The organism is Brevibacillus brevis (genome assembly GCF_001039275.2).
In the GTDB taxonomy this organism is placed as follows: domain Bacteria; phylum Bacillota; class Bacilli; order Brevibacillales; family Brevibacillaceae; genus Brevibacillus; species Brevibacillus brevis_C.
Window position 1 is genome coordinate 3,953,590 of sequence record NZ_CP030117.1, and the last position, 114,190, is coordinate 4,067,779.

Consider the following 114,190-nt stretch of genomic DNA (forward strand, 5'->3'; position numbering starts at 1 on the left):
TCGTGCTTGTTAAGGGACAGCACAACAGAAAACGGTGTAAAATCGCGTTGGAACAATCGCAAACCGAGCAGTTCTTTGGGCTTCACGATGGTTACGAGCTTGTCACGTCGAAATAAGCCAACCCCCGTCGCCTCTATTTCTTTTGACTTTCCTTTCGGATGGGAATCGACTGCTGCCAGAACGGGCAAGATGGCATCAACCCCTGGTGTACCGAGCATCTGAGCCACATCCTTCAACGTTACCGTAATGCCCCCCATCTTGACCAACTCACGCATCGCTTCTCCTGAAAAGCGTTCAAATTGCGGCTGTGCGGTTAGTAATTCAATTGCTTTGCCTTTTGTCATGACAATGTAAGCTGTCAGTCTGTTTTCCGGAAAACGCGCCACAATATCCAGCACATCTGACATTCCGTCCTTTGCTAGTTCTTCGCCTATGACGATCATCCGGTGATGGGAGTAGTAAATTTCCCGAGACATTCTTGCTTGGATCAATCCATTCGCTTCCCGAATCGTCCTGCCTACTGCGGAATCGACGTAATAACTCTTATCACCACTCGTCCCCCCACCACCTCCGGACTGGGCGCCTAGGCTACTGACCAGAGGGACCTGAATGGATAACCGATACCTGCCGTCTGGTTCCTTATCCATCGCCATTGCAATGACGATAGCCATATCATTTACTTCTCGGCGATCCCAACAACCAGATACCAGGAACATACAGAGCGACACCACCAAAATGCGGGTCACAGCCTTCACGATTGTCCCTCCTCGTTTGGATGACGGTTTCCTGTCACCCCTGATTGCCCTCCTCTTTGCTGAATAGAATTAGCAAAACCATTGTTCATACGCCTAGCATTTTGTACACCCAAAAAGCTCGGGCGTTTTTCCATCATCGACCATGGAGCCCTCATCAGTACGTCTTTGAGATCGCCGATCGACATCGGGCCTAGCGGCGATAAATAAGGGACACCAAAAGAGCGCAGGTTGGCCATATGACCAAGGATGAGCAATAACGCTACCAGCATTCCATAGATGCCGAGGATCGAAGCCGCAATCATGATCGGAAAACGCAGCATTCGGAGTGAAATCGATGCATTAAAATGTGGGATCGTAAACGAGGCAATCCCTGTAAGCGATACAACGATAACCATGGGGGCAGAAACAATCCCTGCCTGCACGGCTGCCTGACCAACGACCAGCGCACCTAAAATACTGACAGCTTGCCCGACCGTTTTCGGAAGACGAATCCCCGCTTCTCGCAAGGCTTCAAAAGAAATTTCCATAATAAAAGCCTCCACGATAGCTGGAAAAGGAATGGACTCGCGCGCAGCCGCAATACTTAACAGGAGCGTGGTCGGTAGCATCTGTTGATGATAAGTCGTAATGGCCACATATAAAGCAGGGGTAATGAGCGAAATGATGAGAAATACATATCGCAGCAGTCGAACAAGGGTAGCCATTTGAAATCGCTCGTAATAATCCTCGCTGGCCTGCATCATCATCCAAAACGTAACAGGCACGATCAAAACCATCGGTGTCCCATCCACAAATATCGCGACACGCCCCTCCAGCAATGCCGCAGCAACCGTGTCTGGGCGCTCGGAATACATCACCTGAGGGAAAGGCGAGTACGTGTTATCCTGAATCATCTCTTCGATATATCCGCTTTCCAGCACAGCATCTAAATTGATCTTACTGATTCGACCAGTGACCTCCTGTACGATCTCTGGATCAGCAATCCCATCCAGAAAGGCAACCACCAGATTGGTGTTCGTCTCACGTCCAACTACCAAGGACTTCATTTTCAATCGAGGTGTTCGCAATTTGCGCCGCAGCATCGACGTGTTCGTGCGAATATTTTCGATAAAGCCCTCACGCGGCCCCCTTACGACCGCTTCTCCTTCTGGTTCGTTAACTGAACGTTTTTCTGCTCCACGAATGCCGAGTGTCAACGCTTCTGTATTCCCCTCTACAAGAATGCCTGTATCACCTGAGAGCACAGCTTGTAGCAGCTTTTTATAATCGTCTACTCTTCCCATCTGCGAAACGGGCAAAAGTGACTCTTCTATCACTTTTATATCTTCATCGCCGTCCTCAAGCACCATTAACGATTTCAGTGCAGAATTGACCTCTTTGGTATCAATTAGCCCATCTACGAAGACAGCAATCGCTCGGACACTGTTTTTTTGGCAGAATTCTCGTATAACAAAATCGGAGCAATCCGCGAACATTTTTTTCAACAGTTCAATGTTCTCTTCCAATCGAGGCGAAATCGGTATACCTTCCAGCTCAATCAAGCTGCAGGCATTCATTGTCTCAATCAGTTCTTTCATTTTATCTTTCTTCTTGAATTTCATTTCATCACCAACCACTGGAAATCTACCCGTATTATGGTTGATCGACAGGGAATATATGCAAAGAGGTATTCCTTTTACATAGAGAACCACGGATGGGAGATAGTAGGAACACCTACTACCTTTTCAAAAGAAGGTGAAAACATCATTGCGTCCTGCAACAAAAGAGTACGAGCTGACGATTGACAATCATACATTGTCGATTACAAATCCTGACAAGCCTCTATGGCCACAGGCCAAGGTAAGCAAGCTAGATTACTTGCGCTATTTGCTGGTTGTCGCAGCCCCACTCCTACGGTATAGCAAAGATCGACTCTTAACCGTCATTCGCTACCCTCACGGAGTTGGCGACAAGCACTTCTATCAAAAAAACGCCCCTGACTATGCGCCGGACTGGATACAAACGCATACGTGGGAAAATGTTCGTTACGTCCTGTGCAATGACCGGGCGACACTCGTGTGGATGGCAAATCAAGCGGCATTGGAGTGGCACGTCTCCTTTCACCTCGCCAAGGATGAGACTCCGACAGAACTCGTTTTTGACCTCGACCCTTCCACAGATGATTTTGCCGTAGTGATAGAATCTGCCCTTTTGCTGAAACAACTGCTCGATGAATTACAGCTGCCTTCATGGGTCAAAACATCTGGTTCCAGCGGCTTGCAAATATACATTCCGATTGAACTCCGCTATACGTTTGAACAGACACGCCAGGTCGGACATTTTATCGCAGCCTATTTAGTCAGCAAGCATCCCTCACTATTAACTATCGAGCGCTTAGTGAAAAATCGGGGAGATAAGCTGTACATTGACTATTTGCAACACTGGCGGGGGAAAACATTGCCAGTACCTTATTCTACCCGTGCAAAAGAACAGGCAACCGTATCAACACCACTCCTGTGGGAGGAGGTTCCCCATTGTCATCCCACAGACTTCACCGTTTATTCGGTGCCCAAACGGCTGGAAACGTTCGGAGATTTATTCTCATCCGTATCTGCTCCGACGAAACGAGCCTCCCTTGATGCCATCCTCGGCTTTTTGCAGTCCCAGTAAGCCATTAGTTGGAATCCAGCAACGTATTTGTGCTATACTTGGCACAGATGTTTTGAGGCAAGGAGGCACATTCATGATTGATCCGATCGCAATTGCAATCGGCCCCTTAAAGATTCACTGGTATGGCATTATTATGGGGCTGGCGTTTTTCTTGGGTACTTATCTCGCACGCTACAATTCCAAACGTTCTGGCATTGATCCTGATCACGTCTTGAACATGGTGGTTCTGATCATTCCAGCAGCCATCGTTTGTGCAAGATTGTATTATGTAACGTTTGAATGGGAGCAGTACAAAGACAATCCACTGGACATCTTTGCAGTTTGGCAAGGCGGTTTGGCTATTCACGGTGGATTAATCGGTGGTGTTCTGGCAGGAAGCTGGTATATTCGAAAACATAATCTGCCGTTCCTTCGTTTGGCTGACATTTTTATGCCCAGCGTTATTCTAGGGCAGGCTATCGGACGTTGGGGTAACTTTATTAACCAGGAAGCACATGGTGATGTTGTTTCTGCCGAATTCATGGAGAAGTTCCCTGCATTCATCCGCGAGCAAATGTTTATCGGCGGACAATACTACCACCCTACGTTCTTGTACGAATCGCTATGGAACCTCCTCGTTTTCGCCATTCTCATGTTCATGCTGTACCGATTCAAAAAATTCGATGGACAGGTCTTGTTCAGCTACATGATTCTGTATTCAATCGGTCGCTTCTACATTGAGGGAATGCGTACAGACAGTCTGTTAATAGCCGATACCCTACGTGTCGCTCAATTAGTCAGCCTGTGCTTAATTGCTGCCGGTGTCATCTTGTTGCTCGTGTTTGCACGTAAAAGCAAGCAGACAGGACATTCCCAAAACTCGATCGAATAACGTCAACATGCCATATCCATTGCCACTCAGGTCAGTCCGACTGGGTGGTTTTTTCTTTGCCTTGTCTGAATTGTCGCAATGCAGGCAATAACTAGCAGAAAGAATGACAAAGGAGGGGAATAAGATGGATGATGGAATTTTGGAGGAGTATCTCGATCGCTACGTACGTATTCATTTTGCTCCAGGTATGATCGGCCAAGGATTATCCGCATATGCAGAAGGCAAATTGTATGATTACAGCCCAAATGGCATATTAATTGAAGAGCGGGATGGCTCACTGGATTATATCCCATTCTCTGCTGTACGCCTCGTGCAAATTAAACCCAAGCCCGGTCTATGGGAGCGATTAACTGGATCAAGTTAATGAAAAAGACACCTTCCCGCGTACTCTACACGGAAAGGTGTCTGTTATCTGTTGGATAAAGCTGTAGCTCTACAGGAATACGTCAAACACGACGTAGCATGCAGCAGCCAAAAGTCCTGTAATCGGAAGGGTAATGACCCAAGTGACCAAGATTCGGCCAGCCAGGCCCCATTTTACTGCGTTCAGCTTTTGCGATGCCCCAACCCCCAAGATGGCGGATGTGATCACGTGCGTTGTGCTCACCGGCAGTTTCAAAGCTGTAAAGATTGTGATAATCAAGGCAGAAGACAAGTCTGCTGAGAAACCGGAAACTGGCTTGATTTTCATAATCTTACCACCCAAGGTCTTGATGATACGCCATCCACCAAAAGCTGTACCTAAAGCCATTGCAATAGCAGCTGATAGTTTTACCCACAGTGGAATGACGAATTCGCCCGGTGCTTGAATCAAGAATCCACCAGAAATCAGAGCAAGGGTGATTACGCCCATTGTTTTTTGCGCATCGTTGGCTCCATGGCTGAAGGCCTGCCAAGCTGCTGACACTACTTGCATCGAACGGAAACCTCGATTGGTTTTGTGGTAGGCTGAGTTACGAACAAACCAAGAAACAAGCTTGATCACGACAAAACCAACAGCAAACGCAACAAGCGGGGATACGATCAACGCTTGGATAATGCTAATGAAGCCTGACCAGTTAATGGCACCACTTCCTGCGGCACCAAAAGCAGCACCTGCAACGCCTCCGATAATCGCGTGCGAGGACGAGCTAGGAATTCCGAACCACCAGGTGATTAGGTTCCACAAAATCGCAGATGTCAACGCGGCCAAAACGACGACCAATCCATTTTCCAGCTTGAACGGATCGGTAATGCCTCCCCCGATTGTCTTCGCTACACCCGTATACGAGAGTGCCCCGAGTAAGTTACACACGGATGCAATAATAATCGCGGTTTTCGGACTTAATGCACGCGTCGAAACAGAAGTCGCAATCGCGTTCGCCGTATCATGAAAACCATTGATAAAGTCAAAAGCTAGCGCCATGATGACGACGAGTACGAGAATAATCACCTCTGGCGAAAGATCAGGCATTCTTTAACACGATCCCTTCTACCAGGTTGGAGACGTCCTCAGCGAAGTCAGCACAGTCTTCGAGTTTATCATAAATCTCTTTGAGTTTGATCGCTTCCATTGGGTTGGTATCAGGAGAATTCAACAAATCAGATACCATTTTGCGGTAGTTGGAGTCAGATTCATGCTCCAAGTCTTTGATTTCCCCAGCGATTTGTGTCACGACTTTATGATCCAGCTTGCGCAGTGTGCGAATCAGCTCGATCAACTTAGCCGAGCATTTCACCAAAATATTGGCTTGTGCCAATACACGTGGATCTGGTTGAGTCACTTGGTACAGATACATACGATCAGCGACACCGTCAATGTAGTCGATCATCGAGTCCATCGTATGAGCGAGCTGGTGAATGTCTTCACGCTCAAGCGGAGTGATAAAAGTAGAGTTCAACTCGTTCATGATACGACGAACGATTTCGTCTCCTTCTTTCTCGACAGCCTTGATTGCCTTAACCTTTGTTTCTAGATCTTGATAGTTTCCTATCATTTCATAGAAAAGATGAGTTCCTTTGTGCACAGTGGCAATCTGCTGCTCGAACAGATCAAAGAAGATATACTTGTTTGATTTCAACATACGGGACTTCTTCACTCCTTTGAATAAATGACACCTAACAGATTATATCGAAAGTTATTGTTTCCGTAAATTTAAAATCAAGGTCAAGTGTGTATATTTTTCTTTAAGGAATTATTAAGTTTTTGTAAATGCTCTTTACAATCAAAAAAAACACCCGTGTCAAGAGAGCTGACGAGTGTTAGTTTTGCCAATATTTATCTTTTCATTCGAAGCGACCATCATGCAGTCTTTCCTTTTTTTCGCTTCATACATAAGCATATCTGCTTTTTTCGCTAACTCTTCCGCTGTTGAAGCATGGTGAGGATACGAGGCTACTCCGATACTGACCGTGACACCTGAAAGAGCGTGTCTGACTTGATTTTGAATTCGTTCTCCGATTGCGAGCCCTCTTAATGTGTCTGTATGTGTTAACAGGACGACGAATTCTTCCCCACCCCATCTTCCAACCGTATCTTGTTTACGAACACTTGCTTGCAGGAGTCTTGCAAATTGGCAAAGGAGTCGGTCGCCTTCCAAATGGCCATATGAATCATTGAATATTTTGAAATTATCCAAATCAATAAACAATAAAGTAACAGATTGATGATTGCTTTTTGCCAACTCTACTTCTTCAACCAACTTGTCCAGAAATCTGCGATTGACGAGAACGCCTGTAAGTGAATCGTGATACGCCATCTGCCGCAACTGATCTACATATTTACCTATTTGATAGGCAGCAAGCGTCTGAATGACAGACACAAGTAAAAGAAAGACAATCATACTCTCATCCGTCGGCAATCCGTATCCGATTAACCAAACCGAGATCATCACACAGGACACACCCAAGCTAATCCAGCGTGAGCCCAAAGTACACTACCCCCAATCTATCCGATGTAAACCCTCTTTCATTTCGGACATTAGACCTATCTAAAAAAAGATTTAGTAGGTCTTTTTTCGTATAATCAGGAATATTTTACCTATCTTTTTTTGTAAGTTCAAGCAAAACCACGAAACTGTCACTTATTCATTCAAACGAATCTTGGAAAAAATCCTGACAACCAGCCTGTGGTCTATACAACTGCTGCAAGATGAATTGGAACCAATTGGAAGGGACAAGCTAATGGCTAATAAAAACAGACGGGAGTGAATGAATGTATGCCCCGTATTGAAGCAGTAGCTACAGCAGTACCTCCCCACGAGATTACACAAGAGGATTCCATGAAGCTGGCACGCTTATTCTTTCAAGATGCATTTCCCGACATAGACCGCTTGTTACACGTATTTGCACACAGTCACATTCAAAAGCGACATTTTAGCATGCCAATGGATTGGTTTTTGGAGGACCGGCCATTTGCAGAGAAAAATCAATTGTATATCGAGCATGCGGAAGCCTTGGCAGAGGAAGCAGCCCGAAAGTGTTTGACAAAAGCTGGTGTCGAGCCGTCATCCATCGATTGTCTGATGTTTGTATCCAGCACAGGAATTGCGACCCCAAGCCTTGATTCCCGCTTGCTCCACCGTTTAGGACTCCGTCCGCAAGCAACCCGTGTCCCGTTGTGGGGCCTGGGCTGTGCCGGTGGAGCGATGGGATTGTCTCGGGCATGTGAGTACACCCGGGCTTATCCCTCGCGGCGAGTATTGCTTGTGAGCGTAGAACTGTGCGGCTTGACCTTCATCCGACAAGATTTGTCCAAAAGCAATTTGGTCGCAACGTGCCTATTTGGAGATGGAGCAGCAGCCGTATTAATAGAAGGAGACCAAGTCTTGTCCTCCTCTGACGCACCCAAGGTCCAATTCTGTGATGCGCGAACGACAACATGGCCCGATACCGTAGATGTCATGGGATGGAAATTGACCGATCCGGGGTTAAAAGTCATTTTCTCTCGCGACATCCCTACTCTCATTCGTTCTTCGATGCGAGAAAACGTCGAGAGCTTTTTGTCACCGCATGGGATGTCTATTGATCATCTGCGTCATTTCATTTTCCATCCAGGTGGAGCCAAGGTATTAACGGCTTACCAGCGGTCTCTGGGTATTGGCACAGAAGCCACTCGTTTTTCTGAAGATGTCTTAACCCATTTTGGAAACATGTCTTCCCCTACGGTTCTGTTCGTCTTGGAAAAAAGTATGGAGAGGGCGTGGGAGCCAGGGGATCGCGGTTTGGTCGCTGCGCTTGGACCCGGATTTAGCTCCGAGCTGTTACTTCTGGAGGCGAGATAGTCATGTTGCTCTTCTTTGGATTCGTTATGTGTGTAGTCGTGTTGCAGCGGCTGGTTGAGCTTCTCGTTGCCCTGAGGAATGCCCGCTATATCCGCTCGAAAGGGGGCTATGAGGTTGGGGCGAGTCATTACAAATACATCGTCCTTCTTCATCTTCTCTTTTTTCTCTCGCTTATTTTCGAAGTGGTGGGTAAAGGTAGCGCCATGGTTTTGCCCTCTTGGTGGGCGGTTCCGTTCAGCCTGTTTTTGATCGCGCAAGGGCTTCGGTACTGGTGTATTCGCAGCTTGGGCAAACGGTGGAATACCCGCATCTTCATACTCCCAGGCGAGGCTCCGATCAAGCGTGGTCCTTATCGGTTCATTCGTCACCCCAACTACTTGGTCGTATCGCTTGAGTTGCTCCTACTCCCCCTGACATTTTCCGCTGTGACAACCGCCTTGACGTTTTCACTCTTGAATGCCTGGCTGCTCCTGCGTATACGGATTCCCTTGGAAGAAGCAAGCATCTACGAGGGTCATAGCGAGTCATAAAAACAAAAAGCCTTTGGCACACGCACATGCCAAAGACTTTTTATGGAGTAAAAGGTTTATCACTTGTCATTCTGCGGGAAAAGAAAAGAAGCTGTTACTCTTTCCCGTGAGGTGGATCAAGTGAATCGTACAACCATAGTGGAGCCTCAGGAGACGAAACGTATCATCGTCCGAGACTTTTTCGCTTTGATTGAAACGGTACCGAACAAGGACGACCAGGCCAGTATTCAAACCTTTCTTCGCTATTTGCAAAGTCTGCTAAGAATCAAGCAAGTCGTTCCTCCGGTTGTAGAAATTATGACGGTCATCAAACAAAACAAGCCACTTCTCTACCACGCGGCACGCAGAATTACTCTTCCTTCAAGCAATCTACACATGCTATTTCAGCTAGAAATGGATATTATGCTTGCACACGAAAGGCTCCGTCAGTACGACAAATGATTTGGGTAGGCTTTGCCTTACCCTTTCAAGTTTTCTGGATTCAGACATTCAAGCTCTGCAATGACAAAACGACCATCTTTGCGAATCAGGACGTCGTCAAACCAGATTTCCCCTCCGCCCCAATCCGGACGCTGGATGGAAACCATGTCCCAGTGCACAGACGATTTGTTCCCATTGTATGCTTCGTCATAGCATTGACCAGGCGTGAAGTGGAAGCTTCCGTCTATTTTTTCGTCAAACAAGATATCTTTCATCGGGTTGCGAATGTAAGGATTCACACCAATAGCGAATTCCCCAACAAATCGCGCTCCCTCGTCCGTATCCAAAATTTGATTCAAGCGTTCGGTATCGTTCGCTGTTGCTTCCACAATTTTGCCATCCTTGAAGGTCAAGCGAACATTTTCGAAAGTGAAGCCGTGGTATGGTGTTGGTGCATTATGAGTGATAACACCATTTACGGAATCCTTCACAGGTGCTGTATACACTTCACCATCTGGTATATTGCGCAGGCCAGCACATTTCACAGCAGGAATGTCCTTGATTGAGAAGGTGAGATCCGTTTCAGGTCCTACCAAGCGTACCTTGTCTGTGCGATTCATCAAGTCAACCAGACTATCCATTGCTTTGTCCATTTTCGCATAATCCAGGTTACATACTTGGAAGTAAAAATCTTCAAAAGCTGCTGTAGACATATTCGCAAGCTGCGCCATGGAAGGATTCGGATAACGAAGAACAACCCACTTCGTTTTCGGTACGCGCACGTTCATCACTGGCAGCTCATACAGGCGAGAGTAGATGCTGAGCTTGTCACTTGGAACATCCGCCATCTCATTGATGTTGTTCGCTGCACGAATTCCGATGTAACCTTGCATTTTCTCCATGAGTTCAACTTCATGTTGAGCCATGGTCTTCAACTGCTCTTCATTGCAATTCATTGCGATTTCTCGGCTTACGGCGGGATCAATCAATTGAACATAAGGACTGCCGCCTGCTTTGTAAATCTCACGCACGAGGGCTTGCACCAAATCCGGTGTGTCCCCTTTCGCGTTGATCAAAATGTTTTCCCCTGGCTGTACTCGTACAGAATAGTTAACCAGATTGTACGCTAATTGATCTAATCGTGAGTCTCTCATTCGTGGCACACCCTTTTTAAATTTTCTGATTCCTCTTGTATTTTTACCGATACAATCTACTAAGTCAATAAAAAAATTTTTATCAACGGAATCAAAAGCGGCCAGCCTTCTTGCATCCAGGCTGGCCTTTTCCTATATTTTTACATCGTCTGTTCCCTGTCCTCAATGGTTCCCATCTTGTAGATGTCACTGACCAACTCCTGCGTCGTAGCAAGACCAGCCGTATATTCGTCTGCCTCTTGATAATAAACAGCACCGCCTGCATCCTCCGTGCCCAACTCTCTTGCTCTGGATCGAGCCTGATCCTTATCATCACCTGCCATTTTCGTTCCTCCTTTCTTTTGGTTTCTATTCGCTATAGTTTGTACAGGAATCTCCAGATTTACCCGAAAAAAAGACGCCTTGCCCAATCGAGGGACAACGCGTCTTTTGTAAAGGAACTTATTTATTGTTATCGGATTCAGGTGCACTCATTGTCCAACCAGCAGCTGGAGCATTTACAGGAGTGATGCGATTCGTGGTAACAAATTGATCTGTTCCTGGCATCATTGTCCATCCAGCTACAGTAGAGATTACTGGTACGTATTGGCCACTCACCATTACGAACTCATCTTTACCTGGCATCATCATCCAGCCACCTTGTTGAGTCAGCCCTTGAATTGGGTTAACTGTTTGTGGAGCTACTGGTTTTGCTTCTGTTGTAGGTGCAGGTGTAGTTTCAGTTGCAGGCTTTTCTTCAGTCGCAGGTGCTTCAGTAGCTGGCTTTTCGTCAGTTGCAGGTTTTTCTTCTGTAGTCGTTGTTGTTGCTTCTGTTGCAGTAGTCGTTTCAGTAGCTTTTACTGCCTCTTCTGCAAATGCAGCTTGTGTAAACAGAGCTGCTCCTAAGATACAAGAACTCATGATCAGTGTGCTTTTCTTTTTCATATGTGTACACTCCCATTCCCGCGGTACACACTTTTGTCTTGCAAGAATGTCCCCAGACCCGAACTTGATGGCCATGTCTATATGGACTGCTGCATTTTCCTGAGGAAATACGTAAACTGCTCTAACTCGTCGTCGTTCAGATTCTCCAGCAGCTTTCCTACCAGTGCTCTCCTGTCGCACAAAAGTCCTTCCAGAGTCGGAATCGCTTGTTGTGATAATGTAACCCACACTACACGTCGATCTTGTTCGTCTCGGACACGGTCGATAAAACCAGCCTTCACTAACCGATTAAGCGCAATGGTGGTGGCACTATTGGACAGTTTCAAAATGGTCGCCAGCTCAGAAACTGTGCTTCGTCCTTTTTGATGTAGCACTCGTAGTAAGATAAACTGCTTTGGACTGATTGACTCCTCTTCTAGCCAATTGTTAATAAAGAAACGAGCAATTTCGACAAATACTCGATCCAGTTCCTCAAGTTTACTGGCACGGGACATATTGCTCACGACATCACCTATTTTCGGAAAATTAATAATATAAGTACTTTTACTATAAAACTATATAGCCTAAGTACCGGAAGATCAAGAGAACTCCCAAAATTATTTCTTTTCACGAAAGATATGTATGAGCCAGACAAAGTGTTTACCACTTAATATTTTTATTGTAAAACTTATTTCAAGAACATCTTAACTCAAACAGGAAAAACTGACAATAGGTAAGCTTGCAAAATAATGTTACGACTTTTTCAGTTTTACCCAAGAGCCAATTATTTCCTTGAATCATCTTTCGTATCTATTCGTAAAGCATGTATAATGGGAAGACAGCCTTACACACACGAGGCATTTGACTCAGGCATATTTGCCACAGAAACCACATACATAGGAGAATTTCAATGGAACAAACCAACCCTACACCAAAATGGAAAGTAGAATTGCTCGATTGGTTAAAATCGTTTGTCTTGATTGGCGGATTGACTGCCTTTATCTACGTATTTGTCATGGCCCCCTACGTCGTCCAAGGGCGTTCCATGGAAAGTACGTTGCATGACCGCGAGCGCGTCATCGTCAACAAAGCGATTTATTACCTCAAAGAACCGCAACCTGGCGATATCGTCATCATTCATCCAGATGCAACTGGGGACAACTGGATCAAGCGCGTGGTGGCAGTAGCTGGTGACACCGTTGAAGCCAAAAATGATCAAGTGTATGTCAATGGCCAACCTCTCAGTGAAGAGTATTTGGTCGAAAACAAGCTAAAAGCTTCTACAGCAGGTGTGACGTTAACCGAAGATTTTGATCCTGTGAAAATTCCTGAGGGCAGCGTGTTTGTCATGGGGGATAATCGTAACAACAGTATGGACAGCCGCGTCATTGGCCCTGTTCAACTGGATCATGTAGTTGGTCGTGCAGAGGTCGTATACTGGCCGCTGTCCCAGATTCGCCTCCCACGTTAACATGTATTCAGGTAGAAAAAAGCCGCTCCTTAACGGGGCGGCTCTTTTCGTTTCGATGACGTTATTTGTGAGCAACTGCCGCTTCAGAAAAATAATCCTCCAAAGTAAGACCACCTGCCATAATTTCTTTCGCCATCTCTTTCCCTACATAACGCAAATGCCAAGGCTCATACGCATATCCAGTCGTATCTTCCTTGCCTTTCAAGTAACGAATGACGAACCCAAAGTCTGCACAGTTGGCTGCCAGCCATGTTCCTTCAGGTGTCTCAGCAAATGATTCTTCCAAGCGTGTATTTGCATCATATCCGGACACATCCATAGCCAAGCCGGTCTGATGCTCGCTCTTTCCAGGTACGGCACTGTAGGCAGCGGCATGTTCAGCACCTTGCGTCCTTACATACGTTTCGTACAGCGATTTTTGGGTCTTATACGAGCGATAGCCAGAAACGGCGTACAGTTCAATACCTTCTGTCTTTGCTTTGGCAAACAGTTCTTCTAATGCTTGTGCGGCTTCTGCTCTCAGCAATCGCTTCTCAACTTTTTCATCAAAAGGAAACGGCACATTCGGCTCTACCAAATCCGGCGGAATATAATCGGCAGGCAATGCCCGCTGTTTATTTACGACAACCGAGAGATCTGTTTCATTCGTAACGGTTGGCACTCCATCCACATCTTTTATCGTCTCTGCAAGAGATGCCCGTTGGGGACGTGCTGTCTCCTCGTTATTTGGCTCAACTGTCGTTGACTGCGTTCCCTCTCCCGCGGACTGTTCATTCGACTCGCTGGATAACAATCCACTTAATGAGGGAGGTTCACATCCACTGAGTAGTGCTACTGATAGTGCTGCGACGATCGCAAGGCTGCTGGTGCGATTTTTGTTCATGATCGATCCTCCTGGTTCCTTACAGACACATATGTTCTGCTTTACCTTACCATGGAGTTATACGAAAGAAAAGGTAGATAGGTCACACTTTTTCGGTGATATATTCCTCGTTTAGGTTTTTGACAAGCACCGGTAACCATTCATCCAGCGACCAAAATGGGAAGCCCGCGGCTTTAGCCTTACCGTTATCCATGTAAAAGGATGCTACAAATCCAAAGGGAGATGCATCAGAAGCATCTGTCGTTGGCTCCATTCGGGCGGGTTTTCCGACGGTTTCCCCAATCATCTCCATCAACTCAGCAAGCGAAACAGTCCCATCAGAGCACGCATTCACTGGCCCTGTTATGGACGTTGTCGCCACCCATGCCAAAAATTGAGCTGCTTCCTGTGCATGTATGAAGCACATCTTGGCAGCGGGATTCGTGAGACCAATCGGTCGTTCCTCTTGCACATGCTCAATATGAAACCATAGTCGACGGGTGTAATCGTCTTCGGCTAGCACAATCGGAAAACGAACAGCTACAACAGGGAAGGCCTTCTCCTCAAAAAAGACGGCTTCTGCTTGACGTTTGCCTTCTTGATAGGTCGTCTCGTCTCTTGTTTTCCGGTTGATTTCATACGTGAATGGATCAAATGCTTCTTCCTGTAGTGGTTCCTCTGCATAATCGTAGACGGACAAGGTAGAGGTCAAAACGTACTTACCCACTTTCCCCCGAAAAACCTTACACGCATCCATTGCATTTTGAGAGGAATAACAGATGTTATCGTATACTACGTCCCACTGCTCTTCTCCCGCAACTGCCAGTGAATGGACGTCATCACGATCAAGCGTCATTCTTTTGACAGAGGCAGGCAACTCCACTTGGGTAAGCCCCCTTGTTGCCACCGTTACGTCTGCCCCAGCTTCAACAAGAAGCTGGACCAATCGCTTTCCAAAAAATCGCGTTCCTCCGAGTACAAGTACCTTTTTCATTTTTTGCTACACCCTTTCCTTGATTAGCCTACTTTTTGCGATTCAACTCGATGGACCGCTCTCCTTCCTTCCACATGACTGTATAGCCCAGCTTCTCACCAACTTTTTTGACAGGCAGGTAAGGAATTCCCTTCACCATAACCATATCAGACTGGAAGGACGTTACTTTTTGTCCCAACCCTAACAGCAACTTGTTGGCGTGAACATACGCGACTCCATCTATCATCACTTTTTGCTCTGCTGTATATGGGTAGACATTGCCGTTGACTAATAAGTCAAAGGGGCCTTCTTTTTCTTTTGGCGACTGGATTGGCTGAGCAGCCGTATACGCGATGGCATCGACACCGAGAACAGTACCCTCGCGTGTGTTATCCGCTCCGCCGTACATTTTTCCCGTTTCATAATCGTACACAATCGCTTGGACGTTACCAATGTTCGTCGGTTCCTCGGCAAAGACGTGACCTTTTGCCATCAATTGCAGGATGACATCTTGGTCAATGCCCGCCTCCCACGTCACATTTGGGTAGCTGCTAGAAAAAATACGTGGTGCACGGATGGCATCCTCAATTTCCATTCCATGATCGATCACATTGAGAATCGTCTGCGATACGGAGGCGATAATCGTGGAGCCACCAGGTGAGCCAATTGCTAAAAAAGGCTTCCCGTCTTTTAGCACCATAGTTGGCGTCATGCTCGAACGCGGGCGCTTGCCGGGCTCGACCTGATTGACACCGCCAGGAATCGCGTCAAAATCTGTAAGCTCATTATTGAGCATGAAGCCGTAACCCGGAACCATCACACCGCTTCCAAAAATATCTTCAATGGTCGTCGTATACGCGACGATATTCCCCCATTTGTCCATCACAGAGAAGTGCGTAGTCTGCTTGACCGGAGATTGATCTCTCAGTTTTATGGACACCTCTGGCTTTTTGCCAGGATCGTGCTTCCAAGGGTCTCCTGCCACTACATTGGCATTCGCTGTCTCTTCACGAATGAGCTGACGCCGTTCCTTGATGTATTCGTCTGCAATCAGCCCCTTTTTCGGTACCGGATAAACGTCCTCGTCCGCCATATACGCCGCCCGATCTGCGTAAGCGAGGTGGTTTGCTTCAATCAGATGATGCAAATAGGCTACCGACCCGATTCCGTCCTTTTTGTTATCGTAGCCTTCCATCAGCTTCAAAATCTGAATCAGCGTCAAGCCGCCAGAGCTGGGTGGTGCCATCGAAATCACTTCATATCCGCGATACATGCCACGGACTGGTTCACGCTCTTTTACTTGATACGCCTGCAAATCATCGAGTGTCATGGAGCCACCCGTCCTTTGTACCTCCTCGACGAGGGCCTTGCCAATTTCCCCTTCATACAAGGCATCCGAGCCTTTGTCGCGGATGATCTTCAACGTTTTCGCCAATTGGGGCTGAATCAGCATCTCACCTTCTTTGAGTGGAACGCCGTTTGGCGCAAACACCTGTGCGGCCGTCCCGTGCTTCTTCAGCTTTTCCATGGAATTGGCAATAAATTGAGCAGACACCCAGTTGACGCGTACTCCTTTTTCCGCCAGTTCAATCGACGGTTCTATCACTTTTCCCAGGTCCCATGTCCCATACGATTCCAACGCCTGTTCTACACCTAGCAATGTCCCTGGGATACCTACGGCCTGACCGCTCGTATGTCTCTCCTCAAATGGGATCGGCGTACCATCTGCCCGCAAAAACATATCGGGAGTCACTTTGGCAGGCGCCACTTCCCGGCTATCTATCACGGTCACTTTGTTCTGATCCTTCATGTAAATCATCATGAAGCCACCGCCGCCGATACCGGACATATACGGTTCTGCCACATTCAGAGCAAATTGGATCCCAGCGGCAGCGTCAATCGCATTGCCACCCTTTGCCAAGATATCTCTGCCGACCTGCGCCGCTGCTGGATGAGAGACCGCGACAATTCCTTTTGTAGCTCCTTGCACACCTGCTGGCACACCTGGGACTTTTCCCACCGCAAGATGAGGAAACGAGAGCACGGAAACAATCGAGAGGGCAACCACCATCCCTTTTTTCATGCGATCCCTCCTATTCCATTTCATTAACTTCTTCTATTATTATAATTTTCAGCATTTTTTAAGGTCAACCCACATTCACAGTTGCCTAGGCAAACTTTTCTCTACAGAAAAAAACACTCTTCTGCAGCAAGACTTGTCGTCTTCACAGAAGAGTGTTGCGATTTTTGCTTATGGCATGACGACCAGATTGCTCACCACGCGTCGTTCTTTGCCGCCAGAAGGCTTGTTCAACAGCTTGCCATTGTAATAAAACGCACTGGAGCCGCCGCCGTCGAGGTTATACGCATCCACGACATGCCACTCTTGCAGCTTTCTTTGCGCTTCCTCCAGCGTAACACCATTACTCCAGCCATCTCGTCTTCCATCAATGACAATCAGCAGTAAATCGCCGTTGTCGAAATGGCCGATCAGCGTTCGCGGTTGACGCGCATTCGCCCAATCACGAGGAATAGGCAATCGCTTTCCGTCTTGCAAGAGACGCGGCAAAAAGCTCGCACCCTGCAATATCCCTTGTTGCGTAATTTGCGCCTGCGTCTTGATGTTTGTTCCGACCAGATGACCTTTGTTGTTAAAACCGACAAAGCTCAGCTTCGCATTATTGGAAAAGGTACGAATCTTGCCGTCAACAACCGTAATGCCTAACGGAGTCAGATTGCCCTGCTTGTCCGACATAAAGCCGCCTGCATTGATCGCAAGAATGGCTCCTGTACGCTTACCAGCTTGACTCGTCGTTTCTCCCTTACTTTTCACAGAGTTGTTGGCCAGCACCATTTTCAACGCTTTCGGATCATTGAGGCGAACTTTGGCCATATAACCGCGGTATCCGCCTTCTTGCAGGGAATAGACTTTCACTGTCGAGTTTTTCCCGAAGTGTTGACCGATCGGCTTGCCAAGCATGTTGGACAAAATCGTGTCCAATACATCCGCAGATTTTTGTGTCTGGGATTTGCTCGCTTCAAGTGCGCTGCTGATCTTCTTGTTTTGTTGCTCGTATTCTTTCTGTTCCTTTTTCGAGCGATCCCGGATGTCTTCGATGACGAATTCTACATTTCGAAGCTGCACCTTGGTGTCGTTGAGCCGTTCCCCCAGCTCATCTGCCTGGCTCTTCGCTACGGCAGAAGGGAGCTTCAGGCCTTCTGTCTGGAGCTTGTCCACTGGATTGTCCAGCGCAAAAGCGACCAAAAAACCGAGAGCAGGCGCCAACAGAAAGAGAAAGAAACGGTTTATCTTACCAAGCACGGGCAGCATCCTCCAATTTTTTCAGAGATGCTTTCAAATCAACCAGCTGTTTGTTGAGCTGGTCAACCCGATCCTGCAGAGCTTCTTTGGTCTTGTTAGTGCCACCAATGGTTTCACCAGTCAATGCCAAATCTTCTTCCAGATTTCCCAGACCCTTCTGGACATTTTGCATTTCTTCCTGCACCAGAGTCAATTGATCTCCCAATGCCTTCATCTGCTTTTGATTATCTTCTTGCATTTGATCAATTCGTTGGTTCACAAATTGCTGCTGCTTGTCCAACGTATAAACAGCAAAGGCATATCCAGCATAGGCAAGTCCCACCCAGACCAGAACGGCCAAAACGATTGGTAGTAAAGGGCGCTTACCTTCTGTCTGGGAGGGAATCAATGCCTGAAAAAGGCTGCCTCTTCTGCGTCTTCCTTTCTGCTTCCCGTTTGCCGGGAGTGGCAGTGTGGGTGACGAAGTCGATGACGTTCCCATGAATTTGTCGTCCATCGGCTCCCTCCTCCTTTCTGTGGCATAGAGTGAGGTTTCATTATAACATAGAAAGTTTTTGAAGCAGCATTTTGCTGAATAATGGAAAAATACGTCGAGAAAAGAAAATACCGCCAATATTTTTTGGCGGTACTTCGCTTTATTTTCGGAGTTGAAATTCGTGTTGCAGCTGATTGTGCAGTCTTTGCAAAAACAGGATCGGGTCTTCCTTGGTATTCTGTTCGTCGACAAGCTCTAATTTTTTGCGCATGATGCTGGCAATTTGATTCCCGAGTTCATATTTTTTCGCGTGAGATAAAGAAGTTAGTCTGCTGATAAAGGAGGAAAGCAGTTGCCAGTCCTCTCGGGTAATCGCCTGTTTTTGGCGCTCGTCAAGTACGAGTAGCGCATGATTCAAATCAAAGCCGTTTGGCTGTTTGTCTTTCTTTTTCTGAAAAAGAGCCGATCGCTGTCCTGACTCCACCACGACAATTGTGCCCGCTACCATATCGCCAATTCGCTTATCACGGGGGTGGAAAAAGCATACGAGCGCCCCGAGAAAATAACCTGTTGGCATTGCGTCAATGATGCGAAACAGATTCCGGATCGTCGAGGAAACAAACGTCGCAGGCTGTCCGTTATCACGGATGACCCGTATTCCCACCAGCCTTTTGCCAACAGTCTGACCGCCCCAGAATGCTTCCTGTAACCAATAGTAGCCAAAATTCACTACGAAGATTACCAGGAGGACGATGGCCAACGTGTAGTTGCCAGAATCCAGGAAAAAATCATCTTCATTTCCAAATAAAACTATACCAAACAAAATAAATACAGTAAGATTAACCAGGAGCAAAATTCCTGTATCAATCAGCATCGCAGTGGCACGGCTGCCTAGACCTGCCGTCTGAAATCGCAGCATCACATGCTCGGGCGTCACGACAGACGCTTCTCGATTAGCCCCACTGACGTATGTCGGTTCATTCATGATGTTTTTCTTCCCCCCTCGAAACTTTGAGGTTTTTTCGAGTTTTAAACACGCGCTATTGTAAGGAGGCATTATACATGGATATTACCTCGTTTTGGCACAAGCATAAAGCCTCTTGGGCCGAACTGGAACAATTAGTGGAGCGTTTTACCCGACAACCTCGGCACATCAGTGCTACCGATATTGATCGCCTGACTCAGCTGTACAAGAAAACGTCTGCTCATTTGGCCTATGTACGCTCCTACCATCCTGCAGACGAGATCACACTCTACTTAAATCAACTCGTCTTACGTGCACATAATTTGGCTTACAAGCAGCGAACAGGCAGTTGGCAGCAGCTCAAGCATTTCTTTGGTAGCTACCTGATGGGTCTCGTACATAAACGAATGAGCTTCATTGGTGTGGCAGCGCTTCTCTTCATCATCGGTAGCATTTCTGGCTTTGCCGCTGTTATGGTCGATCCACTTAATCTGTATTATGTCTTGCCACAAGGGATGGCTGAGCAGATCGATCCATCCAGGCTGGGAGAAGGGCACGACTCACTCGACAATCCGGTCATCTCCACAATGATTATGACCAACAACATCAAAGTTGCGATGCTGGCCTTTGTCAGTGGAATAACATTCGGAATCGTTCCTATCTACCTTCTCTTGTTCAATGGCCTTCTAGTTGGAGCTTTAGCAGCCGTCTACTATCAGGCAGATAGCAGCTATGCGTTTTGGGCCTACATTTTGCCACACGGCGTGATCGAGCTGACAGCCATCTTTATTGCTGGCGGAGCAGGTCTTCATATGGGGTACCGCCTGCTTGTGCCCGGACGCTACGCACGAAAACATCAATTTTTGGAGGCGGCAAAAGAGTCTGCACATCTCCTATTGGCTACGATCCCACTCTTGTTCATCGCGGGAATCATCGAGGGCTATATTACTCCTTCGAGTCTCTCTCTCGAGGCCAAGTACATCGTAGCTGTCGGCACGTTACTTTTGCTGATTGCCTGGTACCTTCTCGGATACAGACCCGATTCTCACAAAGCTTCTCTTGATTTGATGTCCAAATAAGTATTGATAACCGTCAGCGTCAATTGATCGGCCGGAACGTCCAGTACCTGGATACCCGCGCCGATCATTTTTTGTTGAAACGCCCTGCGATCGAGCTGGAACCTTTGAGCTACCGCCTTCGTAAACGCCAAGCTACTGTTACTCGTGTCTATATGACTCCATTCATGCAGAAGCGGATCTGCCAAAGACAGCAGCAAGAGCAAATGTGAACGGCGCATCCGCCACAAATAATTGCTCAACTGATCTTCGACGAGGTAGTTTTCCATATCTGAAAAAAGAACCACCAAGCTCCTTCTCTTCTGCTGGCGATTCAAAAATTCAAGCGCCTTCGCCGGATCAGCCTCTACAAAATCACTCGTCAGGTTGTAGGTTGCCTCCAAAAGGGTGTGCAAGTGGCGCAGCCCTCTGCCTGGAGGTATGTACGTCTTGATCTCATGCGAATAGGCCAGTAGCGCTACCTGATCTCCTTGGCGCAATGCCACTGCCGCCAACGTGAGCGCAGACTCCAGCGATCGATCCAGTCTCGTCTGGTTATCCAGCTCGACGCCCATCAGCCTGCCACAATCGATCAGAATGGTAATCACCTTGCCATGCTCTGGTCGATATTGGTTCGTCATCAGACGTCGGGAGCGTGCTGAAGCTGACCAGTTAATCATCCGAGGATCATCGTCAGGCACGTAATCGCGGATTGCATGGAATTCCGTACCCGCTTTCGCCCTGCGCATGATTTTTTTCCCGTCGACGATCAGGCTCTCCTGCAACGAAGCCAAATAGCCACGAACGGCTGAAAGGTCAGGGTATACCTTGATCGTTTGTTCACACGCAAAGCGGCTTTGGCGATACCACAAGCCGAGCTTGCCATGCCACCGCATGTAAAGCCAGCGGAACAAGTACTCTCCGCGTTCTTTTCCTCTTGTTTCAAAACGTATGTTGGTTAAGGGTTGCTCCATCACACCCGTGACCGGACCTGCTTCTTCAAATGACAGCGGAAGATCATCCACGATGGAGTATGCAACGGTTTGCCCGCTTCTGTTCGCAAGCTCAAGCTCAATCGAAAACGATTGTCCGATATCTGTCTGCTCAGGCAAGATTCGTCGGATCGACAAGTCTTTCCGTTTGGGGATGGTAACCCAATCCAAGATACTAGCAATCACGAGTAAACCGTTGTACAAAAAGAATGTCGAATAGCCAATCTCCAGTAGAAATCCGACGATCGCGATGGGTGTGCCTAGCAAAACTGCCACAAGCAGTCGCTTGGATGGCAAGACAAAACGGTCTGCCAAAAAATCAGCGAGGAACTGGAATAGCCGCCAGCGTCTCTTCGATGATGTGGTCACTGGTACCCCCCTCCAATTCTACCTGCGGTGACAGTATGAGTCGGTGCCGCAATGCAGGGCGGGCCACCATCTTCACGTCATCAGGCGTCACAAACTTGCGATTGTCCAAAAGTGCCCAGGCTTTGCTCGCCATCAACACAGCGATTCCAGCACGAGAGCTGGCACCTAAGAGCAAGCGTTTCGTTTCGCGTGTATTGCGAATCAGTGTCGTAATGTACTCCAAAATCGAATCATCCACAACCACTTCTTCTAATTGGCGTCGTTTCTCCAAAATATCCTCCCATGTAAAGAGCGGCTCTTGATTACGCTCGTGGCTACGCTTGTAGGGAATATGTTTGGCGAGGATTTGTTTTTCATTTTCATGCGAAGGATACGACATTGTTAGCTTGAACAAAAAGCGATCGAGCTGAGCCTCCGGCAACACGTACGTTCCTTCGTACTCCACCGGGTTTTGCGTGGCGACGACGAAAAACGGATCTGGCAAAGGATAGGTGACACCATGAATCGTCACTTGCCCTTCCTCCATGGCTTCTAAAAGAGCCGCTTGGGTTTTCGGCGGAGTCCGGTTGATCTCGTCCGCCAGCAATAAGTTAGCGAAAACAGGACCTTTGATTGTCTCAAACTGGTTCTGCTGCATATTGAACACCACATGACCAATAATGTCCGATGGCATCATGTCAGGCGTAAACTGGACGCGCTTGCTCACGCCCCCCATCAATTCCGATAAGGTCCTTACCATTTTCGTCTTTCCGATACCAGGTACACCTTCTAGCAAAACGTGTCCACCGGCAACCAAAGCTGTTAACAGTAACCGAACATTTTGCCGCTGACCAACCAGCTCTTTTTCCATTTGTTGCAACAATTGCTCCACGGTCGTTGTCACTCCTTCTCCAGACGCTTCGTAATCTCATCCAACAAAAGACTGTCTGCAAGCAAGCTCTTCGGCGAGTATCGCCCTTCGTTTTTTGCCTGTTCCAGTCGTTCCAGCAGATGAGCGAATTTCTCTACCTCTTGATTTGTCCATCTTGTTTTGGCATATCGCATGATTTCCACACGATCAGCTCGCTGGTGCACTCCCCACCGATCGTGCAACAGTTGTCGCATGTACGCTTCTCGATGGCGTAACGCATCCTGTGCCAGCCCTCTTCGCTCATACCAGCTAGACACGGCGAGCAACGTCTCATCACCACGGCGCACCGTCCATTCCCTAAGCGTATAGACCGGTCCGAAACGTTTTCCTCTCCACCACACATATAGCAAAAGCAGGATACTGAGTTGAATGCAGGCAGCTATGAGCCAGCCCGGGTAGATCGCCAGAAAACCTGGTTTTTCCTGCAAGCCGTGATGGTATTCGTCTACCCAAAGAACCGACCAATCTCCTTGTACATACGGCCAGATCGCTTCAAAGTGCGAAAGTCGATGAATTTTTTGATTGGTTAGCCATTCCGGTACGAGAAAAAACGTAACACTGCCATCTCCCACTTCTGTTCTTCCTCCGAGTATCCCCTGATCGTCGTAGAGAAGTGGCTCCATGTCGTCATCTTCTAAAAATCTCAATGAGGTCTCTGCTTTGCCCATGTACCTTCCCTGGACGAGAGGTCCCTGAATGTTTCGCTCCTGATTTTCTTTTTCCCGGATGTACTCCGTGTAAAAGGGAAGGTCTTCCCACTCTGGTCTCGAGTGAAAGAGAATTAGGTCATTGCCTTCACTGACCCAATCCAGAATATCTATCTGTTCCTCTGGCATCAGTCTTTCCGGCTCTACTATGAGCATGGCCTGCCCAGTTGCTGTTGGTAAAAAACGCATAGGCTGCCGCCATTCCTTGACCTGCTTGCCTTTTTCCTCCAGTAGTACGAGCACAGCCTTGATTCCGCTCGGCTGTGCAGACGAAGCCAAGTACGGTGGGAGAGGTTCAGCAGTAGGCTTCACGATCAACCAGCCCACGATGACGAGCAGCAAGGTAGCCACAACGATTCCGACACGATAGGTGCGCAAACTATCCATGCTGTCCCTCCTCGCGCCAGATGCCTTCCAGTTCGTTTACACGCTTCCAGAACGATGCTTCGTCAACAAGTGATTGCCCGTACCAAACAGCGTCGAATTCTCGTGCGAAGCTGCCGAATACATCGCGTAAGCTCGGTTGATTTGCCTCAATTTCTTCTGCGTATTCCCAATTCGTTTTCCATTTCTCCACACGAATCCATGACTTCATTTGCAAATATACCAACAACGCCAAAAACAACGAGCGTTCTCCTTCCCGCCATTCTCCTCGCGCTGCTTTTTCTTTCGCATCACGCAAATAATCTGCATGAGAACGTATTTTTTCACCGTCCATAAACAACGGTCGATGCTTCTTTTGTACCCAAATCATTCTGCGGAATAACCAGTAAATGATGCCGACCAGTCCCAGTACAGCCATAATGAGCACGAGAGTAGATACGGTATTAGCCGCACCAGTTGGAATATGGGTCCACTCAAAAAGATCGGCGAGCAACTCGATCACAAACTCTATCGCCCTTTGAATCCAGTTCTCTCCACTACCTTGTGGCAAATTGAACTCGTCTCTGGCTAGAATCTCTTGTAAATGCTCCTTGTCATCTACCCAAGGACTCGTGCTAATCATGTGTAACTCCCGGCTCTTGTGCAGGAATAGGAGTTGCTGGTTCTACTGGTGCAGATGTGGCAAGCTGACGGCTTACTAACTCTTGTAAATCTGTTCCTTCTTTTCTCACGCGCAGATCAAAGTAAGCCAAAGCGTACACAATGGCCATCCAAGGGGTCAAGAGGCAGGTAAGTGCAACCAGAATCATTTGCGCGAGGATAGAGGTACCTAAGACACCAGTGAGTACTAATTGCATACCGCTAGAGAACATCGAGTAGATCACACTGAGAACAACAAAAAGACCGAATAAACGCCAAAAGTTTCCTTTTGTCATATTCCAGCTTTGGCCGATTCCGACACCATCGCGTTCGAACAGAACGAGCGGCATATAAAAACCCCAACGAATTAAGAAATAGCCCGGTACGAGCATCATCCCAGCAATTAAGAATAAATAGCCAAATAAAACCAGAACGATCATAAGTACAATGCTGCCTTCATCTGACGGATCAAACAGGGTTTCTAATGTCATTCCACCGGCGAAGGCGAACATAACGAAAATTAATCCATATACGATGACAAATGCTGTCGACACTGCAAACGCGATTACTCCATATAGGAAAGTACTGCCCGCAAGCGGCCAAAATCTGCGAAGTGCCCCCTTCAAGGCATCTTTTAAGCTCAAGGTCTCTCCCTCGAGAGCAGCCTTCGTCAGTAAAATCGAACCGGAAATCATTTGCGGATAGGCGATGATCAACAGGATTGGCGCGACAAGGAATATGAATATGAGCAGCATCGGAAGGCTCTGTGTCATAAATTCTTCTTGTCCGGCAAATCTTGCGCCTAACGATTCTGCAAAATCCATACCTTCTGTATCTTGTGCAAGCAAAGGCACCCTGGTCAGATCAACCAAAAGCAGTTGCTGCAGGAGTAACAATGGACCGAACCAAATTAAAGCCAACAAAAAGAATGCTCCAAAATGCTGGCGATACACAGAAAAGCTCTTGTCCAACAGCTTCCCCACTCCCATGGGGGCAATCGGCGTACGATTCATGAGAAACCTCCATCTTTCTTTTTGAGATTACCTGATAAGTATACACGATTTTCCTGCTTTTTTAAAAAAATCATCTAATTTTGCTAATGTTTTCCTGCCTGATTTTGTCAAATCAGGTGTTAGTCCAATACGGTCGTCCCCCTGCTGAATATGATATTGCATTGATAGTAAGGAGGTGTTGCCTTTGAAAGCATCTAGAAAGAAGAAGCTAAAAGCAAACCAAGCCCGCTGCCGCTGCAAGAAGCGATCTACCAAACGCAAATCCAATAGTCTGCTCAGGCAATTACGCCGTTTTGTCCGTATCCACGTTCGCGCACCTCGCGTGAATGTGACCACCCCCATTCCACAAGTAGAGGCACCTGTTGTACAAGTAGAAGCTCCTGTTGTACAAGTAGAAGCGCCCGTTGTACAAGTAGAACCGCCTGTTGTAAAAGTAGAGGCACCTTATGTACAAGTAGAAGCTCCGAAGCCAATCGTCATCCCGGCACCATTAGTGAAGGTAGATGTCGAATCGGAAGAATCAGCGGATCAAGTCTGTATAGAAGGGCTTCGTCAAGAACTCAGCAAATGTATGAGAAACGATCAACTAGTGGAGGTCTTACTGACGACCGATTGGGGATCTGAGAGTCGTTCTTACCGAGTCGGCAAGCTTCTTAGAGTGGACGAAGGAATCATTGAATTACAGACCGTAACCTCATCGCGAACAAACGGAGCCTCTATTCTTATTCCTCTCACCCACATCGTCGCGATAATTCCGAATGCAGAACCCAATTGAACAAGCTGATATTCTGCGAGGCTTTAGGATTACCTGAAGATGCGGGGAGTCTGTGCGTAGTAGATTCCCCGCATCCTCTCCCATTTTGTACAATCGCATGTTGGACAAGCCCTTTTGTTCAGACAGGCCTGTCCACTCTAGCAGGGCACTGCACGACGTCCCGAAGGTATGAATAAACGCCCACTTCTCTGATCTCTCAGGGAAGTGGGCGATAGCATTCACTTTTGGGTTCTACCTACCCGTGTTGTTCCATACGTCTAGCACATCTCTTGCGACTCGATCCCATGTAAATCTTTGTTCGGCGAGCTGTCGTCCGCTTCTTCCCATTTGACGTTGGAGATCGCGGCTGGACAATAGTTGTTTCAGCTGTACAGCAAACGCTTGAGGGTCCTCCGGCTGCTCGACCAACAGTCCATTTCCTCCGATGATCACCTCAGCATTTCCACCCCGTTTTGTCGTGACAAAAGGCAGACCGGCAGCCATCGCTTCATAATGGACACGTGCTAGTGGTTCCTCCCATTGCGAAGGACAGACAAAAACATCCCCCGCCCAGAACCAGTGGTGAATCTGATCCGCTGGAACAAATCCCGTAGTAATAACGGGAACAGGCGAACGATTCGCTAATGAGCGTACATATGCTGCATAGTCACTGATTTTATTTTCTCCGTACCAGGACCCTCCAACCAAAACGAGAGCGATGTTGGAATGGTAGGAGCGGAGTTCATTCATCGCGCGAACCAGAATATCGGCACCTTTTTTCGGCGTCAATCGTCCTACAAACAAGATCACTTGTTTATTGCCCAGATTGTGCGTCGCCCGAAGTTCCTGACGAATCTTTTGCGCCGTTTTGGAGCCTTCTACTGGAACGAATGTTTCCAAATTCACTCCTGAATAAATCGTACGAAGCTTGTTTGCGGCTTCGGGATATAGCGAGGCAATGACTCGGCCGACATAATCACTGATGGTGATGATGCGTTCTGTTTCAGCAACAGCTCTAGCAGCTTCTGCCTGCCCTATTTTTACCGGATCAAACATATCATTGTGCATACTTAGAATAATACGTGCGTTCGGGCATACTTCACGAATGATGGGAACCATCCGCGGTCGGTTAAAAACATGGATGACATCATAGTTGTTCGCACTCAGGAAAGCGGCTACTTCGCGTGCATAAATCTCGAACACACCTTGCCCATCTACTCGCACATAACGCGCATTGCGAACTTGTTCATCCTTCGGTAGCGTGGGATCCGACGTTCCCAGGATAGTCAGCTCGTGATGACTCCCCAGAATATCTGCAATCCCTGCAATATAAGTCTGAATCGCTCCCCCTCGTATAGGAGGGACTGGCAATTTTTCTGTACAGACCATGATAACTTTCATCCGTATTCTCCTTTCCCGTTCCGACTTCTTACATTAGTTGCCTCTCGTCTTCTTCGATATTTGACGCTGCTTCTTCATCTGATTGTTGATGAATTTACGGCTTAGTTTCGCCGTCTTGGCAACCTTTTTGCTCTTGTTGGAAGTGACGGTCCGGGACTGCTGTTTAGATGTCCACACAGTTCCTTTTTTGTTTTTCCCCGCTTGACTTGCGGGTTTTGCTTTTGGTGATTTGTCCTTTACTTCGATAGAGACCCGTACTTTGCTTAAAGGCTTACTCGGCTTTTTACTGCTTTTTGAGACAGCAGAGCTCGTTGCCCGCTTTTTGTTTCGACTATCGAGTTTTCGTGCTTCACTTGTATCGAGTGGCGCTGATAGCACAAACGGAACACTTCCCGAAAATGAGATCCGACCTCTGCGGGCTGTGCTGCTACTTTCCACCTTTGCCCCTTCCTGCTTGCTTTCTTGCGGTTTATATAGCGCTTTCTCGGAAGTCGGACGGGAACTGGCTACCTTGTCGGTTACAGGCTTTTTGTCTTTGGACTCCTTGGGTTTGGACTCTTTGTCTTTGGATCCCTTGACCTTTGACTCTTTGTCCTTAGACACTTTATCCTTAGACCCTTTGATCTTCGTAGACTTTTTGTCTTTCGGTTCCTCGACGAGAGCCTCTGTTGTTGGTGTGGATACTGCAACAGGTAACAATTCCTTGATATCGGATGCCAACCTTTGTGGTTCAACCACTTCCGTTATTTGATCATAGTTGCCCGGTTGGTATTTGCTGATGTCTTTCGCGAGTTCTGCCAATGCTGCATCTTTTGTTTGATCCCCCGTCAAAACTCGCTGCAGAATACCTTCTGCTTCTGTCGACAAGAAGGTGGCTGGATCATAAAACATCTCTTTGAGGTGCTTATAAAATTCGTTTGGCACTGCCATGTCATTCAAGAGGACTTCAAACGATTCGCGATCCAGTGGATTCGCCTTATGATAGGCTTCGATCATGCCACGCATCCAGGAGACATCCCAGACTCCCATATCATCCATCGTACTGGTGATGAGCTTGCGCAAATCCCGAAACGGCAAATCGTACGACACGCCATCCAAGTCGATGACCCAAAGCCCTCCAGGACCATTTTGACCATTTGACCAGCCGTAATCTTGGTGCACCAATCCCCAGTGCGCCTCTCCCATCTTGATCATTTTCGGATAGGCAGAAGCTTTTAATTTCTCTAGGGCTGCCCATGCTTGCTGTTCATAGCGATCGATGACAGCCAAAATAGATTTACTTGTTGGGATTTCACTGTAGGCTTTTGCTACTTCCCGCATCCATCCGATTTTTTTGGCAATCTTTTGATAATGATTGGGCCAGCGATATAAGCGGGAAGAGTTTTTGGCTCCTGTAGGCGGAACGTAGCCTTTCGAATGACGATGGAATTCACCAAGACCGTAGCAAAGCTCTTGCGCGCCTACCAAATCTACTTTTGTTGCCGGCTGCAAGGCAATCCAATCGGTAACAATCCAGAGTTTCCCACCTTTTTCTACATAAAGACTGCCATTTCGGGCAGGAATCAGTGCTGGTACCCTTGCCCCCTGTTTGACGACGTATTCTTGGAAAGCCACACTATAGAGACTGCGTTCAGGCGTACGGTGCAGTACCTTTAGGCTACGCGGACCTTTATCTGTCTCGATGCGCCAAATCGCCCCGCCTTTGTCTGGCTTGGAAGTAATGAGCGTACGACTCTTCACTGACATGTCATACTCTTTGATCACTTGATCTGCGATCGCATCTACTTCCGGTGGCACTGTCAAATCCCAGTTAGCCGGCGTTTCCACATTCCCTTCTCGGGTATCCCATGGCTTAATCACATATTGTTCCATTCCATTCCCCCCACACTTCTGTGGTGATGCCTTCGTCCTTCTCCATAAGCTATTCGCTATGTCCTTTTCTCGAACCGGACAAATATCATTGGGAGTCTGCCAATTCGTTATTCGCACAGGGATAAAGTCTCGCAAAAAAACAGCTTGACCCCTCGCATGGTAGCGACAGTCAAGCTGTTCTTGTTAAATCATCAGCAATTCACGTATTTCTTGCTCGGTTAAAGATGAGATTGCCTCTTGCCCCGGTGTAATGATTTCCTCGATCAAGTTTTTCTTTTTTTGTTGCAGCTCGTACATTTTCTCTTCGACCGTTCCCTCTGCGACAAGCCTGATCACTTGAACGACTTTCTTTTGGCCGATACGATGGGCACGATCAGCAGCCTGTTGTTCCACAGCGGGATTCCACCACAGATCATACAAGATTACGGTGTCCGCACCCGTCACATTCAATCCTGTCCCCCCAGCTTTCAATGACATGAGAAACAAATCCCGCTCTCCCTCGTTAAATCGGTTGCACAAATCTAGTCTCTCTGCCACTGGCGTCTGTCCATCCAGATAGAAAAACGGGACGCCGTGATACCCCAGCTCGCGTCCGATTATCCCTAGCATCTCCGTAAATTGAGAAAAGAGTAAAACGCGCTTCCCAGCGTTTTTGCATTCACCGATAATCTCGAATAGCTGTTCGAGCTTGGCTGACCCTCCATCATACTCTTTGACGAACAGCGCTGGATGACAACAAATTTGGCGCAGTCTCGTCAAGCCTGCGAGAATTTTGATCCGATTTTTTTGAAAGCCTTTATTGTACAAATGCTTCACTGTTTCCTGTTGGAGCTGCGCCAAATAGGCGACATACAGCTTTTTCTGTTCTGGCAACAGTCTCGCGCTTTGCAGTGTTTCAATTTTGGCCGGCAATTCCTTCAGTACCTCAGTCTTGAGCCTGCGCAATAAAAAGGGACGCGTCCGCTTCGCAATCGTATCTCGCGGCAAGTCAAGGAATTCCTTTCGTGCCGGAAATAGCTCAGGGAAAACAGCATCGTAGATGGACCACAGCTCCTCTACCCTGTTTTCCACAGGTGTTCCTGTCAGGGCAAAGCGATGCTTGGCTTTTATTCGTTTAACGGTCTGAGCTGTTTGCGTGACATAGTTTTTGAAGGTTTGCGCTTCATCCAAGATCAAGGTGTGGAAGGAATGCTCCTCGAACTGGGCATGATCACGACGCAAGAGCGGATACGAGGTAATGAGCACATCGATTTGCGACAGCTCGTTTACGATTTGATTCCGCTCTTCCTTCGTGCCATCCAAAATCACGCTACGGATATTTGGCGCGAACTTTTTGATTTCATTGTGCCAATTGTATAAAAGAGAGGCAGGAGCCACGATAATCGCTGGGAGCTTTTGTTCTCGGATTTCGGGCAGAACAGAGAGCAGAAAGGTAATACTTTGCACTGTCTTCCCCAAGCCCATATCGTCAGCGAGAATTCCCCCAAAGCCGTAGTGTGCCAATGTTTTCATCCATTGATAGCCATACTTCTGATAATCGCGAAGGGTCCCCCGCAAAGATTCGGGTACGGGAAAGTCCAGATTATCAGGGTTACGCATATTCTCCAAAAACTGGCGCAATGATTTCCCTAGCTGAACAGACTGTCCCTGCATGGGTAAATCAAGCAAGCGCAGCCCGCGAAAAGCAGGCAGTTGAAAACCACTTCCCATTTGCTCAGCATATTGCATGCCCATTTCGTCCAGGAAACGATTGATTTGCTCAAATTCCTTTGTCTCAAGCGGCAGAAGCGCTCCATTCGACAGCCGATGATATCTGCGCTTTTCTTCTACCGATTGGATAACACTTCGGATCTCGGACTCTGGTATCCCATCCATATCAAAGCGAAAATCGAGCCAATTTGTTCTCTCATCAACATCCACTTTGACTTTAGGGGGGATGTGAAGAGGCTGAATCCTGATTTTTACGGAAGTTGTCGCGTATACCTTTAACAGCCTTTCCAGCTTTGGGACGACGTGATAAAGGAAGTCATACTCGGCTTCCTCGTCATCTAGAAAATACCCTCCTTCCGTGCGGGTAAAGGCACCCTCCTCCATCAGCTCTAAAATCTGCCGCTCCTTCTCCCCGTCACGCATTAAAATCAGCTCACTGCCACGTTGTCCTCCCCCTTCCTGTCCTTCCAGCGGATTGATGATGATATCACCGTATTGAAACTCCAGTCCCGCCAGAAGTCGGTCCCTTACCCGATCCAGATACAGCTTGGCTTTTAACTGGAATTGCACGACCCGTTCGGAGACAGCTTTTGCAATTTGCACCTTCCCCAGTTTCATCAGGGCCGGGACAATCTGCACCATGAATGGTTCGATTTTTTCCGCGGGAATGTGAATCCGCTCACTGCTATGAGATTCTAACAAGTGCTTTAGCTCTGCCAAACTGTGGCATTGTTCCTTCGGCAGTCTGTGCCATATACCATCTACGAGCAACAATCCGTAAGCTTCCAAGACAGTGATTTGCCTGAAGCCTTGAACTTCCAGTTGATATTGATCGGTTTTTGTCTGGTCAAATTCGAAGTAAAGTGGCGGCGGCTCATCTATACATGCAAACGTTGGATAAATGTGGTCATGATGCTGAATGTGAACAGAAGGTGCGGCAAGTAGCAATGTAAATAACCGCTCCCAGGTAAATGGTGGAACAAGAAGAACCCGTTCCCCACCCACATGCTTCTGTTCCTGATAATGGTAGCTTGCAGTTTCGCGATATATTTTTTCCGTGCGATAAATTTGCAAGAGTTCGCGGAGGATGGCTTCATGCTCTGGCAAAAAGCGATGCAAATTCGGATCATAGGTAAATTGGCTAGAGAATCGATGCACTTGCTGCTTATCCATCCGGTCTAAAAACACGCGAATATCCTTTACGATGTACAACCTCTTTGGCCCTAGCTTCAGCTCTATTCCGATCATGCTCTTGCGAAAGCCGTACGGTACGATTTTACATATGATTTCCAAGGCAAGTGTTGTTCGTGAATCTAGCAACACACGATTATGGCTTGTCCGAATCGGCCGGTCCACGAACAAGCCGAACAATCCCTCTGTTAGTTGCGAATCAGGCTGTGTTGTCACGCCTGCTTGTCTCGTGGTAAAGGAAGTGGAATAGCTGCCAGGATGCTCCTCTGCTTGCAGATCACGCAAGGTTAACAACGAAGCTGCGATATGTTGGCAGTAGTGATCGTACGACGCCAAAGTAGGGCAACTACACACTGCTGCCATACCAGCCTCGTCCAGTTCAATAGTGACTTGATAGTTATTTTTTCCTGCGTCCACTGTCGTTTTGATCCAAGCAGGTTCCGGTTGAAAATGCTCCACGAGCACGTTCCCAGAACGGTAAAAAGCCTTTCCTCTCTCATAAGAAAGACGACCACACCATTCTTTTATCATTTGATGGCTCACTTGAAAGCTCATTTTCTGTTCCATCCTCATCTTGAAATATGTTTAATATTACAGAATGCAACTGAAAAAAGATACGCATGAAAGCGTATCTTTTCCCACATATAAAAATCAATTAGGCGTCATCGGAATCTTCGTCGTCAGAATCTTCGTCCTCGGAATCTTCAGCATCAGAATCTTCTTCAGCATAGTCTTCATTTTCTTCATCTTCGTCATCGTCATCGTCGTCATTAGTGCCAAAGTATAATTTTTTCGTAGTGCCATCTTCGTATTCGATTTTTACTTCCATTTCTTCTGCACCTTCACCAAGTGCCTCACGCAATTGCTCCAACCATTCGTCCATGTTAACCACACCTCCTGGGTATAGATGATCTCTTGGCGGCATTTGCCAACAGATTTACTGTCGACATTGATACTATATGAAAAGTTCCTTTTTCATGTATGGACAGTTGTCCCCTACCACACAGTAGACTTTTGCACAACTTGCCCTTGCAAGTAACGCATGCACCTAACAAGCTACTGTTGCATACGTAACGGTTACATATTTGGAAGTAGACTGGACAAACTTTTGAGGGAATCAACTCCAATACATCATGACTTCGCTACAGAAGGGAGAGCTCATTATTGAAAAGACGATGGATCAAAAGCTTGTTGATCGGGATTAGCTTGTTGCTTACAAATGCCTTGCCAGTTGACTCGATTATGGCCTCACCAGATCACCCGTACCATTTTGGATTTAAAAAGAGCAAGAATGGTCAGTTACCCTCTATCAATGAGGAAGGTTTTAAAGGCATTGTGGATCGACACGGTGCGGTTTTTTTAGGAGATACTACAAAAAAAGAGCTTTACTTAACGTTTGATAACGGTTATGAAAATGGCTTTACACCAAAGATTTTAGATACCCTTCTCGCGAAAAAAGTCCCCGCTATTTTCTTTGTGACAGGACATTTTGTGAAGGAACAGCCGGAGTTATTAAAGCGAATGGCAAAAGAGGGGCATCTGATCGGCAACCATTCGTGGAGCCATCCTGATATGACGACCGTACCGAATCAGAAAATCAGAGATGAATTGACGAAAGTAAGTGATGCCGTCCAGCAAGTGACCGGACAAGCTACCATGCGTTATTTGCGACCTCCTAGAGGAATTTTCAGCGATCGCACTCTTGCTGTGACGAAAGAATTGGGCTATACCAATGTCTTTTGGTCGGTTGCCTATAAGGATTGGGATACCAAAGTCCAGCGTGGGGCAAAATACGCTTATGATAACGTGATGGCCCAATTGCATCCCGGTGCTGTTATTCTGCTCCATTCTGTCTCCAAAGACAATGCAGAGGCTCTCGGGACGATAATCGATGAAGCACGCAAGCAAGGTTATGAATTCAAGAGCTTGGATCAGCTTCCGAAAAAGTAGTACAAACTCTTCCTTTTGCAAGCAAAAACTCCCGCTGCTTCGCATGTGCAAAGCGCGGGAGTTTTTCGGTTTAGTTGCGATCCAGCAAGGATGCTCCAGCAATACCTGGATGAGTCATTTCAAATGGATCGAGAATCAGATCCAGTTCTTCTTCTGTCAGTACATTGTGTTGCAAGCACAGCTCACGTACAGACTTTCCTGTCAAAATAGCTTCGCGGGCAATGCGTGCAGCAGTCTCATACCCGAGGTGAGGATTCACAGCAGTAATGACGCCAACGCTTTTTTCCACGTATTCTTTCATGCGCTCGCGGTTTGCTTCGATTCCTTCCAGGCAGTGACGCGTAAAGACATCGAATGCATTGTCCATAATGCTGATCGATTGCAGCAAGTTGAAGACAAGCACTGGCTCCATAACGTTCAATTCTAGCTGACCTGCCTCGGATGCCAAACAAATCGTATGGTCATTTCCGATGACTTGAAACGCTACTTGGTTGATGAGCTCTGCCATAACAGGATTGACTTTTCCTGGCATGATCGAGGAGCCTGGCTGACGTGCTGGCAAGGAGATTTCACCCAGTCCAGCTCGAGGTCCTGATGCCATCAAACGCAAGTCATTCGCGATTTTAGACATATTCATCATGCAAACTTTAAGTGCTGCTGATACTTCTGTATACGCATCTGTGTTTTGTGTAGCATCCACGAGATGCTCTGCACCTGTCAGCGGGAAGCCCGTGATGTCAGCAAGATGCTTAACTACTGTGGTAATGTAACGAGGATCAGCATTCAAACCCGTTCCTACCGCAGTCGCTCCCATATTCACTTCGTACAAATGCTGACGAGATTGCTTGATACGCTTGATATCGCGCTCAAGTACTCGACGGTATGCTTCGAATTCTTGGCCCAAGCGAATCGGAACCGCATCCTGCAAATGCGTTCTTCCCATTTTAATGACATCATCGAATTCTTGTGCTTTTTGACCAAATGCATCATGCATCTTATCCATCGTCACAAGCAGCTTTTCCAACAGGGTGAGTGTTGCAATATGAATGGCTGTTGGGAAAGCATCATTGGTGGACTGAGACATGTTAACATGTGTATTGGGGCTCAAGTGGAAATAATCCCCTTTTTTCTCACCAAGCATTTCAAGACCGCGGTTCGCGATTACTTCGTTGGCATTCATATTGATTGAAGTACCTGCTCCGCCCTGAATCGGATCGACGATAAATTGATCATGCCATTTTCCTTGCATGATTTCTTCCGCCGCAGCGACAATTGCATTTCCTAAACGCGGATTCAATCTGGAAACTTCCATATTTGCCATCGCAGCTGCTTTTTTAACCATTGCCATTGCATTGATGAGGGAAAAATGAAGACGATACCCGGTGATTGGGAAGTTTTCCGTTGCTCGCATCGTTTGCACGCCATAATAAGCATTTACTGGAATTTGCTTCTCGCCGAGAAAGTCTTTTTCCACTCGAAACGTCTGTTGTTCCATTCTTATCAGACCAGCCTTCTAGGAATAATGGTTGCTACTTCCTCTCCATTCTACCACAGTTTGACGCAGGAAGACCTATCCACCTGAAACCTCTTATTTGTTTTTACGTCTTACTATTTGTAGGTACCATTTCATACCAGACAGAATCGAGGGATACCATGAAAAAAATGCTTTTGCTGCTGTTGACGATTGGCTTGCTGCAAGGATGCACGAGTGACACAAATAGCCCTTCCACTCCAACAGAACAACAGAAGCCACCCGCAACCACGCAACCACCTACAACGCCTGAAAAACCATCAACGGAACAACCAGCTCAACAGGAGACTGTCTATGCCAATGATATTTTCCGCAATGTCACTGTGAAGAAGACCGCCCAAGACACGTTTGAAATCAAAGGACAGGCGAGCGTATTCGAAGCTGTACTCAATTATGTCGTAGAAGATGGACATAACGAGCTGACGCAAGGTTCCGTGCAGGCTACGACCGCTGCTCCTGATTGGGGCGATTTTACCCATACACTGAAAGTAAAAAAAGCGGAGCCGAACAGCACACTGACACTGATCTTGTTTGAAACAAGCATGAAAGACGGCAGCCGAAGAATGGAACTCATCATTCCACTCCCGGAATAAGGCCTGTAAAAAAATCAGACCCTCTCTATGAAAAAGAGAGGGTCTGATTGAAAGGGTCTATTATTAGATAGCAGTAGACAGTCAGTTGCCGTATGCCTTGCTGTTACTTTTACTCGCCTTTTTCTTCCTTGAAGCATTCCATGCAGAGCGCACCATTGTTCTCGATTTCATACTCGGTCAAGCGAGCCTGGCAAGACTTGCATTGTTTTTCCGTGAGCACTAAGTTCAAGACTATATCTCCTCTCAATGATGTAACGTAGTCTATTTATATTATAACCAAAGATTTATATGAGACAAAGAGCTATCTGTTAAAATTTCGTGAATTTTCAAATATAAAAAATAATAAACAAAGAGGAGATCATCATGACCTCACCCTATTTTTCACTTTTCCTGACAGGAGAGCCGTTTCGGCTGTTTTCCACTTCTCACGTTATCACTTTGATTCTTGTGCTCTGTCTGGTCGTGCTCACCTATTTCTTTCGACAAAAGCTCCAAGCCCCGACAACTCGACTCGCCACGCGTTACGTACTTGCGGGAATCTTGCTTTTGTCAGAGATTTGTTATCAGCTTTGGCATGTTTATACCGAGAGCTGGACGGCTGCTTACACATTGCCCTTGCAGTTGTGTAGCGTGACGCTCCTTCTTTCTACCGTGATGCTGGTGACGAGAAGCTACGGGCTGTATGAGATTACGTTTTTTGCCGGGATTGGCGGCGCCATGCAGGCATTGCTTACCCCCGAGTTGTTTTATCCATTTCCGCATTTTCGCTTTGTGCATTTTTTTGTAGCCCACGCGGGAATCGTCCTTGCTTGCCTGTACATGACGTGGGTAGAAGGCTACCGTCCGACTGTCCGTTCGATTTGGAAAACGATGGGCTTTTTAAACCTGCTATTGCTCGTCGCACTTTTCGTCAACCTATGGACGGGCGGAAATTACTTATTTGTCTCGCGCAAACCGGACAATCCCAGTCTGATTGACTTTTTGGGCCCGTATCCGTGGTACATCGTTTCGTTGGAAGGTGTAGCGCTCGCGTTGTTTTTCTTGTTGTACCTGCCCTTTGCCCGAAAGCAGTCGTTGGCGAAGGAAGTCAGGAGCGATTTGTCTGTCTGAATTACGCCTGCTGCTCGTTTACCCAATCGGTTACAAACTGCAAGAAGCGTTTGGCAGCCGGTGACTGCTTGGAAAAAGAGGTTGCTGCCACCCCCAGCGAACGGTAATGCTCCCCTTCAAGCGGGATCATCCGGATATTTGCAGGCAAGCGGAACAAAATCATTTCTGGAAGGATGCTAATCCCGAGGCCATTTTGCACCATAGCAATAATCGCGTGGTCATCTCCCACTTCATATTTGATGCGCGGCTCGATCTGATACTCGGCCAACAAGCGCTGTATATCATTGTCACAGCCCGTCTTCGGCATAATAAATGTTTCTTCGGCCAATCGGCTCACATGCACCCGCTCCTCTCCGTAGAGCGGGTGTTCCTCTGTCACCAGCAAATACATCTGATCCTTTTTTAAAGGAATACATTCCAAATCCTCTGTTGTCGGTAAGGAGACAAAGCCGAAATCAATCTCTCCGGTTTGAATCCAGCTCTCAATTCCATCGTAATAACCTTCCATCAGCTTAATCTCGATCGCCGGATACTGGTCTTGGAACCGCTTGAGGATTCCGGGAAGCCATTGCGTGGATACACTCGTGAACGTCCCAATTCGCACCGTCCCGACCTCCAACCCGTTGATGGCAAACACCTCTTGTTTCATCCGCTCATGGCAGCGCAACGTCTCACGCATGTAAGGAAGCAGTCGCTCCCCATTACTCGTGAGGCTAATGCCCGATCGTCCTCTGGTCAAAAGCGAAAACCCAAATTCCCGCTCCAAACTCGCAATCGCATGGCTGATCGCTGATTGTGTCAGACCTAGTATTTCGCCAGCTTTGGTTAAGCTCCCTGACTCCATAACGGTGATGAATACCTCAAACTTGTTCAAACTCACCCTTCTTCGTCCCCTTTACATGAATCCGATTCATGAAAATCATCACAAACATTCATTTTTCTTATTTAAACGATACTCGTATACTGTTTATGGCGCAACACTGATTAGGACCCGCTTTTACCCGGGCAAGGAGGCTTATCCCATCATGAAACCGCAAGTAAAAGCCGATTTGGCTATGATTTTGGTCACCCTGTTTTGGGGGACCTCGTATGTGTTTATGCAAATGGGATTGAAGGATTTGGAAACTTTCAATCTGATCGGTATCCGCTTTGGCATTGCTTTTCTACTGGCAGCCGCCTTGTTCCATAAACGCTTGCGTGTCACGAATCGAAAAACATTGCTCCATGCGTTCGTACTCGGTGCGCTCCTTTTCGGGGTTTTTGCCACCATCACGAACGGAGTGAAATCAACAACGGCTTCCCAGGCAGGCTTTCTCGTTAGCTTGACCGTTATCTTCGTTCCGCTCTTATCTATTCTTTTGAGAAACCGTCCTGAAAAAAGAGTCTTTGTCGGCGCTGGACTGGCCATGATCGGCATCGGCCTGCTCACACTAAGCGCTGAATTTCGCATCAGCCAAGGAGACCTTTTGTGTATCGCTGGTGCCCTCTTTTACGCTACACATATTACCGTAACAGGCCGATGGGCCAATCAATCGGATACGATCCAGTTGGGGATTTACCAGCTTGGCTTTACAGCACTGCTGGGCATTGTTTTTTCTTTTGCGTTGGAGACTCCCACATTGCCCCAGACTACAGAGGCTTGGATCGCCGTACTCGCCCTTAGCGTATTGTGCAGTGCAATTGGCTTTGTCGTACAAACGGTGGCCCAAAAATATACGACCGCCACGCACACGGGTGTTATTTTTTCCTTGGAGCCAGTCTTTGCAGCCCTGTTTGCCTTCTTGGTTACAGGCGAAACACTGTCTATTCGCGGGTACATAGGCGCAGGTCTCGTTTTGATCAGTGTACTGATTGCGGAAATCGATGTGAAGAGCTTGCTGCGCGGAAAGCAGTTGACAAAAAACCCGACTCACTTATCCTGAGTCGGGTTTCGCTTATGGGTCATGCAAGAGAGCAATCTGTAAGAAATCCATGCCTGATTGATTTGCTATGATTGAAAAAATGGGTTTATTCATGACGAAGCTAGTTACTATGGAGGGATGGAAATGAACGTAAACAATGAAACAAACAAATTCGCAACACAAGTAGGTGACTGCGAGATTGTGATCACCCGCGTTTTTAATGCTCCACGCGATCTTGTGTTTGATGCTTGGACGAAAGAGGAAAACCTGTCGAAGTGGTGGGGGCCTCGAGGTTTTACGACCACTTCCCAGAAGTTTGATCTAAAACCGGGCGGTACATGGCAGTTTATCATGCACGGTCCTGATGGCGTTGATTTTCCCAACACCAACGTCTTCGTCGAGGTTGTTGAACTCGAGCGGATCGTCTTCAAGCATACTGTGTTTCCTCATTTTCTTGCGACAGCCATCTTTGAGGATCTGAATGGCAAAACCAAACTCACTTATCGCACCGTTTTTGAAGAACCTGCCGCTGTGTTTGATAAGGTGAAAACATATGCCGTCCCTGGTGCCGAACAGACCATGGATCGTCTTGAAGAACACCTGGCAAGTATATCTGAAAAGTAGATCGTTCCATAAAACAGCGGCAATCCAGGACTTTACTTCATTGTCCAAGGACAGCCGCTGCTCTGATTTTCGGGTTATTTTTTCAAGACGTATAGCAAACTTTTCCGCCAATGATGGTCATCATGACCTTAGTCGAGAGCAGCTCGTCTGGATCGATGGTAAACAGGTCTTTGGAGTAGACGGTCATATCTGCATATTTTCCACGAGACAGCGTGCCTTTGACATGATCTTCGTTCGTCACCTGCGCACTACCTAATGTAAACAGATGAATGGCTTCCTCCATCGTCAGTTTTTCTTGTGGGAAGTATCCATCGTGTGTTTCTCCCGGTGCTTTGCGCGTGACGGCTGCGTGTATCCCCAACAGAGGATCGATAGGTTCTACTGGTGTATCCGAGCCCGCAGCGCAAATGATTCCGTCATTCATCATTGTTTTCCAGATGTAGGAGTACTGAATCCGCTCCTGTCCTACGCGATCCATCACCCACGGGAAGTCTCCTGCAAGAAAACGCGGTTGGATATCTGCGATGCGATGAGGATGCTTCAAGCGGTCCAGCAGATCTGGTCGCAAGATTTGAGTATGAATGAGGCGGTCCCGATAAGCGACTGCCGGGAACTGATCCAAGCTGTCTAGCACCATTTCCAGCGCTTTGTCGCCAATGGTGTGTACGGCTATGGGCATCCCGAGTCCACGTGCTTGTCGAACCAGCTCTGTCAGCTCGTCTTGCTCATGCACAGGATAACCGCAGGTACTCGGATCATCAGCGTACGGAGCTGACAGGTAAGCCGTCCTGCGTCCTAATGCCCCATCTGCAAAGATTTTCACCGCACCGATTTGCACATGAGCGTTTCCGTAACCTGCCGTCATGTTTAAGTCGCGCAGCTCATGCATATGCGGATAGTAGACAAGCAGGTTGCTGCGCAGTGCAAGCTCTTCGCCATTGATGAGCTCATCATAGAGCCGATACGTTTGCGCAAGTCCGCCCAATTCACGCAAATCCTCCGTATGCGCCCCTGTCAATCCATGCGCCACTGCATAGCGAATCGAGCTGCGCAGGCTTTGCTTCAACTGATCGTAGGCAGGTCTCGGAATATGCTTCGTAATCAGGTTGGAGGCAGTTTCTAGGAGCATACCTGTTGGCTTTCCGCTCACAGGATCATGTACAATGACTCCCCCCGCAGGCACCTCCATGTCACGATGATAGCCACATAGCTCCAATGCCTTACTGTTTACCAAATTCGCATGACCACATATTCGTGCCAGAAGAATCGGGCAATGCGGGGCAGCTTGATCAAGCTCTTCAATGGCAGGAATGCCCCCACCATCCGCGAACAAATTCTCATCCCAGCCATAGCCTTGTATCCACGCATTTTCAGGTGTGGCTTGCGCTTTTTCTTTTAAGAGAAACAACATCTCATCCTTGGAGCGAGCTTTGCTCAAATCCATCTGCAAAAAGGTGAGACCGAGCCATCCCAAGTGCAGGTGGCTGTCAATCAATCCCGGGGTAGCGGTATATCCTTGCAGATCAATGACCGTTGCATCACTACCTCCATATTGAAGAAGCATGTCCGCATCGCTGCCCAAGTCATGGACAATTCCATCCCGAACGACCAACGCCTGTACGAACAAATGCCTGGAGTCTCCTGTGTAAATGCGTCCATTTCTAAAAATGGTTGTCGCCATCTCGTGACCTCTTTTCTGTTCACTTCTGAATTTTCGTATGCCTATCCTCTCTTAATTTGTTTGCTGCTAGTCGTTTTCCTCCCTGAAATGAAATAACGTTCAAAAAATTGCGTACTTCGCTTTTTTGCTTGGGAAAACATGGTGTTTACTTACTTCCCTGTTGAAAGCAGCAGCGGTAGGGCACGTTATGTTCATGTCCTATTTTTGCGCGGAGGGAACGTATGCAGCAAAAAACAAAAAAACGCCTTCCATCCTTCCTTCAAATGCGGGAGTCCACTGGTCTGAAAATGTCGCGCCACGAGCCTTCTCAGAAAAAGCCATCAGGTCGTCTGGACAATCAAGCCAAGCTACTGCTCCTGGTCAACGCTGTATTCATTGCCGCTGGCGCCCTTTCTGGCACGTTTGTAAACGTCTATTTGTGGAAAGTAAAGAGTCAATTTGCACCGATCGCTTGGTTTACTTTTTCCGCCCATCTTGCAGGTGCTCTTACCTTCTGGCTTGCTGGCTGGTACGTCAAGAATTTGAACAAAATGAATGTCTTGCGTGCCGGAATGGCGGTTTCTGCCCTTTTTTATTTGCTCGTTCTTCTGGCGGGTCCAAAGGCCGTCTCTTATGCTGTACCGCTTGGGCTCGTTCAGGGTATGGCGAGTGGATTTTTCTGGCTTTCTTTTAATGTGGTATACTTCGAAATCACGAATGCCGATAACCGTGACCTTTTCAACAGTTGGGCAGGGTTACTTGCTTCCATTGGCGGCATGCTCGCGCCCTGGATATCAGGGTTGCTCATTACACGGCTTCCAGGGAATAGCGGCTACTCCCTTATTTTCGGGATCTCTCTTGCGCTATTTGTCGTCGGCGTGTTCATCAGCTTTTTTCTGAAAAAACGCCAATCGGAAGGGACGTATGCCTGGAGCTTTTCCTTACGTTGTTTGCGTGATCAGCCCGAGTGGCGCTGGGCGGCTGGCGCTTTGGCTGGTCAAGGACTGCGTGAAGGCGTATTCGGCTTTGTGATCGGTCTACTCGTCTACATTTCCACGAAAAGCGAGATGACTCTCGGCAACTACTGGTTGATTACATCTGCCGTCGGACTGGTGAGCTACTTTCTGATCGCCAAATGGTTCACTCCTCGCTATCGCAAGTGGGGAATGCTCGCTGGTTCTGTCATCATGTGGGGGATTCTCTTTGTATTTTTTTGGCAAGTGAGCTTTACGACACTGATTATTTTCGGGATTGCCGTGTCCATCGCTTATCCGCTGTTTTCAGTGCCCATGCTCTCCACGATTTTTGATCTGATTGGCACAAACGAAGAGAGCGCGCGTAATCGGGTCGAGTATGTCGTACTGCGAGAGTTCGCTCTGGACGTTGGTCGGTTGGTGGGGATTCTGGTCTTTCTGCTAGTAACGTCTTTAAGCGTCTCGCCCCTCACGCTGAACTGGTTGATTCTGTGTATCGGAATCGGTCCACTCATCGCGTGGGTGTGCATGACCAAGCTATTTCGTCACGTCCCTGCTGCTAAAAAAGCAGACAACTGAACGAAGCGTGCACCCATGACAAAACAAAACCCGCTTCGGCTGACTTGCCTAGCGGGTTTTAACAACAAAAAACCTTTCCCCCTTGGAAGCTAGCTCCCACGGGAAAGGTTGCGTTGGTTTTTCGATTATGATTGGGCTACTTTTTCTTTCGTTTTCGTTACGATGTGGTGACCGAGCGGCAAGCCGCGCTGCTCCAGCTCATCAGCTGTCACAATATGGAGCGTCTCACTTTTACACGGCATGGGCATCAATCCGCCCAATGGACTCATCACTCTTCCGATCGTGTCTGTCTCAATGAGCACGTACAGGCCTTTTTCCTCCAATTGTTGCATGAATTCTCCCCAACGCTTGGAAGTAATTTGATCGGCGTGCTTGGTGAATATGACACCCATTTCTTGTGCTAGCATGTAAAATCTCCTTTGTTCTATCCGTCAAATATATGCTTCAAAAGATAATCTAACAATACAGGGAAACCTCCCTTCTGGCAAAATCCGTGTAAGCCAAAAAAACACGAAAAACGGTTGTTTTTGACCGCTTTTCGTTTCAGGAATCTCACATCTTCCTCGCACACACCGTTTCAACGCGGCACGCTGTTTTTTGCCGCTTGCTTTTGAAAAAGAGGCCTATTTTTGCCGATTTCCTGAATTCTCATGCCTTGCCCATCATGTACCTGTATTTCCTCGATTTAGAAATTCGTTGTCAGCTCCACATGCAGCAGCCTGGCAAAAGGAACCCAATGAATCTCAGAGCCTGCCCGAAGCTTGAGGCGTCTCGCCGCTTGATCAATATGGATGATGCGGGCAGACAGGCGTCGCGGCTCTCGCCCGTCATAATAGGTCAGCGTCAGGGGGCTCTCTGTCTGGAACGCCTGCCATACCAGCTCGCTCAAGGCGCTAAGCTGCTCCTGATCCAGCTCGGGTGGTACATAGCGGCGCTCTTCTTCCTTGATGCGCAAATACATTTCCCGATGCTCCGGCAGTACAAACCGACTGGCCACGAATACATTTTCCTTTTTGGACACGCGTTTTTCCCTCATCGCTTGTTCTCTCCTCGCTGTTCATATCGGGTCCACAAATGGACGAGCTCCTGACACTCTGCCCGCAATACCTCAATCGTATAGATCGCTTCTCGCACGTACCCGCGTTGTCGATAGTGGACGACATACATATGTCCCTGACGTCGTGAGCTGACGACTGTGCAACCCCGCTGCCGCAAGATGCGACGCAGTTGGTGATGCTGCCGCTCCGCCCACCGCGAGAGCTCCTCGAACATCATCTGATAAGAAAACTTCAACGGCACAATCCGCATCTGCCCCAGATCGGCCATGACTGCCCGAAACAAAATGCCAAATAAAATATACTGGCGTATCAATTCCTGCTCGTCTGACACCATCGGCTCCGTCACTTGTAGTGTCCTCCGATTTTACGTGCGCGTTCTTTCGCCTGTCCCGCTTCCAAGACAGAGGTGGCGCGCAGGATGGCGTCCTGACCGTATCGGGTCCGGATATCATCCATGGCTTGTGCCAACGAACGCCGCTTGTGATTATCCGTAAACAGATTCAGTTGCACCACGTTGTCAGGGACAAGCTGCCCCAAATTGACCCCGATACTGCGGACGGGCGTTTCCTGCCAGTGACGGTCAAACAGAAAGCAGGCCGCTTCGTACAAAGTCATGGCATCATTTGTCTGTTCCGTGAGCTTCATCTGCCGCCCAAAGCCTGTTCCAGCAGCCAAATCGGCCCCACGACAGCCCACAGACAGAACGGAGCCCATCAGCTCCTTTTTCCGCGCCCGACGGCACACTTCTTCGCACAGTTCTAAAAGCACCACTTTGATTTCCGCCGCTGTATGGTAATCCCGAGGCAACGTCATGTGATGACCGATCCCTTTTTGTGAATCATAGGAATCCAAAGCCACAGGTGAATCGTCGATTCCGTGAGCCGTGCGCCACAGCACTTCCCCGTTTACCCCCCAATGTCGGGAGAGGATGGCTGGCCTCATATCTGCAAGCTGCCCGATCTGATAGACGCCCATTCGATGAAAATGCCGCTTCATACGTGAGCCTACCCCGAACAGCTTTTCAATCGGAAGCTTCCAGAGCGTATCCGCTAACGTCTCCCGTTTGAGCCAAAAAACGCCTTCTTCCCGTTTCTTGGCGAAATTGTCACAGGCCATCTTGGCCAGTACCTTGTTCTCTCCGATGCCTACCCGACAGTTGATTCCCGTCTCCATCCAGACGCGCTGCCGAATCTGTGCAGCCATCTGCAGCGGATCACCAAACAGATGGACGCTGCCTGTCACGTCGAGAAACTGCTCATCGATCGAGTACGGCTCCACCTTGTCAGTAAATGCCTCGAATATGCGAGTGATTTGCATGGAGATGCGAATGTACATCTCCATGCGCGGACGAACGACGACGAGCTGGCGACACTTTTGCTGCGCCTGCCATAGCGCTTCGGCAGCGACCACTCCATATGACTTGGCAATCGGACACGCTGCCAGCACAACTCCGCTGCGCCGCTCTGGATCACCTGCGACGACAATCGGCTTGTTTCGCAGCTCTGGATTGGCCCCTTTCTCGATACTGGCATAAAAGCTCTGCATGTCGATCAAAAACACGATCCGCTTGTTCGCATTGGACACACGATCATCCCCTAATAAGAACTTATGTTCCTGTTTTGCTTTGTTCTTATTATAGCAAACAAACGTTCGCTTTTATGCCTGTCTCGCGCAAAAAAAGTTGGTAATTATTTCTTCCCGGATAAGCACGCGTCAGTAGGTGTTCCGCAGGCGAGAGCGAATCCAATAAGGGGTTACTTTTTCACGACAGGAATCCAGATTTCGCTTCGAAAGGTTGGTGATGAAATCTCTTTATTTTCGTTCCACAAAATCTCTGGACCCTCAGCCTGTTCATAACCAGAGGATAAAAACCATTCCGAATAAATCCGGGCCCAGACATCTTGCAGCGTGTCAGGAAAAGGACCCACTGCTTCGAAGACCGCCCAGGTGGAAGCAGGAACTTCGAGTACCGCCAGATTGTCCGGACAAGCTTTTGTAGTGGCTACGCCGATATAGTGGTCGAGCTCGCCATATTCCAACCGACCTTCTGAAAAGTTCGTGGACGCACTGATCAGTCCAAGTGGCTTAACATCGGATAGCGACTTCAGTTGCTCAATCATCTCCCTATTTAATGAAGCCCACATGGCCGCAATCTCTGGATTGACTCCACGATAAATCAACGGAACTCTTTTTTTCAGACCCACTATGCGAAATGCCTCTTTTTCTTCCATGCGATAGTTCATGACACTGCCTCCTTTAATGGATAGATGAAAGGTCATTCGCGGATAAGCCTTCAAGGAATGGCCGATATGTCTGGCTTCAGTCGGAGTGACTCCATGCACATTCTGAAAAGCTCTGGTAAAGGAGTCAGCCGATCCGTATCCGTATTTGATCGCAATGTCAATGACCCGCTCGTTGCTGTCCGCCAGCTCAAAAGCTGCAAGCGTAATGCGCCGACGCCGGATATACTCGGATAGCGGAACACCAGCCAGAAAAGAAAACATCCTTTTGAAGTGATACTCGGAGCAGCAAGCTACCCGAGCGATTTCTTTGTAGTCAATCTCGCTTGTCAAATTGTCTTCGATGTAGTCCAGAGCCTCATTCAGCTTTGCAAGCAAATCCATGGTAATGACCTCTCTTTCCCCCTCAGAATAGCAGATGCAAAATCGGGCAATCCGACATTTCGTGCACAATTATGACGGGTCGGCCTTGTGAAAAACACCCATTGAAAGGAGCTTTATCATAATGACAACCACTTCCCCCCTGCTCCCCCAAATCGGAGCGATTTTTGTAGCCGTCAGCGACATCGAGCGCGCACGCGACTGGTACTGCCGCCTATTGGGCATTCCCGCAGACGGTGAAATTATGTTCGGGCATATCTACTGCATTCCCTTACAAAGCGGACTGACGCTCGTTCTGGACAGCAAAATCTTTCCGAAGCGCAGCACAGATGATGCTCCTTTGTTTCATTTCAACACACAGGATATCGAAGCCTCTTATGCCTTTCTCGAGGAGAGCGGAGTCGAAGTCGTCACTCCTATCCAGCATGGCCACTGGTTCAACTTCCGCGATCCCGACGGCAATCTGATCATGGTAAGCCAATGTTAAACAAAAGAGGAGATACACACATGACTATCCACTTGCGCCCCACTACACCAGCAGACATTCCATTCGTATGCGAAGTAGAAAATGCGCCAGAGAATACCCCGTTCATTATTCCGTGGAGCGAAGATCGGCACCACAACGCTCTTGGCGACCCGGACATCCTCCATATGATTGCCGAAAAAAAAGAAACAGGCCACCCCGTCGGCTACGTGATCATCGCCGGGCTGACCAATCCTCATCAAAGTATTGAGCTTATGCGTATTACAATCGCAGTGAAGGGGGAAGGCTACGGTCGCAACATCCTGCGCCAGATCAAGCAGTGGGCATTCATCGAGCAAAAAGCCCATCGACTCTGGCTGGATGTAAAAGAAACGAACGACCGCGCCCGCAGCCTTTACTTATCCGAAGGGTTTCACATAGAGGGCACCTTGCGCGATTGCCTAAAAGCTGGCGATACTTACGAATCCTTGATCATTTTATCGATGCTGGCAACGGAATATGACGCCTAGGGGGCAAATGCGTCCGGAGTCGTGACGTACAGCCATTTGCCGTCGTTGCTAGCTCCCAAAATCGAAACACTTGCTGGCAGTCCTTTCACCAGCACAGATTGTTGCTTACGATCGGCATCGAACAGGAAGAGCGACGACACGGACTCCGCTCCTTGTTCAGCTTTTTCCCAATCGATATAAACCAAATGGTGAGTGCCTGGAATCCATATCGCTTCTGGCTTCATTTCCATCAGTTTGACGTCGCCTTTAAACACCCCTGCATTCCAATACATTTGATAGGCCCCATCTGTCGACTGGATATAGCCAGACCACGCTTCTTTGGGAACCGGTGGATTCCAGCTAATCACCTTGCCTGACTGCCAATCGTAGCGTTGACGAAGCTCTTCAAAGCTTTCTTCCTCTGTTCTCATTTCAAACGTCGCGTAACGTCCATCATCCATAAAACTGACGGGCTGGACTTGCCCATTCATCTCATCTGTTGGAACCCATCCTTTGATGACACCTGGGAGGCGCCGTTCTTTTCCAGTCGCCAAATCATACACGACCAGATCGAGATCCTTTTTCTGTTCGGTCTTGCCTACTGCCATCAATACATGCTTGCGATCATGGCTAAAGCTGGCTCCATGTACGTATCCATCTACCTTGACACGAGTGGCAAACTCGCTTTTCGGTACTTCTGTCCCTTTCGGTGGATACGCGAAAAAGAAGCCGCGACGATCTGCCATGAAGTCGCCTGTACCGCTATAGTTGTCAGTCAGCTCCATTGGATAAGCAGTCAGCTCTTTTGACTGTGTGTCATAAATCGAATACAGCATGGGGAACCGGGCATCGCACTCACAATATTCTGTAAATCGCTCCAGCAGTACATACCGTTCCTCAGGATCGATAAACTCCATGGGAGTCCTGACGGCAAAGTCCGTCATTTTTTCTTTTACCTTGCCATCGACTGAGACTCGCCAAATCTGAGCTGGAGCAAACACCACCGCCGAGAAATCATTCGTATCGTCAAACACGTTTCCCTTTACCGTCTTCGCTCCTGCTACATTTACAACATATTCCGTCCAGCTTCTGTCTTTGGCAAGCGTATCAGGAAGGGTAGCCAGCAATTGCAGTTGACGGTCGTGCACCCAGTGAAACGTAAAAATCGGCTCCACGAATCCCAAGTCCTCTTTTTTGGTCTCTTCCTGGGCATTTTTGCGAATAGCTGCTTCGACGGTTCCACGGTTCACGGCTTCCTTAAAAAAGAGGGTGTACGCCTGTGGTGCGGGTCCCACGACCGTTCTTCGAGGAGAGCGGAGCTGTGGAGCATCGTTTAGCTGAATGACCACGTCTTCTTTCATCGCCGCGTAGTCGTAAGGCAGTTCCTTTTGCTTCCATTCCTTTGTTGTTTGGCTGGTCGTATGGGATGGGCCAGTCTGAGCAATCCGACTGTCCGTGGAAGTTGCTTGCGCGAAGTCGGATCCTGTCATGATAAGCAATGCGAACACAATGGACATACTCATTCCTCGAATTTTTCGCAAAGACAAAAAACTCGCCTCGCTTCCTAGAAAAATTTACCTTACAGAGGATAGACGTCGATAGCCTGCTTAAGGTTTCACCCCACAAAAGAAAAAGCCTCCCCACACGCTTGAAGTGGGAAGGCCTTCCTTCATTTCCTAATCGAAGACGACACCTTCCAGCACGCCCTCATTCTTCAAATAGTCACGCAGCCAGTGATACTTTTCGTCGCGCCAGAAGGAGTCCTCTGCTACCAGCTTGACAGTCTCCTGTCTCGCTACCTCCAGCGCTTTATAATCACTTAATAGATCAGCGACTTTAAACTCCGGCAAGCCGCTTTGCTTTGTCCCGAAAAAATCACCCGGTCCGCGCAATTCTAAATCGCGCTGCGACAGCTCAAATCCATCCGTCGTCTCGCACATGACACGCATCCGCTCTTTTCCGATCTCTGATTTCGGATCGGCGATCAACACACAATACGACTGTTCAGAGCCACGACCTACCCGCCCACGCAATTGGTGAAGCTGAGCAAGGCCAAACCGCTCCGCATCATAAATGACCATATAGGTAGCATTCGGCACATTCACACCGACCTCTACGACCGTTGTACTGACCAGAACAGCGTGCTCTGCCGCGAGAAAGGCTTGCATGACTGCATCCTTTTCCTTCGCTGGCAATCGCCCATGCATCAAACCTACGCCGAATTCAGGGAAAATGTGTGTGAGCTGAGCATGTACATCTATCGCATTTTGCACATCGAGCTTTTCCGACTCCTCAATGAGCGGGCAAATCACGTAGGCCTGCCGTCCTTTGCGCAGCTCATCCCGCATTTGCTCCAACACAGCCGGAAACTGATCATGCTTTTTCCATGTCGTCTCAATTGGTTTGCGCCCCGCAGGCATTTGATCAATCGTCGAGACGTCCATGTCGCCAAATGCCGTAATGGCCAGTGTTCTCGGAATTGGCGTTGCAGTCATAAACAAGACATCAGGCGACAAGCCTTTATTCCGTAAAATTCGCCGCTGCTCCACACCGAATCGGTGCTGCTCGTCCGTAATCACGAGACCAAGCCGTGAGAAAAAGACATCCTCTTGAATGAGCGCATGGGTACCGACCACGACATCAATTAACCCCATTTGCAGAGAGCCAATGACTTCGCGTCTACGTTTCGCCGTCAGGGAGCCTGACAAGAGCGCGACCTGAATGCCATAATCGGACAAGAGCTTCGTCAACGACTGCACATGCTGCTCGGCGAGAATCTCCGTCGGTACCATCAGCGCTCCCTGATAGCCTGCTTTCACCGCAGCAATCAGCGCGATGGCAGCTACAACGGTTTTCCCCGAGCCTACGTCCCCTTGCAGCAGCCGATTCATCGCATGAGGGGCCCGCATGTCGTCCAATATTTCTTTTACCACTCGTTTCTGCGCTTCTGTCAGCGGGAACGGCAACCCTTTGACAAATTCCCGTACATCTTCCATCGGGATCGCCAAAGCAACGCCTTCCGTTTGCTGTCGGTTAATCTTGCGCAGTGTTTGCATTTTCAACTGGAATAAGAAAAGCTCCTCGAACATAATCCGTCGCCGCGCTTGACGACCATCTTCTGCATTTTCCGGAAAATGAATCGAATGAAAAGCATGCATCCGCGGCATCAGTCGGTAGCGCTCCACAATATCCGCAGGAAGGATCTCAGGAATCTCCTTGCCGTACTGACGCAACGCCTGTTGAATGGTTTTGCGCAGCAGTGTATGCGTCACATCGCCGCCAAGTGGATAGACAGGGGCGAGCTCGCCTCGTTTTGTCGCACGTTCGGAGTCTACTTCTGTCATTTCACTCACAGTAATCTGTAGTTTGTGCTTGTCCCATTTTCCTGTAACGAGTATTTCCTTGCCGGGCGACAGCCTGCTTTTGACAAACGTCTGATTGAACCAGACAGCCGTCACCACGACACGATCCATGACAACCTTGACCGACAGTCGTGATTTTCTTTTTCCATAAAAACGAACAGAGGGTTCGCCGTACACCGTACCTGCCAGCGTGACCCTCTCTCCGTCTTTTACTTCTGTCAAATCGCGCACACGGTAATCTTCATAGCGAGACGGGAAATACTCCAGCAAATCACCAATGCTGTTGATTCCCAGTCCTGCAAATGCCTTCGCCCGCTCTTCCCCTACCCCGTGCAAAAGGGAGACGGACGATTGATATGCACCAGCCATCTTACTTCTCCATCCGTACACCGAACACTTTGGCTTCGATCATGCGGCCCGTTTGCGTGGCAGCAAGACCACCCTGTGCGGTTTCCTTCAGCGTAGTCGGCATGGCGCAGCCGATTCGGTACATGGCCTCGATGACTTCATCTGTCGGGATTACACTCTTGATGCCTGCCATCGCCATATCTGCGGCTACCGTCGCAATCGCTGCTCCCATCGCATTTCGTTTGACACATGGTACTTCAACCAGTCCGGCTACGGGGTCACAGACCAGACCGAGCATATTTTTCAACGCGATCGCTACTGCTTGGGCAGATTCCTCAGGCGTACCGCCAGCCATTTCTACAATCGCCGCAGCAGCCATGGCCGTTGCAGAGCCCACCTCTGCCTGGCAACCACCCGCAGCACCCGAAATGAATGCGTTATTGGCAATGCAATATCCGATAGCGCCTGCCGTAAACAAATAATTGACCATTTCCTCACGGGTCGGCTGCAGCTTGTCAGATACGGCAAACAGCGTCCCTGGTACAATACCGCATGCTCCTGCTGTCGGCGTTGCGACAATCGTACCCATCGCTGCGTTTACTTCGTTAACCGCCACGGACATCGAGACGGCATTCAAAAGGGTGGGACCAGACAAAAACGTCTTGGTCTCCATATATGTTTGCAGCTTCTTCGCATCGCCGCCCGTCAACCCGCTATGCGAGCGAATATCTTCGGTAAGTCCGCGACGCACTGCTTTTTCCATCACATCGAGGTTGGCGTACATATCTTGCATAATGGCATCCCGACTGCGCTGGGAAACTTCCATTTCTGCTTCAATCATCACCTCGGAGATTTTCTTCCCCTGGGATTCGGCCAACTCTACTAGTTCAGCCACATTACGAAACATCTGGTTGTTCACTCCTCTAATCCTGCTCGTCCTTTTGCTTAGTTCAATGCGAGCAGGGATACGTCAAAGATATGGGGGATTTGACGAATTTCCTCCAGCACTTCCTGCGAGATCGTCGAATCCGTTTCAATTGCCATCAAAGCACGCGAACCGCGTGTATGTCGAGACACTTCCATGAGCCCCACATTAATGTTGTGCTGGGTCAGTACCTTTGCCACAGCCGCAATCATCCCAAAGCGATCCTCATGCAAGACCAAGAGTGTCGGTGTATCGAAGCCCAACTGAAAGGAAAACCCGTTCACTTCCAACACTTCGATCTTCCCGCCACCAATGGAAACACCAACGATTTCAATCTGACGCTCATCATCAGACAGCTTGATCCGCGCCGTGTTCGGGTGCTCTGTCAAAACCTCAGAAGTAGATAACTCCACTTCCATGCCCGCTTTTTCTGCAATCACCAGCGAATTTTTCAGACGCAAATCTGACGTGTCAAAGTCAAGGATTCCTGCAACAGTCGCCACATCAGAGCCATGTCCTTGATACGTTTTTGCAAATGAGCCGTAAAAAACAATTTCTGCTCGCAAAGGCATTCTGCCAAACAGCTTGCGAGCCACACGACCGATACGAGCTGCACCAGCCGTATGGGAGCTAGATGGCCCAACCATGATTGGACCGATAATATCAAATACGCTTTTGTACTTCACCGGTTCTCCTCCTGAATCACAAGGGGTTCAACAAGATTCACTCTCATTGTATCCTACAGCCTGTGAAAGCGCTACAGAGGAAACTGTACGTAAAGCAATCATAACCGATTTACGCAGACAACATGCGGTCAAATCAGGCTAAATGAAAAAACTCCCTCTGAGCAGAAGAGGGGCGTAACTCTTCTTTATCGTTGCTCGACGCCGATAATCACCAAAACCCCTGTATAAAAAAGAAGCCCCCTGTCCTCAGGGAAGCTCCTCTCCATACCACATATGCCTTACTTATCTTTTACCATGACAATCCCAAGTAGCCCTGGACCTGTATGTGTACCGATCACGGGACCAATCTGTTCCAACCAAGAGTCCGTTACCGTAAACTCTTGCTTGAGTCGCTCCAAGAGCTCAGCCGCTTGATCTGGAACACTGCTGTGCAGCACAGCGATTTTCACCGGGTTCCCTTGCGCGTATTCCTGCAAAGCTTCAAATACGCGATTAAGAGCCTTCTTCGTCCCACGTACCTTGTCAAAAGCAGACACGTACCCAGCGGTATCCAGTGTCAAAATCGGCTTGATATTCAAGAGCGAACCGATGACAGCAGATGCTTTGCCGATCCGACCGCCTTTTTGCAGGAACTCCAGCGTATCCACAATAAAGTATACCTGCACCTCATCCAAATAACGATCAATCTGATCCAGAATCTGCTCCTTGTTCTTGCCTGCTTGTGCGGCTTTTGCAGCCTCCACGCAGATCATTCCATGAACAAACGAAGCTTTGCGGGAATCGATCACCGTAATGTCGATATTTTCATCCAACATCGACTTGGCGATCATCGCTGATTGATACGTACCCGATAAGGAACCCGATAAGAGTATGGCAATGATTTGCACGTCCTTGCCATATTTCTCATAGATCGCTTTGTACGCTTCGGCAAATTCAAGCGGAGACGGCTGCGAGGTTGTCGGCATCACGCTCGATTGCTTCAGCTTCTCGAAAAACTCTGAAGACGAGATAGTGACTGCGTCCACATACGTTTCCGCCCCAAACATGATTTTCAACGGGACGGCCACGATCCCCAATGACTGCCTCACAGACGCATCGATATCGGACGCGCTGTCGGTAAGAATCACAATTGGCATTCTCGATCGCTCCTCTCCCTATTTGTTCGTATTCAAAAAGTTGGCTTTTACTCGACAGAAAAAATAAATGGATACAACGGTTGACCGCCTGCCTGGATCTCAACTTCCACATCCGGGTATGCATCGGACAAAGCTTTTTCTAAAGCATGAGCCTGATCTTCCGTCGCATCTTCTCCTAAGAATATCGTCACGATTTCGGAGTCTTCATCCACCATTCCCAAGAGTAGCGTCGTTGCGCAAGCTAGCAAGTCGGGACCTGCTGTGACGATTTCTTTCTCAGCCATGCCGATAAAATCGCCTTCTTTGATTTGTACCTCACCCATTTGCGTGTCGCGAACCGCGTGCGTCACCATACCTGTTTTCACTTGGGCAATCGCCTTGGTCATCGCTTGGGCGTTCGCTTCCGGTTCAACATCTGCACGGAAGCTGACCAGTGCTGCCAATCCCTGCGGAATGCTCTTCGTCGGTACGACAGTTACAGGAACCTCAGCAAGCTCGGATGCCTGCTGTGCTGCCATGATGATATTGCTGTTGTTTGGCAGGATGATGATGTGCTGGGCATTCAGTCCTTCGATGGCCTTCATGAAGTCCTCTGTGCTCGGATTCATCGTTTGGCCGCCCTCTACTACTACATGCACACCCATGCTGCGCAGAATCGTAGCGATTCCCCCACCAGCAGCTACCGCGATCAATCCGTATGGAAGCAGTTCTGTAGCAGGCTGAGCGGCTGTTTCTGGCTTCGCCTGTCCTTTGTTCTCTTCCGCTTTTAAGATGTTCGCATGCTGCTCGCGCATGTTTTCTATCTTCAGTCGATGCAGGCTGCCGAATTGCTGAGCGTATTGCAGTACGCTTCCCGGATGCTCTGCATGAATATGTACCTTGATGACTTCATCATCAGACACGACCAGTAGTGAATCGCCCATCGTATCCAGATGGCTGCGGAACAGCGCTTCTGAGAAGGGCTTTTTGTTCGGCTCGGTGCTATGCGCGACATGAACCATAAATTCCGTACAGTACCCGTACGTGATGTCTTCTGTTTTCATGTGGATTTGAGCATGATGCTGCTCAGAAATGAGCTTGTCCAGCTCTTCCTGACCCATTTTAGGTATCGAACGCTCACGATCAGCGGATAGCTCTTCCCCGCGCAATGCTCGCAAAAACCCTTCATAAATAAACAAGAGACCTTGTCCACCTGAGTCGACTACGCCCACTTCTTTTAGAACAGGCAGCATTTCCGGCGTACGCAACAGCGTAGCTTGCGCCTGCTCGTATGTTTTTTCCATGACAGAGATAATATCATCTGACGTGCGCGCTGCACGCACAGCCATCTCCGCCGCTTCACGGGCAACAGTCAAAATCGTGCCTTCTACCGGCTTCATCACTGCCTGATACGCAGAGTCAACACCAGCTTTCAAGGCATCGGCAAACTGACGGGCGTTAACCTCATCTTTTCCATTGACTGATTTGCTGAAGCCGCGGAATAACTGGGACAAAATCACGCCGGAGTTACCGCGCGCGCCCATTAACAGACCTTTTGCCAAAGCAGCTGCCGATTCAGTGATTCGGGGGGATTCTTTTCGAGTCAGCTCCTCCACACCGGAAGAGAAAGTCAAATTCATGTTTGTCCCCGTATCGCCATCCGGCACAGGAAAGACGTTTAATCCATCCACTACTCTGACGTTGTCGGATAAAAGGTTCGCCCCCAGGTAAACCATCCGGCTAAACAGCACGCCATCTAGACGCGTATGTACCAACTGATGTTCCTCCTTACATATCCCTGTCTGTACGAACTCCCTGCACAAAAATATTAACAGCAGTCACATCAATGCCTACCGTTTGCTCCAAGGTATATCGAACACGGCGTTGTACGTTGCCTGCCACCTCGGAAATTTTCACGCCATAGCTGACGATAATGTGCATGTCCAATACTACTTCGCCATTTGTGTTATGAACGACGACACCTTTGCTCAGGTTGTCTCTTCCTAACAGTTCAGCGATTCCATCTTTCAACGCTTTGCGAGAAGCCATGCCCACAAGTCCAAAAACTTCCATGGCCGCGCCGCCAGCGATCCGTGCGATCACGTCTTCTGTAACATCGATCTTTCCTAGCGATGTATTCATTTCCACTGTCATGCAAGGACTCCTCCTCTGTTAAACAGCTTGACCGTCATAGGTAAGCGTAACCATGCTTCCTTACAATTCTACACTAACACAAAAGAGAAATGAAGCGTTTTGTCGATCCTATCAACCCTATGAGAAAGACTGGGTAAATCATCTTGTCAAGTATTGCAATTGACAGCAATGTTGTGCTAATATAGTCGAGTATTTGTATTTCCCACAAAGGAAATCCCGTTTAGATGTAACAAGGGAGGTGGATCGTAATGGCACGTCGTTGCTTTGTAACAGGTAAATCTGCTAAAGCTGGAAACGCTCGCTCCCACTCCATGCGCGCAACTCGCCGCACCTGGGGTGTCAACGTACAAAAAGTGCGCATTCTCGTAAATGGAAAACCGAAGCGCGTTTATGTAAGTACTCGAGCACTGAAATCCGGTCTCGTAACTCGCGTATAGTTGATCTCAACTATGCGAAAAAAAGCACCCTCGAGGTGCTTTTTTGCATTTCTCCCGGTTCTCCACTCTTCTCCCAAAGGAGGCTCGGGGCCGAAGCTTCACTTTTTCTTGTTGAACGCCTCGATGATGCCCCGAATCATGCCACCCAGGAACTTCGGCAACTTGATGGTGTAAAACCGCATGCTACCCCTCCTCACCGAAATTACTACACACGATACAAATACACGCCGGCCCCTATGAGTGCTAATGCCAATAGGCTATACCAAACCCACGGAGGTGCCCAATACAGGAAAATGGTGATTCCCCCGACAGCCAACGCAACCCCGAGAACACGTCGCAAGGCGCCCCCCTGTCGCAGGCGATAGGAGCGCAATCCCATTTCGCGTAAGCACCTCCTTTAGGTGTTCTCAAAAACGTGCATATTACATCATATTCTGCTGTCGGATAAACATGTATCCTGCCACATGAAAAAAGTAGATGTCTTAAGAAGTAAAAAATCAGGCAACGGAACTCGCTGCCTGATTACATTATGTGGATAGTTTGTACTTGATACCGATTTTTTCCTGTTTCTTATGCGACTCGATCGCGTGCGGGGAACAGCAACTGCGATGCGCTACTAAGTACAACTGTCAAGACGACTCCCGCGATAATCATTTCTGGCAGCAAATACGTGATGTTATAAATGAGGGAATATTGCCAGACTGGTACACCTTCTGGCGCGTAGCTGCCAAACCAAATAACACCCGATAGAAAATGGCAGACAAATCGTCCAATCACGCCGATAAACAAGCCGCTCCACAGTACGATGATTCGTTGCTTCGTTCCTTCATAGCCAGACAGGCGAACAAGCCCAGCGAGACCCAGCGCACCAAAAGCAAGCGGATAATCCAGCAACAACTGAACCGGATGGACAACTGTACTGCCCAAGAGCAATTGAAGAAATCCAACAACAAGTCCTGTAATGACACCAGCAGCGAGTCCACGGCGAACAGCGATCAACGCGATTGGCACCATCACCAGCGATACAGAGCCGCCCTGTGGCATATCGAAAACCTTGATCTGACTAAACACAATTGCAAGAGCCGCCATCATCGCCATTTCCAACAAAATGACCAACCGTTGACGATCCAAAATAGTCACTCCTCAAAATAGAATAAATAAAAATTTTTTTACACCGATAATGTTTCTGATTCTAGCCCAAGTCTATGCTCGTGTCAAAGAAAAAAGCCGCTGCCTCATCGGCACTGCGGCTAGTTGTATTACCGAACCTTCTCCAAAAACTGCTGGGCACGTTCACTTCTTGGCTTTTGGAAAAACTCTTCCGGTGGCGTATCCTCCAAGAGACGACCATCATCGAGGAACAAAATACGGTCTGACACCTCTTCGGCAAAGCGCATCTCATGCGTGACGATTGCCATAGTCATTCCGCTATCAGCCAGCCCCTTCATAACCTCCAAAACCTCCTTGACCATCTCTGGGTCGAGGGCAGAGGTCGGCTCGTCAAACAGCATGATTTTTGGCTCCATCACAAGCGAACGGGCAATGGCTACACGCTGCTTCTGACCGCCCGACAAACGTGATGGAAAGACATCCGCTTTGTCTGCCAGCCCTACGCGCGCCAATAGCTCTTTCGCCTTTTGTTCCGCTTCAGCCGCAGACATGCCTTTTACTTTCATGGGGGCATAGGTCAAGTTTTTCAATACCGTCATATGCGGAAACAAGTGAAAATGCTGGAAAACCATCCCGATTTGCTGACGGATGCCCATCACGTCAGCCTTTGGAGCCGTGATTTCCTGTCCGTTGATCGTAATTGTACCCGTCGTCGGCGTCTCCATCAGGTTGATGCAACGCAATAGTGTTGACTTCCCCGATCCAGATGGACCGATGATGGCGACAACCTCCCCTTTTCCAATATTCGTGGTGATACCCTTCAGCACATTCAGTTGTCCAAATGACTTCGTAATGTTATCGATCTTAATCACTGAGTCTCATCCTCCGTTCCAGTACGCGAGCTACCCAAGTCAGGATCATAACCATGACATAGTACAGGATACCGGCGATCATGTATGGCTCAAAATAGCGGAAGATGGTGCCTTTGACCACATTCGCGTTCTGCATGATATCTGCAAGACCAATCGTGGAAACGAGGGCGGATTCCTTCAAAAGTGCAATCGTTTCATTGACAAGAGCAGGCAAGATATTTTTGACAGCCTGCGGCAAAATAATGTCGAGCATCATCCGATGATAAGGTACACCAAGCGCTTTGGCCGCTTCCCACTGCCCTTTATCAACCGCCAAAATTCCACCGCGAATCGTCTCAGAAATGTATGCACCTGAGTTTAGTGTAAACGTCAGTACAGCTGCTTCCAGTTGTGAAATGTTGTAACCAGTAAGCTGTGGCGTTGCAAAATAAACAAAGGTTAGCTGCAAAATCAAAGGTGTCCCGCGAAAAACAGACGTGTAAGCAACCGCGAGCCAGTTTAGCAATTTCACATTCGAAATTTTAATGAGTGCGAGGATGGAGCCCCAGAAAAATCCCAATACAACCGAAATTAAGGTAACAAGTAACGTGCCCTTTATCCCTTCCAATATGAAAGGAATATAGGGCACGATTTGTGCAAAATCCAAATTCATGCCCATTCTCCCCTCTTGCTGCTTATACAGTTATTCTTCGTTGCCTGGAGAGATTATTGACCGAACCATTTTTGAATCAGCTTGTCCATTTCTCCGTTTTCTTGCATCTTTTTAATGACTTCATTAAATTTCTCTACGTGCGGCGATCCTTTTGGGAACGCAACAGCGGAGCCATTCTTTTCATTTTCTTCCATTGTAGTGAATTGCAGGGAGTCATTGTTTGCCACGAAGCCTTTCGCTACCGTGTCCTCAATAATAGCAGCATCTACACGGCCCGCTTTTACTTCTTCGACAATCTCAGGCAGCTTGTTCAGCGAAGTGATCTGCAAGCCGGAAACAGTCTTTGCAAGCTCCTTTGCTGCCCCTTCCTGAATAGAACCGAGCTGTACCGCCACTTTTTTACCCGCCAATTGCTCAGGCTTGGTCAGATTGCTGTCTTTCTTTGCTACGATCGTATTTTTCGCATCGTAATAGATGGTGGAGAAATCAGCGTTCTTCTCGCGCTCAGGTGTTGCTGTCATACCAGCCATAACGAAGTCCGCGCGATTCGTTTGCAGTGCGGGAATAAGTCCGTCAAAGTTCATGTCATTAATTTGCAGTTCGTAGCCAAGCTCTTTTGCAATGTATTTCGCGATATCAATGTCAAAGCCGACAATCTCATCTTTTCCGCTGCTCAGGTCGTGATATTCATACGGCTTATAGTCAGCAGAAGTAGCCATAACCAATGTTTTCTTGTCGCCAGCAGAAGGCGCAGGTGCTTGTCCTGTTGCCGTTTGATTGCCTGTACCGCATCCAGCGATCATAACTGCCGCAAGCATGGAAGTAAGAGCCAAGGAAATAAATGATTTTGTTTTCTTCATGATGAACCCCCGTTGTTATGAGTTTTACGCATAAAGCAGTCTATTCGTAGCATTAATTTGCATGAAAACTTATATTTATGCATCACAATGATTATTTTACTCATAATCTGAACAATTTCAATCATTTTTTACCTACATTTTAAATACGGAATATACAGAATTTTATACACAAATTTTTATTTTAGTGGCAGAAAAGCAAACAAGGCTTTATAGTGCTAGTAAAAGGAATTACAGGAGGCTGACATGGAGAAAAACTGGACGTCCTATTTTCGGCAGCAGCTCCCAGAAATTATCGAGGAACTGCGTACATATGTAGAGATGGAAACACCCACCCACAACAAGCAAGCTGTTGATCGATTGGGCAGCCTGATTGCTGAACGCTTTCGCCAATTGGGGTGTCGGGTGGAGAGCTTGCCACAAGAGCAATACGGAAATCAGCTTCGAATGGAGTATGGAGATGGCGACGAGCAGATCCTCATTCTCGGTCACTTCGATACTGTAAAAGACATTGGAACATTAGCCGTCGAGCCTTGTCGCGAGGAAGATGGACGACTCTATGGGCCTGGTACATACGACATGAAAGCAGGAATCGTTTTTAGCTATTTTGCCCTGCGCGCCATGATGGAACATAATCTTTCGCCCAAAAATAAGCTCGTCTTTTTTTGGAACACCGACGAAGAGATTGGCAGTGTTTCCTCGGAAATGCTCATTAGAGAGGAAGCAAAAAGAAGTAAATATGCATTGGTACTGGAGCCTGCCGCTGGAGATGGCTCTTTGAAAACAAGCCGCAAAGGTGGCGGAGACTTCATTTTAAAAGTAACAGGCCGCGCTGCACATGCAGGCAATGATCACGCCAAGGGGATCAATGCGATCGCTGAGCTGGCTCACCACGTCCTCGCTATTCAATCATTTACGAATTATGAAGTGGGCACAACCTTGTCTGTCGGTACGATTACAGGCGGAAGTGCATCGAACGTCGTGCCTGACTTTGCCATGACAGAAATCGATGTGCGTGTCCAAAGCCGCGAGGAAAGGGAGCGTATTACCCAATTGATGAGTCAGTTAACCGCTGTCCATCCGGAAGCCAAGCTGTCCCTAGAAGGCGGGATCACCAAGCCCCCCATGGAACGAACGGCGGGTACCGAGCAACTGTTCTTGCATGCGAAGGAACAAGCGCGTCTGGAAGGTTTTGAATTGACGGAGCAAGGTGTCGGCGGAACAAGCGATGGGAACTTCGCCGCTGATGCAGGAACACCAACACTGGACGGTTTGGGACCTGTCGGTGATGGAGCCCACGCTTCCCACGAGCATATCGTCATTGACGCCATTCCTGGCAGGATTGCCGTAATGCTTCGGATGTTTTTAACCTTGTCATAATAAATTTACAGGTGTATAATTTTATGGAAAAATAAGGCTCCGTCTATTAGCGACGGAGCCTTATCTGCACTATTTTCGAATGGGCAGTCATATATATTCCTATTCGAATAACAAGGAGAGGGAAAACATGGAATCAATCACCACATCGCCAAGCAATCCCGTAGGATTTTGGCGTCGGCTCGGTGCCGGTCTGCTAGATGCAATCATTATCGGACTACCGCTACTACTGCTCACCTATATCATTACAGGCACTACCGAAGACAATCTTGTTACCAATATCATCTCCTCACTGTACAGCCTCCTCGTGCCCGTATTTTGGCATGGCTATACAGTAGGCAAAAGAATTGCAGGGATTCGCATCGCCCGAATCGATGAAGAGCCTGTGGGAATCGGAACCATGCTGTTACGCAACCTGGTCGGAGGGATCGTGTACGTCATTACACTCGGTCTTGGTATAATCGTCAGCGCCATCATGGTTGCTGTTCGTCAGGATAAACGCTCGATCCATGATTTGATCGCCGGCACGTATGTAACATCGAATCAACCTTAATTTACCAAAACAGCATATCCAGACTAAAAAAGACCGGATATAATCATCCGGCCTTTTTTCATTTTTACCCATCAAGCAGTTTATCGGAACAACACCTTATCTGTTTTTGCATCCATAAACACCATGGTTGTATACGGCGGCAGGCTTGCACGCACAATGATATAAGGTGTGTGCACCGCTGGCAATGTAATCTCTTCTGGAGCTGGATTTGTCAACTCTACATAAACCGTGAGCATTTCCCATCCTTGCTGAGTTCCAACAACCTTCAAGCTATAGCCAGAGGTAGGCATTTCACCACGGGAGACCACATACAGGTCGCCTTGACGATGTACACCCTTCTTCGATTTTACTTTTCCTACGAATTCACGTTCAGACGCTGTCAATGTACCTTCTTTTACGATAGACAATTTTTTCGTTTGCACGTCTACTTGGGAAGTCGTGATCGGCCCCGAATGTTTTTGTTCAGCGTGCACGCCAGTTTGTGAAAATGGCAGAATGGAGAGAATGGTGAGAACCGCTACACTGTTTTTCCATAACGATTTCATACATGATCAACTCCTGATTTTTTTAAAGGGCGTGAAACATTTCTTGATACTGGCCAGTATCTCTCAGACAGGATTTTTTACCACTATCTGGATAATTTGATTTAATCATTATATTTATTAAAAAGCAATATTTTCCAAAATGTTTTATTTTTGTTAATCAACCTTTACCATATACTGCCAATATACCTTTTTAGAATAAGAATAATTCAATTTTATTCTATTTGTAGTATGAACTATAATTATACTTTTATTTTTATTATTAATTGATTTATCACATAATTAGTTACAATATTCAGATGATTACAAACTACATAAGCGGGAGAAAGCACAAAAAAGCTGACGCCGAGATTGCCTATCGTCGTCAGCTTACAGCTACGTATTATTCTTACTGTCCACGAATCGCAGCGATCGCTTGACCGCGATCTGCCTGATTGAATACCGCGCTGCCTGCAACGAGGACAGTCGCTCCTGCTTCCTCGCACAATCGTGCTGTTTGTGCATTGACACCGCCATCGATTTCGATTTCCACATGCCCCAAGCCACGCTCGTTCAGCATTTGACGCAACTGGGCAACCTTTGGCAGAACGCTGTGAATAAATTTTTGTCCACCAAAACCAGGGTTCACTGTCATGAGGAGAACCATATCCAAATCAGCGAGGACTGGCTCGATCGTGGAAATCGGTGTAGCCGGGTTCAATACCACTCCCGCTTTTACACCTTGCTCTTTGATCAAGTACAGCGTGCGATGGAGATGACGGCATGCTTCCTGATGAACCGTAATCCAGTCTGCTCCACTTTTCGCGAATTGCGGAATGTAGCGATCTGGTTCCTCAATCATCAAGTGTACATCGAGAGGCAGCTTGGTCACTGGGCGAATCGCCTCTACAATCAGAGGGCCGATCGTAATGTTTGGAACGAAGTGTCCATCCATCACATCCACGTGAATCCAGTCTGCTCCTCCCTTCTCGACATCGAGAATTTCTTCACCCAGACGGGCAAAATCAGCAGATAGGATAGAAGGTGCGATTTTTACCATGGTTTGTTCCTCCGTTGGTATTCTTTTAGCTCTTCGCGGAATTGTTTGTAGTGTTCATAGCGCTGTTCACTAATCTCACCAGCCTCCAGTGCGGCCTGCACGGCACAAGCTGGCTCGCTTACGTGAAGACAACCACGGAATTTGCATTCCGAGCTGCGATCGGCAAAGTCCCGGAAGGATTCCGCCAGATCAAGCTCGGAGAAATCGATGAATTCCAGTGAACTGAAGCCCGGTGTATCTGCCACATAGCCGCCGCCCGCAAGCGGAATCAGCTCGACATGACGTGTTGTATGCTTTCCTCGTCCGAGCTTTTGGCTGACATCTCCTGTTTGCAGACTGACACCCGGAAATAGCATGTTGATCAGAGAGGATTTGCCTACACCTGACTGACCTGCAAAAACGGATATGCGGTCCCGCAAAATCTCACGCACGTCCTCCACACCGCGTTCATCCGCTGTTGAGGTCGGAATCACGCGGTACCCGACCGCTTCATATTTCTCCACGATTTCGGCTACCTCTTCTTCCGACACTTGATCGGCTTTGGATAGCACAATCACAGAATCAATCCCTGCATGCTCCGTGTGCGTCAGGAACTTGTCCAACAGCAACGGACTGAACATCGGCTTGTACATCGAAAAGACAAGTACCGCCTGATCCACATTGGAAATGGGCGGACGAACCAACTCATTCGTCCGTTCGCCCACCTCCATGATATAGCCTTCTTCCTCATTGATCGCATCGTAGACGACCCAATCCCCAACCAGCGGATTTACTTTTGCATCTTTTTTCTTGAAGAGCCCTCGTGCACGGCAACTGTAGATTCGCCCTTCGTCGGCTACATAATAGAAACCGCTCAGCGCTTTCACAATCCGTCCTTCTGGCATTCATGTCCCTCCACTACACTATGGCAAGCTGCTATAGGAAATCGAATACTTTTGTGCCTCCATAAAGTTGTTCATGTTCGGCCCTTTGACCAACAGCCTGATCAACGCATCTTTTTGAGGCGACACTACGTATGGCACATTGTATTCTTTGCTTTCAGAAACAGTCTCAGTCAGTACAACCTTCGTACCGCTGGCATCCGTTACTTCAATTTGCACTTCCAACGTATCACCCGGCATCACATCTACATAGACAGGCGAATTCCCGGTCTTGGCGTCCTGCGGGAATTGGCCATTGCTGACCTCAAGCGGAACCGAAACTCCCTGTTGCACATCCATTCCCGGATCGTATGGGTGAGTGCTCAGAACAATGCCTGGTTTGTCCGTGGTATAAGTAGGCACTTCCTTGATTTCCCCGACAGACAGCCCTTTTTTGAACAATTCTACTTGTGCAGCCTCTACTGATTTATTCCGGACATCCGGCATTTTCACAAAGGCTTTTCCTTTACTAATCGTGACCGTCACATTTGTTTTGGTCGGGAACACCTTTTCATTTGCGGCTGGAGACTGCTTGATAACCGTTCCTACCTCTGCCTTGTCGTCCGCTTCCTCTACGAAAGTGACATTCTCCAGTTTAAAACCATTGCTTTTCAATGCTTCCTCTGCTGTTGCTCGCGGCAACGTAACCAGATTTGGCATATTGATCTCTTGTTGTCCTTTGCTTACATACAAGGTCACAACGGAATTTTCCTTTAACCGCATGGGAGGTGCAGGGTCCTGGCGTATCACCATTCCCTTTTCTATCGTATCATTGGCTTCTTCGACGATACGGGCAACAAGTTTGGCATCCTGAATCTTTTTCTCAGCCAGCGTCACTTCGATCCCTTCTACATGAGGTACCTGTGCCTCAGGAACGGAAGGAAACAGATTCAACAGTAAGTTAAATCCGAAGAATGCCAGTACGAAAAACAGTCCGATTCCACCTACCCATAATAGGGCTTTGACCCACCATTGTTTCTTGGCTGGTTTGGCGTCCTCTTCTTCCGTACGCTGCTCATAGCGACCACGCCCCGCTCCTCCGGTTTTGCCATTGGTATGGTCTTTGAGCATGTCAGGTGTGATGATCGGCACCACACGCGTCATCTCTTCATCCACCGGGAACGTCAGCTTTTCTTCGTTTAATCGCTCCGGGAACAGGCAGGTCTCCAAATCTTCTAGCATTTCACTCGCGGATGCGTATCTGAGAAACGGGTCCTTTACCAGCGCCTTCAAAATGACATTTTCCACACTCTGTGGAATCGCCGGATTGACTTGGCGCGGCTCTGGAAGCGGCTCCTGCAAATGCTTAAGTGCCACTGATATAGGCGAATCACCGGAAAACGGCAGTTCACCTGTCACCATTTCATACAAGACGATCCCCAGCGAGTAAATATCGGATTTTTCCCCGGTAATCCCGCCGCGCGCCTGCTCTGGCGAAAAATAATGGACAGAGCCAAGCATCGCATTCGTATGCGTAATCGTAGCTGAAGTAACGGCTCGCGCAATCCCGAAGTCCGTAACCTTCACCCGACCATTTTTTCCAATCATAATGTTATGCGGCTTGATATCTCGATGAATGATCTGGTTTTGATGCGCATGATCGAGTGCATCGCAAATTTGCTCGGCGATCCGCACTGCCTCTTCTACCGGCAGCGCACCACGTTGAATAATGACCTCTTTCAACGTATAGCCTTCTATGTACTCCATCACCATGTAATGGGTATCGCCTTCCTGACCGACATCATACACCCCAACCACATTGGGGTGAGATAAGCTCGCCACCGCCTGCGCTTCACGTCGGAAACGATTGACGAAATCTTCGTCCGTACCAAACTGTGAACGCAGCACTTTGACTGCCACTGGACGATTCAAAATTAAATCTTTGGCCTTGTATACAATGGCCATACCGCCCCCACCGACGCGGGATTCTATTTGGTATCGTCCTCCCAGTCGTTGACCTTCCATCTCTCTCACCCCTCTTCCTGACCGGCAACAAGCGTATTTCGTACGGCAACCAGCGTTATGTTATCTTCCCCACCGGCATCCAGTGCTTCCTGCACCAAACCGTCCACCTTCGCTTGTAACGATATCTGTTTCTGCAAGCTTTCTTCTATGGAAGGATGACTGACCTTGTTGCTCAATCCATCTGAGCAAATCAAGACGATATCACCCTCTGACCATTCAAACTGCCCAAGATCAATAAGCACATCCGGTTCAGTCCCGAGCGAACGCATAATAACGTTGCGATGAGGATGGACAGACGCCTCCTCGGCTGTAATCTGTCCACTCTTCAACAGCTCATTGACAAGGGAATGGTCTTCTGTTTTCATGACCAGTCCGTCTTGGTTGTAAAAATACAGACGGCTGTCGCCAATATGCGCGGTAATCACAGTGGATTGATCGAACAAGGCCGCAACCACGGTTGTGCCCATGCCACTGCACTCCGGATGTTCAACCGCATATTCATAGACTTCTTTATTCGCCAGCAGGATAGCGTTCATCAATTGCTCACGCACATCCTCTGCTTCGAGGTCCCCATCTAGGTGACGCAGTTCTTTTACTATTCGCTCAACAGCAAGGCGACTGGCGATATCACCAGCCTGATGGCCACCCATACCATCTGCTACAATGGCGAGCACGCGTCCGTTTAAATCGGTCACACAGGCATAATAGTCCTCGTTAACCTGACGAACGCGGCCAACATGGGATTTCATCGCGATTTCCATGGCATCACCCCACGGTTTCTTTAGCGTGTTGTGCCCTCAATTGTCCGCAAGCAGCAGCAATATCACTGCCTTGCTCACGTCTGATGGTCACATTGATTCCTTTTTCCTCTAAAATGCGTTTGAACTGAAAAATCTCATTGCGTGGCGTGCGCACATAATCACGCTCTGGTACGTAGTTCACCGGGATCAGATTCACGTGGCAAAGCATGTCGCCAATAAGTTCGGCCAGCTCCTCTGCATGTTCGGGCTGATCGTTTTTCCCACCGAACAGACCGTACTCAAAACTGATGCGGCGCCCTGTCTTGTTAATGTAATGGTGGCATGCCTCCATCAGCTTAGCGAGCGGGAAGCCGCGGTTAATCGGCATCAACTGGCTTCTCAGCTCTGTGTTTGGAGCGTGCAGGGAAATCGCCAGGTTCACTTGTCCGCCACGTTCAGCAAACTCATAAATCTTCGGCACAATTCCACTGGTGGAAACCGTAATGTGACGAGCACCGATATTCAAACCACGGTTATCGTTGATTACGGACAAGAACGCCATCAAGCTCTCGAAGTTCTCGAAAGGCTCCCCGATCCCCATGACGACAACGTGACTGACACGCTCACCTTCCGCATCCAATCTGCGTTGTGCCGTCAATACTTGAGAGACGATTTCACCTGCATCCAGGTTACGTTTTAGTCCACCTAATGTAGAGGCACAAAACGTACATCCGATACGGCAGCCCACCTGTGTCGTAACACAGATGCTGTTTCCGTAGTTATGACGCATAATTACTGTCTCAATCGCATGTCCATCGACAAGCTGGAACAAAAACTTGATCGTTCCATCCTGCGACTCCTGATGCGTGATTTCCTTGAGTGGCTCCATGCGGAACGTATCAGCCAGCTTTTCGCGCAGCTCCTTGGACAAATTGCTCATCTCGTCAAAAGAAGTGACGCGCTTTACATATAGCCAGTCAAAAATTTGTTGCGCACGAAATGCTTTATCGCCGGCACTAACCAGCCATTCCTTCATTTCATCTTGTGTCAAACTGTAAATAAGCGGCTTTGCGCCAGTAAATGTCGTTAATGGCATTCTATCTCCACATCCTCAAAATCATTGCTTGCCTAAATCCATTCTATCATTGTACCTCGTGGGGCGTCTCGCTTCAAACGGTTTTGACATCCATATTCATAAATGCGTCGCTTTTCCTAGTGTAAACCAATACGCGCGCTCGCAAACAAAGGCAAAGGAGTGGCATTTTCCACCTGTTGGTGCGCCACCCCTTGTTAGTATGTCCGTTTCCTTATCCTCTTCGTTTCAATCGCGCGATAAAGAATCCATCACTCTCGAAATGGTGAGGCAAAATTTGTACGCAGGCTCCGGTTTCATCGACATGCCCTCTAACAGCCTCAGGCAGGTCTTGTGCCAGTGTATCATCAAATACGAAGTCAGGGTGTTCTTCGACAAAGCGGCGAACAATCTCCTGGTTTTCTGTTGGCTCAATCGTACATGTGCTGTAAACCATCACACCACCCTGAGCAAGCATCGGTGCCAATGTCTTGAGCAGTTCGTACTGTAGCTGAGCAATCGCACGGACATCTCCAGGTGTTTTGTTCCATTTCAGATCAGGCTTGCGACGAATCACGCCAAATCCGGTACATGGCGCATCGAGCAGAATTCGGTCGAAAGTTCCTAGTGCTTTTTCTGGTAGGTCAAGCGCATCACTTACGATTGGCTCGATGATCGTAATCCCGAGTCTTTTCGCTGCACTCGCAATCAGATCGCGTTTGTGCGGATGCACGTCACTCGCGATGATTTGCCCGCGGTTTTCCATCATTTCCGCTATATGCGTTGTTTTTCCACCTGGCGCCGCGCAAGCATCCAGTACGCGCATGCCTGGTTGGGCAGCAAGAGCTGGTGCTACGAGCATAGAGCTCTCATCCTGAATCGTGAAGTAGCCTTCCTTGAACAAGCGTGAGCCTGCTGCATGTCCGCCCTCCATCAGAATAGCATGAGGACTGACAGACGACGCTTGGCCTTCCAGCCCTTCTTCCGCCAGCTTGTCCAGCACTTGATCCTTCGTCGTTTTCCATGCATTGACTCGGACAGAGCTATGCGGGGTTCTATTGTTGGCTTCGCAAATTGCAACCGTCGTCTCTTCTCCATATACCTCAAGCCACTGACGCACAAGCCATTCTGGATGAGAATAGGCAACGGCGATTTGCAAGGCACGGTCGCCTTTTGGCTGACGCTCCCACACATCCGGCTGGCGCAACACATTGCGCAAAACACCGTTGACCATCGAAGCAATCCCTTGGTGACCGCGTTTCTTGGCGATTTCAACCGCCTGGTGTACGGCAGCGCGCTCAGGAATACGGTCCAAAAAGCGAATTTGATACAAGCTGAGGCGCAATAAGTTACGGACCCAGGTCTGGACCTTTTTATTCCCGACAAAATGGGAAAGGACATGATCCAGCGTCATCTTGCGCTGAATGGTACCGTACACAAGCTCTGTCACCAGCCCTGCATCTGCTGCACTGAGATTTTCCCGATCCAGGACATTGCGCAGCTCAAGATTGCTGTAGGACTTATGTTCTTCTACCCTGTTCAAAACATCGAGGGCGATATCGCGAGCTCCCTTTTTTGCCACGGACTATTCTCCTACCTTCGTGCCGATTTCAATGCTGCTGCCCGCTCCACGCAAAAAGTCGAGTGCACTCATACGTTTTTTGCCTTCTGGCTGCAATTCGGTTATTTTCACTGCACCACTACCGCAAGCAACAACGATACCGTCTTCCTCGCGTGCGATGATCGTTCCCGGCTCTTTGCCTTCGCCGGACATAGACATTTTTTCTACCCACCACAGCTTCCAAATCTTGCCTTCGCATGTAGTAAATGCGACCGGCCACGGATTCAGGCCGCGGACTTGGTTATAAATCTGTTCCGCAGAACGGCTCCAGTCAATTTTTTCGTCTGTACGCTTGATATTCGGGGCAAAAGTCGCTGCCGAATGATCCTGTTGCTCTGCTACGAGCTCACCAGCCAACAGGGGCGGGACAGTAGCAATCAACAGCTCAGAGCCTGCCGCAGCCAATTTGTCATGCAAGGTCCCTACGGTATCACGCTCTTCAATCGGCACGACTACTTTGGACAGCATATCCCCTGCATCGAGAGCTTCCACCATGTACATGATGGTTACGCCTGTTTCCGCTTCTCCCTCAACAATCGATTTATGTATCGGGGCACCCCCGCGATATTTCGGCAAAAGTGAGGCGTGCACATTGATGCAGCCATATTTCGGTGCATCGAGCAGCTTTTTAGGCAAAATCTGCCCATACGCCGCGGTAATAATCAGATCAGGCTCGAGCGCCAACACTTCTTCAAGCGCTTCCTCTGCCTTGATTTTTTCCGGTTGCAATACCAAAAGTCCATGACGCAAAGCCGCCTCCTTCACGGGGGGCGGCGTTAATACTTGCTTGCGTCCAACGGGACGATCGGGTTGTGTTACGACTCCAATCACGTTGTAGCCTGCTTCGAGTACAGCCGTTAGACTCGATACAGCAAAGTCAGGCGTACCCATAAACAGGATGCGAGCATCTTTCAAATGGTTATTCCCCTTCCTGGTTCGGGTTTACTTTGTACACCTTGTCAGCTACATCGATAAAGAGGACACCATTCAAATGATCGATCTCGTGTTGAGCGCAACGGGACAACAGGTCGTCTGCCTCGAGCTCAATCACATTCCCGTTACGATCATGACCGCGCAGCTTGATCCACTTGTGGCGACGAACGTCTCCTTGCAGACCAGGAATGCTCAGGCAGCCTTCTGGATAATCGAATTGCTCCCCTTCATGCTCAACGATTTCCGGATTGATCATTTCAATCAGTCCATCACCGCAATCCATCACGATGACACGCTTGGAGATGCCCACTTGTGGAGCAGCCAAGCCTACACCGTCTGCATCGTACATCGTATCTGCCATATCATCAAGCAGCTTGTGCAAGTTGGAATTAAATTTGCTTACGACCATTGCCTTTTCACGCAAAATCGGATCTGGATGTTTTACAATTGTGCGAATCGCCATGTGTTTCATATCCTCCCTAAAGCAGTACGTAAGGGTCGACGTCAATCGTCATCAATACTTTCTGCTGTTTGTTCCATTCTTCAAACGCAGCCGTCGCCTGAGCGAGCAGTTCTGACAGTTGCGGTTCATCACGATATTTTAGCATGATCTGAAAACGAAATCTATCCTTCACCCTTGCAATAGGCGAAGCAACTGGGCCCAAGAGGATCGTCGTCTGAGCCAAACGCTGCCGCAAATAGTCAGCCATCGTATGCGCACCGCGGATAACAACAGGGACATCCTCGTGGCTAAACGTAATTAATACGAGACGGAAATACGGCGGGTAGCCTGTTCGTCTGCGCTGCATCATTTCATCCTGATAAAATGCGGGATAATCATGCTTGGTCGCATGAACAATGCTATAGTGCTCGGGCGTATACGTCTGAATCACGACATCTCCGTCTAGCTCGTGTCGTCCTGCACGTCCGCCTACCTGAGTCAGGAGCTGAAATGTCTTTTCCGCTGCACGGAAGTCAGGCAAATGCAAGGACGTATCCGCTGCAATGATGCCCGCCAGCGTCACTCGTGGAAAATCAAGGCCCTTGGCAATCATCTGGGTACCGAGCAAAACGTCGCCTTGACCTGAGCGGAATTTGTTTAACAGCTCTTCGTGAGAGCCTTTACGCGAGGTCGTATCCACGTCCATTCGGATAACCCGGATTCCAGGGAAAAGCTTTGCCAGCTCTGCTTCCACTTTTTGCGTTCCTGTCCCAAAAAAACGTATATGCTCACTCTGACACTCTGGACAATGCTTGGGCTGGGCGATGGTGTATCCACAGTAATGGCAGCGCGCCGTATGATTCGTTTTATGATAAGTAAGTGAGATATCGCAATGAATGCAGCGCATCGTATAGCCACAGGAGCGGCACATGACAAAGGTAGAGAAGCCTCTTCGGTTAAGGAAAATGACCATTTGCTCTTCTTTTGCCAATCGATCTGCAATCATCTCATGCAGCTTCCGGCTGAACATCGAACGATTCTGGGCCTGAAGCTCCTCGCGCATATCCACGACATGCACCTCAGGCATCGGGCGATTCCCGACACGCTCCGGCATGCGCAACAACTCGTAGCGACCTCGGGTAGCTAGTGCATACGTCTCCAGGGCAGGAGTCGCGCTTCCCATGACAAGTACACCCTGATTCTCCTTCGCTCGCCACAAGGCTACTTCTCGCGCATGATAGCGAGGGGTCTCTTCTTGCTTGTACGAGCTCTCATGCTCCTCATCGATCACAATCAAACCAACATTCCGAAACGGAGCAAAGATGGCAGACCGTGCACCTACCACCACTTTGACCTGATTGCGGATGATTTTGCGCCACTCGTCATAACGCTCTCCTTGTGACAGGGCACTGTGCAAAACAGCTACGTCTGCACCAAAACGGGCTTTGAAGCGCTCCACCATTTGCGGAGTCAGTGAAATTTCCGGAACGAGAAAGATCGCCTCCCGCCCTTTTTCCAACGTGCGTTCGATCGCTTCGAGATACACTTCTGTCTTACCGCTTCCGGTAACACCGTGCAGCAAATAAGAAGCATAGGTTCCCGATTCAATCGATTGCAAAATAGGCGCCAGTACCGCTTCCTGTAGCGGGGTAAAGACAGGCTTCTGCTTTTCCTGGAAACGCCGATTGGCGTACGGGTCCCGGTAAACCTCCACTTGCTCGATCGCGATCCAGCCTTTTGATTCCAGGCTTTTCAGCGGAGAGCGCGTAATTCCGTATTCATCCCGCAGCATTTGTACAGATAAGGACTGCTCCTTGTGCAAGAGCATTAATTGAAGGACACGGCGCATCTGCTCTGCCCGCGCTGGCAGAGAACCAATTGCTTCTTCCAGCTTACCCTCATCCAATAAGCTCCGGACAAATGACTGCTGCTTGCGGGTAATTCTGTCCCTTACTTGATACTCCGTAGCAAGCAAACCACTCTGTATCCAGCCCGGAACGAGCAAATACTCCTCCGCAAATTGTTTCTCCACTTCTGAGAGCGGAATTTGCCGTTTGCGAAACAATTCCCACAGAAGCCCCGATCTCCCGCATGCTTCTTCGTCCAATGCGTCTGTCGCCGTCAGCCACTTCTCCGACTTCCCTTTGAGCACAGCCGGAAGCATCGCCTGTACAGCGGTTACCCACGGACACAAGTATTGCTTGGACATCCATTCGCTCATCTTTAGCAGCTCTGGCGTTAGAGGAGGAGTGTCGTCTTGTACCTGCACGACATCTTTTAGTCGCGAACGATCTGGTATGGCTTCGTCCTCCTCTACAATCCCGATGACATAGCCTTGCAGTTGACGGGGGCCAAATGGGACAACCACACGACTGCCAATGCGAATCAGTGGACGCAACCAAGGCGGAACATGGTAATCAAAAGGTCGATTCGTTCGATTGACCGGAACATCCACGATAATTTGGGCAATCATGACAGGTCTCGAAGCGGTCTATGCTCTTGCACGGCAAGGACAGCATCAAACAGCTTGTCTGCCACAGCCCGCTTGCTCAATTTATCCAATGCCAGTTGCTCTCCGCCACGGGTTAGCAAGGTCACGATATTCGTATCGCTCCCCATACCTGCTCCCTCAAGCAATACATTATTAGCTACGATCATATCGAGATTTTTTCGCTCCAGCTTGGACTGGGCATGCTGTAACACATTTTGGGTCTCTGCTGCAAAACCAACGACGAACTGCTTCGTTTTCCGCTCACCTATGGTCTTTAAAATATCGGGTGCTTTCTCCAGCGCAAGTTCGAGTGGACCATCACCCTTTTTCATCTTATGTTCTGCTACATGCTTCGGTCGATAATCGGAAACTGCTGCGGATTTGACGACGATGTCACAGTGCGGCAACTGCTCCATAACGGCATCAAACATTTCTTGTACCGATTCTACCGCGATGAATTCCACTCCATCAGGACGTGCCAAGGAAGTCGGCCCACTGATCAGCGTAACCTTGGCCCCTCTGTCTCGTGCCGCTTCCGCGATGGCATAGCCCATTTTTCCTGAAGCATGATTGGTTATGTAACGCACTGGATCAATTTTTTCACGAGTCGGTCCCGCTGTGATCAATACGTGCTTGTCCTGCAAATCTTTTTCACGGATCGTTTGTCTGGTCTCATCGGAAGCAAACCATTGACGCACAGCTTCGACGATTTCCTCGGGCTCCGCCAAACGTCCTTTGCCAATCCAGCCACATGCCAAAAGCCCGACACCTGGTTCAACAAACCGATAACCATAAGCAGTAAGCTTATCCATATTTGCGATAACCGCAGGGTGATTGTACATATTGACGTTCATGGCAGGCGCGACCATGACAGGCGCTTTCGTAGCCAGTACAGTCGTCGTCAGCATATCATCCGCAATGCCATTCGCCATTTTGCCAATCACGTTGGCGGTTGCTGGCGCGATCAATACGAGATCAGCTCGATCAGCCAGTTCGATATGGCTAATCACATGGGGGTCTGGCTCCGTAAACGTATCTGTATAGACAGGCAGGTGAGACAAGGCCTGAAACGTCAAAGGCTGAATAAACTGTAAGGCGCCCTCTGTCAAAATGACATGCACCAATGCACCTGCCTGTGTCAGCTTGCTGGTCAGTGCAGCAGCCTTGTAAGCAGCGATGCCGCCAGATACTCCAAGAACAATTCGTTTTCCTGCAAGCGAATGCATCTGCACTCTCTCCTTTCTCCCCTATCCGAAATCCGAAAAAAACAACCTCGTGAGGTTGTTTTTAAAGGTGACTGCTTATTTGCGACCGTCCAAAAACTCGTGAACGAGCTCGTCGGAGATGAACTCTTCCAGTGCCAAACCTACAAACTTTTTGGATTTTGGTCTCACCACTTGAATTTCGCTGTTTTCGCGAAGCTGACGCGCACGCTTGGATGCTACTGTCACCAAGATGTACTTGCTCTCCGCTTTTTCGGTCAATTCGTCAATAGATGGATACAACATAATTTTATTCAACCTCCTGTAACCATTTGCGATATTTGTGAACCTGACGATCTTTTTTCAGATGTTCTGCTGTAATAATCGCTTGAATTCGATCGCAAGCCGATTCGATGACGTCATTGACGACCACATAATCGTAGTGGTCCATGAGCTCGATTTCAGCACGCGCCACTTCCATGCGCTTGCGAATGATCTCTTGTGATTCTGTCCCGCGACCCACGATCCGGTTTTCCAGTTCGTTTAAATCAGGCGGAGCCAGGAACAGGAAGGTACCTTGCGGGAAGCTCTCTTTCACTTGAAGAGCACCCTGAACCTCGATCTCAAGAATGACATCGCGCCCCTCATTCAGCATATCGTCCACGAACTGACGAGGTGTTCCGTAGTAATTCCCTACGTATTCTGCCCATTCCAGAAGAGCATCTTCTTCAATCATCTGCTTGAACTCTTCCTGGCTTTTAAAAAAGTAATTAACTCCTTCTACCTCTCCAGGACGCGGCTGGCGTGTGGTAGCGGAAACAGAATACACCAGATCAGGCATCACTTCACGAAGTGCCTTGCATACTGTTCCTTTTCCCACACCAGCAGGTCCGGATAGAACCAAAAGGAGACCACGATCAACCATACTCATTGTTTACACTCCTACTTTATTCGTCCGATTCGTCATCCTTCGTAGTCAAGCGCTGTGCCACTGTTTCTGGCTGTACCGCTGACAAAATCACGTGATCGCTGTCTGTAATAATGACTGCACGTGTACGTCTCCCATAGGTAGCGTCCACAAGCATGTTGCGATCGCGCGCTTCCTGGATGATCCGTTTGATAGGAGCGGACTCCGGACTTACAATTGAAATAATGCGGTTGGCATTGACGATGTTGCCAAAACCGATATTGATTAGCTTGATTGCCATGACGGCCCAGCCCATCCTTTCATGCTACTCGACATTCTGTATTTGCTCCCGCATCTTCTCCAGTTCTGTCTTGATCTCGACAGCCAGATGCTGAATGCGCAAATGATTCGCTTTGGAAGCAATCGTATTGGCTTCCCGATTCATTTCCTGGAGCAGAAAATCCAGTTTTCGACCAATTGCTTCTTCTTTGCCTAATTGAATGGCAAACTGTTGGCAATGACTATCTAAACGGGTCAACTCTTCACTAATATCACTTTTATCAGCGAAAAAGGCAACCTCTTGCGCTACACGAGCAGGGTCCAATTCAAAAGGTGTCAAACCGGCCCACTCACTTACGCGTTGCTCAAGTCGGCCCTTGTAATCTTCCCTACAAAGTGGGGCCAACTGGGAGATCTCCCGTGTCCATGTGTTGACGGCAGTCAGGCGACTGGCTAGATCAGCGTGCAACAGATTACCCTCGGTCTCTTTCATCGAAACGAGATCCATTGCTGCGCCCCTGACCAGGTCTTGGAGCCACTCTGCCAGCTCCTCCACATTGTCCTCTGACTCTTTGGTATGTATCACGCCAGGAAAGTGTAGCAGATCCTTGACGGTTAAAGGCGTCTCTAGCGAAAAACGCTGAGTCATCTCACGGGAAATGGAGACTAGCTGTTCCGCTACATCCCAGTCAATGTCCATAACCGTAGCAGAAGAATTTTTCCCTTCCACTGAGACAGTGACATCGACACGCCCTCTTCTGACATACTGTGCGACCAGCTTACGAATCGAATCCTCAAGCATATTCCATGCTTTGGGTAGACGCACGACAATCTCAGAAAAGCGGTGATTCACTGCACGAATCTCGACTGTTGCTCGAATGGAGCCTTTGCTATCTTCTTTTCTACCGTAACCAGTCATGCTTCGAATCACAAGTTTTCACTTCCATAGACGCAAAATCGTTAATTTATTATAGGAGACAACTCTTGGCAGTGTCAACCGAAGCAACCCCACCACGATAAGATTCCTCCTTGCTCTGACTTATGCTACACTGTGACTGGCAGCTCTCTATACTATTATTCTAGCCATTTTTTTGATCTGAGGTGACTTTTGTGGCATTTGATGGCGTAGTAACCCGCTCTGTTGCGCGGGAATTACATAAACTGGTAGGAGGACGCATCTCGAAAATCCACCAGCCCCACCATAGCGATATTGTTATGCAAGTACGGACACAAGGAGAAACAGTAAGGTTCCTCCTGTCTGCAAACCCGACCTATCCCCGCTTGCACATTACAACAGAAGAATTCACGAATCCGCTGGAAGCTCCAATGTTTTGCATGCTGTTGCGCAAGCATTGCGAAGGCGGCGTCATTGAATCTGTCCAGCAAATCGGGATGGAGCGAATTATTCACATCGACGTACGCACCCGGGATGAGCTGGGTGACACGGCTGTTCGCCGAATTATTGTAGAGATCATGGGAAAGCACAGTAACATCATCCTCATCGATCCTGCAACCGGAATGATTTTGGATAGCGCCATGCACGTGACGCTCGCCATTAGCCAGTACAGACAAGTTACGCCTGGCAGACCTTACGTCTCTCCTCCGAGCCAAGATAAACGCGACCCTCTCACTGTAACCGAGCAAGCGTTTCTTTCTTCCCTCGACTGGAACGGCGGTCGTTTGGACAAGCAAATCGTAGATGGCTATACCGGGATCAGTCCCTTATTGGCAAAAGAAATTTTGCACAGATCCGGCCTCGCGAATCGTGAAACACTGTGGGCAGCCTTTTCACAGGTGATGAAGGCAATCAGCGCTCATGAGTATGTGCCATCCATTGTAGAGGCAAATGGCAAAGCGTATTTTCACGTCGTTGAGCTGACTCATCTCTCAAACGGGGTTAGCACCCCCTATCCTTCCGTCCAAGAATGCTTGCAGGCATTTTACGAAGGAAAGGCGCTCCGTGATACCGTCAAGCAGCGTGCGCACGATTTAATTCGTTTTGTCACCGCTGAGCGCAATAAAAATGAAAAGAAAATCGAGAAGCTCGAGCAAACACTGCAAGATGCGCATGAAGCAGATCAGTTCCGCCTGTACGGTGAATTGATCACCGCCAATATGCATCAAATGAAGCGAGGGGATCGCGAGCTCGTCACTGTCAATTGGTACGACGAAGCGGGAGGTACCATCACGATTCCGCTCGATCCATTGAAGACCCCCTCGGAAAATTTGCAGTCGTATTACAAGCGGTATAACAAGGCAAAAAACAGCCTTTCTATCGTGAGTGAGCAGATCGAGCAAGCGAAGACAGAACTCTTGTATTTGGACGGCGTATTGGTTCAACTGGAGCATGCCACTTTAAAAGATGCCGAAGAAATTCGCGAGGAGCTCGTGGAGCAAGGCTACATGCGAGATCGTAAAAAACGCGGTCCGCGCAAGAAAAAAGACACCCGACCCGAGCTGGATGCGTACCTTTCTTCGGACGGCATTGAAATTTTGGTCGGCAAAAACAATAAACAAAATGAATTCTTGACCAACAAGCTCGCATCTTCGCAAGAAACTTGGCTACACACCAAGGATATCCCTGGGTCCCATGTCGTCATTCGCGCTCGGGAATTTTCGGATGAGACGTTGCTTGAAGCAGCAAATCTGGCGGCTTATTTCAGTCGCGCCAAAGAAGGAAGTCAAATTCCCGTAGATTACACGCTCGTCAAGCATGTAAAAAAACCGAGCGGAGCCAAGCCTGGCTATGTAATCTACGAGCAGCAACGAACGCTGTATGTGACCCCAGATGAAGCACTGATCCGCCGTCTAAAATCAAACACCTCTTCTACGAATAGCGCGACTACCTAAGTTCATACTAAGGGCATGAAAGGTGGTGTTCGCTCTTTGAACATCGTTCTCAAGCTCTTGTTTAACGGAATCATTGCCATTCCAGGGCTTTGGTGGTCAGGGACGTCCCTAATGTTTGCAGTGCTCGCAAGCGTGATTGTCAGTCTACTGGGTTATGTACTTGATTTGACAATCCTCCCACGTACGAACAATACGTTTGCGAGCTCCGCTGATTTCTTGTTCGTGTATGCCTCCTTGTGGCTTGGCTGTTACTTGTTTGGTCAGACCATATCCTTATCTGGTTTGTTGTTGACGGCATTTGCCATCACGGTGGTCGAATACTTTTTCCATGGTTACCTGCAACGGCACGGTGTCCACCATTCCAAGCATCCGGGCTGAAGCATCATTTCTATTTTGGAAGGAGGATCAGGATGAACGTCATTGGCATCATCCAGACCGATCTTAACGAATTCAACGTGCTGTTTGAACAGCAAGGCGGACAAGGCGGAAACGGACAAGGACAGCAATCACAAAACAGCGGACAAAACAACCAACAAGACCAAGACAGCGACTCGATGTTTCTCAGCTTTCTTGATGAGCAACCGAGTTCCAATGAACACAGCGGGCAAGGGAACAGCCAAGGTGGGCAACAGCAAAATGGCGGCGGCGGCCCGCAAGAACTGACCGTTCGCATTAAAGGAATTCCTGAGGGACAAAAAGCAAATTTCCTGCAAATGTATCAAATTCTTCAAGACGCCCAAGACTCCCAAACACTTGAAAAGGACCTGACTATTGTCGATCACGGGGATCAAGACCAGGGCTCCCAAAAACAAGGGCAGGGTCACGGCTCGGGCAAACAAAACAAAACCACACATTGATCTCAGTACAAAAACAAAAACCACCTGGAAGCAGATTCCAAGTGGTTTTTTGTGTTATCGGCAATTCATTGCATTCATAAACGGCCAAGTCCCCGCTCTGCCGTTGACCTCATGTTTCTATAACCTGCGCTCACACAGGTGGGCGACCCTTCTGCACTTCAGCCTTCCCATGCATCCAAAAAGGAGGTGGGCCTGACATCCATCACAGTTTCCGTCTCCCAAAAAACACGTATAAGGTTAGAAACATTTACGGCCTATCGTACATCGCAGGATCTTGATATCCCTACTTTATCACAGAATGGTCCTTTGCTCAACGGATAAAGTTGCCTTTGGACTTTTCTGTCTAATCAATCCCAAGAATAGTTCCATTCTAATTTCGCCAACCTAGAGAGGAAAACGAATGAAAGGAAGGAAAAACATGCAATTTCGAACAAACATGCTGACAACCTGCTTACTCGCCATGGGCTTGACTGCTGTATCATTCCCCACCATCATTCCGTCCGCAGTAGCCAGCACAAATTCTCATCCGGTTAGCGAGGACAAGGGTCGATATGAGAATGAATCATTTCGGAATATTGCGATCACCAAAACAGGAGAAGGGCAATATACGATTAAAGGTGAAGCACGCGTGAACGAAGCCAACGTACGATTCGTCGTGACGGACGGAGACAAGACATTGGCAAATAGCTTTGTGACAGCTAGCATGGGCGCTCCTGACTGGGGGAGCTTTTCCATCGATCTCAAGCTGGACCCGAGCGCAAAATCACCTGTGCTCTCTTTGTTCGAGGAAAGTGCAGCGACAGGACAGCGCATTCATGAGTTAAGCATCCCACTGCCAAAATAAATCGTCACTACGTCCGCTTTAGCTTTGCTTGAACAAGCGTCTGAAATTCAGGACGTGCGATCAGGGACGGCTGCTGTTGCTTTTCCCAGGCCAGTGCATATTCTAGGCCGTTTGCCTGGCAGCGTCCCAACCCCTCTTTTGTTACAGCATACGCTTCCTTCGGCAGGCGACGTACCGCAGCAACTAATTTTTCAACCTCACTTTCGACTTGACTGGCTTCTACCGCTCGATAGATCAAGCCGATTTCCTCCGCTTTTTTCCCTGTAATCCTTTCTCCCAACAACGCGAGACGCTTCGCCCACGCCGTACCAACAAGCCTTGGCATAAGGTATGTCCCGCCAAAATCCGTTGTCAGACCGATCTGGACAAAAGGCTCCTGCAAAAGGGCATCTTCCGTCGCAATGACAAAATCAGCATGCAACGCGAGATTGAGTCCCGCTCCGACGGCTACTCCCTCGATGACTGCAATTACGGGCTTTGGCATTTGATGCAAGTTGGTGATGAAATCATTAATGATCGTCAATGATTGATCAGCGTCACGCTTATCCGTCAGCGCAGTTAACACGCCCAAATCAGCACCGGAGCAAAAGTTTCCCCCCGCTCCCCGCAAAATAAGCACATCGACGTCCTCATCTGCTGAAGCTTTTGCGATCGCGTCCTGCAAAAGGGAAAACATTTCAACCGTCATCGCATTGAGGACCTGTGGCCTGTTAAGTGTAATCGTGCAGATTCCACCAGCTTTTGTTACGAGCAATTGCGAATGATGATCCTGTTCCATCATTTTTCTCACCCTTTCCTATGAAGAAGCGGAAGGAATAACCCCCTGCCTTTGCAGCCTGCTCAAATCCTCCTCGGTGAGGTTCAGCTTGCGTTTGAGCAGCTCGTACGTGTAATCGGTGTGCCACGGGGGTGACAATCGCTCCGCCCTGTATCGATGCGCGAAGCTCTCCTCTTGTTCGGGCGACTTCTTTTCCAAATAAGGAAGCGTATACGCGATCTCCCTGTTCGCAACGTACGGATTGTCTGCCCAGTTTTCCCAATCTTCAACGGCGGTCAGACAGCAATCTACTTCACTACCCAGCTCACTCCACTCTGCTTGGGTTCTGGACAGAAACAGTGCTTTCATATCTTCAAACAACTCTGGATGCCCAGCAACACTAGCTCGATGGCATAGCTCCCAGTCTGCTCTTCCTACCGCGCGGCAAAAATTAAGCCAGAACTTCTCTTCCAACGCAGCAAGGGCGACATACTGACCGTCTGCTGTCTCATAGACCTGATACGCCAGCAAACTCCCTCTCCCGGTCTCTCGTCCAATCGAGGAGCTGTATGACATAAACAGTGCATGCAGGCCTGTCCAGGAACTAAACAAGTCAGCCGACGAAACATCCAAATAAGCTCCTCGTCCTGTCCGTGCACGCTGCACAAGCGCCGCGCATATTTGTTCACTGGCATACAACCCGAGCACATAATCAGATAGCGGAATATCTGCAACGACAGGCCTGCCTTCCAGATCGCGAACCAGTGAGAGAAATCCGCTTACTGCCTGAACATTCAAGTCATGCCCCCCTATTTGGTATAGCTCGCCGCTTTGGCCATAGCCCGTCACGGAGCAATAAATGACCGCAGGGTGCATCTCCCACAGGCGATCGTAATCCAGTCCCAAATGTCGCATCACACCTGGTCGATAGCTTTCCACCACGACATCAGCCTGTCTGGCCAGAGCAAACGCGAGCGCTTTTCCCTCATTCGTCCGCAAATTCAAGGAAATGCTTTTATGATTGCGATGTGAACGCAGGTAAAACGCTCCCGTCTCTCTAGCTTCGGGATGAGAAGGCCCGGTTAACGGTGAGTGAGCTTTGTCGTGAAACGGTTCCACCTCGATGACCTCCGCCCCCAAATCAGCGAGGCGCATCGTACAAATCGGACCTGGAAGATGGCGAGAAAAATCAACAATCGTCACTCCCGTCAACATGATTTGACTCCCCCTTCACCGACTACACTCTCTTGTAATTCGAGATGAACGACTGTTCACCCTCTTTTTAATAGAAAATTCAAACAAATACAAAAAGCCGTCCCAAGTGGAACGACTTTTCCAAGAACGGCTATTTAATAAACCGGAGAGTGAGCGGGTAACGGAATTCTTTTCCCTCATTTGCTTTCACCGCAGCGATAATAACGAAGATTGCCCAAAAAATAAAGAGGGCCCCCAATAATAGTGCGCCGATAAAAATGATGATCAACAAACTTGAAATGGCGGCATAAATCGTCACCGAGATGCTAAAATTCAGCGCCTCTTTTCCATGCTGATAAAAAAAGGCTCCCTCTTCCCGCTTGATCAACCATACGATTAAAGGTCCTAGTACATTGCCGAACGGAACGATAAAACCAAGGAAGGCAGATAGATGCACGATCATCGCCCACATTCGTTCCTCTTTCCCATTCAGGAATTGCATATCCATACCTCCATTAATCCTTTTCCTCTATTGTACGACAAATTGCGCAAAACTTGCGAAAAAACGAAAAAAGCGCCTCTACGGCGCCTTTCTCTATTAATACTTGCTCTCGTGACTTCCACCGTACCCGCCACCGTATCCGCCACCATAAGAGGAGCCGTAACCATCGAAACCGCCGTAACCGCCGCCGAAGTGGTCAAAGCCGCCAAAGTGACCGTGTCCACAACTACGACCGTATGGTTTACAATGGGTTTTGTAGTGTGGCTTGTAGAAGCAATGCTTTCTGTACACTTTCTTTTCGCAGCATTTAAAGCATCTGCGACGAGATCTTCTGCATCCGCAACTCATTAACCTCACTCCTTCCTGTTCGTTACATCTACAAGGTATGTAGGTGAAGGCATATCGGCATGGACATCAGTCTATACACGAGTCAAAATCAGCGTATGTCTCGTAGGCTATGGAGTAGTAAGAGTGGTCAATGGCTGATTGGACCGCGCTTTTTCTGACCATCTGCCCTCAAAAATAACGAATCCTGCCGGCAATTCCTCCGATAGATGAGAGCCTATTCATTCATCTCATTTAATGGGAAACGAGCTTACGCAGCTTATTAATACCATGGTGGTCAGGAATTCCTCCCTTGCCGACAATCAACCAGCCTTTCTTGCTGGAGACACAAAGGTAACTGTATTCACCTCTCCAAAAGGAATTAAAAGGGAAAGCATGAAGCGAGTGTACCGGGTCATACTAATTCAGATGACAATTCCTTAGGAAGAAGGTGCCTTCGTGGGAGAACACAGCCGTTTTCGTGAAGGAGAAAAGTCTCCGAAAAATGCCGTATACATGGAGATTGGTGAGTCCGGTGCAAGTGTGCAGGACCCGATGATCATCGAGCTTTCCAGAGGGGAAAAGTTCCCCGCTACACGAAATAAAAATCGCGTATGGACACAAAAGTAAGGAATGCAAAAACCAACCTGGCACTATGCACAAGGTTGGTTCTCTTTTTTACTAATTGTCGTCGTTTTCGTCGTCTTCTTCCTCTTCGTCTTCTTCATCGCCGCTTAAGTAAATAATGGTGACACCCAAGCTCTCCAATAACGAAAGGACTTCTTTGTTCAACTCCTGATCCATGAGCAATCCCAGGCTTTCCACGAGTTCGAGCTCTTCCAGTTCTCCCTGTTCAGCATCCTCGATCAGTTCTATGATTTCGGTCATTCGCTTTTTTTCCAATACGGCTACGAGTTCATCTCTTGTCATAAATCGTTTTACACCTCATTTTCTACTCTCTATGCTTTATAATAGTACATAATCGAACCATTGAAAACCAAGCAGTGAGGTGAAGATCACCATGTATCCGCAACCGTATCTGGATTATTTGATTCAGTTTCATGTAGAACGCGATTATTTTGAGTGTCATGAGATTCTCGAGGAGTATTGGAAAAGCGCTCCTCCACATGAGCGGCAGCCAGTGTGGGTTGGCTTGATTCAAATCTCCGTCGCTCTTTATCACCAGAGACGAGGGAATCAGTCAGGGGCAATCAAAATGCTCACAAGCGCTGTATCCCTCGTCAAAAAGCATCATCTTGACATCCAAAAGCTTGGGTTGGATAGTGACAGTCTGGCGAGTCTGCTTGAAGAGCGCCTGACGGAAATACAAAATGGTCAGCCCTATCGAAGCCTGTCCTTGCCCATGACAGATACTTTGAAACAGGCGTATCAAGAGGCTTGTACGATGCAAAATCACCCTGAACATCGGGATAGTAATATGCATGACGCCTACTTGCTGAATAAGCATACCTTGAGGGATCGAAGCGACGTTTTGGCAGAACGTCAGCACCAGTTGCAAATGCGCGAAGCACGTCGAAACAACGAGTCGAACTAATCTGCGTACTGCTGCAAATAACTGGCTGGGACAGCATCGCTCAAACAATAGTGCTCACCCACTCGGTAAAAGCAAATGCCGGCTTCATGGGCCTCCTTTGCATTCACAGTGACGAGGCGCAATGTGTCTGTCGGCACTCCAATATGCTCCGGCCTCTCTGCAAGCTGCACATACTCACTGGCAATCGGCAACAGACCGCCAGTGAGTACCTGCTTCAATAACTTTCGATGTGTCCCGTAATACAGAACGTCAGGTGGTACGATCTCGATGAGCCTGTTTTTTGCAATGGAGGGCAAAAAGCCGTAGGTAACTCGAATGAGTGCTCCACCGTCCCATTCGATACTACGCTCCGGATCGAATTCCATGACTTGATGAAGATCTTGCCTGGTTATGTACGTACACCCTTTTAGCGTATGAAGATAGTCCAGCAACGGCTCAACCGGGGTATAACCATACGTGTCATAGTAGAGTTGAAATGCTTCACTGTTTTGCCGAAGTATACTGAGCAATCGCTTGCGAAGTCTCGTTTCTTCATGAATCGCCAGCATCAGTTTCGCCCTCCTATCCGATCAATAAATCCAGAGAACCACAGCTAGTGCGAGACCCAAATCCGCGAACAGATGACTCATCCAGTTTGGATAAATCGAAGGAAACATTCCTTTCATCCATCCCCAAATCAACCCTGCACCAAAAACCATCGTTGTAATGAGCAAGCCGTTTCGAAAACCAAATAGGATCGTAGAGATAATCAGGTGATACAAGGAATAAAAAAAGCTGGAAAGAAAAATGGACATCAAGCGGGACAAGGATGCGCGCAACCGCTGCAATACGAAGCCTCGCCAGAACAATTCTTCCAGTAGTGAGTTAATGAAAATGAGGTAGAAGGAAAAAACCCAAATCCAGCGGCGTTCAATCCCCCATGCTTCCATACCTGTTCGAACGGCTTCAGTTCTTCCCGGTTCTTGCAGGAGCAACCAAAGCCCTGCCAGCACTCCTGTCAACATAAGAACGCCAAATGCCAGTCCGTATAAAGTACCCTGCCATTCAAAACTTCCCCACGCTAAACGCCAGTGCTTTCGCAAATCTCCTTCCCACCATCCGTGAAGGGCGGGGATACAGATGCAAACGAGCACATGAAAAGTAAAGAACGTGACAATGACGCTATGCTTTTCCACCAGTCCGTAAAAGATCGTGAGTGTCGCAGCAAATCCATACACAATCAACAGTAGCATCGTTCGTTTTCGCGCCATTTACGAATAGCTCCTTTTGGGCGTAATGGCCGCAGTATTGCGTTAGTTTGTCCGTTATATAGGCGAAGAATACCCACAAAGACAATAAATATACAAGCGTTTGCATGAATGCTATACTAGAGAAATCGCTTTTTATCAACTGAATGGATCTGTTCAAATTTTTACCTATCTAACGAATGTTTGGAGTGGCTCTCATGTTATGGCGTAATCGTACCTTTCTGCTTTTAATGAGCGGAGAGATCGTCGCGGGAGCGGGCATGTGGATTTCGATTATTGCCAATCTTTCGTTCATGCAGAAACTCGTTCCTTCTGATACGGTGAAGGGCTTGATTCTGATGTGTGGATTGGTGGTCAGCATCCTCCTCGCCCCTAAAGCGGGTGTGGTAATCGACATGTACGACAAAGGCAGGATCATGCTATTTGCCAGCCTGGTCCGAACACTCAGCCCAGTCTTCATGTTCCCAGCTCTTGCAAACGATTCTCTTCTGTGGATGATTGTATCTTTGATCGTGATGCAATGCTCTGCTGCGTTTTATTTTCCAACCGTACAGGCTTCCTTGCCAGCCATCCTTTCCCAGGACGAGTTACTCAAGGCGAACAGCGCATATTTAAATATCTCTACCCTCTCGCGCATTGGAGGAACGGCAATCGGTGGAATACTCGTTGCGTCCATGGACTTGTCCATGCTGTATGTGTGCTCCATCATCGCGTACGCTGTACTCGCTGTCGTCACGCTCTTTCTCCGCATTCCGCCAGTCACTTCTCGGAAGATTCAGGAAAAAGTGGAGTTTCGCGAAGTACTGACAATCTCGCGACAGGATCCAGCCTTGTTTGTCGGATTGATTAATAACGGGTTGATCACCTTATTCCTCGGCGGTGTGAACCTGATGATCTTGAACTTTAGCGAGCTGCAACAGGAACCGCAGCTCATGGGATGGATCTATGCAGCAGAAGGAATCAGCATTTTGATTGGGGGGCTCTTGGCAAAACGTTGGATAGGCCGCAGAAACCTCGTGGCAGCGTCCACCATCATGCTCTTTTTCTTCGCGCTGTCCCAGTTCGGCATGTCATTCGCCGATAACAAATTCATGGTACTTGCTTCCTTCTCGGTGTTCGGATTTGTCGTTGCTTTCTTCTTCCCTGTCACGGCAACGATTTTCCAGAAGCGCCTGCCTCCACACCAGCAAGGGCGATTCTTTTCTTTCAAAAGCATGCTGGATCGTGGATTCTTCTTGTTGGCTCTTGCGATTACAGGAGTTGGGCTGGACCTTCTCGGCATTAGCGGTTACCTCCTCTTCATCGGCTCGGTGACATTGCTCTTTGGCTTGTTGACTTTCTTCTACAGTAAAAAGCATAAGCTGGATGTACGGTCCCACGATGAAGCAGCTGCCTAGTAGTGGAAACGTACCATGACAAACGCTTTCCCATAGACCATACTTTGGTGTACACTAGTGGAAGTATGTTGAACACTTATGGAGGCGTTTTTCCATGCAGATCCTTTCCTCTCCCATTTTGGGAATCCTGCTGCCTCTCGTGATGGCTATTGCAGTGATCATTGTGAGAATGCGTCGGCAAAAAAAGCCGGCTTCTGCAAAAAGCATTATTTTGCCACCCTTCTTTATGGCGACAGGGTTTGCGATGTTCTTGTTCCCGGAGGCGCAATTACCGCCCAAGTTTGATATTGCTGCCTTTGTGGTTGGGCTTATCTTTTCGATTCCGCTGATTATGACGTCACGCTTCGAAATCATTGGGCAAGATGTGTATTTGAAACGGTCCCGTGCGTTTTTCTTTATTTTGTCCGGTCTGTTGGTCATCCGGCTGATTATTAAACTGCTGATCAATGATAGCTTTACACCGATTCAAACGGGTGGACTGTTCTTCTTGCTCGCATTCGGTATGCTCGTACCTTGGCGCATCGCGATGCTGGTGATGTACCGGAATTTAACCAAAAAGACGTTTGGTACCTAATAGAAAACCACCTCCATTGCGAGGTGGTTTCTTTCATTTTCGGTTCCTCGGATCAAAACTCTACATAAAACGGATGCTCTTCTTCTCGCAAACACAGCTCAATGCGTTGCCGAAAGTTTTTCCAAGTGACCATCTCCAAAGCTTTCTCTACCGAAAAAAAGCCTGCCTCCAAGCATTCCGGGGTCGTGATCAATTCTCCACCCACCGGCTTGGCTAAAAATAACGCATTGCAGAGGCTTTTCCTAACATTTTGAAAAATACCGCAAAACTTCGTCACTTCAATCTCCAAGCCGCATTCTTCCTTTGTTTCTCGAATGGCTGCCTGTGCAAGAGATTCGCCCTCCTCTACTTGGCCACCAGGCATTTCCCAGCCTCTACGCGGACCCTTGATCAATAAAATCTCCTGACGCTCATTGATGATAATCGCTGCTGCGGACACAATATGTCGGGGTGATCCCATATGTATGCCTCCATTTCTTCTAAACGACTATTCCAGCCTTGATAGACTGAGTCTTTACTCAATACTATATTCCCCTTTGGTAACAAGATATAATTGATCATAAAACTTAAAGTTAACGTTAAGTCAAGGGGTAAAGTCATGGCTGGACTTAGCATTGGGCAACGCGGGTATGACAAAACGACTACTTGAACGCACCGGCTTTAGCATTCAGGAAATCGCTATTTTGCTAGAAGGCTTTGATACCCGTGATCCCCTTTCCGAGCGGTGGGAGCAGATCGCAAAGCAAAAACGCTCCTAACTGAGGAGAAGAAAAAACAGCTTAACTCGATGATACAGATACTAGACAGTGGGCTAAGCTGTAAAGGTCTCACATGGTCGGCATGCTTGGAGAAGATAGAAAATACGGGTTCGTGTTAGGAAGGGGAAGTACAAGAAGTGATTTCAAGAGAGCAATTAGAAAAGAATCAAGTATGGCTCTATGCTTTCGTACTAATGATTGCCGCTGGAACTGGGTTGTTGTGGCCAGAATCCAGTGAAAGCTTAGATCGTATGATTTCGTTCATACTTGCCATCTTACTGTATGGAATGTTTACTCAAATACCGTTTTTTCGTTTACAAGAGGCACTGGCGAATCGAAAGTTCATCTATGCGCTACTTGTTACGAATTACATAGCTGTACCTATTCTGGTTTGGGGGTTAACTCGGTTTCTTCCAACCGATCCGGCAATATTATTAGGTGTACTTCTTGTTTTGCTTACCCCCTGCATTGACTATGTTATTGTCTTTACACATCTTGGTCGAGGGAACGAAAAGCTTGTTTTGGTTTCGACCCCTATACTCTTTGTCACACAAATGCTTTTATTGCCAATTTATTTAGCGCTTTTTATGGGCAAGACATCAGCAGAAATTGTGAGTGTCGGGCCGTTTCTCGAAGCATTTTTAGGCCTTATTGTTGTTCCACTGGGACTTGCTCTCCTTACTCAATGGTGGTCAAGACGCAAACCACACGGAGAACGTTTTCTTGATGCGACAGCATGGCTTCCCGTGCCTTTTATGGCACTAACCCTCTTTATTGTTGTTGCATCCCAAATCTCTAAACTATATACCTCTTATCATTTTATTAGCCAAGTGATTCCCGTCTATGTAGCATATATGGCCATTACACCATTGATTGCACGTATCGTTTCTCGTATATTCCGTTTAGATACCCGAGCGGGGCGGGCTCTTATCTTTAGCGCAGGAACCCGTAACTCTCTTGTCGTTCTACCGCTTGCACTGGCGCTACCTGAACCTCTAAACGGGGTAGTGTCTGCTGTAATCGTAACGCAAACAATTGTAGAACTTATTGGGGAACTCTTATATATTCGTCTTGTTCCAAATGTACTTTTACGAGAGACGAACGGAACTGCTGAAAACAAAATGAATAGGCTTGGTAGATAATGAAACGATCTACATGACGGGCGGTGCGTTGGTACCGCCTCCCTCTCTTCCAAACAACTATTCCAGCGCTGCTAGAAAGTAAGATCCTCCACCAATCTTATACTCGCTATTCTTGCTCGCTCCTGTCAGCCTCACAAAAAACGGTCTCTGCCCACGATTTTTCCATGTAGTCTGCGCCAATCCCTCCTCAGTCGGTTGGCAAAGTACTACATTTCCACCCGGAAGCTCAAATGCCTGACAAATGGCCCCCAGTTCTTTATCGTGGAATTTTTCGCTCTTCTCCCATCCAAACCAGCTTTGCCAAAGGGCTGTTGCTTCTTCCAGATCCTTTACTGCATAGCCTACTGACTGGAGATGGGCTGCACCGTTCGGATGTGCACCAATGATACCACGATTTGTCAAATCTTCTATTCTTTCTTCATCTGTCTGCGACCATTCAATGAGAAATGGCGGTAGAAGAGCACTATCTGCATCTTCGAGAAACAACATCCGCCACCGAAGGGTCGTGCCATCATCACGCGTACGACTTCCCGCAACAGGTCCCGTCACCTGCAAACCTTGGCTTCGCAGGCGCTCTGCCCACGCATCCATCTCGCTGGTCCGAAGCGCAATCTGGCTAAATCCTTCTCCCTTTGCTTCGTCCTCGATGCATTGACGTACGAGTGGATTATCTGATTGTCGAGCAAGCTCCTCGTGTTCAACCGCCAAAAATTCAACATAGGAAAGCCCGAAATAACTAAGGCTATTCCATGTTCCCCAAGACGCATGACGCCCTCCGGCTACCGCATGAAAACCCGCCTGGCAAAATTGTTCCGATGCTTCCTGAGGAGTTCGCTGTACAAAATGAACCAAATGATCAAAAGTTAATCGCACCTTTTTTCGCCTCTTTTCGTATTACTTATAGGATATCAAAACTCATTGATGTAAGGATAGAAAGACAAGGGGGAAAAATGAACGAGACCAGATCAAGCCGGGTAAAAGCTCGGCGCAAGCACTCACGCAGAAAATGGGTACGTGTTGGGAAGAGCACGCTCCTTTTTAGCGTGTTGGCCATCTTCGTCGTCGGAACCTACTACCTATTCCAAACTGCCATGGATAGAGAACATACCAACCCGAACACGCAGCCTGCTCCTGACAATACCGTGAACCAAAAGACTTCTGTGCAGCTCACCTTTGTCGGTGACATCATGATGTCAGGAAATGTAGAGAAAACCTTACTCGCAAACAGCTATGACTACCCATACAAGCATGTAAGCTCGCTCTTTTTGCAAGATGATATCACGATTGCCAATTTGGAGACACCGATCACCGAAACAGGTGTTGCTGCACAGAACAAGGCGTATGTCTACAAATCATCGCCACTTGCTGTTCCTGCCATGAAAAACGCTGGGATTGATGTGGTGAATCTCGCCAATAATCACTCCATGGACCAAGGAGTTCCGGGATTACTGGATACCTTTGACGCTTTGGACAAAAACCGGATTGAATACGTCGGCGCCGGAAAGGATGCAAGCCGTGCCTATTCTCCTGTATTGATAGAAAAGAACGGCATCAAGATCGCGATTCTCGGCTTCAGCAGGGTCATTCCCGAAACGAGCTGGTATGCAGGGAATTCCCAGCCGGGTATGGCCGCTTCCTATGATCCTACGCTAGCAGTGAAAGCGATCCAAGATGCGAACAACCAAGCGGATCTCGTCGTGGTGATTGCACACTGGGGTAAGGAACGCTCCGATTATCCTGTCGATCATCAAAAAGAGTTGTCTCGTGCCTACATCGATGCTGGTGCAGATTTGATTGTTGGCGGTCATCCTCATGTCCTGCAAGGTTTTGAACGATACAACGAAAAATGGATTGCGTACAGTCTCGGCAATTTCATTTTCACACGATCAAACGAACCCAAGACTTGGGAAACGATGGTTCTGCAAGCAAGCTGTACGAAAAGTGGTGATTGTGAGCTGACGATGCTTCCGTTTCACGCAGAATTGGGACAAGCTGTACCCATGAATGAAAGCAACGGCGCTGCCCTGCTAAAACGCATTGAATCCATTTCTGAAAGGGTTGACATCCAAAGCGACGGGCGTGTACAGCCGCGTGCAAAAGCGGTGGAGACTGCCCCCTGACAAAAGAAGCCGTGTTTCTAGCTAACTAGAGATACGGCTCTTCTTCTTATGATTCCTCTTTCTTACGCAGATTCGATAATGGGGAAGCAGCGCACTTCTAAGCCAAAATCATTTTTCAATAGGGACTCGTGCTCTTCACTGATTCCTGTCACGATCAAACCTGCGCGCAAGACGCCTCCTAAGTCGAATTGGACTTTAAGTTTATGCACGTTGACTCCTGCCTGCTGAAGGAAATGCAAGACACGGTCTGGCGTAGCAGTATGACATGAGCCCTCCAGATAACACAGGACGTGTTCTTCCGAGTCCACCGTGACACCAGCTTTGGGAGCCGTTTTTTCTTTCCAGGTAGGATGCGGTGTGAATGGCTGTGTCAATAAATAGGCCAAATCCTCGACGACAGCACTCGCTGTAGGGAGCTCTCCTGCCCCTCTTCCTGTAAACAACAAGTCTCCCACGATGTTGCCGGATAGCTGTACAGCATTAAACGCGTCGTGGATTTGTGCCAACGGATGGCTCAGCGGAAGCATGGTTGGTTCAACAGATAGGCGAATTCCTTTCTCAGCTTGATAGGCCTGCGCGATCAGCTTGATCCGGTATCCCAGCTCGCTCGCAATCCGAATGTGACCTGCTGACAAATCTGCAATTCCTTTGCGAACAACATCTGCTAAAGGCAGTGATTCTCCGTAAACAAGCTGTGCCAAGATATACAACTTGTACATAGCATCAAAGCCTTCTACATCCGAACGAGGGTCTGCTTCCGCATAGCCCAGCTCCTGCGCTTGCTTGAGCACCTCCTGGTAAGAGAGCTGCTCTGCCTCCATTTTCGTCAAAATGAAGTTCGTTGTTCCGTTGAGAATACCGCGAACGCCTTGAATATCGTTCGTGCGCAGGAACTGCCGGAGCACGCTCAAGATCGGGATGCCCCCTGCCACACTCGCTTCATAGGCAAGATGCACTTGATGCTGATTGGCCAAATCGACTAGCTCTGTTCCTTTTTTCGCCAAAAGTTCTTTGTTAGCAGTTACTACATGGCAGCCCTTTTCGATCAAAGCACGGACGTAGTCATAGGTAGGTTCTACACCGCCCATGACCTCCACCACGATATCCACATCGCTGTTCAATACATCCTCAAAGTCTGTTGTCAGTAAAGTCGGGTCGATAGGAACCGCCCGCTCTTTTTCCGAGTCACGCACCAATGCCTTGACGATCTCAATTCGTTTACCCAGACGAGAAGCCAGCTTCTCCTGTTGTGAACGGATCGTTTTGATTACGCCTCCACCCACTGTCCCCAATCCCAATAATCCCACGCGTACCACTTCTGCACTCATCCTGACCACCCCATACCCCGAATTTTAGATAAAAAGAAAAGCCATCTTCGATAAGAAGAAGGCTTGTTAGCAGCTACTGCTCCTCCTCCTTATCTACCAGGACGTATATGTCCTGCAGGAATTGGCACCTTGTCACAAAATATGCGTGACGGTTGCCGGGCTTCATCGGGCCAGTCCCTCCACCTCTCTGGATAAAGAAAATATGAAATTGAAAAAAACCTTCTTCGCTAAGAAGAAGGTTCATCTACTAATGGAGTAACCCGCTTCTTATCTATCGAGACGAAACGTCTCGCAGGAATTGGCACCTTGTCGCAATATGCAACGGTTGCTGGGCTTCATCGGGCCAGACCCTCCACCTCTCTGGATAAGAACCATTTATGCTGTTGAGCTTTATTCTAAGAAATTCCAAGGCAAGCGTCAACAAAATTCTTTCTTTTCTGATTGCAAGCTGATTTCGCCAGGCTTTCAATTGTGGGTGAACAGGCTTTCTACCTCTTCCATCTTGCAGCAAGTGCAATGAAACCCGCCCTCCTGGCATTCCTCAGGCTGCTCTTTTTCCTCGACATATCCGCACCATTGGCAAATCATAAGTTGCATCGTCGCACGCCATAAGGAACCTGTTTCCATCTATGAAATTGTCTATTCTCACTACTACCCTCAGATTTTACCTTATTTTTCCCTATTTTGTGAACATTGCTCGTGGGCCAGTAGCCATTCCTTTCGCCACAAGCCACCCGAATAGCCTGTTAAACTCCCGTTTGCTCCTATAATTCTGTGACAGGGTACGATGATGTTCAGCCGATTTTTTCCGTTGGCATTCCCGACAGCCCTCACCGCATTTTCCTTCCCAATCAACGCGGCTAGCTCCGTGTACGTAATCTTGTGCGCATAGGGAAGGGTGGTCAATGTGTGCCAGACTGTTTTCTGAAAGTCTGTCCCTTTCATACACAGGGGAACAGAAAAGGACTGTCTCTCGCCGGAAAAATATTCGTCCAGTTGTTGCCGACAAACGAGGAGAGGCTCTAGGCATTTGTCTTCTTGTTCAAGCAAAATGGGTTCGTCCCGATCTGTGAACATGATCGAACATACCCCGTCTTCTGTCCCACTGATTTCCAAGATGCCGAGTGGCGAAACATAGTCAATTGTCTGTAATCTCTCCATACAAGACCTACCCTAGATACCGATCTTTCAAAATGGTTCTGTGGTGAGCTTCATGTCCAGCAATCACATAGGCCAGCGTCCTTGCAGATAGCTTGTTTCCGTTGGCAAGTCCTGTACGCAACCACGCTTCTGGAGAGATTCCGCGAACCTGCGCGATGGTGGAAGCCCGAACAGCCTTATACTCTTCCACTAAATCAGAGAGGTCTCTTCGCTGAAAACACCCGTGTTCGACAAAAGCATTCTCATCAAAACCAACGAGGGGTGTCTGATCTCCTCTCGCGATTCTCAGCAAGCGATAGCTCATGATGCGTTCTGTATCGACGAGATGACCCAAAACCTCTTTTACCGTCCATTTGCCTGGTGCATACCGATAATCAATTTGCTCAGGCGCAAGTGACGAAAATAACGCGACTTGCCTCTCTCCTTGTTGTGTGAGGATCGTTTGCAGATCCCCCTCCGGTACAATTCCAATATAATAGTCAAAATATGCAGCGTATTCATCCTGCTTTGGTCGTCTGAGCATGTATTTCCCACTCCTCTTCATTCATTTTGGATAGACAAATTATACCACTATGCATCCTCAGCCAAACATTTCTTGCCCAATACGAACGCACCCGCCTGATCTTCACAGGCGGGTGACCGTCACCATTATACGCTATGTAAGCCTTCAAACAGTAGGACCCTTGCCGGGGCTGCATCCGTGCCGATCAGCTTGAGTGGTGCAGCTACCAAAAAATACTCGCCTGGTGGGACCTCTCCTAGCCGCAAGCCTTCCACGACAATGACTCCCGCTGCAAACAGCTTTTTATGTGTGGGGTGTCCTTCCTGGGCGCGTTCGATTCCAAGTGCATCGGTACCAATGCCCCGCACACCCAGCTCACTTAAATACTCTGCCCCTTCTTCTGACAGAAAGATGAATTCAAAAGAGAACGCCTCTTCAAAAGAGTTTTTCGTTTTAAACAGGACAAAATCTCCTCGCACAAGATCGAAGCTCTCTAAGTCGGAGCGAGTGATCCTGTCCTCTACCGCGGTGAGATCGAGAACCTTGCAGCTGCCCACTAGCTTCTCCAAGGAAATACTCTCAAATGTATCGCCAGCATTCACCATGTGCAGGGGAGCATCCACATGGGTACCAGTGTGAAGGTCCATGTCGATTCTCGATTCTGTTACATAGCCATTGGTAGTGGTTCGTATTTTCGGCTGCTTTTCCGGCTTGTTTTTATACACCGTCATTCCTTCGTACACGGTGGCGGTTACATCATACATTTTCATCCCCAACGCCCTCCCTTTGCCTACTGTTTTTTTCGATCCGCTGGAAAAACAATCCCCATCTGTCTTCTCACTTCATCCATGACCTGCATGGCCATTTTGGATACTTCATGCGAATTCGTTGCAGACTGTCTGGCCCCGCTTCTCGCCAAGTGTAGGAATTCTCTTATTTCATAATGCATGGTCTTCGGGGTTTGAGGCCTTGTCACTTGCTCGATTCGTCCATCCCTGTAACGAATGTCCACTTCTTTGAGATGGTTGATTCGGTCGATCACCATCGTAGCGTCCTCCCCTTGAATTTCTGCTGGTTGATAGGAGGTCGTAATTTTCGAGAAGCTAATGATTGCATCCATCTCTCGATACTTCAAAAGCATACTGCCTTCTCCGTCCACACCAGAATCAAGCACAATTCCTTCTGCTTTGATGTCATCTGGTCTGCCAAAAAGGATGAGTAGCGGATAAAGACAATAGATTCCGATGTCCATCAAGGCTCCGTTTGAAAAAGCAGGATCAAAAGCACGTAAAACCTTTCCTTCGCGATACGCATCATAACGCGAAGAATATTGGCAATTGCTAGCAATAAAGCGCCGTACTTTTCCCAGCTTGTGCAGGTTGTCCTGTATCGCAAAAAAATTGGGCAGCAAAGTAGATTTGACAGCCTCCATGAGCAGCACGTCATTTCTTTTCGCTGCTTGGATCATTTCTTCAACCTCAAACGCATTGGAAGCCAGTGGCTTTTCGCATAATACGTGTAACCCCGCGTCCATGCACTGGATCGCTTGCTCCGCGTGGCAGGAGTTGGGGCTCGCAATATAGACTGCGTCCACATTTTTGCTTGCAGTCATTTCTTCCAGGCTGTTATAGGCGAATGGAGCATGGTACTTGTCAGCGAATTCCTTGGCGCGTTCGATGGTACGTGAATAAACAGCCTGAAGAGAAAATCCTTCTACTTCTTGACCAGCCTGGATAAATTCCTCGGTGATCCAGTTCGTTCCAATTACGCCAAATCGCATCTCATCCGCTCCCTTTTCTTTTTTCTATCTCGTTGCAGTGACCGGTATTCGTTCCTCGACCTTATCCAGCCACCACACGAATCCGTCTGCTGCAAGCAATTGCTCTGCGGCCTTCGGTCCGAATGAGCCAGCTTCGTACGTAAAGAGCGGCACCGAATTTTCCGCAAAGGCTTCCAAAATCGGTGTCACCCACTCCCATGACAGCCGGACCTCATCCCAATGCGCAAAGTAAGTGGAATCCCCTCGGAGTGCATCGACCAAGAGCAGCTCGTACGCTTCTGGTACGTCTTTTGTCCCTGCACTGAAATCTACCGTCACCGGTTCAATCTTACCGCTATTTGTCGGATTCTTACTATTTACCTGCAAAGCAATACCTTCGTTCGGATTCACGCTGATGATCAACAAATTAGGCGCTGGCGTTTCATTTTGTTCCTGATATAGCTTTTTGTGAGGATTTTTAAACTCAATGACGATCCTGGTTGATTTCTCTTGCAGTCTTTTCCCCGTGCGAATATAAAAAGGTACCCCTTTCCAAAACGGATCATCAATCCAGACACGCGTGGCAATATACGTTTCTGTCATCGAAACGGGATCGACACCAGGCTCGTCCCTGTAGCCAGCCACAGGCGTCCCATGAATATGTCCTGCGCTATACTGACCGCGAATAACGTGTGTGTGGACTTCTTCTTTCATCATCGGACGCACGGCTGCCATCACCTTGCGCTTTTCTTCTCTGATATGGGCGGACGTGATTCGCTTCGGAAGCTGCATAGCGAAGATCATGAGCATTTGGAGCATGTGATTTTGAAGCATGTCGCGCAGTGCCCCGGCTGGCTCGTAATATCCAGCCCGATCCTCAACGCCGACCGTTTCATTCGCCGTAATTTGTACGTTTGCGATGTACTGATTATTCCAGAGAGCCTGGAAGACCGGATTCGCAAATTCGAGAGCCTCGAGGTTTTGAACCATCGGTTTTCCCAAGTAATGGTCAATGCGATAAATTTCTTCTTCCGAAAATGCTTTCCCCAGCTTTTCATTCAATTCTTTCGCTGATTGCAAATCATGTCCAAACGGTTTTTCAATGATCAGACGCTTCCAGCCTGTCGTTGAGCCCAATCCGCTGGCCTTGACATTGGTAGCAATTCCCTCGAAAAATTGCGGGGCTACTGACAAGTAAAACATCCGGTTTTGCGGGATCTGCAGCTCTTGCTCTTTTTTCAGGACCAGATCATGTAACGTTACATAAGCACGTGGTTCCATGACATCTACTTCCGCATAGCAACAAGCAGACAAGAAAACGTCTAGCTCGCGGGAATCAATCTGGGCACGACGAGAAAACTCATGGACAGACTGACGAACAGATTCCTGAAATTCGTTATCAGACCAGACCCTTCTCCCCACACCGATAATCGAAAAGGCAGCAGGCAATTTTTGATCTACATATAAGTTAAACAGCGCAGGGAAAATTTTGCGTTTGGCTAAATCTCCTGTCGCGCCAAAAAGGACAAAGGTCATCGCTTCCATCTACTTTTTCATTCCCTTCCTACCTACGCCGTGATGATGGTTATAGTGGTACACTGTTATTATTCGAGAAAATCACTGCTTTATCAATATGCAGCCTTAAGAACGACGCAAGATTGCACGTACCGGACTTCCATCTGCTTCCATCAAAAGCAGTGGCAGTGCGATCAATTCGTAATCACCCGGTTCGACATGATCGAGCAGGAGCCCCTCCAAAATATGAATTTCATGCTTGTGAAGTCCGTGATGAGCGGCCAGTTCCTTGCTGTCCAACGGATCGACAGATGGGACATCCACTCCGATCAACCGAATGCCTTTTTGGGCGAGGAACGCTGGCAAATCCGCTCGCAGATGACAGATGGATGACGGAAACTGATTGGGGTCGCTCCATGATAATGTTTTGAGCAGCAAACGTTCCACCCCCTCCAGATCAACCTGGGCAAAATCTTCTGGGCCAATGCTGGAACGTCCAGTAAGCTCTACTACTCTTGTCTCTCCGATATACAAGTCCAAAGGCAATTCAGCTATTTTTCGGCCAACGTCATCGAAGTGAAACGGAGCATCCACATGGGTGCCTGTGTGAACACTCATTGTTACTTTACCGACATTGACCGATCCGCTCTCCGCTTTGGGCCAGTTTACGACATAGTGAAAGGGAGTGTCCCCTGGCCAGGTCGGCATACCTGCCATGAGCGGACGGGATATATCTATTATTTTCATCATGTATCCTCCACCTTCCAGCAACTGTTCATACCTATACTCAGCGTACAGAAAAGACTATATTGAGTCAATATTCTAACATTTTTACCAAAAAAAGACCGCAGCTTGATAGAGAGCTGACAGTCTTTTCGTTGATTCAGATCCTAGTATGAAGAGACAGGTAGTCCCACACTTCATCATAAATCCCATGGTAATCCACTTGTTTCAAATGTTCTTTCAAAGTCCTCAACCACTCAATGGTTGTTGGATAGGTAGCTGCAATGGCCTCCCGTAGATCGCTCATCTGAATCGGGCGATCGACCCCTTTTGTTACAATATCATGCCATACCTGCTCCGTTGCGAGCTCCACTACATATTCAATGTCTGCCCCCGAATAAAACTCTGTCCATCCTGCTAATTGCCCATAATCGAGCATCTCAGTGGGACGGCCCTCCAGTTTTAAGCGAAAAATATCCTCCCGTGCTTGCCGATCTGGCGGTCCGACAAAAATCCAGTGATCAAAGCCGGCTGCTCGGAGCATGGATGGCTCCAATTCCCACGGGACGTTGGTTGCACCCATCAGGACAAATCGTTCGTCGTACTCGCCTGCCTCCGCTATCTGCTGAAGCCATTTGGAATCGAACCCCTGTCTGTTAGAGGAGTTCGCATGCTCTTCGTAATGGCTGGAAGCGTCCAGTTCATCTAAAAAGAACAGAAACGGTTTATTGGCAGGGGTTGTTGCCAGTAAGTCATGGATGTTGAACTGCCTGTTTGACGGCGTATACATACTTCGACCGCCTGTGATCGCCATGGAGAAAAAATGAGCCTGGCATTCTTCTGCGGTTGCTTTTGCCAGCAAAGATTTTCCGCATCCCGATGGTCCGTAAAGTAATATGGTACTTTTCTTTTGAGGCAACCGTTGCGAAATAGGATGTAGAAGTCTTTGAAAAATTGCCTCTTTTACTCGTACAAGCCCGCCGACCATTCCAAAGCCCGCCGTTTTCTCAACGAGTTGAACCGATTTCGCGGTGGTCTTTCCTTTGCCCCCTTCTATGACGCGTATCTTAGGTGAAAACATCGTAGTGTATGTAGAGGAATCCTTCTGATTGATCCCTTTTAACGTCCGCGAATATGGGGATTCCTTTTGTAGCTTGTTGAGTTCGATCACAATTTTTTCCTTCATCGATTCATTTCCATAGGCAAGAGCCTGCGTAAATGCCTGTAAAGCCTCCGTACGATCCCCTTGCTCAGCATGCTCTAATCCTAATAACAGCCATACTGGCGCGTTGCGTTGGTCGCTCGTCAACATGCTTTTCAGTATTTCTATCTTCGTCATCTGCTTCATCCTCTGCGATCGTTCTGCTCCAAGCGATCGTTTAGTATCACGGACATATCCATTATAATGCATATATCTCGCAAGAAGAATACGAAAAGTAGGAAAAGATGGAAGAAGAGCTGTGACCGTCATTCAAAAAAGACGCCTTCTGCTACACAGCAGCGGGCGTCCAAGATACAGTCTCTATCCTCTCGACGGAAAAGCTCCGCCTTCCACACAAATGATGAACGAGAGTCCGAGATAAGGTTGCATATTATTATGAGGCTGAGTCCCGCCTGTGGTTCCAATTGCTTGCGGGCTAAGCGGTGTCCCATCACTCGTACTGGAGTAAGGAATGATACCTCCCCGGCCACCAGTGGATGACCAACTCGCCCCTGTTGGCGTATCCCCTGTAGGCGTTGAGCACGCATTTGGAACATGCGTATGCACCGGAATTTCGTTTTGCAGCAGTGTTATATTGGCAGCGCCATCTGTCTGACCTGCCGTACGCGGTGTCAAGCCAGGTCCTGCCCCCTGGTTCATCGGGGCTGTTCCTCTTAAATTAGGAAGTGCAAATGTGGTCTTGCCATCTCCGCCATACTTTGTACCCAATATCGAATACAAAACAGGATTGGAAGGGATCGTAAGCAATTGTCCATCACAAAAAGCCCAGTCCCTTGGCGGGAAGTTGCCAGCGAAGATACGAATTTCTCCAATATACGGATCCATATGAGAGTGCCTCCTCTAGTTTCTTGACGGGTAAATCCCTTGAATCGCGATGCAAAAATTCCCGACGAAATACGGCTGCATATTCGTATGAGGTGCACTGTTTCCTACCGTTTGCAACGCGCTCTCACTCATCGTCGTATCAGGGGTTGTCCCATAGGTTGTGGTGGATGCTTGCGCCCAGTAGTTCCCAGCGCTAGTTTTTTCACTGGCAACTGCATTCGATCCAGTAGCCGTATGGGTATGGGCAGGTATCTCGTTTGTTGTTAATACATGCGTTTCTTCTCCGGCTGACATCCCAAGCGGTACGATTGGACGATCCTGTTGATTGTTTTTATGAACGGGGACACGTCCTCTTAAATCTGGCAAAGCAAACGTGTTTTTCCCGTCCCCTCCATAAACAACTCCTAACAAGGAAAACAGTGCCTGGTTTCTGCTGATAGGCAACACCGCACCATTACACAAAGCCCAACCCTGTGGCGCAAATGGAAAGGGAAAAAATCGAATTTCTCCAAGAAATGGTTCCATGTAAAATCCTCCTGTTCGATTGGCATATTAATTTTGTTGCGGATAGATCCCATACAGGGCAATGATGAAATTAATAACCGTAAACGGCATCAGGTTACTGTGCGGTTGATTTCCACCTACAGTACTCAAGCTGGACGCGTTCATCAATCCATCAGGTGTATTTGTTGAATAAAGCTGCGTATTCTTTGCCCATACAGCATTGGCAGGGCTGTTCTGCGTTCCTGGCTGCGATGATGCATGGACCGTATGCGTATGCGCAGGCAATTGTGAAACGGTTAAGGTGACGGATTCTACACCATTTTTTTCACCCATCACGTAGGTAGTTCCTGTACTCGGATTTTTCCCTTGATTAAGCGGGATACGTCCCCGTAAATCAGGCAACGCAAAAGTCGTTTGTCCATCCCCGCCATATGTGGTTCCAATCAATTGAAACAACGTGTCGTATTCCGAAATAGATAAAATCTGTCCTTCGCATAATGCCCATCCTTGTGGTGCATAATCTCCTCCAAACATCCTGATTTCTCCAAGAAATGGCTCTGCCATGTTGCTTCCTCCTTATATAAAGTGGTAATTTCCGTTGTCGAACGAACAGATAGGTCATTTTTGCAGAACTGGCTGCCATTCCATTTGGATGTACAGCCCCGTTGAGTCTGTCACGATGAAATGAAGTCGTTCATATAATCGAAAGGCGGGATTCCCTTGTAAAACACGTAAACGGATCGGTAATTGGAAAGCTTGAGCCTCTTTTTGCAGATCGCCAATAATACTAGAACCAACACCCTGTCCCCGATAAGCAGGCAGCAAAGAAAGATCAACAAGATGCAGTGCATCTCCGCTCGCATCCGTGATCAAACGACCGATAGGCTGCCCGGATCGGAGAATGATTTGATGATTTTGAGCGGGAAACTGCATTTGGTAAGATTGCTGCTGCATGGCATACTGCGACTGTAAAAAAGCAAGCTTGTCCGACTCACTCCAACCCCAAAGTGCCATTTCTTCGATTCTCGTAGAACAGTACAATTCCCAAATAAATGCTTCGTCTTGCTCGTGTTCAAAAGGTCTGGTATGTACCATAATCCTCCTTGCAGCAATCGCTGTACTTTTCTGATATCCTGCCTGATTAAATAGCAATCATAAATCATGATATCATTAGCCAAATTCCTTCTGACACTAACTAAAGTTAGCTCTTTTATCGCTTGCAAAAATAAGGAAGAACCCATATACTTTGGTTTAAATGATTAAGTTTATTAACGGAGTGTGCAATGACGAATCCAACCTGCAATGAAAAAGCGATTCAACTATTTATGGAGTTAAGTCCATACTTCCAAGGCTTGGGTGATCCGATTCGGCAGCAAATCGTAGCTCTTCTCCTCGACAAGGAAAGCATGAATGTAACACAAATTGCCGAGCATATTCCCATGTCTAGACCTACGGTGTCTCATCACTTGAAAATATTAAAACAAGCGGGCCTGGTAAACGTTCAAAAGAAAGGAACAGAGATGTTTTATCGGCTTGAAATTACAGAAGCGATCAGGCTTTTCAAGCAATTGGTGACTTTCGTCGAGGAAGAGTGCAACTGAATTTGAACCGTCACGAAAAGGGACAGTGTGTCCCTGTTTTTCACACCTATACGTTAATAAACTTAAACGAATAAACATTTAATCAAAGGGGCGATTTTCATGAATCTTACCAAAGTTTTCATTGTCGGTGGCTACGGAACAGTTGGGAGCCAAATTGCCAAGATCCTGCATGATCGTCACCCTACTCTCGAATTATTGCTGGGAGGAAGGTCTGCGGGAAAGCCTTTGCCTTTTGCGTCCACTCGGCTAAAGCCTTTCCTTCTGGACATCTCCAAATCCGATCCTCTCGCCCATGCTCCGGATGATTTGACCTTGATCATTAGTGCAGTAAATGATCCTGATGACACACTGCTACTTGCTGCTGTTCGCCGACAGATTCCTCTGATTGACGTCACACGTTGGACAGAACGATTTTCACGATCGATCGAACGCTTGAAGAATGAGAACCTTGGCTCTCCAGTCACTCTCGCCTCAGGTTGGATGGGGGGAACTGTAGCGCTTCTCGCAAGCATACATACAGCTACCCTGCAAGATGTCCAGATACATCTTCACGCCCTTTATTCCATGCAAGACAAAGCAGGTCCAGATTCCACCGACTATATGGATCGAATGACGATCCCTTTTACTGTCACCACACCCACTGGCGTAAAAGAAGTGACACCCATGTCAGATCCGGTAGCCGTGACCTTTCCCAATGGGTTTCATACGAAATGCTATCGTCTTGACACACCTGATCACATGACGCTCGTGAAAGCCCAAAACGTAACTACCGCTGATTTTCGCATCGCCTTCGACCATAAACTGTCTACTTTTGCCCTCGTTTCATTGGTAAAAAGCCGGATATGGAATCTGCTCGGCAAGCGCACACGTCAAAAAATACTGTACAATCCAGGAGCAGGATCTCCTCACCATGTTGTCATCCAAATAAATGGGCGCAATCTGCATGGCGTAAAAGTGAAACGCCAAGTCGAGATTACTGATCCAAAAGGGCAGACTCATCTGACCGCTTTGGGAGCTGCCATTTTTGCACAATCAATCCTTCGGCAAAGCGAAAACGCAACTGTTGTGCCCGGCATTCTGTTTCCAGAGGATTTCGGCCATTTCGAAATGACTGCCGACGATATCCTCCAGTTTTATCGATCCGAAGGGGTCCAGATTGTGATCCACGACGAAACAAAAAAAGAGTAGGACGATCTGACCGCCGCCCTACTCTTCATCATGTATCACTTATGCTTCAAAAAAAGTTCGCGGGGATTTCCGCCATTCGCCCAATACTTTTTCCTGTTCGCTCGTAATAACCCCTTGCTCTGAAGCTACTTCCAAAAGTGCTGTGTAATTCGATATGGTGGAGCAAGGAATACCTGCTTCCTCAAACAAGGCTTGGGCATCCGGGAATTGGTAGCTGAAAATGGCTACGACCCCAAGTACCTCTCCACCATCAGCCTGCACCGCTTGCGCTGCTTTCAAGGAGCTGCCTCCTGTAGAAATCAGGTCTTCAATCACGACTACCTTTTGACCAGCCGCTAATGCGCCCTCAATCTGATTTTGGCGACCGTGGCCTTTTGCCTTGTCCCGTACGTAGATCATAGGCAGATCAAGCAGCTCTGCCACCCAGGCAGCATGTGGAATACCAGCAGTCGCTGTTCCCGCCACGACTTGCGCATCTGGGTACTGCTCCTTGATCAAATCGGCAAATGCTTTCGCAATGGCACGGCGCACATGCGGATAGGACATCGTGATCCGGTTGTCGCAGTAGATCGGGGATTTGATCCCGGACGTCCATGTAAAAGGTTGCTCCGGTCGCAGATGAACTGCCCCGATTTCGAGAAGATTCGCTGCAATTTGTTTAGCGGTTGTCATTGTCGTCATTTCCCTTATTCCCTCCAGCTGGCTACTTTACGAACGATCTTTTTCCACTGCTGCGACGATACTTTGCCAAACCCCGACCGGATCTTTTGCACCCGTAATGGCGCGTCCGATCACGAGGTAATCACTGCCCAAGCGGAATGCCTGTTCTGGCGTCGTGATACGCGTCTGATCGCCTTGATCTGCTCCCAGTGGACGAATTCCTGGCGTTACGGTTACGAAAGCGTCTCCAGCAGCTTTTTTGATCATCGGTACTTCAAGTGGAGAAGCAACGACCCCATCCAAACCAGCTTGCTTGGTCATCCGTGCATAGTGCACCACAACATCTTCTACCGCACCTGGAATCGCCAATTCTTGATTCATCGTTTGCAAACCAGTGGATGTCAGCATCGTCACACCGATCAGGAGGGGACGAGCAGCACCTGCCGCTGTCCCTTGCTCCAAACCTTCTCTCGCTGCTGCCATCATGGATACCCCGCCTGCCGCATGAACGTTTACCATGTCTGCTCCCAGACGCGCCAGGCTTTTCATTGCGCCTTTCGCTGTATTAGGAATATCATGAACCTTCAAGTCGAGGAACACGCTAAGTCCTTTTTCCTTCAGAAAGGAAACGATCGCTGGCCCTTCTGCGTAAGCGAGCTCCATCCCCACTTTTACATAGCGGATATGCCCCGCTAAAGGCTCGATGCACTTCTTGACTTCATCCAGTGTGGAAAAGTCGAGCGCAACAATCATGCGTTCGCGAATATCGGTAAGTTGTTGTTGCACGCTACTCTCCCCCTTTTATACGGTTACTGCCACTTTGGCACCAGCACGCTGGGCTGGCATTGCTTCTGTAGAGAATGTGATCGTCTCCAGTACGTGCAGGAGAGCGGAAGCTGTATCGAGTGAAGTCAAGCATACGGCGCCGTTCTCTACTGCTTCCCGACGAATGCGGAAGCCGTCGCGTTGCGGTGTTTTGCCTTTTGTCAGTGTATTGAGCACGATGTTCGCTTCGCCTGTATGGATGACATCCAACAGGTTTGGCGTGCCTTCGGACAATTTGCTTACACGTGTGACTTGCAGTCCCGCTTGCTCCAAATAATCGGCTGTGCCTGCGGTCGCCATTAGCTTGAAGCCGAGGTGGCGGAAGCGTTTCACGATGTCTAGCGCTTCTTCCTTGTCTTTATCAGCAACTGTCACGAGCAAGGTGCCTTGTGTCGGGATATTCATGCCTGCTGCAACCAAGCCTTTGTACAACGCTTTTGCCAGTGTGCTCTCGCGTCCCATGACTTCTCCGGTCGATTTCATTTCAGGGCCGAGCGTAATATCGACACGGCGCAGCTTTGCGAAGGAGAAGACTGGTACTTTGACAGAAACCATCGACTCCTCTGGATGGTAGCCCGGTGTAAAGCCTTGATCGATGATAGAGTGACCAAGGATCGCTTTCGTTGCGATGTTCGCCATTGGAATCCCCGTAACTTTGGAGAGGAATGGCACCGTACGGGACGAACGCGGATTGACCTCGATTACGTATGGGCGGTCTTTATAGATGACGAACTGGATGTTGAGCAAGCCTTTGATTTGCAGGGCACGCGCCAGCTTCGTCGTCATGTCGATCAGCTCATCCTTGATCGCTTGGGACAAGGATTGCGGAGGATATACAGCGATAGAGTCACCGGAGTGCACCCCTGCGCGTTCGATATGCTCCATAATGCCTGGAATCAGGACGTTTTCGCCGTCGCAGATCGCATCGACTTCCGCTTCTACTCCGACCATGTAACGGTCTACCAGTACAGGGTGATCAGGATTTACCTTCACCGCTTTTTCCATGTACTCTAACAGCTCGGACTGGTTGTAGACGATTTCCATCGCGCGTCCTCCAAGTACGTAGGAAGGGCGAACCAGTACCGGGAAGCCAAGACCTTCTGCTGCCACGACTGCCTGCTCGACTGACGTAACCGTTTTGCCTGGTGGTTGGGCGATATCCAGCTCGCGCAGCAGCGCTTCGAACTTCTCACGATTTTCCGCTGCGTCGATGTTTTCCAGACTCGTACCCAAGATTTTGATTCCGCGTGCAGCCAGCTTGTCAGCCAGGTTGATCGCGGTTTGCCCGCCGAATTGTACGATGACACCCTCTGGTTTTTCCACATCGAGAATGTTCATGACGTCTTCGATGTACAGTGGCTCGAAGTACAGGCGATCAGAAGTGTTGAAGTCTGTAGAAACGGTCTCCGGGTTGTTGTTGATGATCACTGCCTCATAGCCCGCTTCTCTCAGTGCCCAGACAGCGTGGACAGTCGCATAGTCAAACTCGATGCCTTGACCGATGCGGATTGGTCCGGAGCCCAGCACGACCACGCGCTTCTTGCCAGTCTCGATGCGCTCGTCTTCTACTTCATACGCGGAGTAGTAGTACGGTGTTTGCGCTTCGAATTCTGCCGCGCAAGTATCTACCATTTTATATACAGGTACAAAGCCTTTTTCCATGCGCATTGCGTATACCGCTTCTTCTGTCTCACCGCATAGCTCGGCAATTTTGCGGTCCGTGAAGCCCATGCGTTTTGCTTCGTACAGCTTTTCGCTCGTCAAGCCTTTTGCCAGTTCCGCTTCAAAGGCAATCATTTTATGGAACTTGTGCAGGAAGAACAGATCGATCTTGGTCAGGTTGTGCAGTTGTTCGATCGTCCAGCCACGGCGCAGTGCTTCTGCCAGCAGGAAGAGGCGTTCGTCATCCGCGTGCACCAGTCGTGCTTTCAAATCTTCCTCGCTGATTTCGTCTGCTCCCTTGATCTCGATGTGATAGCTGCCGATTTCCAAGGAACGGATGGCTTTCATGATCGATTCTTCAAAAGTCCGACCGATCGCCATGACTTCTCCAGTTGCCTTCATTTGCGTACCGAGCTTGCGGTTCGCGGATTGGAACTTGTCGAACGGCCAGCGTGGGATTTTGCTGACGATGTAGTCCAGTGTTGGCTCGAAGCATGCGTATGTTTGGCCTGTCACCGGATTTTTCAGTTCATCCAACGTGTAGCCGATTGCGATTTTTGCTGCCATTTTTGCGATTGGATAGCCAGTTGCCTTGGAAGCCAGTGCAGAAGAGCGGCTCACACGCGGGTTCACTTCGATCACGTAGTACTGGAAGCTGTGCGGGTCGAGTGCGTATTGTACGTTGCAGCCACCCTCGATACCGAGCGCCCGGATGATGTTCAGTGCGGATGTGCGCAGCATTTGATACTCGCGATCAGCCAGTGTTTGGCTAGGCGCTACTACGATGGAGTCACCTGTATGCACGCCGACTGGGTCGATGTTTTCCATGTTGCAGACGACGATGCAGTTATCGTTGGCATCCCGCATCACTTCGTACTCGATTTCTTTCATACCAGCAATGCTTTTCTCGATCAAGCATTGCGTAATCGGGGAGTATTTCAATCCGCTTGCGACGATCTCGCGGAGGGTTTCTTCATCATCACAAATTCCGCCGCCTGTACCACCCAAGGTGTAGGCAGGACGAACGATGATGGGATAACCGATTTCGTTTGCAAAATCGACAGCTTCTTCTACCGTGCTCACGATGACTGATTCAGGTACTGGCTCGCCCAGCTCATTCATGAGGGAGCGGAACAGGTCGCGGTCTTCTGCTTGCTTGATCGATTCCAGCTTGGTACCGAGCAGCTTTACATTTTCTTGCTCGAGAACGCCTGCTTCTGAGAGGGCAACAGCCATGTTCAAACCTGTTTGACCCCCAAGCGTAGGCAGTAGTCCATCCGGCTTCTCTTGGCGAATGACTCGCGCTACGAATTCAGGTGTGATCGGTTCGATATACACTTTGTCCGCCATGTTAGTATCGGTCATGATAGTCGCCGGGTTGGAGTTGATCAGCACTACCTCCATGCCCTCTTCTTTTAACGCTTCACATGCTTGCGTGCCTGCATAGTCAAATTCTGCAGCCTGCCCGATGACGATAGGTCCAGAGCCGATTACGAGGATTTTTTTCAGATTATCTTGTTTTGGCATGAGTTTTTTCCTCCTTAGCGGTTTCCATCATCGCAAGAAACTGGTCGAACAGGTAGCCGGAATCATACGGTCCTGGAGCTGCTTCTGGATGGTACTGTACTGAGAATGCATTCTTCGCTGCATGACGTACACCTTCGACGGTGCCATCATTCAGTGCGATATGTGTAACTTCCAGTTCCGTGCTTGCCAGTGAGTCTTCTTTGACTGCATAGCTGTGGTTCTGGGATGTGATATATGTGCGTCCGGTTGGCAGCTCTTTTACCGGATGGTTGCCGCCACGGTGTCCGAATTTCATTTTCGTCGTGTCAGCGCCAGATGCTAGTGCAAACAACTGGTGACCGAGGCAAATTCCGAACAGAGGATATTCACCCAAGATTTCGCGAATCATCTCGACGGCTTGCGGTACGTCCTTCGGGTCCCCAGGGCCATTGGACAAGAGTATCCCGTCCGGCTGAATGCGGCGAATTTCTTCTGCTGTCACATTGTAAGGCACGACGACTACGTCGCAGTTGCGCTTGGTCAACTCGCGCAAAATCCCGTGCTTGGCTCCGAAGTCTACCAGCACTACCCGATGACCTGTTCCTGGACAGCTAAAGACGCTTTTCGTAGAAACGCGTGATACTTGGTCTGTCATCAATGTCGTGCCGTTTAGGGCAGCAACCAATTCAGTCAATGGGGCTTCACTGGTTGTAATCATACCCTTCATCGTGCCGTGGTAACGGATTTTTCTCGTCAGCATTCGAGTGTCGACTCCCGCAATCCCCGGGATGTCGTATGTTTTCAGCAGTTCATCGAGTGTGTTCGTATTGCGCCAGTTGCTCGGTGCTTCGCAATGCTCGCGAACAACGAAGCCGTGAATGTATGGACGAACAGCTTCAAAGTCGTCTCGATTGATCCCGTAATTTCCGATCAGCGGGTATGTCATGGTGACAATCTGTCCGCAGTAGGATGGGTCGGACAAAACCTCCTGATAGCCAGTCAGCCCTGTATTGAAAACCACTTCCCCGTAGGACTCCTTTGTCGCTCCAAATGCCGTCCCGATAAATTCTGTTCCGTCTTCCAAGATCAATCTTGCACGCATCTATGCTCCTCCTCCATTGTCGTGTAAAAACTTTTGTCTTGTCTGTCAGTCGTTTTTACACGTTTTGATATACGATCTTCCCATCTACCAGCGTCAGGGTCGGCCAGCCTTTGCATGCCCAGCCTGCAAATGGTGTGTTGATTCCTTTACTTGCGAATGTGCTTGGGTCAATTGTTTTTTCCGTTTCCAGATCAATCACAGTCAGGTCTGCTGGTGCGCCTACTTCCAGGCGTCCGTATGGCAGTTTGAATGCTTCTGCTGGCTTCACGGTCAATAGTTCAACCAGCTTCTTCAAGGTCAGCTCTCCCGTTTGAACGAGATTTGTGTAGAGGAGCGGGAATGCTGTCTCCAATCCGACGATTCCGAATGGTGCGCGGTTTATCCCGTTTGCTTTTTCCTCTTGGGTGTGTGGAGCATGGTCTGTGGCGATCATATCGATGGTGCCGTCTTTCAATCCCGCAATCAGTGCAGCGCGATCCTCTCGAGAGCGCAGCGGCGGGTTCATTTTCCAATTCGTATCCAGATTGTCCGGGATATCCTCATCGCACAGCAAGAGGTGGTGCGGACTGACTTCACACGTTACATTTACGCCAGCGCGTTTCCCGTCTCGTACCAGACGCACCGACTCTTTCGCGCTGATGTGGCATACGTGGTAGTGCACACCTGTCTGTTCTGCCAGCAAGATATCGCGACCAACATGGATGGATTCTGACTCAGAAGGAATTCCAGGGAGACCGTGTCGAGCTGCTACCACCCCGTCATGCAAAGCTGCTCCCGGGATCAACAGGTCTTCGTCTTCACAGTGAGCGACAATTGCGATACCGAGCTCTGCTGCTTTTTGCATGGCCGTTTTCATCATCGCTGTTGATTGCACACCCACACCATCATCTGTCAGCGCGAAGATTCCTGCTTCTTTTAACCCAGCGAAATCCGTCAGTTCTTTTCCCAATTGGCGAACAGTGATCGCACCATACGGGATCACGCGCGCCATACCAGCCTCGCTCGCTTTGTCCAAAATGTAGATCACTGTCTCGACACTGTCGATGGAAGGTCGTGTGTTCGGCATGCATGCTATTGTTGTAAACCCGCCTTGTACCGCTGCTTTTGCCCCTGTTTCGATCGTTTCTTTATGTTCAAAGCCTGGCTCACGCAGATGTACGTGGACATCGATGAGACCCGCGCTAATCATACCGCCATGGCAATCGATCCATTCATGCCCCTCGCGATCGAGCGTTTCCCCCATCGCTGTGATTCTTCCCTTTTCCACCAATATTTCCATCGGGGTGAGTTCCCCCGCCTGATTTAGTACGTTGCCGTTGCCAAGGATGATTCCCATGTCATTTCGCTCCCTTTCAAAAGAGTTTCTAGAACTGCCATTCTTGCTGCGACTCCGTTGGTCACTTGGGTTTGGATCAAGGACGTTTCGCATTCTACCAAATCGGTATGAATCTCAACCCCGCGATTGACGGGTGCCGGATGCATGATAACTGCGCCGGACTTCATCATTTTGGCTCTTTCCAGAGTGAGCCCGTGTGCCTTGTGGTACTCTTCCTTCGATAAGTAGAGGGACTCCGCATGGCGCTCCAGCTGCACACGCAGCATCATGACCACATCTGCGGTTTGAACCGCTTCTTCCATTTCCACGATTTTGACACCTTGCGGGATATGTGCTGGCATCATCGTAGCTGGGCCTGAGAGCAGCAGATTCACGCCGAGCTTCGGCAACGCATGCAGGTGAGAACCAAGCACACGGCTGTGGCGCAGGTCTCCGATGATCGCTACCGTGAGACCAGAGAGCTTGCCAAACTGCCTTTTCATGGTCAAAAGATCGAGCAGGCATTGAGTCGGGTGCTCATTCGTTCCATCCCCTGCGTTGATCAGCTTCAGGTCTACGCTTTCAGCTAACTCTTGCAGCAGGCCTTCCTTCTTGGTGCGGATCACGGCTGCTTCCACGCCCATTGCTTCCAAGGTGCGGATCGTGTCATAGACCGTTTCGCCTTTTACGGTAGAGGAGGTTTCCGGTATGAAGTTCAAAACATGTGCGCCCAGTCGCTTTTGTGCTACTTCAAAAGAGAAGCGAGTTCTGGTGCTGGCCTCGAAGAACAGATTCGCGACAAACCGTCCGCGCAGGATATCCGCTTGCTCAGTTGGTCTGGCAGCCCAATACTCTGCTCGCTCGAGGAGCTGGATGATCTGTTCTTTCGATAAGTCTTTGAGGCCAATCAGGTGCGCTACATTTTTCATCATGAATCCCTCCGATTCTTTCATGTTAAAAGAAAAAGCTTCTTGGCATCGCTTTGCATCTGGAGGCAAGCGAGACAAGAAGCTGGTTGAGTGCCTTTTTTGGGCAGCCAAAACAGCGTTCTTTGCCTTGCCAGCCTCTCTGGACTGGATTTAAAGGATTGGGAACGTTTAGGCTATTTGTTTTTGTTCTTCGTGGTGCGCATCTCCCATCGCAGACTCTTTTCCTGGAAGGATCAGGTGCAGAATGATTCCCAGGAAGGTAGAGAGTGCGATATTATCGATGGTCAGATCGTTCAGGAAAGCGATACCTGTACCTGCAAAACTGATTTTGTATCCGCCGATTCCCGTCACCAGGATGACCGCTGCGAGAATCATGTTGCGCTTGTCTGCAAAATTCACTTTGTGCTCGACGTACATCCGCAAGCCTTGTGCCGCGATGATACCAAACAGGATGATGGAGACACCGCCAAGTACCGGTGTTGGGATCGTCATCAAGAAGGCACTGACCTTACCTGCGAAGGCAAACATAATCGCGAGAACGGCTGCGAAACCGATGACGACGCGGCTGTATACCTTTGTAATCGCAAGGACTCCGATGTTCTCACCGTACGTCGTTGCAGGTGGACCGCCCATAATCGCAGCGAGTGATGTAGCAACCCCATCCCCAAGTAAGCTGCGGTGCAGTCCAGGGTCTTTCATCAAATCACGATCCATAACTTTACTCGTTACCAGTAAGTGACCCAGATGCTCTGCCAGTGTGACGAAAGCGACTGGTGCGATAACCAGGGCAGCGATCCATGCGCTCGGATTCGCCATTGCACTCGTCACCTCTGCGAATTTGAAGTGGGAGGTAAACATTTCACTGAATCCAACAACCCAAGGAGCATCTTTCACTGTTTGAAAATGAATCAGATCAGGGTGACGCAGCAGTGTGTATACATAACCTGAAACCATTCCGAT

At 48.4% G+C, this 114,190-nt stretch carries 122 protein-coding genes, 1 other RNA gene and 2 riboswitches (2 of these 125 running past the window's edge); of the genes, 34 read left to right on the forward strand and 89 right to left on the reverse strand.

The window, feature by feature from the left end:
* On the reverse strand, positions 1-755 hold the 5' portion of the coding sequence (locus AB432_RS18925; protein WP_048033594.1) for a Ger(x)C family spore germination protein. Its footprint begins 412 nt before the window's first position; only the first 755 of its 1,167 coding nucleotides appear in the window; the start codon lies at positions 753-755; the stop codon falls past the left edge of the window.
* Complete coding sequence (locus AB432_RS18930) at positions 752-2,356, reverse strand: spore germination protein (RefSeq protein ID WP_048035887.1); 1,605 nt, start codon at positions 2,354-2,356, stop codon at positions 752-754. Before AB432_RS18930 ends, AB432_RS18925 begins: the two co-directional genes overlap by 4 nt.
* A gap of 145 nt (positions 2,357-2,501) precedes the next feature.
* On the opposite strand from AB432_RS18930, the gene ligD reads away from it, so the two are divergent.
* From ligD to AB432_RS18945, 3 genes are all read left to right on the forward strand, one after another.
* Complete coding sequence (gene ligD / locus AB432_RS18935) at positions 2,502-3,404, forward strand: non-homologous end-joining DNA ligase (protein ID WP_048033595.1); 903 nt, start codon at positions 2,502-2,504, stop codon at positions 3,402-3,404.
* 73 nt (positions 3,405-3,477) lie between these two features.
* On the forward strand, positions 3,478-4,275 hold the full coding sequence (lgt, locus tag AB432_RS18940) for a prolipoprotein diacylglyceryl transferase (RefSeq protein WP_048033596.1): 798 nt from the start codon (positions 3,478-3,480) through the stop codon (positions 4,273-4,275).
* A gap of 124 nt (positions 4,276-4,399) precedes the next feature.
* Positions 4,400-4,639, forward strand: a complete 240-nt coding sequence (locus AB432_RS18945) for a hypothetical protein (protein ID WP_048033597.1) — start codon at positions 4,400-4,402, stop codon at positions 4,637-4,639.
* 69 nt (positions 4,640-4,708) lie between these two features.
* Here the strand turns inward: AB432_RS18945 and AB432_RS18950 are convergent, their stop codons facing one another.
* The 3 genes from AB432_RS18950 to AB432_RS18960 form a co-directional block, all read right to left on the reverse strand.
* Positions 4,709-5,728 (reverse strand): inorganic phosphate transporter, encoded by a 1,020-nt coding sequence (locus AB432_RS18950; protein WP_048033598.1) that lies wholly within the window; start codon positions 5,726-5,728, stop codon positions 4,709-4,711.
* Entirely contained in the window at positions 5,721-6,338 is a 618-nt protein-coding gene (locus AB432_RS18955; RefSeq protein WP_007728239.1) for a DUF47 domain-containing protein, read from the reverse strand. Before AB432_RS18955 ends, AB432_RS18950 begins: the two co-directional genes overlap by 8 nt.
* A 159-nt stretch (positions 6,339-6,497) precedes the next feature.
* Positions 6,498-7,184 carry a GGDEF domain-containing protein gene (locus AB432_RS18960; protein WP_048033599.1) on the reverse strand — a complete coding sequence of 229 codons (687 nt, stop codon included), beginning with the start codon at positions 7,182-7,184 and terminating at the stop codon, positions 6,498-6,500.
* Between the two features lie 288 nt (positions 7,185-7,472).
* On the opposite strand from AB432_RS18960, the gene AB432_RS18965 reads away from it, so the two are divergent.
* The 3 genes from AB432_RS18965 (at position 7,473) to AB432_RS18975 (ending at position 9,508) form a co-directional block, all read left to right on the forward strand.
* Entirely contained in the window at positions 7,473-8,537 is a 1,065-nt protein-coding gene (locus tag AB432_RS18965; RefSeq protein ID WP_048033600.1) for a type III polyketide synthase, read from the forward strand.
* A 2-nt stretch (positions 8,538-8,539) separates the two neighbouring features.
* Positions 8,540-9,067 carry an isoprenylcysteine carboxyl methyltransferase family protein gene (locus AB432_RS18970; RefSeq protein WP_048033601.1) on the forward strand — a complete coding sequence of 176 codons (528 nt, stop codon included), beginning with the start codon at positions 8,540-8,542 and terminating at the stop codon, positions 9,065-9,067.
* A gap of 120 nt (positions 9,068-9,187) precedes the next feature.
* On the forward strand, positions 9,188-9,508 hold the full coding sequence (locus tag AB432_RS18975) for a hypothetical protein (protein WP_026043151.1): 321 nt from the start codon (positions 9,188-9,190) through the stop codon (positions 9,506-9,508).
* A gap of 17 nt (positions 9,509-9,525) precedes the next feature.
* Here the strand turns inward: AB432_RS18975 and AB432_RS18980 are convergent, their stop codons facing one another.
* The 4 genes from AB432_RS18980 to AB432_RS18995 form a co-directional block, all read right to left on the reverse strand.
* Positions 9,526-10,641: an aminopeptidase gene (locus AB432_RS18980; RefSeq protein WP_047068072.1), complete on the reverse strand. Its 1,116-nt coding sequence runs from the start codon at positions 10,639-10,641 to the stop codon at positions 9,526-9,528.
* A 140-nt stretch (positions 10,642-10,781) separates the two neighbouring features.
* On the reverse strand, positions 10,782-10,964 hold the full coding sequence (locus AB432_RS18985) for a DUF4025 domain-containing protein (RefSeq protein WP_048033602.1): 183 nt from the start codon (positions 10,962-10,964) through the stop codon (positions 10,782-10,784).
* 118 nt (positions 10,965-11,082) lie between these two features.
* The gene (locus AB432_RS18990; RefSeq protein ID WP_048033603.1) at positions 11,083-11,565 is read right to left on the reverse strand and encodes a hypothetical protein; all 483 of its coding nucleotides are present in this window, start codon (positions 11,563-11,565) and stop codon (positions 11,083-11,085) included.
* Between the two features lie 77 nt (positions 11,566-11,642).
* A complete protein-coding gene (locus tag AB432_RS18995; protein WP_048033604.1) occupies positions 11,643-12,068 on the reverse strand; it encodes a MarR family winged helix-turn-helix transcriptional regulator in 426 nt (141 codons plus the stop codon).
* 386 nt (positions 12,069-12,454) lie between these two features.
* On the opposite strand from AB432_RS18995, the gene lepB reads away from it, so the two are divergent.
* Positions 12,455-13,015 (forward strand): signal peptidase I, encoded by a 561-nt coding sequence (lepB, locus tag AB432_RS19000; protein ID WP_048033605.1) that lies wholly within the window; start codon positions 12,455-12,457, stop codon positions 13,013-13,015.
* 61 nt (positions 13,016-13,076) lie between these two features.
* Here the strand turns inward: lepB and AB432_RS19005 are convergent, their stop codons facing one another.
* The 6 genes from AB432_RS19005 to AB432_RS19030 form a co-directional block, all read right to left on the reverse strand.
* The gene (locus tag AB432_RS19005) at positions 13,077-13,898 is read right to left on the reverse strand and encodes a M15 family metallopeptidase (RefSeq protein WP_048033606.1); all 822 of its coding nucleotides are present in this window, start codon (positions 13,896-13,898) and stop codon (positions 13,077-13,079) included.
* An 82-nt stretch (positions 13,899-13,980) separates the two neighbouring features.
* Positions 13,981-14,871, reverse strand: a complete 891-nt coding sequence (locus AB432_RS19010) for an NAD-dependent epimerase/dehydratase family protein (protein ID WP_048033607.1) — start codon at positions 14,869-14,871, stop codon at positions 13,981-13,983.
* A gap of 28 nt (positions 14,872-14,899) precedes the next feature.
* On the reverse strand, positions 14,900-16,933 hold the full coding sequence (ggt, locus tag AB432_RS19015; protein WP_048033608.1) for a gamma-glutamyltransferase: 2,034 nt from the start codon (positions 16,931-16,933) through the stop codon (positions 14,900-14,902).
* Positions 16,934-17,101: 168 nt separating this feature from the next.
* A complete protein-coding gene (locus tag AB432_RS19020; RefSeq protein WP_082195963.1) occupies positions 17,102-18,181 on the reverse strand; it encodes a phosphodiester glycosidase family protein in 1,080 nt (359 codons plus the stop codon).
* Positions 18,162-18,668: a coiled-coil domain-containing protein gene (locus AB432_RS19025; RefSeq protein WP_048033610.1), complete on the reverse strand. Its 507-nt coding sequence runs from the start codon at positions 18,666-18,668 to the stop codon at positions 18,162-18,164. Before AB432_RS19025 ends, AB432_RS19020 begins: the two co-directional genes overlap by 20 nt.
* A gap of 139 nt (positions 18,669-18,807) precedes the next feature.
* A complete protein-coding gene (locus AB432_RS19030; protein ID WP_048033611.1) occupies positions 18,808-19,632 on the reverse strand; it encodes an RDD family protein in 825 nt (274 codons plus the stop codon).
* A gap of 77 nt (positions 19,633-19,709) precedes the next feature.
* Between AB432_RS19030 and AB432_RS19035 the strand changes: the two genes are divergently transcribed.
* Positions 19,710-20,690: a stage II sporulation protein M gene (locus AB432_RS19035; RefSeq protein WP_048033612.1), complete on the forward strand. Its 981-nt coding sequence runs from the start codon at positions 19,710-19,712 to the stop codon at positions 20,688-20,690.
* Here the strand turns inward: AB432_RS19035 and AB432_RS19040 are convergent.
* From AB432_RS19040 to AB432_RS19060, 5 genes are read right to left on the reverse strand one after another with little or no spacing between them, the layout of a single operon-like run.
* Positions 20,657-22,027, reverse strand: a complete 1,371-nt coding sequence (locus AB432_RS19040) for a DUF58 domain-containing protein (protein ID WP_048033613.1) — start codon at positions 22,025-22,027, stop codon at positions 20,657-20,659. The two genes, AB432_RS19035 and AB432_RS19040, sit on opposite strands and share 34 nt — an antisense overlap.
* Positions 21,978-22,898 (reverse strand): AAA family ATPase, encoded by a 921-nt coding sequence (locus AB432_RS19045; protein ID WP_048033614.1) that lies wholly within the window; start codon positions 22,896-22,898, stop codon positions 21,978-21,980. The genes AB432_RS19040 and AB432_RS19045 overlap by 50 nt, the downstream gene beginning before the upstream one ends.
* A gap of 8 nt (positions 22,899-22,906) precedes the next feature.
* Positions 22,907-24,031: a DUF4350 domain-containing protein gene (locus AB432_RS19050; protein ID WP_048033615.1), complete on the reverse strand. Its 1,125-nt coding sequence runs from the start codon at positions 24,029-24,031 to the stop codon at positions 22,907-22,909.
* Positions 24,024-24,650 (reverse strand): DUF4129 domain-containing protein, encoded by a 627-nt coding sequence (locus tag AB432_RS19055; protein WP_048033616.1) that lies wholly within the window; start codon positions 24,648-24,650, stop codon positions 24,024-24,026. Before AB432_RS19055 ends, AB432_RS19050 begins: the two co-directional genes overlap by 8 nt.
* Entirely contained in the window at positions 24,643-25,680 is a 1,038-nt protein-coding gene (locus AB432_RS19060; RefSeq protein ID WP_048033617.1) for a DUF7847 domain-containing protein, read from the reverse strand. The genes AB432_RS19055 and AB432_RS19060 overlap by 8 nt, the downstream gene beginning before the upstream one ends.
* 175 nt (positions 25,681-25,855) lie before the next feature.
* On the opposite strand from AB432_RS19060, the gene AB432_RS19065 reads away from it, so the two are divergent.
* Positions 25,856-26,455 (forward strand): hypothetical protein, encoded by a 600-nt coding sequence (locus AB432_RS19065; protein WP_235617501.1) that lies wholly within the window; start codon positions 25,856-25,858, stop codon positions 26,453-26,455.
* Positions 26,456-26,686: 231 nt separating this feature from the next.
* Here AB432_RS19065 and AB432_RS19070 read toward each other — a convergent pair whose 3' ends face one another.
* From AB432_RS19070 to AB432_RS19085, 4 genes are all read right to left on the reverse strand, one after another.
* A complete protein-coding gene (locus tag AB432_RS19070) occupies positions 26,687-27,835 on the reverse strand; it encodes a glycosyltransferase family 4 protein (RefSeq protein ID WP_048033619.1) in 1,149 nt (382 codons plus the stop codon).
* A gap of 33 nt (positions 27,836-27,868) precedes the next feature.
* On the reverse strand, positions 27,869-29,707 hold the full coding sequence (locus AB432_RS19075) for a CotS family spore coat protein (RefSeq protein WP_048033620.1): 1,839 nt from the start codon (positions 29,705-29,707) through the stop codon (positions 27,869-27,871).
* Between the two features lie 183 nt (positions 29,708-29,890).
* Positions 29,891-33,163 carry a DEAD/DEAH box helicase gene (locus tag AB432_RS19080; protein WP_048033621.1) on the reverse strand — a complete coding sequence of 1,091 codons (3,273 nt, stop codon included), beginning with the start codon at positions 33,161-33,163 and terminating at the stop codon, positions 29,891-29,893.
* Between the two features lie 100 nt (positions 33,164-33,263).
* Complete coding sequence (locus tag AB432_RS19085) at positions 33,264-33,491, reverse strand: hypothetical protein (protein ID WP_048033622.1); 228 nt, start codon at positions 33,489-33,491, stop codon at positions 33,264-33,266.
* A gap of 281 nt (positions 33,492-33,772) precedes the next feature.
* On the opposite strand from AB432_RS19085, the gene pdaA reads away from it, so the two are divergent.
* Complete coding sequence (gene pdaA, locus AB432_RS19090) at positions 33,773-34,558, forward strand: delta-lactam-biosynthetic de-N-acetylase (protein WP_048033623.1); 786 nt, start codon at positions 33,773-33,775, stop codon at positions 34,556-34,558.
* Between the two features lie 70 nt (positions 34,559-34,628).
* Here pdaA and aspA read toward each other — a convergent pair whose 3' ends face one another.
* On the reverse strand, positions 34,629-36,053 hold the full coding sequence (gene aspA / locus AB432_RS19095) for an aspartate ammonia-lyase (RefSeq protein ID WP_048033624.1): 1,425 nt from the start codon (positions 36,051-36,053) through the stop codon (positions 34,629-34,631).
* 158 nt (positions 36,054-36,211) lie between these two features.
* On the opposite strand from aspA, the gene AB432_RS19100 reads away from it, so the two are divergent.
* Entirely contained in the window at positions 36,212-36,682 is a 471-nt protein-coding gene (locus AB432_RS19100; protein ID WP_048033625.1) for a Gmad2 immunoglobulin-like domain-containing protein, read from the forward strand.
* 363 nt (positions 36,683-37,045) lie between these two features.
* The gene (locus AB432_RS19105; protein WP_048033626.1) at positions 37,046-37,792 is read left to right on the forward strand and encodes a YwaF family protein; all 747 of its coding nucleotides are present in this window, start codon (positions 37,046-37,048) and stop codon (positions 37,790-37,792) included.
* A 1-nt stretch (position 37,793) separates the two neighbouring features.
* On the opposite strand, the gene AB432_RS19110 is transcribed toward AB432_RS19105, so the two are convergent.
* The gene (locus AB432_RS19110; RefSeq protein WP_048033627.1) at positions 37,794-38,672 is read right to left on the reverse strand and encodes a LysR family transcriptional regulator; all 879 of its coding nucleotides are present in this window, start codon (positions 38,670-38,672) and stop codon (positions 37,794-37,796) included.
* Between the two features lie 145 nt (positions 38,673-38,817).
* Between AB432_RS19110 and AB432_RS19115 the strand changes: the two genes are divergently transcribed.
* Positions 38,818-39,714: a DMT family transporter gene (locus AB432_RS19115; RefSeq protein WP_048033628.1), complete on the forward strand. Its 897-nt coding sequence runs from the start codon at positions 38,818-38,820 to the stop codon at positions 39,712-39,714.
* 123 nt (positions 39,715-39,837) lie between these two features.
* The gene (locus AB432_RS19120) at positions 39,838-40,317 is read left to right on the forward strand and encodes an SRPBCC family protein (RefSeq protein ID WP_048033629.1); all 480 of its coding nucleotides are present in this window, start codon (positions 39,838-39,840) and stop codon (positions 40,315-40,317) included.
* 82 nt (positions 40,318-40,399) lie between these two features.
* Here the strand turns inward: AB432_RS19120 and AB432_RS19125 are convergent, their stop codons facing one another.
* The gene (locus AB432_RS19125; protein WP_048033630.1) at positions 40,400-41,998 is read right to left on the reverse strand and encodes an amidohydrolase; all 1,599 of its coding nucleotides are present in this window, start codon (positions 41,996-41,998) and stop codon (positions 40,400-40,402) included.
* A 221-nt stretch (positions 41,999-42,219) separates the two neighbouring features.
* On the opposite strand from AB432_RS19125, the gene AB432_RS19130 reads away from it, so the two are divergent.
* Entirely contained in the window at positions 42,220-43,530 is a 1,311-nt protein-coding gene (locus AB432_RS19130; RefSeq protein ID WP_048033631.1) for an MFS transporter, read from the forward strand.
* A 125-nt stretch (positions 43,531-43,655) separates the two neighbouring features.
* On the opposite strand, the gene AB432_RS19135 is transcribed toward AB432_RS19130, so the two are convergent.
* The 5 genes from AB432_RS19135 to AB432_RS19155 form a co-directional block, all read right to left on the reverse strand.
* A complete protein-coding gene (locus AB432_RS19135) occupies positions 43,656-43,937 on the reverse strand; it encodes a hypothetical protein (RefSeq protein ID WP_048033632.1) in 282 nt (93 codons plus the stop codon).
* 278 nt (positions 43,938-44,215) lie between these two features.
* Positions 44,216-44,566 (reverse strand): YolD-like family protein, encoded by a 351-nt coding sequence (locus AB432_RS19140; RefSeq protein ID WP_048033633.1) that lies wholly within the window; start codon positions 44,564-44,566, stop codon positions 44,216-44,218.
* On the reverse strand, positions 44,563-44,934 hold the full coding sequence (locus tag AB432_RS19145; RefSeq protein WP_048033634.1) for a YhjD family protein: 372 nt from the start codon (positions 44,932-44,934) through the stop codon (positions 44,563-44,565). Before AB432_RS19145 ends, AB432_RS19140 begins: the two co-directional genes overlap by 4 nt.
* Complete coding sequence (locus tag AB432_RS19150; protein WP_048033635.1) at positions 44,931-46,172, reverse strand: DNA polymerase IV; 1,242 nt, start codon at positions 46,170-46,172, stop codon at positions 44,931-44,933. The genes AB432_RS19145 and AB432_RS19150 overlap by 4 nt, the downstream gene beginning before the upstream one ends.
* A 170-nt stretch (positions 46,173-46,342) precedes the next feature.
* Positions 46,343-47,212 carry an AraC family transcriptional regulator gene (locus AB432_RS19155; RefSeq protein WP_048033636.1) on the reverse strand — a complete coding sequence of 290 codons (870 nt, stop codon included), beginning with the start codon at positions 47,210-47,212 and terminating at the stop codon, positions 46,343-46,345.
* 121 nt (positions 47,213-47,333) lie between these two features.
* Between AB432_RS19155 and AB432_RS19160 the strand changes: the two genes are divergently transcribed.
* Together AB432_RS19160 and AB432_RS19165 are read left to right on the forward strand one after the other, a co-directional pair.
* Positions 47,334-47,696, forward strand: a complete 363-nt coding sequence (locus AB432_RS19160; protein ID WP_048033637.1) for a VOC family protein — start codon at positions 47,334-47,336, stop codon at positions 47,694-47,696.
* A gap of 20 nt (positions 47,697-47,716) precedes the next feature.
* Complete coding sequence (locus tag AB432_RS19165; protein WP_048033638.1) at positions 47,717-48,202, forward strand: GNAT family N-acetyltransferase; 486 nt, start codon at positions 47,717-47,719, stop codon at positions 48,200-48,202.
* On the opposite strand, the gene AB432_RS19170 is transcribed toward AB432_RS19165, so the two are convergent.
* From AB432_RS19170 to AB432_RS19200, 7 genes are all read right to left on the reverse strand, one after another.
* Positions 48,199-49,671: a hypothetical protein gene (locus tag AB432_RS19170; protein ID WP_235617502.1), complete on the reverse strand. Its 1,473-nt coding sequence runs from the start codon at positions 49,669-49,671 to the stop codon at positions 48,199-48,201. The two genes, AB432_RS19165 and AB432_RS19170, sit on opposite strands and share 4 nt — an antisense overlap.
* A gap of 186 nt (positions 49,672-49,857) precedes the next feature.
* Complete coding sequence (recG, locus tag AB432_RS19175; RefSeq protein WP_048033640.1) at positions 49,858-51,912, reverse strand: ATP-dependent DNA helicase RecG; 2,055 nt, start codon at positions 51,910-51,912, stop codon at positions 49,858-49,860.
* Position 51,913: 1 nt separating this feature from the next.
* Positions 51,914-52,798 carry an L-serine ammonia-lyase, iron-sulfur-dependent, subunit alpha gene (gene sdaAA, locus AB432_RS19180; protein ID WP_007728344.1) on the reverse strand — a complete coding sequence of 295 codons (885 nt, stop codon included), beginning with the start codon at positions 52,796-52,798 and terminating at the stop codon, positions 51,914-51,916.
* A 38-nt stretch (positions 52,799-52,836) separates the two neighbouring features.
* Positions 52,837-53,502 (reverse strand): L-serine ammonia-lyase, iron-sulfur-dependent subunit beta, encoded by a 666-nt coding sequence (gene sdaAB, locus AB432_RS19185; RefSeq protein WP_048033641.1) that lies wholly within the window; start codon positions 53,500-53,502, stop codon positions 52,837-52,839.
* A 278-nt stretch (positions 53,503-53,780) separates the two neighbouring features.
* Positions 53,781-54,638 (reverse strand): DegV family protein, encoded by an 858-nt coding sequence (locus AB432_RS19190; protein ID WP_048033642.1) that lies wholly within the window; start codon positions 54,636-54,638, stop codon positions 53,781-53,783.
* A gap of 47 nt (positions 54,639-54,685) precedes the next feature.
* Positions 54,686-56,392 (reverse strand): DAK2 domain-containing protein, encoded by a 1,707-nt coding sequence (locus AB432_RS19195; protein ID WP_048033643.1) that lies wholly within the window; start codon positions 56,390-56,392, stop codon positions 54,686-54,688.
* Positions 56,393-56,405: 13 nt separating this feature from the next.
* On the reverse strand, positions 56,406-56,771 hold the full coding sequence (locus AB432_RS19200) for an Asp23/Gls24 family envelope stress response protein (protein WP_007728362.1): 366 nt from the start codon (positions 56,769-56,771) through the stop codon (positions 56,406-56,408).
* A 248-nt stretch (positions 56,772-57,019) separates the two neighbouring features.
* Here AB432_RS19200 and rpmB point away from each other — a divergent pair, with 248 nt between their 5' ends.
* On the forward strand, positions 57,020-57,208 hold the full coding sequence (rpmB, locus tag AB432_RS19205) for a 50S ribosomal protein L28 (RefSeq protein WP_005831020.1): 189 nt from the start codon (positions 57,020-57,022) through the stop codon (positions 57,206-57,208).
* Between the two features lie 98 nt (positions 57,209-57,306).
* On the opposite strand, the gene spoVM is transcribed toward rpmB, so the two are convergent.
* From spoVM to AB432_RS19230, 6 genes are all read right to left on the reverse strand, one after another.
* On the reverse strand, positions 57,307-57,390 hold the full coding sequence (spoVM, locus tag AB432_RS19210) for a stage V sporulation protein SpoVM (RefSeq protein ID WP_005831022.1): 84 nt from the start codon (positions 57,388-57,390) through the stop codon (positions 57,307-57,309).
* Between the two features lie 23 nt (positions 57,391-57,413).
* Positions 57,414-57,587 (reverse strand): hypothetical protein, encoded by a 174-nt coding sequence (locus AB432_RS30840; RefSeq protein WP_007728365.1) that lies wholly within the window; start codon positions 57,585-57,587, stop codon positions 57,414-57,416.
* Between the two features lie 191 nt (positions 57,588-57,778).
* Complete coding sequence (gene thiT, locus AB432_RS19215; RefSeq protein WP_048033644.1) at positions 57,779-58,339, reverse strand: energy-coupled thiamine transporter ThiT; 561 nt, start codon at positions 58,337-58,339, stop codon at positions 57,779-57,781.
* Positions 58,340-58,467: 128 nt separating this feature from the next.
* Positions 58,468-59,190 (reverse strand): amino acid ABC transporter ATP-binding protein, encoded by a 723-nt coding sequence (locus AB432_RS19220; RefSeq protein ID WP_048033645.1) that lies wholly within the window; start codon positions 59,188-59,190, stop codon positions 58,468-58,470.
* Positions 59,183-59,842, reverse strand: a complete 660-nt coding sequence (locus AB432_RS19225; RefSeq protein ID WP_048035888.1) for an amino acid ABC transporter permease — start codon at positions 59,840-59,842, stop codon at positions 59,183-59,185. The genes AB432_RS19220 and AB432_RS19225 overlap by 8 nt, the downstream gene beginning before the upstream one ends.
* Positions 59,843-59,895: 53 nt before the next feature.
* Positions 59,896-60,702, reverse strand: a complete 807-nt coding sequence (locus AB432_RS19230; protein ID WP_048033646.1) for a transporter substrate-binding domain-containing protein — start codon at positions 60,700-60,702, stop codon at positions 59,896-59,898.
* Positions 60,703-60,945: 243 nt separating this feature from the next.
* Here AB432_RS19230 and AB432_RS19235 point away from each other — a divergent pair, with 243 nt between their 5' ends.
* Both AB432_RS19235 and AB432_RS19240 read left to right on the forward strand, forming a co-directional pair.
* The gene (locus AB432_RS19235; protein WP_048033647.1) at positions 60,946-62,079 is read left to right on the forward strand and encodes a M20 family metallopeptidase; all 1,134 of its coding nucleotides are present in this window, start codon (positions 60,946-60,948) and stop codon (positions 62,077-62,079) included.
* A 127-nt stretch (positions 62,080-62,206) separates the two neighbouring features.
* Entirely contained in the window at positions 62,207-62,629 is a 423-nt protein-coding gene (locus tag AB432_RS19240; protein WP_048033648.1) for an RDD family protein, read from the forward strand.
* A gap of 80 nt (positions 62,630-62,709) precedes the next feature.
* Here the strand turns inward: AB432_RS19240 and AB432_RS19245 are convergent, their stop codons facing one another.
* The 15 genes from AB432_RS19245 to AB432_RS19315 form a co-directional block, all read right to left on the reverse strand.
* Positions 62,710-63,174, reverse strand: coding sequence for a protease complex subunit PrcB family protein (locus AB432_RS19245; protein ID WP_048033649.1), 465 nt, complete (start codon positions 63,172-63,174; stop codon positions 62,710-62,712).
* 385 nt (positions 63,175-63,559) lie between these two features.
* Entirely contained in the window at positions 63,560-64,210 is a 651-nt protein-coding gene (rpe, locus tag AB432_RS19250) for a ribulose-phosphate 3-epimerase (RefSeq protein WP_048033650.1), read from the reverse strand.
* On the reverse strand, positions 64,204-65,094 hold the full coding sequence (gene rsgA, locus AB432_RS19255; RefSeq protein ID WP_048033651.1) for a ribosome small subunit-dependent GTPase A: 891 nt from the start codon (positions 65,092-65,094) through the stop codon (positions 64,204-64,206). Before rsgA ends, rpe begins: the two co-directional genes overlap by 7 nt.
* An 18-nt stretch (positions 65,095-65,112) precedes the next feature.
* Positions 65,113-67,095 carry a Stk1 family PASTA domain-containing Ser/Thr kinase gene (gene pknB / locus AB432_RS19260; RefSeq protein ID WP_048033652.1) on the reverse strand — a complete coding sequence of 661 codons (1,983 nt, stop codon included), beginning with the start codon at positions 67,093-67,095 and terminating at the stop codon, positions 65,113-65,115.
* A gap of 5 nt (positions 67,096-67,100) precedes the next feature.
* Positions 67,101-67,856 carry a Stp1/IreP family PP2C-type Ser/Thr phosphatase gene (locus AB432_RS19265; protein WP_048033653.1) on the reverse strand — a complete coding sequence of 252 codons (756 nt, stop codon included), beginning with the start codon at positions 67,854-67,856 and terminating at the stop codon, positions 67,101-67,103.
* Between the two features lie 4 nt (positions 67,857-67,860).
* The gene (gene rlmN, locus AB432_RS19270; protein WP_048033654.1) at positions 67,861-68,931 is read right to left on the reverse strand and encodes a dual-specificity RNA methyltransferase RlmN; all 1,071 of its coding nucleotides are present in this window, start codon (positions 68,929-68,931) and stop codon (positions 67,861-67,863) included.
* Positions 68,932-69,142: 211 nt separating this feature from the next.
* Positions 69,143-70,489, reverse strand: a complete 1,347-nt coding sequence (gene rsmB, locus AB432_RS19275; RefSeq protein ID WP_048033655.1) for a 16S rRNA (cytosine(967)-C(5))-methyltransferase RsmB — start codon at positions 70,487-70,489, stop codon at positions 69,143-69,145.
* A 3-nt stretch (positions 70,490-70,492) separates the two neighbouring features.
* Positions 70,493-71,443 carry a methionyl-tRNA formyltransferase gene (fmt, locus tag AB432_RS19280; RefSeq protein ID WP_048033656.1) on the reverse strand — a complete coding sequence of 317 codons (951 nt, stop codon included), beginning with the start codon at positions 71,441-71,443 and terminating at the stop codon, positions 70,493-70,495.
* 4 nt (positions 71,444-71,447) lie between these two features.
* Entirely contained in the window at positions 71,448-71,924 is a 477-nt protein-coding gene (def, locus tag AB432_RS19285) for a peptide deformylase (RefSeq protein WP_048033657.1), read from the reverse strand.
* A gap of 16 nt (positions 71,925-71,940) precedes the next feature.
* Positions 71,941-74,376 carry a primosomal protein N' gene (gene priA / locus AB432_RS19290; RefSeq protein ID WP_048033658.1) on the reverse strand — a complete coding sequence of 812 codons (2,436 nt, stop codon included), beginning with the start codon at positions 74,374-74,376 and terminating at the stop codon, positions 71,941-71,943.
* Entirely contained in the window at positions 74,373-75,620 is a 1,248-nt protein-coding gene (coaBC, locus tag AB432_RS19295) for a bifunctional phosphopantothenoylcysteine decarboxylase/phosphopantothenate--cysteine ligase CoaBC (RefSeq protein WP_048033659.1), read from the reverse strand. Before coaBC ends, priA begins: the two co-directional genes overlap by 4 nt.
* A gap of 75 nt (positions 75,621-75,695) precedes the next feature.
* Positions 75,696-75,902 carry a DNA-directed RNA polymerase subunit omega gene (rpoZ, locus tag AB432_RS19300; protein WP_016742004.1) on the reverse strand — a complete coding sequence of 69 codons (207 nt, stop codon included), beginning with the start codon at positions 75,900-75,902 and terminating at the stop codon, positions 75,696-75,698.
* A 4-nt stretch (positions 75,903-75,906) separates the two neighbouring features.
* Positions 75,907-76,527, reverse strand: a complete 621-nt coding sequence (gene gmk / locus AB432_RS19305; protein WP_048033660.1) for a guanylate kinase — start codon at positions 76,525-76,527, stop codon at positions 75,907-75,909.
* Between the two features lie 16 nt (positions 76,528-76,543).
* Positions 76,544-76,804, reverse strand: coding sequence for an extracellular matrix/biofilm regulator RemA (gene remA, locus AB432_RS19310; RefSeq protein ID WP_015891999.1), 261 nt, complete (start codon positions 76,802-76,804; stop codon positions 76,544-76,546).
* Between the two features lie 24 nt (positions 76,805-76,828).
* Entirely contained in the window at positions 76,829-77,713 is an 885-nt protein-coding gene (locus AB432_RS19315) for a YicC/YloC family endoribonuclease (protein ID WP_048033661.1), read from the reverse strand.
* A 179-nt stretch (positions 77,714-77,892) separates the two neighbouring features.
* Between AB432_RS19315 and AB432_RS19320 the strand changes: the two genes are divergently transcribed.
* The 3 genes from AB432_RS19320 to AB432_RS19330 are packed head-to-tail and all read left to right on the forward strand — an operon-like array spanning position 77,893 to position 80,489.
* Positions 77,893-79,632: an Rqc2 family fibronectin-binding protein gene (locus tag AB432_RS19320; protein WP_048033662.1), complete on the forward strand. Its 1,740-nt coding sequence runs from the start codon at positions 77,893-77,895 to the stop codon at positions 79,630-79,632.
* A 36-nt stretch (positions 79,633-79,668) separates the two neighbouring features.
* The gene (locus AB432_RS19325; RefSeq protein WP_047068205.1) at positions 79,669-80,010 is read left to right on the forward strand and encodes a DUF2512 family protein; all 342 of its coding nucleotides are present in this window, start codon (positions 79,669-79,671) and stop codon (positions 80,008-80,010) included.
* 32 nt (positions 80,011-80,042) lie between these two features.
* Positions 80,043-80,489: a hypothetical protein gene (locus AB432_RS19330; protein WP_048033663.1), complete on the forward strand. Its 447-nt coding sequence runs from the start codon at positions 80,043-80,045 to the stop codon at positions 80,487-80,489.
* An 85-nt stretch (positions 80,490-80,574) separates the two neighbouring features.
* Here AB432_RS19330 and ssrS read toward each other — a convergent pair.
* Positions 80,575-80,765, reverse strand: a non-coding RNA gene (gene ssrS / locus AB432_RS19335) — 6S RNA.
* 142 nt (positions 80,766-80,907) lie between these two features.
* On the opposite strand from ssrS, the gene AB432_RS19340 reads away from it, so the two are divergent.
* Entirely contained in the window at positions 80,908-81,333 is a 426-nt protein-coding gene (locus tag AB432_RS19340) for a Gmad2 immunoglobulin-like domain-containing protein (RefSeq protein WP_048035889.1), read from the forward strand.
* A 7-nt stretch (positions 81,334-81,340) separates the two neighbouring features.
* Here AB432_RS19340 and AB432_RS19345 read toward each other — a convergent pair whose 3' ends face one another.
* The 4 genes from AB432_RS19345 to AB432_RS30845 form a co-directional block, all read right to left on the reverse strand.
* Positions 81,341-82,111, reverse strand: coding sequence for an enoyl-CoA hydratase/isomerase family protein (locus tag AB432_RS19345; protein ID WP_048035890.1), 771 nt, complete (start codon positions 82,109-82,111; stop codon positions 81,341-81,343).
* Between the two features lie 18 nt (positions 82,112-82,129).
* The gene (locus AB432_RS19350; protein ID WP_048033664.1) at positions 82,130-83,305 is read right to left on the reverse strand and encodes a CaiB/BaiF CoA transferase family protein; all 1,176 of its coding nucleotides are present in this window, start codon (positions 83,303-83,305) and stop codon (positions 82,130-82,132) included.
* 130 nt (positions 83,306-83,435) lie between these two features.
* Positions 83,436-83,786, reverse strand: coding sequence for a DUF4870 domain-containing protein (locus AB432_RS19355; protein ID WP_017249475.1), 351 nt, complete (start codon positions 83,784-83,786; stop codon positions 83,436-83,438).
* Positions 83,787-83,882: 96 nt separating this feature from the next.
* Positions 83,883-84,077 (reverse strand): hypothetical protein, encoded by a 195-nt coding sequence (locus AB432_RS30845; RefSeq protein ID WP_201265896.1) that lies wholly within the window; start codon positions 84,075-84,077, stop codon positions 83,883-83,885.
* A gap of 492 nt (positions 84,078-84,569) precedes the next feature.
* On the opposite strand from AB432_RS30845, the gene AB432_RS19365 reads away from it, so the two are divergent.
* Positions 84,570-84,740 (forward strand): YjzC family protein, encoded by a 171-nt coding sequence (locus tag AB432_RS19365; RefSeq protein ID WP_007728413.1) that lies wholly within the window; start codon positions 84,570-84,572, stop codon positions 84,738-84,740.
* Between the two features lie 51 nt (positions 84,741-84,791).
* On the opposite strand, the gene AB432_RS19370 is transcribed toward AB432_RS19365, so the two are convergent.
* Entirely contained in the window at positions 84,792-85,040 is a 249-nt protein-coding gene (locus AB432_RS19370) for a hypothetical protein (protein ID WP_048033665.1), read from the reverse strand.
* Positions 85,041-85,131: 91 nt separating this feature from the next.
* Here AB432_RS19370 and AB432_RS19375 point away from each other — a divergent pair, with 91 nt between their 5' ends.
* On the forward strand, positions 85,132-85,665 hold the full coding sequence (locus tag AB432_RS19375; RefSeq protein ID WP_048033666.1) for a DUF309 domain-containing protein: 534 nt from the start codon (positions 85,132-85,134) through the stop codon (positions 85,663-85,665).
* Here the strand turns inward: AB432_RS19375 and AB432_RS19380 are convergent.
* Both AB432_RS19380 and AB432_RS19385 read right to left on the reverse strand, forming a co-directional pair.
* Positions 85,662-86,213: an RNA 2'-phosphotransferase gene (locus AB432_RS19380; RefSeq protein WP_048033667.1), complete on the reverse strand. Its 552-nt coding sequence runs from the start codon at positions 86,211-86,213 to the stop codon at positions 85,662-85,664. The two genes, AB432_RS19375 and AB432_RS19380, sit on opposite strands and share 4 nt — an antisense overlap.
* Before the next feature lie 21 nt (positions 86,214-86,234).
* Positions 86,235-86,915: a CPBP family intramembrane glutamic endopeptidase gene (locus tag AB432_RS19385; protein ID WP_048033668.1), complete on the reverse strand. Its 681-nt coding sequence runs from the start codon at positions 86,913-86,915 to the stop codon at positions 86,235-86,237.
* Between the two features lie 194 nt (positions 86,916-87,109).
* Between AB432_RS19385 and AB432_RS19390 the strand changes: the two genes are divergently transcribed.
* Positions 87,110-88,309 carry an MFS transporter gene (locus tag AB432_RS19390; protein WP_048033669.1) on the forward strand — a complete coding sequence of 400 codons (1,200 nt, stop codon included), beginning with the start codon at positions 87,110-87,112 and terminating at the stop codon, positions 88,307-88,309.
* A gap of 94 nt (positions 88,310-88,403) precedes the next feature.
* Entirely contained in the window at positions 88,404-88,883 is a 480-nt protein-coding gene (locus AB432_RS19395) for a CcdC family protein (RefSeq protein WP_048033670.1), read from the forward strand.
* Between the two features lie 52 nt (positions 88,884-88,935).
* On the opposite strand, the gene AB432_RS19400 is transcribed toward AB432_RS19395, so the two are convergent.
* Positions 88,936-89,343, reverse strand: coding sequence for an NUDIX hydrolase (locus AB432_RS19400; RefSeq protein WP_048033671.1), 408 nt, complete (start codon positions 89,341-89,343; stop codon positions 88,936-88,938).
* Between the two features lie 169 nt (positions 89,344-89,512).
* Between AB432_RS19400 and AB432_RS31330 the strand changes: the two genes are divergently transcribed.
* A complete protein-coding gene (locus AB432_RS31330; protein ID WP_256434912.1) occupies positions 89,513-89,641 on the forward strand; it encodes a hypothetical protein in 129 nt (42 codons plus the stop codon).
* Between the two features lie 137 nt (positions 89,642-89,778).
* Positions 89,779-90,783 (forward strand): arsenic resistance protein, encoded by a 1,005-nt coding sequence (locus tag AB432_RS19410; protein ID WP_048033672.1) that lies wholly within the window; start codon positions 89,779-89,781, stop codon positions 90,781-90,783.
* Positions 90,784-90,840: 57 nt separating this feature from the next.
* Here the strand turns inward: AB432_RS19410 and AB432_RS19415 are convergent, their stop codons facing one another.
* Positions 90,841-91,656, reverse strand: a complete 816-nt coding sequence (locus AB432_RS19415) for a VOC family protein (protein WP_048033673.1) — start codon at positions 91,654-91,656, stop codon at positions 90,841-90,843.
* 77 nt (positions 91,657-91,733) lie between these two features.
* On the opposite strand from AB432_RS19415, the gene AB432_RS19420 reads away from it, so the two are divergent.
* Positions 91,734-92,903, forward strand: a complete 1,170-nt coding sequence (locus tag AB432_RS19420) for a CapA family protein (RefSeq protein WP_048033674.1) — start codon at positions 91,734-91,736, stop codon at positions 92,901-92,903.
* 62 nt (positions 92,904-92,965) lie between these two features.
* Here AB432_RS19420 and AB432_RS19425 read toward each other — a convergent pair whose 3' ends face one another.
* From AB432_RS19425 to AB432_RS19480, 12 genes are all read right to left on the reverse strand, one after another.
* Complete coding sequence (locus AB432_RS19425) at positions 92,966-94,231, reverse strand: homoserine dehydrogenase (protein ID WP_048033675.1); 1,266 nt, start codon at positions 94,229-94,231, stop codon at positions 92,966-92,968.
* 86 nt (positions 94,232-94,317) lie between these two features.
* Positions 94,318-94,429, reverse strand: a riboswitch (SAM riboswitch).
* Between the two features lie 66 nt (positions 94,430-94,495).
* Positions 94,496-94,602, reverse strand: a riboswitch (SAM riboswitch).
* A 298-nt stretch (positions 94,603-94,900) separates the two neighbouring features.
* Positions 94,901-95,392, reverse strand: coding sequence for a methylated-DNA--[protein]-cysteine S-methyltransferase (locus AB432_RS19430; protein WP_048033677.1), 492 nt, complete (start codon positions 95,390-95,392; stop codon positions 94,901-94,903).
* Between the two features lie 7 nt (positions 95,393-95,399).
* Positions 95,400-95,915 (reverse strand): DinB family protein, encoded by a 516-nt coding sequence (locus AB432_RS19435; RefSeq protein ID WP_048033678.1) that lies wholly within the window; start codon positions 95,913-95,915, stop codon positions 95,400-95,402.
* A 125-nt stretch (positions 95,916-96,040) separates the two neighbouring features.
* Positions 96,041-96,664, reverse strand: coding sequence for a cyclase family protein (locus AB432_RS19440; RefSeq protein WP_048033679.1), 624 nt, complete (start codon positions 96,662-96,664; stop codon positions 96,041-96,043).
* Between the two features lie 20 nt (positions 96,665-96,684).
* Positions 96,685-97,674 carry a Gfo/Idh/MocA family protein gene (locus AB432_RS19445; protein ID WP_048033680.1) on the reverse strand — a complete coding sequence of 330 codons (990 nt, stop codon included), beginning with the start codon at positions 97,672-97,674 and terminating at the stop codon, positions 96,685-96,687.
* Positions 97,675-97,698: 24 nt separating this feature from the next.
* The gene (gene zwf, locus AB432_RS19450; RefSeq protein WP_048033681.1) at positions 97,699-99,198 is read right to left on the reverse strand and encodes a glucose-6-phosphate dehydrogenase; all 1,500 of its coding nucleotides are present in this window, start codon (positions 99,196-99,198) and stop codon (positions 97,699-97,701) included.
* A gap of 96 nt (positions 99,199-99,294) precedes the next feature.
* The gene (gene kynB, locus AB432_RS19455; RefSeq protein ID WP_048033682.1) at positions 99,295-99,915 is read right to left on the reverse strand and encodes an arylformamidase; all 621 of its coding nucleotides are present in this window, start codon (positions 99,913-99,915) and stop codon (positions 99,295-99,297) included.
* 136 nt (positions 99,916-100,051) lie between these two features.
* Positions 100,052-101,230: an ATP-binding protein gene (locus tag AB432_RS19460; protein WP_048033683.1), complete on the reverse strand. Its 1,179-nt coding sequence runs from the start codon at positions 101,228-101,230 to the stop codon at positions 100,052-100,054.
* A 183-nt stretch (positions 101,231-101,413) separates the two neighbouring features.
* Complete coding sequence (locus AB432_RS19465) at positions 101,414-101,938, reverse strand: phage tail protein (RefSeq protein WP_048033684.1); 525 nt, start codon at positions 101,936-101,938, stop codon at positions 101,414-101,416.
* 15 nt (positions 101,939-101,953) lie between these two features.
* Positions 101,954-102,463, reverse strand: coding sequence for a phage tail protein (locus tag AB432_RS19470; protein ID WP_048033685.1), 510 nt, complete (start codon positions 102,461-102,463; stop codon positions 101,954-101,956).
* 27 nt (positions 102,464-102,490) lie between these two features.
* The gene (locus AB432_RS19475; protein WP_048033686.1) at positions 102,491-103,006 is read right to left on the reverse strand and encodes a phage tail protein; all 516 of its coding nucleotides are present in this window, start codon (positions 103,004-103,006) and stop codon (positions 102,491-102,493) included.
* Positions 103,007-103,060: 54 nt separating this feature from the next.
* Complete coding sequence (locus tag AB432_RS19480) at positions 103,061-103,537, reverse strand: GNAT family N-acetyltransferase (RefSeq protein WP_048033687.1); 477 nt, start codon at positions 103,535-103,537, stop codon at positions 103,061-103,063.
* A gap of 188 nt (positions 103,538-103,725) precedes the next feature.
* On the opposite strand from AB432_RS19480, the gene AB432_RS19485 reads away from it, so the two are divergent.
* Both AB432_RS19485 and AB432_RS19490 read left to right on the forward strand, forming a co-directional pair.
* Positions 103,726-104,043 (forward strand): ArsR/SmtB family transcription factor, encoded by a 318-nt coding sequence (locus AB432_RS19485; RefSeq protein WP_048033688.1) that lies wholly within the window; start codon positions 103,726-103,728, stop codon positions 104,041-104,043.
* Positions 104,044-104,142: 99 nt separating this feature from the next.
* A complete protein-coding gene (locus tag AB432_RS19490; protein ID WP_048033689.1) occupies positions 104,143-105,231 on the forward strand; it encodes a saccharopine dehydrogenase in 1,089 nt (362 codons plus the stop codon).
* A gap of 39 nt (positions 105,232-105,270) precedes the next feature.
* On the opposite strand, the gene pyrE is transcribed toward AB432_RS19490, so the two are convergent.
* From pyrE to AB432_RS19520, 6 genes are read right to left on the reverse strand one after another with little or no spacing between them, the layout of a single operon-like run.
* On the reverse strand, positions 105,271-105,912 hold the full coding sequence (gene pyrE / locus AB432_RS19495) for an orotate phosphoribosyltransferase (RefSeq protein WP_048033690.1): 642 nt from the start codon (positions 105,910-105,912) through the stop codon (positions 105,271-105,273).
* A gap of 27 nt (positions 105,913-105,939) precedes the next feature.
* Entirely contained in the window at positions 105,940-106,677 is a 738-nt protein-coding gene (gene pyrF / locus AB432_RS19500; protein WP_048033691.1) for an orotidine-5'-phosphate decarboxylase, read from the reverse strand.
* Positions 106,678-106,692: 15 nt separating this feature from the next.
* Positions 106,693-109,905, reverse strand: a complete 3,213-nt coding sequence (gene carB, locus AB432_RS19505; RefSeq protein WP_048033692.1) for a carbamoyl-phosphate synthase large subunit — start codon at positions 109,903-109,905, stop codon at positions 106,693-106,695.
* The gene (locus tag AB432_RS19510; RefSeq protein ID WP_048033693.1) at positions 109,889-110,986 is read right to left on the reverse strand and encodes a carbamoyl phosphate synthase small subunit; all 1,098 of its coding nucleotides are present in this window, start codon (positions 110,984-110,986) and stop codon (positions 109,889-109,891) included. Before AB432_RS19510 ends, carB begins: the two co-directional genes overlap by 17 nt.
* Positions 110,987-111,041: 55 nt before the next feature.
* Positions 111,042-112,322, reverse strand: a complete 1,281-nt coding sequence (locus AB432_RS19515) for a dihydroorotase (protein ID WP_048033694.1) — start codon at positions 112,320-112,322, stop codon at positions 111,042-111,044.
* Positions 112,289-113,230 (reverse strand): aspartate carbamoyltransferase catalytic subunit, encoded by a 942-nt coding sequence (locus tag AB432_RS19520; protein ID WP_048033695.1) that lies wholly within the window; start codon positions 113,228-113,230, stop codon positions 112,289-112,291. Before AB432_RS19520 ends, AB432_RS19515 begins: the two co-directional genes overlap by 34 nt.
* 22 nt (positions 113,231-113,252) lie before the next feature.
* Here AB432_RS19520 and AB432_RS31335 point away from each other — a divergent pair, with 22 nt between their 5' ends.
* Positions 113,253-113,384, forward strand: a complete 132-nt coding sequence (locus AB432_RS31335) for a hypothetical protein (RefSeq protein WP_256434910.1) — start codon at positions 113,253-113,255, stop codon at positions 113,382-113,384.
* A gap of 14 nt (positions 113,385-113,398) precedes the next feature.
* On the opposite strand, the gene AB432_RS19525 is transcribed toward AB432_RS31335, so the two are convergent.
* Positions 113,399-114,190: the 3' portion of a solute carrier family 23 protein gene (locus tag AB432_RS19525; RefSeq protein ID WP_048033696.1), read on the reverse strand. 567 nt of this gene lie beyond the right edge of the window; only the last 792 of its 1,359 coding nucleotides appear in the window; its start codon lies beyond the right edge, outside the window — the gene reads right to left on this strand; it ends in the stop codon at positions 113,399-113,401.

Coding starts and splice junctions, on each gene's coding strand:
- AB432_RS18930 (WP_048035887.1), bottom strand. CDS start 2,356: ATGAAATTCAAGAAGAAAGATAAAATGAAAGAACTGATTGAGACAATG.
- lgt (WP_048033596.1), top strand. CDS start 3,478: ATGATTGATCCGATCGCAATTGCAATCGGCCCCTTAAAGATTCACTGG.
- AB432_RS18945 (WP_048033597.1), top strand. CDS start 4,400: ATGGATGATGGAATTTTGGAGGAGTATCTCGATCGCTACGTACGTATT.
- AB432_RS18950 (WP_048033598.1), bottom strand. CDS start 5,728: ATGCCTGATCTTTCGCCAGAGGTGATTATTCTCGTACTCGTCGTCATC.
- AB432_RS18955 (WP_007728239.1), bottom strand. CDS start 6,338: ATGTTGAAATCAAACAAGTATATCTTCTTTGATCTGTTCGAGCAGCAG.
- AB432_RS18965 (WP_048033600.1), top strand. CDS start 7,473: ATGCCCCGTATTGAAGCAGTAGCTACAGCAGTACCTCCCCACGAGATT.
- AB432_RS18970 (WP_048033601.1), top strand. CDS start 8,540: ATGTTGCTCTTCTTTGGATTCGTTATGTGTGTAGTCGTGTTGCAGCGG.
- AB432_RS18980 (WP_047068072.1), bottom strand. CDS start 10,641: ATGAGAGACTCACGATTAGATCAATTAGCGTACAATCTGGTTAACTAT.
- AB432_RS18985 (WP_048033602.1), bottom strand. CDS start 10,964: ATGGCAGGTGATGATAAGGATCAGGCTCGATCCAGAGCAAGAGAGTTG.
- AB432_RS18990 (WP_048033603.1), bottom strand. CDS start 11,565: ATGAAAAAGAAAAGCACACTGATCATGAGTTCTTGTATCTTAGGAGCA.
- lepB (WP_048033605.1), top strand. CDS start 12,455: ATGGAACAAACCAACCCTACACCAAAATGGAAAGTAGAATTGCTCGAT.
- AB432_RS19005 (WP_048033606.1), bottom strand. CDS start 13,898: ATGAACAAAAATCGCACCAGCAGCCTTGCGATCGTCGCAGCACTATCA.
- AB432_RS19010 (WP_048033607.1), bottom strand. CDS start 14,871: ATGAAAAAGGTACTTGTACTCGGAGGAACGCGATTTTTTGGAAAGCGA.
- ggt (WP_048033608.1), bottom strand. CDS start 16,933: ATGAAAAAAGGGATGGTGGTTGCCCTCTCGATTGTTTCCGTGCTCTCG.
- AB432_RS19020 (WP_082195963.1), bottom strand. CDS start 18,181: ATGCTGCCCGTGCTTGGTAAGATAAACCGTTTCTTTCTCTTTCTGTTG.
- AB432_RS19025 (WP_048033610.1), bottom strand. CDS start 18,668: ATGGACGACAAATTCATGGGAACGTCATCGACTTCGTCACCCACACTG.
- AB432_RS19030 (WP_048033611.1), bottom strand. CDS start 19,632: ATGAATGAACCGACATACGTCAGTGGGGCTAATCGAGAAGCGTCTGTC.
- AB432_RS19035 (WP_048033612.1), top strand. CDS start 19,710: ATGGATATTACCTCGTTTTGGCACAAGCATAAAGCCTCTTGGGCCGAA.
- AB432_RS19050 (WP_048033615.1), bottom strand. CDS start 24,031: ATGGATAGTTTGCGCACCTATCGTGTCGGAATCGTTGTGGCTACCTTG.
- AB432_RS19055 (WP_048033616.1), bottom strand. CDS start 24,650: ATGATTAGCACGAGTCCTTGGGTAGATGACAAGGAGCATTTACAAGAG.
- AB432_RS19060 (WP_048033617.1), bottom strand. CDS start 25,680: ATGAATCGTACGCCGATTGCCCCCATGGGAGTGGGGAAGCTGTTGGAC.
- AB432_RS19070 (WP_048033619.1), bottom strand. CDS start 27,835: ATGAAAGTTATCATGGTCTGTACAGAAAAATTGCCAGTCCCTCCTATA.
- AB432_RS19075 (WP_048033620.1), bottom strand. CDS start 29,707: ATGGAACAATATGTGATTAAGCCATGGGATACCCGAGAAGGGAATGTG.
- AB432_RS19080 (WP_048033621.1), bottom strand. CDS start 33,163: ATGAGCTTTCAAGTGAGCCATCAAATGATAAAAGAATGGTGTGGTCGT.
- AB432_RS19085 (WP_048033622.1), bottom strand. CDS start 33,491: ATGGACGAATGGTTGGAGCAATTGCGTGAGGCACTTGGTGAAGGTGCA.
- aspA (WP_048033624.1), bottom strand. CDS start 36,053: ATGGAACAACAGACGTTTCGAGTGGAAAAAGACTTTCTCGGCGAGAAG.
- AB432_RS19100 (WP_048033625.1), top strand. CDS start 36,212: ATGAAAAAAATGCTTTTGCTGCTGTTGACGATTGGCTTGCTGCAAGGA.
- AB432_RS19105 (WP_048033626.1), top strand. CDS start 37,046: ATGACCTCACCCTATTTTTCACTTTTCCTGACAGGAGAGCCGTTTCGG.
- AB432_RS19115 (WP_048033628.1), top strand. CDS start 38,818: ATGAAACCGCAAGTAAAAGCCGATTTGGCTATGATTTTGGTCACCCTG.
- AB432_RS19120 (WP_048033629.1), top strand. CDS start 39,838: ATGAACGTAAACAATGAAACAAACAAATTCGCAACACAAGTAGGTGAC.
- AB432_RS19125 (WP_048033630.1), bottom strand. CDS start 41,998: ATGGCGACAACCATTTTTAGAAATGGACGCATTTACACAGGAGACTCC.
- AB432_RS19130 (WP_048033631.1), top strand. CDS start 42,220: ATGCAGCAAAAAACAAAAAAACGCCTTCCATCCTTCCTTCAAATGCGG.
- AB432_RS19135 (WP_048033632.1), bottom strand. CDS start 43,937: ATGCTAGCACAAGAAATGGGTGTCATATTCACCAAGCACGCCGATCAA.
- AB432_RS19140 (WP_048033633.1), bottom strand. CDS start 44,566: ATGAGGGAAAAACGCGTGTCCAAAAAGGAAAATGTATTCGTGGCCAGT.
- AB432_RS19155 (WP_048033636.1), bottom strand. CDS start 47,212: ATGGATTTGCTTGCAAAGCTGAATGAGGCTCTGGACTACATCGAAGAC.
- AB432_RS19160 (WP_048033637.1), top strand. CDS start 47,334: ATGACAACCACTTCCCCCCTGCTCCCCCAAATCGGAGCGATTTTTGTA.
- AB432_RS19165 (WP_048033638.1), top strand. CDS start 47,717: ATGACTATCCACTTGCGCCCCACTACACCAGCAGACATTCCATTCGTA.
- AB432_RS19170 (WP_235617502.1), bottom strand. CDS start 49,671: ATGACAGGATCCGACTTCGCGCAAGCAACTTCCACGGACAGTCGGATT.
- recG (WP_048033640.1), bottom strand. CDS start 51,912: ATGGCTGGTGCATATCAATCGTCCGTCTCCCTTTTGCACGGGGTAGGG.
- sdaAA (WP_007728344.1), bottom strand. CDS start 52,798: ATGTTTCGTAATGTGGCTGAACTAGTAGAGTTGGCCGAATCCCAGGGG.
- AB432_RS19190 (WP_048033642.1), bottom strand. CDS start 54,638: ATGCCAATTGTGATTCTTACCGACAGCGCGTCCGATATCGATGCGTCT.
- AB432_RS19200 (WP_007728362.1), bottom strand. CDS start 56,771: ATGACAGTGGAAATGAATACATCGCTAGGAAAGATCGATGTTACAGAA.
- rpmB (WP_005831020.1), top strand. CDS start 57,020: ATGGCACGTCGTTGCTTTGTAACAGGTAAATCTGCTAAAGCTGGAAAC.
- spoVM (WP_005831022.1), bottom strand. CDS start 57,390: ATGCGGTTTTACACCATCAAGTTGCCGAAGTTCCTGGGTGGCATGATT.
- AB432_RS30840 (WP_007728365.1), bottom strand. CDS start 57,587: ATGGGATTGCGCTCCTATCGCCTGCGACAGGGGGGCGCCTTGCGACGT.
- AB432_RS19225 (WP_048035888.1), bottom strand. CDS start 59,842: ATGAATTTGGATTTTGCACAAATCGTGCCCTATATTCCTTTCATATTG.
- AB432_RS19230 (WP_048033646.1), bottom strand. CDS start 60,702: ATGAAGAAAACAAAATCATTTATTTCCTTGGCTCTTACTTCCATGCTT.
- AB432_RS19235 (WP_048033647.1), top strand. CDS start 60,946: ATGGAGAAAAACTGGACGTCCTATTTTCGGCAGCAGCTCCCAGAAATT.
- AB432_RS19240 (WP_048033648.1), top strand. CDS start 62,207: ATGGAATCAATCACCACATCGCCAAGCAATCCCGTAGGATTTTGGCGT.
- AB432_RS19245 (WP_048033649.1), bottom strand. CDS start 63,174: ATGAAATCGTTATGGAAAAACAGTGTAGCGGTTCTCACCATTCTCTCC.
- rpe (WP_048033650.1), bottom strand. CDS start 64,210: ATGGTAAAAATCGCACCTTCTATCCTATCTGCTGATTTTGCCCGTCTG.
- rsgA (WP_048033651.1), bottom strand. CDS start 65,094: ATGCCAGAAGGACGGATTGTGAAAGCGCTGAGCGGTTTCTATTATGTA.
- pknB (WP_048033652.1), bottom strand. CDS start 67,095: ATGGAAGGTCAACGACTGGGAGGACGATACCAAATAGAATCCCGCGTC.
- AB432_RS19265 (WP_048033653.1), bottom strand. CDS start 67,856: ATGGAAATCGCGATGAAATCCCATGTTGGCCGCGTTCGTCAGGTTAAC.
- rlmN (WP_048033654.1), bottom strand. CDS start 68,931: ATGCCATTAACGACATTTACTGGCGCAAAGCCGCTTATTTACAGTTTG.
- def (WP_048033657.1), bottom strand. CDS start 71,924: ATGGCGATTCGCACAATTGTAAAACATCCAGATCCGATTTTGCGTGAA.
- priA (WP_048033658.1), bottom strand. CDS start 74,376: ATGATTGCCCAAATTATCGTGGATGTTCCGGTCAATCGAACGAATCGA.
- coaBC (WP_048033659.1), bottom strand. CDS start 75,620: ATGCATTCGCTTGCAGGAAAACGAATTGTTCTTGGAGTATCTGGCGGC.
- rpoZ (WP_016742004.1), bottom strand. CDS start 75,902: ATGTTGTATCCATCTATTGACGAATTGACCGAAAAAGCGGAGAGCAAG.
- gmk (WP_048033660.1), bottom strand. CDS start 76,527: ATGAGTATGGTTGATCGTGGTCTCCTTTTGGTTCTATCCGGACCTGCT.
- remA (WP_015891999.1), bottom strand. CDS start 76,804: ATGGCAATCAAGCTAATCAATATCGGTTTTGGCAACATCGTCAATGCC.
- AB432_RS19330 (WP_048033663.1), top strand. CDS start 80,043: ATGAACGTCATTGGCATCATCCAGACCGATCTTAACGAATTCAACGTG.
- AB432_RS19340 (WP_048035889.1), top strand. CDS start 80,908: ATGCAATTTCGAACAAACATGCTGACAACCTGCTTACTCGCCATGGGC.
- AB432_RS19345 (WP_048035890.1), bottom strand. CDS start 82,111: ATGGAACAGGATCATCATTCGCAATTGCTCGTAACAAAAGCTGGTGGA.
- AB432_RS19350 (WP_048033664.1), bottom strand. CDS start 83,305: ATGTTGACGGGAGTGACGATTGTTGATTTTTCTCGCCATCTTCCAGGT.
- AB432_RS19355 (WP_017249475.1), bottom strand. CDS start 83,786: ATGCAATTCCTGAATGGGAAAGAGGAACGAATGTGGGCGATGATCGTG.
- AB432_RS19370 (WP_048033665.1), bottom strand. CDS start 85,040: ATGACAAGAGATGAACTCGTAGCCGTATTGGAAAAAAAGCGAATGACC.
- AB432_RS19375 (WP_048033666.1), top strand. CDS start 85,132: ATGTATCCGCAACCGTATCTGGATTATTTGATTCAGTTTCATGTAGAA.
- AB432_RS19380 (WP_048033667.1), bottom strand. CDS start 86,213: ATGCTGGCGATTCATGAAGAAACGAGACTTCGCAAGCGATTGCTCAGT.
- AB432_RS19385 (WP_048033668.1), bottom strand. CDS start 86,915: ATGGCGCGAAAACGAACGATGCTACTGTTGATTGTGTATGGATTTGCT.
- AB432_RS19390 (WP_048033669.1), top strand. CDS start 87,110: ATGTTATGGCGTAATCGTACCTTTCTGCTTTTAATGAGCGGAGAGATC.
- AB432_RS19395 (WP_048033670.1), top strand. CDS start 88,404: ATGCAGATCCTTTCCTCTCCCATTTTGGGAATCCTGCTGCCTCTCGTG.
- AB432_RS19400 (WP_048033671.1), bottom strand. CDS start 89,343: ATGGGATCACCCCGACATATTGTGTCCGCAGCAGCGATTATCATCAAT.
- AB432_RS31330 (WP_256434912.1), top strand. CDS start 89,513: ATGACAAAACGACTACTTGAACGCACCGGCTTTAGCATTCAGGAAATC.
- AB432_RS19420 (WP_048033674.1), top strand. CDS start 91,734: ATGAACGAGACCAGATCAAGCCGGGTAAAAGCTCGGCGCAAGCACTCA.
- AB432_RS19425 (WP_048033675.1), bottom strand. CDS start 94,231: ATGAGTGCAGAAGTGGTACGCGTGGGATTATTGGGATTGGGGACAGTG.
- AB432_RS19430 (WP_048033677.1), bottom strand. CDS start 95,392: ATGGAGAGATTACAGACAATTGACTATGTTTCGCCACTCGGCATCTTG.
- AB432_RS19435 (WP_048033678.1), bottom strand. CDS start 95,915: ATGCTCAGACGACCAAAGCAGGATGAATACGCTGCATATTTTGACTAT.
- AB432_RS19440 (WP_048033679.1), bottom strand. CDS start 96,664: ATGAAAATGTATGATGTAACCGCCACCGTGTACGAAGGAATGACGGTG.
- AB432_RS19445 (WP_048033680.1), bottom strand. CDS start 97,674: ATGCGATTTGGCGTAATTGGAACGAACTGGATCACCGAGGAATTTATC.
- zwf (WP_048033681.1), bottom strand. CDS start 99,198: ATGGAAGCGATGACCTTTGTCCTTTTTGGCGCGACAGGAGATTTAGCC.
- kynB (WP_048033682.1), bottom strand. CDS start 99,915: ATGAAAATAATAGATATATCCCGTCCGCTCATGGCAGGTATGCCGACC.
- AB432_RS19460 (WP_048033683.1), bottom strand. CDS start 101,230: ATGACGAAGATAGAAATACTGAAAAGCATGTTGACGAGCGACCAACGC.
- AB432_RS19465 (WP_048033684.1), bottom strand. CDS start 101,938: ATGGATCCGTATATTGGAGAAATTCGTATCTTCGCTGGCAACTTCCCG.
- AB432_RS19470 (WP_048033685.1), bottom strand. CDS start 102,463: ATGGAACCATTTCTTGGAGAAATTCGATTTTTTCCCTTTCCATTTGCG.
- AB432_RS19475 (WP_048033686.1), bottom strand. CDS start 103,006: ATGGCAGAGCCATTTCTTGGAGAAATCAGGATGTTTGGAGGAGATTAT.
- AB432_RS19480 (WP_048033687.1), bottom strand. CDS start 103,537: ATGGTACATACCAGACCTTTTGAACACGAGCAAGACGAAGCATTTATT.
- AB432_RS19485 (WP_048033688.1), top strand. CDS start 103,726: ATGACGAATCCAACCTGCAATGAAAAAGCGATTCAACTATTTATGGAG.
- AB432_RS19490 (WP_048033689.1), top strand. CDS start 104,143: ATGAATCTTACCAAAGTTTTCATTGTCGGTGGCTACGGAACAGTTGGG.
- pyrE (WP_048033690.1), bottom strand. CDS start 105,912: ATGACGACAATGACAACCGCTAAACAAATTGCAGCGAATCTTCTCGAA.
- carB (WP_048033692.1), bottom strand. CDS start 109,905: ATGCCAAAACAAGATAATCTGAAAAAAATCCTCGTAATCGGCTCTGGA.
- AB432_RS19510 (WP_048033693.1), bottom strand. CDS start 110,986: ATGCGTGCAAGATTGATCTTGGAAGACGGAACAGAATTTATCGGGACG.
- AB432_RS19515 (WP_048033694.1), bottom strand. CDS start 112,322: ATGGGAATCATCCTTGGCAACGGCAACGTACTAAATCAGGCGGGGGAA.
- AB432_RS19520 (WP_048033695.1), bottom strand. CDS start 113,230: ATGAAAAATGTAGCGCACCTGATTGGCCTCAAAGACTTATCGAAAGAA.
- AB432_RS31335 (WP_256434910.1), top strand. CDS start 113,253: ATGTTAAAAGAAAAAGCTTCTTGGCATCGCTTTGCATCTGGAGGCAAG.